This window comes from Aliifodinibius sp. S!AR15-10 (assembly GCF_031569985.1).
GTDB lineage: Bacteria > Bacteroidota > Rhodothermia > Balneolales > Balneolaceae > JAMQKA01.
On the sequence record NZ_JAMQKA010000013.1, the window covers coordinates 1 to 115,343 of the forward strand.

Here is a 115,343-nt window from a genome sequence, read left to right on the forward strand (position 1 = left end):
ACTATACCCCCACCCACGCCTCGTGGCTGAACCAGGTGGAAATTTGGTTCAGTATCCTCACGCGAAAAGCCCTGAAAACCAACAGTTTTACCTCGACCGATCAGGTCCGCCGGACGATCGATGCGTTCACCAAAGCGCACAATAAACAGGCCGCTCCCTTTGAATGGAAAAAGAAGTTCGTCAAACCGGGAAAGCTGTCGGATAATTACGCTGATTTATGAATCTAAGTACTAGCATTTAGTTTGGATTTGATTATTGGTTTTTAGAATAAAAATGACATGGCGTTATCCCAGCTTCTGCTCAAGACGCTGCAGGGAATTTCGTATCTCCTTCAAGACCTGCAGCGTTTCACTGTCTTCTTCAGAACCCGAACCGATATTTTCCGTTACGATATCTCGTTGTTCAAGTACTTTTTGTCGGAACTCAGCCGCACCGACGATGCCAATCAGTGTCAAGTCACTACCGGCCTGTGGATTGCTGCTGGCCGTTTCAATCTTAAGCACACTCAAGCCGAATGCTTTCAGAAGGGGACCTTCTTTAAAGGTGAGATCCTGTATTTTGTCCAGTGGTATATTTTTTTCGGTATGGAAGATGAATCCTTTCTGAAACCGGAGTGATCGGGTGGTTAGTTCGCATTCCAGACGGTCGAAATATTTGCCGATGAAATAGGGGGCTATCGGAACCCATAGCAATAGCAATGGAATTCCCACAATGGTAATCGCAAGAATTAAAATTCCATATATCAACAGATACTTCTTGATATCCGGATTGAAATACGCTTTTTGGATAACCTTTGCCTTTGCTTTCATTTTAAATCCCTTTCACATGTTTTTTTAAATGCAATGAAGAATCCCGATGCCACAAGGGCCTACGTCTGATATCGAGATTTGATTCAAAAAAAATCATAGTATATTCTGTTTGAAATCACCAATGCTATCAAAATTACCAGAAGATGTCGAATAAGTATACGCGACGCAGTTTTTTAGAAAATATAACCACGGCAACCCTGGGCGCTATGGGAGCCGGATCGCTTTTATTCAGCAGCCATTCTTCATCAGAACCAGATACCTTGGGCAATGAGCTTCCCGAGGGAGCAACCATCCTGTTCCAGGGCGACTCCATTACTGATGCGGGTCGCGACAAGGATAATGCCAATCCCAACGATCCGTGGGCGCTGGGACAGGGATATGCTTTCCTGGCGGCTGCAGCGCTCAGACATTCAATGGCCGCAAAGAATCTGCAGTGCTACAACAAAGGAATCAGCGGCAATAAAGTATTTCAGCTGTCCGATCGTTGGCAGCAGGATTGCCTTGCCCTGGAACCCGATGTTCTGAGCATCCTGATCGGGGTCAACGATTTTTGGCACGCACTGAACGACTATGACGGTACGGTGGAGGTATATGAGAAAGATTTTCGGGCCCTTTTAAAGCGCACCAAAGAACAACTTCCGGATGTACAGCTGATTATTGGTGAGCCATTTGTTGTGGAAGAGGGCACGGCTGTGGATGATCGCTGGTTCCCGGAATTTCCTCTTTACCAAAAAGTAGCGAGGCAGATAGCAGAAGGTTTTGACACCGCTTTTATTCCCTATCAACAGGTGTTTGATTCGGCTTCTGAAGAAATGGAACCGACCTACTGGACCGCGGATGGCGTGCATCCTACCATGGCGGGGGCTGAACTGATGGCCCAGGCCTGGCTGGAAACGTTCAGAAGACTGTAGTGAAAGCCTTTCCCGTGCGAGGCACTGCCGACGTTGGTCGCACAGAACGTTAAAGTTCAATCTTCATTCCCTGCTGAATATCGTGGGAGATGCTAAATCCACCATTTACTTCGACCACATACTTAGCGGGACGTTCGGATTGGAAACGTCCTTCCGCAAACGGCTGGGTGTTTTGGTGAATACGAACAATTTCCAGGTCTTCATTAACAAAAATGATGTCGAGCGATAAAGGAGTATTGGCCATCCAAAAGCTGCGGGGCTGTTCATCCTCAAATATAAATAGCATTCCTTTATTAGAGGGAAGCTGGCTCACATCCATTAGTCCGGTACTGCGCTCATCATCATCGTCGGCTACAGCCACATCAATTGTGGTGATGGGATTACCCGACATATTAAGGAAAGTGACCTGACGCGTGTATTCCAGGGTCCGGCCTTTGGTTTGATTGTCTTGAGAACTCTCCGATTTTTCCTTTTGGCAACTCACACATAGGATCAAAGAAGCTAAAGCCAATAATGTGATGCACAGGATCCGGTTCAAACGAGGAAATTTCATACTATTTATTTTCGTTTAAAAGTAAATCGTACATTGATACACGATTATTACTCGCGACCTTACATATATCAACTGATTATAAAAAGACAATCACAAAACTGTTAGGTAAAAATCAATTGGAATTTTTTTTAAATTCTTATCAAGATTAAGTGTGTTTTTAATCTAATGTGGGCCGAAAAGTAGAGATTCTGTTCCAGTTGTAATTTAGCCATTTTCAGGGTATCTTTAGATGCTTTTAAGTGAGCGCCGCGAGGTACTCACTTTTTTTTGTACTTAAAGCTCGTAGAACGGTGAGAAATAAGGTTATAGAACAACTAAAGGAATTAGCACAATCGGTTCTGGCAAGAACCGATTTCTTTTTGGTAGATGCTGAAGTGAAAGGCGGTAATGAAACGATTATCTGGATATATATTGATGCCGAGGATCGCGGCGTTAATATGGATGAATGCGCAGAAGTCAGTAATGAATTGAGTTTTGTGCTTGATGCACATGAACTTATTAATGGTAAATATCGCTTAAACGTCTCTTCCCCGGGATTGAGCCGTCCGTTGACCGACAGGCGCCAATATCCCAAGAACAAGGGAAGAAAAGCGCGGATCAAATATAAGTCTGACGGAGAATATCATAAGCTGGAAGGTGTTCTTCGCGAGATTGAAGAAGCAAATATTATTGTTGAGAAAGATGATGGCTCTACACAAGCCATCGGGTTTGACCAACTGGTAGAAACCAAGATCATTCCATCGATTAATTAGAGATTAGAGTGAGGAGCTAAATACATGGATAACGATATTTCAAAACAGATTGTACAATCATTTGCTGAGATAGCAAAAGACAAAGATATCGACAAGGATCTTTTGCTTTCTATCTTGGAGGATGTTTTCCGAACGATGATCCGGAAAAAGTACAATGAGGATGATGACGCATTTGAGGTAATCATTAATGCCGACCGCGGTGACATTCAAATCCTTCATATTCGAGAGGTGGTTCCGAAGGAAGAATTCACAAATGAAGTAACAGAGATAACACTCGAAGATGCCCAGAAAAATGATCCGGACCTCGAGCTCTATGATGAGTATGCACAGGAACTTTCGATCCAGGACTTTGGTCGCCGTGCAGTGATGATGGCGCGGCAACAGCTGGCCCAGCGCATTCGAGAGATTGAGAAGGATAATATTTTTGAGGAATACAGCGACCGTGTCGGCGAAATTGTACTTGGCGATGTCTACCAGGTTCGGAACAAGGAAATACTCGTCAACCATAACGGAGTTGAGCTGGTACTGCCCAAAAGCGAGCAGATTTATAAAGATCGCTACCGCAAGGGCGATACGATTCGTGCCGTTGTCAAAGAGGTTCGACGCCAGGGAGGAACTCCGGCTGTCATTATATCGCGAACCTCATCGCTTTTCCTGGAGCGACTCTTTGAAAATGAAATTCCGGAAGTATATGATGGCATTATTGATCTAGTGGAAATTGCCCGCGAGCCGGGTGATCGTTCCAAGGTGGCCGTCCGCTCGCATGATGAGCGCGTTGATCCCGTGGGTGCTTGCGTCGGTATGAAAGGGATTCGAATTCATGCCATCGTTCGGGAGCTGCAGAACGAAAATATCGATGTAATCAACTATACGGATGATAAGCACGAATTCATTAAGCGGGCACTTCAGCCGGCAAAAGTGTTGCGGGTTGATTTGAGCTCCGATGGTTCTCATGCCGATGTACTGGTTCCCGCCGATGAGGTATCGAAAGCGATTGGAAAGGGCGGGGTGAATATCCGGCTGGCCTCAAAGCTTACAGATACGGAAATTGATGTGTATCGCGAAGTTGAGGAGGAAGATGACATCGATCTTCAGGAGTTTGAAATCGACTTTGGTCCACAGGTGATTGAACTGTTGCATGATATCGGTTGCGACACGGCTCGTGCAGTACTTGAACTCGATGAAGAGGAGATTGTGCGCCGCACCGATGGCAAAATCAATGAACAGGAAGCGGAACGAATAATTGATATTATTGCCTACGAATTTGAGGACGAAGAGTAGGCCCGAAATTATCCTTTTTGTGCTTACCAAAGCATAAGCAAGACCTTTTTATAAATTACTTTAAATACACTATATATCTGGATATCTTAACGGGTTATACAGGTATATCGACAAAATTCATTTATGTCCAAAAACAACAAGCCAAAAAAGCTTTTTAAAGTAGCCTCAGAGTTTAATGTGTCTACTCAATCTATTGTAGATACGCTCAGGGAGGAAGACTTTAAGGTCGAAAACAAGCCCAACTTCAAGATCACCTCTACTATGTATGAGGTGCTGAATGAGGTGTATGGGGCCGACAAAGAACGTAGCATGAAGCATGAAAAGGCCCGCGAAGCGTATGAGAGCCGACGCGAGCAGATTAAGGCCAGTCGTAACGAGAGTGTATCGATCGATGATTTCCTTGAGCCCATCGATGAAGACCTCCCTCTTGAACCCGAAGATGAAGATGAGGATGAAGGCACAATTGCGGGTCTGAAACCTCAGGATGAAGAGGAGGAAGAGGATCTGCCAGAAGAAAAGGCCGAAGCGGAAGAGCAGGAAGTTGAAGAAGAAGCTGTAGCTGAAGAAGAAAAAGCAGTTGAAGAGGAGGAAGAAACTCCAGAGAAGGAAGAAGCCGACCAGCAGGTTAAAGCAACAGCAGAAGACGCCGTTGAGGAAGAAGAACCTAAAGCGGAGCCCGAGGAGGCTAAGTCCGAAGTAGAAGAGGAAGCTGTTGAAGAAAAAAAAGAGGAAGAGGTTAAAACAGCCGCTGAATCAGAAGAGCAAGAAGAGGACGAAGAGGCTCAAAAAGTAGAAGCGGAAGCTGATTCTGAAGTTGAAGAAACCGAGGACGAGGTTGAAGAGGAAGTAGCGGAAGATGAAGATATTTCCGACGAAGATGAACAAGATGAAGTTGAAGAGGATGAGACGGAGGAAGAAGATGAGGACGAGGAAGAAGATGAAGAAGAAGGCATAATCCGGGGGCGGGCAGGTCGTCTTGAGGGAACCCGCGTAGTTGGTAAAGTAAATCTCGGTTCCAAGAGCTCAGGCAAGCGCCGGAAAAAGAGAAAGCGTAAGAAAGATCGGTATGATGATGACGATGATTATCAGTCCTCAAAAAGCCGTAAGCGCAAGAAACAGAAAGATGACGACGAACAGGACAGTGATCGTAGCCGTAAAAAGAAGAAAAAGAAAAAACGAAGCCGCCGCAGAGATCGTGTCGACGAAGATGATGTAGAGCAGAAGCTCAAAGAAACGATGCAGAAAATGCAATCCTCCGAGACGGTTGGAAGTCGCCGGCAAAAACGTCGCCGACAGCGACGTGAAGAACGCGAAGAGGAAGAGCAGCTGCAGGCAGAGCTTGAAGAGCTTGAAGAAGATATTATTGAAGTAACTGAATTCGTCACGGTTAGTGATCTGGCTGATCTGCTTGACGTGAAGGCCAATGATGTGATCACGACCTGTATGAATCTCGGCATGATGGTATCTATTAACCAGCGGCTGGATGCCAGCACTATTGAGCTCGTTGCCGAGGAATATGACAAGGAAGTTGAGTTTATCGATGCCGAGGAAATGATCGAGGAGATTGAGCTAGAGGAGGATGATCCGGAAGATCTTGAACCGCGTGCGCCGATCATTACAGTAATGGGTCATGTTGACCACGGAAAAACCTCTCTGCTCGACTACATCCGTAAAGCCAAAGTAGCTGAAGGTGAAGCGGGCGGTATTACGCAGCACGTGGGTGCTTACGAAATTCAGACCGAGGATGGACGCAAGATTACCTTCCTTGATACCCCGGGTCACGAGGCATTTACCGCCATGCGTTCTCGTGGTGCACAGGCCACTGATATTGTAATTCTTGTGGTTGCAGCTGATGACGCCGTTATGCCGCAGACTATTGAGGCGATTAACCACGCCAAAGCAGCCGGTGTTTCCATTATAGTGGCTATCAACAAGATGGATAAACCGGGTGCAAATCCTGACAAGATCAAGCAACAGCTGGCAGAACATGATGTCATTGTGGAGGAATATGGCGGGGAGAATCAGGCAGCTCTTGTTTCAGCAAAAACAGGAGAGGGTATTGATGACCTGCTCGAAAAAGTTCTTATCGAGTCTGAACTGATGGAGCTGAAAGCCAATCCTGATCGAAGAGCAGATGGCGTGGTCCTTGAATCCCGCGTCGATAAAGGCAAGGGTACTGTAGCCAACGTCCTGATCCAGAACGGAACGATGAAAGTTGGCGATCCATTCGTTGCCGGGCCATGCTTTGGTCGTGTACGAGCCATGGAGAATGAGCACGGTGAACGTGTTGAAGAGGCCGGGCCATCGACTCCCATTCAGCTTATGGGCTTTGATGATATTCCGCAGGCCGGAGACAAGTTGGTAGTAACGAAAGATGAGAAGACAGCGAAAGAAATCTCCAACCAGCGGCAACAGATCAAGCGCGAGCAAGAGCTCCGCAAAACTAAGCATCTCACCCTCGACGAGCTTTCACGCCGTATGGCACTGGGTGAAGTATCCGAGCTCAATATCATTATCAAGGCTGATGTCGACGGTTCTATTGAGGCCCTTTCCGGATCGCTTCAAAAACTCAGTACCGATGAGGTCGGAATTAATATTATCCATACCGGAGCCGGAGCTATTACCGAATCAGATGTGTTACTTGCTTCTGCCTCTGATGCGATTATCATTGGTTTCCAGGTGCGACCAACCTCGAATGCGCGAAGTGTCGCTGAGCAGGAAGAAATTGACATACGCTTGTTCAGTGTTATTTATGATGCAGTAGAAGAGGTTAAGGACGCAATGGAAGGTCTCTTGTCGCCTGAAATTAAAGAAGAGCTGGTTGGTAACGCCGAAGTTCGTGAAATATTCAAGGTTTCAAGCGTAGGTACTATTGCCGGTTGCTACGTTACCGATGGAAAGATTGTCCGAAATAATCCTGTACGTATTGTTCGTGACGGCGTTGTAATTTATGATGGCGAAATTGATTCGCTGAAACGCTTTAAGGATGATGTCAAAGAGGTACAAACAGGGTATGAATGTGGTATCAGCATTGTCAATTACAATGACCTGAAAGTTGGGGATGTAATTGAGAACTACGCCGTTGTTGAGGAGAAGCGTACGCTGGAAGATGCACGCAAAGGCAATTAATTTTTCCTGAATCTTTCCACTAGGCAAGCTTTTCGTAATAACTATTTAAATTTTCTGTAATGAGTATTCGAACCGAACGGTTGGGCGCTGTAATCCAACGCGATCTTGGAACCATTATCCAGAGGCAATACCAGAAATCCGGGACTTTTATTACTGTCACTGCCGTAAGGTTGACGGAAGACCTAATGATCGCCAAGGTTTTTATCAGCATCTATGCGCCCGGTCGCGATGAGGATGCAATCTACAACCATCTGGAGGAGCATAAAGCCGCCATTCGTAAAGAGCTTGCTTCCAAAATTCGGCACCAGGTGCGAAAAATTCCTGAACTTCACTTCCAAAAGGATGAGACGGCCGAATATGTCGATAAGATGGAAAATCTGTTCGAAAAAATTCGCAAAGAGCGCGAAGAACGTAATAATGATGAGCAAGAATAAGGGCGATGGCCAGAGGAATTCCGCTTTCCGAACTCACCTTTTTTTCAAAAGACAATTTGCCTGATTTAACTTTTGATTTCCAATCTGGTGCGGCTTTCCTTGTCGATAAACCCAAGGGGTGGACGAGTTTTGATGCTGTAAAATATATCCGTAAAGCAGTTGACCTGCGCAAAGTCGGGCATGCAGGCACGCTGGATCCCATGGCTACAGGTTTACTCATCATATGCTGTGGAAAAGCGACCAAGAGTATCGAACAGATTCAAAAGTTACAGAAAGAATATGTCGCCGAAATCACTTTTGGTGGGAGCACTCCCAGTTATGATGCAGAAACAGATGTAGAGAAAACCGCCCCCTATAAACACATCACAATCGAGAAAGTAGGAGGGATGCTAGAAGATCATTTTTCGGGAACTGTTGAACAGGTTCCCCCAATGTATTCCGCACTTAAATATGGCGGTAAGCCGCTGTATGAGCTGGCCCGTGAGGGGAAAGAGGTTAAGCGCCATGCCCGGCAGGTGACCATCCATGATACTGAGATCCTGGATTTTGAGCTGCCAACACTAAAGCTTAAGATTAAGTGTGGAAAAGGAACATACATCCGTTCTCTTGCTCATGATTTGGCCATTTATATGGATAGCCTTGCCTATCTCACCGCTTTGGAACGGACTGCTATCGGGGAGTACCTTAACAGTGATGCTTTGACAATCGAAGAGTTAAGTAAAATTGAATTATCATAATTATGGCTGAACTGGTTTACCTGGATGATGTGAAGCGCGACCCGGCTTCAGTAGTAACAGTGGGCACATTTGACGGAGTCCATAAAGGACACCGCGTGCTGATGGAAACGGTATTGAAAAAAGCAAAGAAACGAGATGCCCGCAGTGTAATTGTAACGTTTGATCCGCATCCCCGCGATATAATCAGCCCGGGAGAAAAGGGGATAAAGTTGTTAACGACCCTGCAGGAACGCCGCGAAATACTCGAGGATATCGGGATCGATCGGATGGTGGTCATCCCGTTTGACCGGGACTTTTCTCTCTTGAGTTCTGAGGAATTTGTTGAGGATATCATCTATCAAAAAATTGGTGTTGGTGAATTTGTGATCGGTTATGATCATCATTTTGGGCGTAACCGGGAGGGGACCATTGAGACTATTGAAAATCTGGGAAGTGAACTTGGTTTTGATGCCTATGTGGTCTCCAAACAGGAAGTGGGAGATAAAACGGTAAGCAGCACCGTTATCCGAAATGCGATAAACGGGGATGGCGATATTGAGCTGGCAACCGAACTGTTGGGACGATATTACATGCTGAATGGCACCGTGGTCCACGGAGATAAGCGTGGGAAAGAGATCGGCTATCCCACGGCCAATATCATGCCGGAACATCCTAATAAAATTATTCCAAAAGATGGTGTCTATGCAGTGAAAGTGCGTGTAGACGGGCAGTGGTTCAACGGGATGATGAACATCGGTACCCGCCCCACATTTGAAGGAGAAGATAAACGCACGCTTGAAGTCAACTTGTTTGATTTTGATGATGAAATATACGGCAAAAGCCTGCAGGTTCGGTTTGTAAAACGAATCAGGGATGAGAGAAAATTTAGTGGCGTTGATGAATTGGTGGAGCAATTACGGGAGGATGAAAAGCAATCACTGCGCATATTAAAGAATGCCTGAAATATTGCAAACCAAACATTTAAAGCTTATCTTTGTTGGCTACTAAGATTATATACAGATTTCCATTTTAATACGACTGAATAACCAAGAATTACGAAAGCAGATGTCAATAACTAAAGAACGAAAAGAAGAACTTGCAGAAAAATTCGGCGGGTCTAAAGACAATACGGGCTCAACCGAAGCACAAATTGCTATTTTTACTGAACGGATTTCTCACCTGACCGAACATCTGAAAGGGAATGAGCAAGACCATGCATCCCGAAGAGGATTGCTGCAAATGGTAGGTAAACGACGACGCCTGCTGAACTATCTCAAGAAAAATGATATTGAAAAATATCGAGAACTTATTGAAGAGTTAGGTATCAGGAAGTAATTTTCTACAAAGCCGAGGCACGTTGATTCAACGTGCCTTTTTTCTATATATGACCGATTATATAGACTTTGCCTCGGTTCTTTACGTACAAAAAGGCATTTAAACATGTTAGTTTGAATTATTGACTTAAATAAGGTTATGGAACAAAATCTAAAAAGTATAGAGTTTGCACCCGGTAAGACACTGTCAATAGAGACAGGCCGCTTAGCCAAACAGGCAGATGGTGCAGTTGTTGTACGAATGGGCGATACGATGGTATTGTGTACCGCCGTTAGCGCAAAGGAAGCAAAACCGGGACAGGATTTTTTCCCGTTAACTGTTGATCTTCGCGAGAGTTTTTCGGCTGGGGGACGTTTTCCCGGCGGATTTATCAAGCGTGAAGGACGCCCTTCGGATAAAGAGATTTTATCAAGCAGATTAATCGACCGCTCAATACGTCCGCTTTTTCCGAATGGGTATTATAATGAAACCCAGATTATTTGTACCGTAATCTCCTCTGACGGCGAAAATGACGGTGATGTGCTTGGTGCTGTTGGTGCCAGTGCAGCGCTTCATATTTCCGATATCCCGTTTGAAGGTGGTCCGATGGCAGAAGTCAGGGTTGGACGCGTTGACGGTGAGCATGTCATTAATCCAACGATCTCTGAGCTTGAAGAGAGTGATATCGATATGATTGTTGGTGGTACGGAAGACAGCGTGATTATGATGGAAGGGGAGATGGAAGAGATCTCCGAAGCTGAAATGTTAGACGCCATCAAAGCTGGACATGAGGCGATTCAGAAACTTTGCCAGTTCCAGGAAGAGCTGCGCGAAGAGTTTGGAAAGCCCAAAAGAGAATTTGAGCCTGAAGAGGTTGATGAAGAACTAAAGAGCAAGGTTTATGAGCTTGCTCAGTCAGAAATTCAGGATATTGTTACGACAGGTCTCGGCAAAGAAAAATACAGTGAGCGCCTGAAAGCCGTGAAAGATAACACGGTTGACAAGCTTGTTGAAGAGAATGAAGAGCTGGCCGAAGTGGAAGAAACAATCCGAAATATCTGCAAGGATATTGAGAAAGAAGAGCTGCGCGGTCTCATCCTGAATGAGAAACGCCGTATTGACGGTCGCAGCCCAGAAGACATCCGCGATATCTGGACGGAAGTTAGTTACATGGCCCGTACGCACGGATCTGCAATCTTTACCCGTGGGGAAACCCAGTCGCTTGTTTCTGTTACCCTCGGTAGCAAGAAAGATGAACAGGCGATTGACACGCTGTTTAATGAAGAAGCAAAGCACTTCTTCCTGCACTACAACTTCCCGCCATTCAGTGTTGGTGAAACTGCGTTTCTGCGTGGACCCGGTCGTCGTGAGATTGGTCACGGCCATCTTGCAGAGCGTGCGCTGAAGAAGATGATGCCTTCTTTCGAAGAGTTTGGATATGTTATCCGTGTAATTTCTGATATTCTTGAATCCAACGGCTCGTCTTCCATGGCCTCCGTTTGTGGTGGGTCCATGGCCCTGATGGATGCTGGTGTGCCGCTTAAAAAGCCGGTTGCCGGTATTGCGATGGGTATGATTGTTGGTGAGAATGAATCCGTCGTGCTTTCTGATATCCGCGGCGAAGAAGACTTCATGGGTGATATGGACTTCAAAACGGCTGGAACCCGGGACGGTATCACAGCTACCCAGATGGATATGAAAGTTGAGGGTATTTCCTTTGAAGTGCTGGAACGTGCTCTTAAACAAGCAAAAGTAGGACGTCTGCACATTCTGGATAAGATGAGTGAAACGATCACTGAACCCAGAGAGCAGCTTTCTCGATTTGCCCCACAACTGCTTAAGATGGAGATCGATGCCGATGACATCGGGGCTGTAATTGGGCCTGGTGGAAAAGTTATTCAAGGTCTGCAGCGCGATACCGATACGGAAATTCATGTAGAGGAAGATGAAGATCGCGGTAAGGGACTGATTACGATCTCTGCCGACAGCCTCGAGAAAGCAGAAACCTGCAAAAAACGCATCAAAGAGATCCTCGGTGATCTGGAAGAAGGTGCTGTATATCACGGTACCGTTAAAGCGATCAAAGACTACGGTGCATTCGTTGAGATTGTGCCTGGAAAAGATGGTCTGCTTCACGTTTCCGAGATCAATCACTCACACGTTAAAAATGTGAGCGACGTGCTTTCCGTTGGAGATGAGCTCGATGTGAAACTGCTGAAGGTAGAACGAGGCGGCAAACTTCGACTCTCTCGCAAGGCTCTGATCCCCAAAAATGGAGATGAAGAGTAAGTATTTATCTTTTTCTGTTCTACTGTACTGAACTTAACGCCGTTCTTTCTGGTTTCAGGGAGGATGGCGTTTTTTATTTAAAAAGTTTTACTCCAATCAAATATATAGTGTTATATGACATCTATGAGTAATGTGAATGAAATTGATTTTGTTGAAAAAACAACACTCGACAACGGGTTAAAGATTGTTACTGAAAAAATTGAGAGTGTAAAAAGTGTTACTGCGGGGATCTGGGTAAAAACCGGGAGTCGCAATGAAACAGATAAGCAGGCGGGCATCACGCACTTTCTCGAACATATGCTATTTAAAGGCACCGAAACTCGCTCATCGTACGATATCGCAATGAGTATGGAATCGGTTGGGGGATACTTGAATGCGTTTACCTCCTCGGAATATACCTGCTATTACTCGCGCTGCCTGAATACACAGCTCGACAAAGCACTGGATGTACTTTCTGATATGATTCTGCATCCTACATTCCCCGAAGATGAGGTAAAAAAAGAGAAGAAGGTTGTTATTGAAGAGATGAAGATGTACCGTGACAGCCCTGACGACTACCTTTTTGAGGAGTTCAGCGGGAATGTTTTCAAAAATCACCCGCTGGGACGCCCGGTGATTGGTTATGAAGAAACTGTTTCCAACTTTGAGCGAAGTGACCTTTACGATTACATGGATGATCGATATCAGCCGTGGAACCTGCTGGTTTCTGTGGCTGGCAATGTGGAACACAAGGAAGTAGTGGAGATTGTACAACGATATTTCGGTGAGATTGAATCAAAAGAACGAGCAGAGAGCGAACAGCATCTGAACGACTATGTTCCGGGCCAGCAAACGTATACCAAGTCCATTGAACAAACCCACCTTATATTAGGCCGAAGGGGACTGCATTTTGATCACGATGATAAATACCGTCTTTTGCTGGCTAACACTGTTTTGGGAGGAGGGATGAGCTCTCGTCTTCACCAAAACGTGCGTGAGAAATACGGCTACTGCTATTCCATCAATACGTTTAATCAATCCTACCGGGATACGGGATTATTTGGTATTTACGTTGGGACCGACAATGATTATGTAGATCATGTCCGCGAGCTGATTAACAAAGAACTGCAGAAACTCCAGGATGAAATTATCCCTGATCAGGAGCTTGAAGAGGCAAAGGCGCAGCTCAAAGGGAAACTGGTGCTGTCGTTGGAGAGTACCAGCAACCGAATGTCGAGACTGGCCAAAAGTGAATTGTATTACGATCGTTTTGTAACGATTGATGAGCTGATTCAAGAAATTGACGGGGTAGAAGCGGAAGAGATCAAAAAATTTGCTATCGGTTTCTTTGACAAGGATCAGTATTCTGAGGCTCTTTTAATTCCCGAAGAGTTAAGCAGCAAAAAAGTAGGATAGCAGGTATTGCGTTAGCGTCACCAATCGAATAAAAAAACACCCGCCCACATACTACTGGAGCATGCAGGCAGGTGCGTGGTTGAACGGGAAACCTATGAAGGTTTCACGCATTTAAACGTAACTATTCTCTAAAGTGATAAACCGACAACAATGTAAAGCTGTTCGGTATCAGGATTCAGGATAACCGAGCCACTCAGCGGAATGGTGAGGCTTTCAGTAACCTGGATATCCTTGCTTGTTCCCACACCGATGTTCACAACAGTGAATTCGTCATTGTCTGGATCGGTTGGTGTAGGGCCTGCAGCCGAATGCCAGCCGTCACCAGCACCTATGAACAGGTCGGCAGCTCCTGCAGAATACCCGAGCTCGAAGTACACATCATCCCCTGCAGAACCGTCACCGGCAAAGATGTAGTTCGCGGAAAGGGAAAGATCGCCAACTCCGTAGCCCCCATTTAATTCAAAGGCATGAGCTCCGTTATCGAAATACATGGTGCCGGGATAGTAGTAGTCTGTGATTCCGAGGCTCAAGCCGAAATCAAAACTGTATCCTGCATAGAGGTCCATCTCCTGGAACCCATCATAGCCTTGCGAACCCCAGGCCCCGATAGCAAATCCACCTGAGCTGAGTTCCACATACGGCTGGATGGAAGGACCGGAATAGGCAACACCACGCCATACATACGTGCTGTAGAGGTCAGCACCAGCCGTGATCTCTTGGGCTTTGACAGGTTTAAATTGCGTACTGAAAAGTACGATGAAGAGTCCTGTCAATAAGTATTTTAAGAACTTGTTGTTGGTATTCTTAATCATAATATTTCCTGTGATATAATGTTTAATCAATTACTTGGTGGTTGAACATTTATTAGAAGCCGGCGGGAGTAATCGCCAAATAAACTCCCGTCGACTTCATTTTTTGACGTATAGTAGGAATTGTATTAAACCTCACCTTCAATAAATTCGTCGCTTCCAACGAATTCGGGGTAAGCTCGGTTATCGTGTTCGTGAAGGTCAAGGCCTTTGGCTTCAAGCTCGCCGTTAACACGGAGACCAACAGTGGACTTGATGATATTGAACAGGATGTAGCTTACCGTGAATGTCCATAAGAAAGCTGCAGCAATACCAAGCAGTTGAACTCCAATGATTGAAGGATCAAAGCCTTGCGTGCCAAACAGTCCGGCAGTCGTGTCGAACAGACCGGCGGCAAGCGTACCCCAGGCACCACAAACACCGTGAACGGCGATAGCACCAACGGGGTCGTCAACGAACGTCTCCAACCATTCTGAGGCATACACTACGATGATACCAGCGATAGCACCGGTAATGATAGCGAAGCCGGGGGAGAGGTTTGCACATCCAGCGGTTATACCAACAAGACCGGCCAATACACCATTAATGGTCATTGGGGCGTCAGGTTTTCCGAACTGGAACCAGGTTACAATCATAGAGAAGGTAGCACCGGCACCAGCTGCAAGGAATGTATTCATGGCAATCAGCGCAATGCTGGTGTCACCAACCGTGGTAGAGCCAGCGTTAAAGCCGAACCATCCGAACCAGAGAATAAATACACCTAATGCAGCAAAGGGAAGACTGTGACCCGGAATGTGAACAGGGTTACCCTGATCATCATACTTTCCAACACGTGGTCCTACGACCAGCGCACCAGCCAAGGCCGCCCAGCCGCCAACAGAGTGTACGACGGTAGATCCGGCAAAGTCAATAAAGCCGAGACCTTCCAACCAGCCACTTCCGTTAAAGAGACCGCCCCATGCCCATGATCCAAAGACCGGATAAATGACGCCTGTAATCAGGATAGAAAAGACAAGGTAGCCTGTAAATTTCGTCCGTTCAGCCACTGCTCCTGATACAATTGTCGCGGCGGTTGCCGCAAATACGGCTTGGAAAATGAAGAAAGCCCAAGTCCATGTTTGATCTTGTCCTTCAATGCCAGTTAAAAAGAAACCATCGGTTCCAATCCAACCTCCTGCGGTAGTGCCAAACATGAGGGCAAAACCGACAGCGAAAAAGACCAGACCGCCTGCGCCAACATCCATGAAGTTCTTCATGATAATGTTGACAGCATTTTTAGATCGGGAAAACCCAGCCTCTAAAAGAGCAAATCCAGCCTGCATAAAGAAGACCAGAATTGCAGCCAGTATAGTCCATACGTAGTTGATATTAGTTTGCGTAACGGCATCCTGCAAAACTGCAGTCTCTGCCGCAAATGCACTTGTCGTCCCAGTCACTATAAATGCCAGGATCATAATGCAGTATTTAATCATTTAAACACTCCAGTAGTTTTATTGAGATTTAGAATTAACCTAAATTTGTTTTGATCTCTCAAAACAGTTCCTAAAGTATTTAGTAAAAAACTAATTGTCAACTAATAAAATAAATTTTTTGTTGGAATGTACTAAACTATATAAGGAGGGCGCGGGTACAGTTTCTGCAGGCTTAAGCGATTGGCTGATAAGCCTTAAGTTTTTTAAAAGAGGTTATTTGGCGTGTATTTGAGATATAATTCGATTAAGCTTGATTTATCGAATGCAAATATCTCTTAAAAAAATTAGGAAATCAAGAAAAAATACAAATAAAAATTAGGAAGAGAGGTAGCGTTCAATATTTCCGGCAATGATATTCCAGGTTTCTGTTCGAGTTTTGTCTTCATTTTCCAAAAGTGTTAAGCGAAACCCGTTTTTATTGCTTGCGAAACCACTTAGCGGCACGACACAAATTCCGGTGGCTCCCAAAAGGTAATAGACAAATCGTTTGTCAAGTGTCACATCCAGGACGTTTTTTTCAACCAGTTCCCTGATTCGGCTGTTATCGATTTGCAGGAATTGCTGGTCATTTAAAACATCCTCATCAAACAGAACCGTCATATAAAATGCACCCTGTGGCTTGATAACCTGCACACCGTCAACCTTGGAAAAAATTTGATAGGCCTCTTCCGCCCGCTGACTGAACATCTCTTTTCGGCGCTCCAGGTGCTTTTTGTAGCGTGGATCTCCCATAACACGGGGAATAGAAAGTTGTGGCAGGTTGGTTGAACTTACCTCCAGCATTTTAGCATTGATTAGCGTTTTAATATAAGTTTTGAAGGCGGGATACTTATCTTGATTAAAAACTTCAATCCAACCGCAGCGGGCACCAGGCCAGGGATATTCTTTTGATATACCGCGCAGCGCCATACCTGGTACATCACCAATTACTTCACTCAGGGAAGCGGTATCCGAACCGTTGTAAATAATATTAGCATAGATTTCGTCGCAAATCATAAACAGACGGTGTTCTCGGGCAATATCCACCATCTCTTTTAGAATTTCCTTTGGATATACGGCTCCTGTCGGGTTATCCGGGTTTATAATGAGCATGCCGGCAATGGAGTCGTTGTATTTCACCTTGTTGCGGAGATCCTCTATGTCCGGCATCCAGTTATTGTCTGGATCGAGTTTATAGGTGAGGTGCTTGTAACCGGAGTGTGCAGCCTCTGCCGATGAGTGGGTTGAGTAAGCAGGAGAGGGACCAATGACGCGTGCCTCACGCTTTAGGTACCCGAATATTTTACCTACGGCATCGCCGAGCCCGTTAAAAAAGATAATCTCGTCAGAAGAGATCTGGCATCCGCCCCGCTGGTTGACAATATCAGCTAAAAATTGTCTTGTTTCGGGGTTGCCCTGTGTGGTACTGTAGCTATAGCTGCTGTCGTCCTCCACCAGGTCAATGATAATATCCTTGATCCACTGTGGCAGCTTTTCTCCTTTTTTAATGGGATCACCGATATTTTCCCATGTGATCGGTACACCAAGCTCCTGAATCTGGTTCGCAAAGGCCACAATCTCCCTGATCTCATATGTCAGCTGACCAGAGCCGTCGTGTAAAATATTTCTACGCAATTTGCCTTCCTCCTTTGATTCGAGGACAATACTTTTATTTGGTACCATCAGTGGTTTCTGAGTCTACTTATAAAACTTAAAAAAGTTGTTATTCTTCTATAGAAAATAAGTTCCAAGGTTAAAAACAATACGGCTGAATTAAAAGCCTAAATTTCCCCAAAACAGTTTTCAATACAAGTTATAACTACGCAATACCAAGCTTAGTATCCATGCTGGAGAACGTTGGAAATCAACCCTTGGTAACCTTTTGAAAGTAACTGCAATAACTCCTATTCTTGGGTACACTTTTTCATCATGAAAGAGTAGTGCCAGTTTGTAAAGGAAAATAAAAATCAGCTATACGTATTCCAGATGATCTACATAAAGAATCTTGCCGATCACGTTGACCAAGATGTTACGCTCAAGGGATGGGTCTATAATTATAGAAGCAGTAAGAATTTGTATTTCCTGGAGCTCAGGGACGGCACGGGAATCTGTCAGTGCGTGGTCTCAAAGAGCGATGTTCCCGATGAGGTTTGGGAAGCGGCTGAATCCCTGCGACAGGAGAGTTCTCTTGAAGTGACTGGAAATATTGTGGAGGATGAGCGCAGCATCGGTGGATACGAAATGCATGTCTCTGATATTAAAATTCACCAGGTAGCCGAGGATTATCCCATTACGCCAAAAGAGCACGGCGTGGACTTCCTGATGGAAAACCGCCATCTCTGGCTTCGCAGTCAGCGGCAATGGGCGGCCATGCGCGTGCGCAACGAAATTATCTACGCTATCCATACCTTTTTCCAGGAGCGCGATTTTGTGCAAATGGATGCCCCGATTTTTACCGGGAATGCGGCTGAGGGAACAACAACACTTTTTGAAACAGAATATTTTGATGAGAAGGCGTATCTCACGCAATCCGGTCAACTTTATGGCGAAGCAATGGCGATGGCCCATGGCTTGATCTATACATTTGGCCCCACATTCCGGGCCGAGAAGAGCAAAACCCGCCGTCATCTTACCGAGTTCTGGATGATAGAGCCGGAGATGGCCTATTACGATCTGGAGATGGATATGGACCTGGCCGAAGATTTCATCCAGGCTATTGTTAAGCAGGTGCTGGATCGCCGATCAAAAGAGTTGGAAATATTAGAGCGCGACACGGAAAAGCTGAAAGCTACTGTAGAGAACGATTTTCCCCGTATTTCCTATAACGAGGCTGTTGAGACCCTGAAAAGTGATGAAACAGCTGAGCTCTTGGACCAGATGGTGGAGGATCGCCAAGAGGAGCGCAGTGAACTGATGAAGGAGCGGGAGGAGATCGAAAAAGAGCGGGGTTCGGCAAAGAAATGGCGCAAGGCCCAGATAGATGAACGCATCCGGGAGATAGCAGCCCGTATTGAACAGATAGAGGAGGACCTGCGGAATATTCCGGGCTGGAAAGAATCGGCGTTGAATTTTGAATGGGGCACCGACTTTGGCGGCAGTGATGAGACGATCCTGATGATGCAGTATGATACGCCGATCATAGTTCATCGTTACCCGGCAGAGGTGAAGGCTTTTTATATGAAGCGCGACCCAGAGGACGAGAAGTTGGCACTGGCTTGTGATGTGCTGGCACCCGAGGGGTATGGTGAAATTATTGGGGGCAGTGAGCGAGAAGACGATCTGGGAACCCTTAAAAAACGAATTCATGAGCACGATCTCCCGGAAGATCTTTTCGACTGGTATCTCGATCTGCGCAAGTATGGTTCAGTACCGCATTCCGGTTTTGGTTTGGGATTAGAGCGCACCGTAGCATGGCTCTGCGGACTGGATCATGTGCGGGAGACCATTCCCTTTCCAAGAATGCTAGGTAGGCTTAGACCGTAAATTTAACAAGTTTCAGCAATCAGCAGCTGATGATTGCTAATTAATATGGCCCACAAAAGGCAATAGATTAGATTTTGTAGATTTAAAGGTAAAGGTAATGGTCCGGGAGCACAATTTTACTCGCAACATGATGCGGTTTAGGCCTTCTCTAATTTTTTAAAGGACTGATCATCCTACTCAGCTCTTTTTCAGAATAAAATTGTCCTCTGCTTACAACAGACTGGACACTTGTAGTGTGCTTAATATTCTGAAGAGGATTCTTTGTCAGAATGACCAGATCAGCCATTTTCCCCTTTTCAATGCTCCCGTATGAATCAAGATGATCAAGGAATTTGGGACCGTTGATGACTGAACTGCGCAACGCCTCCGCAGGTGTAAGTCCGGCGGCCTCAACTAACAATTTCAGTTCTTCATGGAGAGACTGCCCTGGAAACAAATAGGGGCTAGTTGGTCCAGAATCAGTACCCGTCAACAGATTAATTCCAGCGTGATGCATTGGCTCAACCATACTAATGAGGCGGTTTGTCATTCGGTTGAGTTCATTCGCAATAATTTTCTTCCCTGATACCTCAACGAGTTTGTCTTGCAAAACAGAATCATTTTGTACATCGATAATGGATGCGTTTTTAATAAGAAGGTCGACTTCTACAGTATGTTGATTGCCGCATGAAAGGATAAATAGACAAAGTAGAAGGGTATATCTGATCATAGTGATTTGATTAATGCGTAATACTGGCTATTTGGAATTGAGAAGTAAAAGGTTAAAATCTCAATTTTATTCCCCAAAACTCTTCATATACTATTTTCCAAAAAATAATTCAGCCTTTCACGTGCTTTTTGAAAATGCTCCATCAGGTTGGGTATTGGCGTATCACTGTAGCCTTCTTTCATATTTTGTTCAGCCTCGTTCAATTCTTTAAGCAGTATTTCTGCCGCCTCTTTTTTAGCATGTGGATCGGTGCTGCCTACTTCGTCAAACCAGATCGGGCTGGTTTCCGCAAAAGGGTAGCTATCCATCATCGGCCACTGCGGTTCACCGCCGGAGACGCGTGCGGTGATCCATCCACCGGTTGGAGCATCAATCGATCCGCTATATGATTTACTCCCGTGATTGTTATTGCCCTCCCTCGTATCTACAATTTCTCCGTTGATAAAAATGGAAACTGAATCATATGGGACGGCTGAGTGTACTTCCAGATTCCATGAAACGCTGGACTCTTCCGTTTTGATTACTTCGCCAACCTGCTGACCATTGACTGAAAATTCCAGCATGGGGCCATTAGTGACAAAACTTTTGCCTTTTTTAACGGCGTCAAGATACCGCCCGGTTGTCAATGCCCCGTCCGGTTTTACATACACACGCGTGGCCCCGACCGCCATCGTCCGGAAGTAATCATTCATCACATCGCTGCCCCCGGATGCCGAGAGTGGAATTCCAAGATTCAGGACCGTGTGCCACAACTCAGCGGTACCGATCTCGTCAGTCCACATGCAGGCTACTTCCAGGAAGTTCACTTCGCCCAACACCGCATCGGCGATAAAATTGATGGGATATTCACTGACACCACCATCGGTGAAAGGATTCCGGATCGAAATGGGGTGCACATATCCACCCAAACCACCTTCGGAACGTACGTGCTGTAGGGCGGTGGCATTTGTTCGATCATCATCGCCATAGACTTGATATCCGGGACCCCAAATCCAGGGCCAGAAGAGGCTTTCGTTCCCAATAAGGGCCACGTGTCCCAAGAAGTGAGATCGGACCTCCTGGCCAAAATTGAGGATAGGTCCTTTGTGGTAGGACCATTCCCAGAGATTCTTTTGTAAAAACCGGTTGTGCAGATTTGCCAGCAGTGGGAAGGCGACATCCAGTGCTTCTCCTTTCATATCAAGAAGCATATCCTGAGGTGCCAAACGGTATGTGCCGCCGTAATTCAGATGAAAGTGATTATCGCCGGAGTACCAGCCATTTTTCTCAGCATCCCACACCCGCTGCAGATCAATGGTAGCCTCGGTAATTTCGTTGGGGGCTACAGTTGTAGTAATGCTGCGTTTGTGTGTTTCAAAACCATGCACTGCTGAAATGGTAACCTTGCCAGCCGGTAAAGTTACTTCCGTTTTGCCATCGGAATAAAAGAACGTGCGGCCATTCTCCCCATCAAATCGAACCGTGCCACTATCAGGCAGCACCGGGTGTCCCGATTCATCCCGAATATTTAACCGAACGGGGGCAGACTTCCCGTCAACAGTACTCTTAATGATCAATCTGCCAGTAGATTCTCCCCAATCCCATTCTTTCACTTCAATCATCTCAGGCGTTCCGCCATTTACACTGATTCTTTTTAATTGCATACGTTCATCGTTCCCGGCCTCCGAAAAGTAGATCCAGTTGCCCTCTGGACCAAATGCTGGCGCCAGAGGCAGTCCTTCACTCTTCGTAAGCAATATTGAGGTGCTTGGGGTTGATAATTCCATCAGGTGTAGTTCGTAACCGCCCTCATCGGGCCAGGTATACACTATATTCTTTCGATCAGGGGAGAGGGCGTAGTCAGCCTGCGAAGCAATGCGACCTTCAAGCAGGGATGTCATCTCTCCGGTACCCAGATTCAGCCGTTCAATAGTATTATAGGATCCCTGTTTGTTTAACTGCAGGAGCAGACTGTCCTGTAAAAGTTCAATTGGTCGTCGCTGAATGCCAGCCCTTTGAATAAGGCGATCTTTCTTTAGTGAATCGAGTCCTACCCGCCATAGGTCGATCACACCTTGTGCAGAGGAGGCATAATAAATTGACTCTCCATCATCCGAAAAGGAGGGATCGAGATTGATCGCCCGGTCGTCGACAATAACGGTTTCTTCACCAGAAGATCGTTCCAAAAGCACTATTTGCGTGTAGCTGGTGTTGTCGCGGATAAACACGAGCTGGTCCCCATCGGGCGACCACTCAGGCCTGGAGTCAGATGCAGGTGACTGGGTTACTCTTTCTGCCTCACCGGTTTCCAGATCCATGATCCAAAGCCACCCTCGTGCAGAGAAGGCCACTTCATCACCCGAAGGAGAAGGGGCGGGGTCCATCGGACCGGCGTTCATGATCGGCAGTTCAAATCCTTCAAGATAAATTTGATGACTGAACCCCTCTACTTTGGGATACCGGTTGGTCCACTGGGCAAACGTTTTTATAGAAACCAATGAGATGAGGATGATAAGAAAACAGGTCTTTTTTAGCATCATATACATTTATAGAGTAAATGATCGTTTGATTTCAGGGGATACTGGGAATCCAGGAATCCTGAATAATCCATCCCGCACGCAAACTGAGCAGGGGAGGAGATTGTAATTTAAAATAGATTCTTTCACGGCTACTCAAAAACTCTGTTAAAGATTTGCATGATGTAGCGAAAAAAATGGAATTTTGGTGATCTAATTTAGATTTTCAGCCCATGGCAAAGAACACCAGCATAGAAATTTACCAGGAAGCCCTGCAGGCGCTCAAGAGCAAAGAGCGCAAGCCTGTCTATTTTTTCTGTGGGGAAGAGGAGTTTTTCCTGGATCGGCTGGAGAAGGCCACGGAATCTCTTATCCCTGAGCAGAACAAGGACTTCAATTTTGACCTTTTGTATGGACGGGATATTTCGCCACAAAAACTGCTTTCCATTATACGCAGCTATCCCATGATGGCTGAATACCGGGTGGTAGTGCTGCGAGACTTCGGGAGCCTGGGTAGCCCAACGGTATCGGAGAATGGAAATGGCGGTTCGGTCAATGACCTGATTCCATACCTGGAGCAGCCAAATCCCACAACACTGCTCGTGATGTTTGATTCAAAAAAGCCGCATGGTCGCTCAAAGATTGGCAAGGCGATTCAAAAAAATAAAAAAGTAGGATTCTACCAGTTCGAAGAGGTTCCCGATTACCGGCTTCCGGATTGGATTATTGAATGGACCCAGCGGGAATACAACAAAACGATAACCCCCGGGGCGGCCCAGATGCTGGCACAATTTGTGGGCAGCAACCTGCAGCTGGTGTCCACAGAAATAGATAAAGTGTGTACTTTTGTAGACACTTCTCAAAATATTGAAGAGAGTGACGTAAAAGAAATAATCGGCCTTTATAGAGAGTATTCGGCGATTGAGCTCAAGGATGCCCTCCTTTCACGTGATTTGGAGCAGTCGCTTTTCATAGCGGAACAGATGTTGCAACACTCTAAGACAGACACGGGAGAAATCATTCGTACCGTGGGGTTCTTTTACAGTGTGTTTTCAAATGTCTGGCAGATACGACGTCTTGCGACCAAGGGTAACACTAAAGGTCAGATACAGGAAGCAATGGGTATCGGTAACAACTGGTACTTTAACAAACTGTGGCAAGACGCTTCAAAATACGAGCTTCAAGATATGCCACGCGTATTTGAAGCCCTGCTGGATGCTGATCGCGCTGCCAAAGGATTTTCATCCATGGATCCCACGACGATTCTTCTCCTGATGATTAAGCGAATAATCAACTGATTCCAAGTTTTATTACGGATGTTGGTTTTCGCTTTTAACAGAGTGAATCGCAACTTTAAATATCGGGATTCCGACTATGGAAGCTCTTTCAAGAAATCAACTCCAAGAATTCTCTGATGAAGATTTGATGGAACATTTTCAAGCAGGTTATGAAGAAGGATTTAACCTCTTGGTGAAACGTTACACAGATCGCTTACACAATTTTTTATACCGGTATACTCATGATCACCAAGATTGCGAAGATTTGGTTCAGGAAACATTTTTAAGAGTATATCGCAGTCGACACTCTTATGAACGTATTGCCAAATTTTCGACATGGATGTATACAATTGCGCTTAACCTTGCGAAGAGTTTGTACAAGAAAAAGAAACGCATGACCACCGTGACGATTCACAAAGATCCGGATGATCCCGAGGATCGCAAGATTGACCTGGAAGATGACGGAATTCTGCAGGACGACTCCCTGCATGAAAAGATGTGCATGAGTCAGCTTGAAAAGGCACTCATGGAACTGAATGAAAACTTCAGGGAGGTCGTTGTATTGCGCGATATTCAACAGCTTTCATATGAAGAGATTTCTGAAATGACGGATAACCCGATGGGTACGGTTAAATCTCGTATCAACCGCGGCCGCGCACAATTGCAGGAGTTATTGGAATCCTATGTTCATCCTGAGCCCAATGTGCAAACGGGATTAAATTAGATTCAGGCATCGAATAAATTAATTGTTTAAGAAGGAGCGTTCCTGCCGGGGACGCTCCTTTTTTGTTTTTTTTAGTCAAGGGATCACTTAAAATGCTGGCGTGAGCTAAGCTGTTCCAACAATATTGATGGCTCATTTTTATACAGACCAAGAGTAAAACCCGGATAGATTTAAACCATTCTTATAAACAAAACCAGCGGTTTACATTTTTTATCAGCATTGCAATTCAAGGGTACTGAACAACTCTGACCTGTAGATAAGTGTATTTGTAGCACTTTATTTGGGCGGGATATCACCTGATAATTTATCGTCCTTTCAAAACGAAGCATACAAGGCTTTTTTTTACTATTTTTTTCAAGCAAAACATAAGGAAATTATTTAATACAATATTATATGAAATCGACTGTAGAGCGACGAGATAAAATTATTCAAAAGATTCAGAGTGAGGGCTCTGTTCGGGTTGACGAGTTGAGCGAAGAGTTTGATGTATCAACAGTTACTATTCGAAATGATCTCGATTTTTTTGAAAAGAAAGGATTAATTCACCGAACATATGGCGGTGCCCTGTTACTAAACAATGTGTATAAAGATCCCTCTATTGAGGAAAAGAAAAAGATTAATGTTGAAGAAAAGCGGAGGATTGGAGAATATGCGGCAGACCTGGTGACAGACGGGGAGGCTATTATTCTGGATTCCGGTTCTACCACCCGGGAGATCGCCCTTCGGATTAAAGAGAAGAAAAATTTAACGGTAATGACCAATGCCATAAACATTGCACTGGAACTGGCTGGCTCCTCGGACCTGAAAATAATGCTAACTGGTGGGGTGTTGCGAGACAAATCGTACTCGCTGGTGGGACCAGAGGCAGAGCGAACGATGCAGAATTATTATTTCGACAAACTCTTTCTTGGGGCAGACGGTATGGACCTTGAACATGGCCTTACGACATCGAATCCGCTGGAGGCGCAACTGAATCGTTTGATGGTGGAGCGGTCCAACAAGGTGATTGCGGTGATGGACTCCTCAAAATTTGGCCGCCACAGTTTTTCTTATATCTGTGATTTAGATCCCATAGAAATGGTTATCACGGACAATAAAATTCCGAAAGATTTTGAAGTCAAACTGAAAAACAGGGATATCAAAGTGGTAAAGGTGTAGGTCTCAAGCTACTCCGATATTACAGCAATTTTATTCTCCAACAGCTCCTGTACGTAAGTGATTGCGGGCGGAAATTCTTTTCGCAGATCAATACCGTCGGACTGCGCCAATATATCCCGCAGTGTATTCATGAAACCGCTTTTGACTTCGGTTGCCAAATTGATTTTCCGGATGCCGTTGCGAATAGCTTGTTGGATTTGAGTGTCTGGAATTCCAGAGCCGCCGTGTAGAACAAGCGCTGCAGGAGTCGTGTTGTGAATTTTTGCCAGCAGTTCGATATCCAGGTTGGGCTCCTTGTCATAAAATCCGTGCGCCGACCCGATCGCTACTGCCAGGGCGTTGATCCCGGTATCTTCCACAAACTGGCTAGCCTCATCGGGCTGGGTGAAGGCGACCTCATCTTTTGATTGGCCCAGCTTTGCGATATAACCCAGTTCGGCCTCTACGCTTGCCCCATAGGGTTTGGCCATTTCAACCACTTTCCGGGTGATTTCCCGGTTCTGCTCAATAGGTTCTTCACTGGCATCAATCATCACCGAGTCGTAGCCCGCATCCAGTGCGCGTTGTATTAGGTCCGGGTCCTGGGCATGATCCAGGTGCAGCCAGGCCTCAACACCATATTGACTGGTAGCCGCACGAGCCAGTTTTGCGGTCACTTCCAGGCCGAGATACTCGATGGTGCGTTTCGTGGATTGTAAAATGATTGGTACCTGCCGATTCGCCGCTGCTTTAAGGACAGCAGAGAGCGTCTCAAAATTGTAAAAATTAACCGCTAACAGGGCTTTGTTAGCTTGGTCAAGTTGCTCATACTTATCTTGTAATTTCATCTATATCAGTGATTGAATACTTGTCTTTTGCAATTCTAAGGACTTCTCCCAGACTGGTGATAGCTGCGGTCCCACCGGCTTGAGTAGTGGAAATAGAACCAGTCAAATTCCCAAACGTGACACACTCTTCCAGTGGATACCCTTGCAAAAACCGGAAGATAAAACCCGCATTAAAGCTGTCGCCTGCTCCGATGGCATCCACTGGGTCATTATTGATAAAAGCAGGAATGGTTTGGACCTTGTTATCTTCAATAAATGCGGCACCTTCCGTTCCACATTTGACGACAATCGTTGCAGAGGTTTCTTTATAAAACTTTTTCAATCCTTGCTCTACCGTCTCAGTGGCTGCAAGCTGCAGGAACTCCGCTTCATTGGGAAGAAAAAAATCGATATGGTGAAGTAGTTTATCCAAGTCGATATTCCACTGTTCTTTGGGGTCCCACTGCGGATCAATGGAAACAGTCATGCCATTTGACTTGGCCCTGTTAACAATTTTTTGGAGGTCCTGTCTAATCCCCGGCTGAAGAAAAATAGAAGAAATATGCAGGTGCCGTGCCTCCCGGCATACCCGTTCGGGGATATCACTGGCGGAGAAGCTGGCCATTGCCCCGGGAAAAGTGATCATGGCACGTTCATTGCCAAGCCTGATGATAGCTGTCAAACCGGTTTTTTGCTGCGGGTCCTGTTTCACAAAGAGCGTCTCAATTCCAAAATCCTGGAGTTGGTTTATAATCTGTGTACCAAAATCATCATCCCCAACCAAGCCACAAAACCCTGTTCTAGCTCCCAGCCGGGCAATGTTACTGGCAAAAATAGCAGAAGAGCTGCCGAGCGTGAGGTTCATATCGCCCGCAATTTTTTCTTTTTCCAACTCGGGGAACGACTCGACCTCATCGAGTATCAGGTCCATATTGAGCTCACCAACAACCAGTAAATCCCACTTTCTGTTACTCAATGCCATAATACTTACATGATATTATCGATTACAAAGTTTTATTTATCGCTTCCATAGCGGTGTTGGAAATATTCAGTTCCAGTATAAAGAAATATATCGAAAGTGAATGTAAGTCAATAGAAATGAAAACGAAAGGAGTATCGTGTTTTTGAACATGGTTTTATAACCTGTTGTCCCAGAGATTATCCAAATGAACCGGAATACGGAAATAATTTTTTAGAAAGAATACCGGTTTTCTTTTCTTGGATTTTTCATATAAACTGGATGCATCATTAGTAGAAGTAATAATTAGTCACTTCCTCATGGTTACCTTTTTGGAGTCGAAATGCAATTCCCTTTGTCAAAAATTTATTTTGATTATCGTCATCCTGTTGACCAGTTCATGCGGTGGTAACCCAGAAAAGAAATCTTCAACGGAAGAAGAGGCAAATCGACAAGAGGATACAAGGGAGGCGAATTCGGCTATCGATGCCCAGTATATGCGGAGTGCAGCACTCCAGGGAAAGTTGTTGGAAGTTCAAAAAACCGTTGACCAGGGAATTGATGTAAATGCAGCAGATGATGCGGGGCGAACAGCCTTAATGCTTGCTTCATTTAATGGCCATACTGATGTAGCCAGGCTTCTACTTGAAAAGGGCGCACAAACTGAAGTTCGAAACGCCGAGGGACGCACCCCGCTTATTTTTGCTGCCAGTGGCCCTTATGCCGAAACGGTGGAGCTATTGCTGGAGTGGGATGCCGATCCGGACGTCGTAGATGAGGTCGAAGGTTGGTCAGCCCTGATGTTTGCCGCAGCCGGAGGACATGCCGAAGTGGTGGAAACCTTGCTCTCTTACAATGCCAACGCTCAGCTGCAGGATAAAGATGGTGACCGGGCCATTGATTTTGCCCGGAACAATAACCACATGAGAGTAGTCTCACTGTTACAGGATGCCAAGTAGCGGTGGGTAGTTTTTCTTGCCTATTGAATTTAGATTAGGAATCTCTAATCAAACAACTGGGATCTAATTGGAACAAAGTGTAGTGAATGTAGTTGTAACATGATGTAACCTTAAACATATACTCCTTTCCATTATGGATTCAACGGCTTTTGATGGCGACAAAATTTTAAATGAATATTTATCAGATTACCTGGATGGAAATCTGAATAAAAGTGAATGCGAAGTGTTTGAGGAGTATTTGGACGAAAATCAAAAGGAGAGAGAGTTTGCCCAAAAAGCTATGAAAGGAAAGCAGGCGCTCAACTGGATGGCAAACAAACTCAATGCGTGGAACAACCTGGAGATTGAATTTGCCAAAAGAATTGCGCTTGAGAAGCTTAAGAGAAGCAGCAAATCAGATATCGTCAACTAGATAGTAGCAGTTTTCCAGGTTTTGTAATTCATCCTTTCTAATACTGTAATAACTGTCTCATTCTTTCTTCCAGCCTGTGGGAGGCTAAATAGCCCTGCTCCAGTTTTTTATTGTAAGGTATCGGCATATCCAAAGAGGAGCAGCGAATCACGGGCGCATCCAATTTCTCAAAATAATGTTCTGTTATCAGGGCAGAAATCTCACTCATGGGACCCATAGTTAGTGAAGGCTCCTGCAGCAGCAATATTCTATTAGTCTTATTAACAGATCGCTCAATGGATTTCATATCGAGCGGTTGCAGGCAACGCAGATCCAGAATTTCTATTTGAGTGCCATTTTCAGAAAATTTTTCTGCAAGCCCTTTCGCCCACTGAACGCCCAGTCCATAGGTTATAACCGTTGCATCAGTTCCTTCTCGGCGGACAACCGCCTTGCCCAATTTTTCTGCAACTGCACGATCGGGCGTTTCTTCTTTAAGACTTCGATACATTTTTTTATGCTCAAAGAAGAGTACCGGGTTGGGATCTTTCAGGGCGCTGTAAAGTAAGTTTTGGGCATCTTCAACCGTAGACGGCACCACAATTTTAAGACCGGGATGCTGCATAAACCAGCCTTCCGGTGATTGTGAGTGGAACGGCCCGGCCCCGACCCCCGCTCCATGGGGAGCACGGATCGTGACGTTGAGCGGAGGTGTCCAGCGATAATGGCTTTTTGCCAGGTTGTTGATCACCTGGTTGAATCCGCATGAAATGAAGTCGGCGAATTGCATCTCAACAACAGGTTTGAACCCCTCTAAGGCCAGCCCAATGGCTGTACCAATAGCTCCAGATTCAATGATCGGCGTATTTCGGATGCGATCTTTCCCGAACTGCTCGACAAACCCTTCCGTCACCTTAAACACGCCCCCGTATTCAGCAATATCCTGTCCGAGCATGAGATACGATTCATCTTCCTCAAACGCTTGTCGCAGTGAAGAGCTAATCGCATCAACAAACCGTTTTTCCGATTTCAGGATATCAGAGGGGAGAGGACTACCTGTTATTTCTGCGGAACCATAAACGGATGAGGTTTCTTTCTGCTCATCAAACTCAGGATCTTCCGCTGCCAGGGCGCGTTGAAGAGCAGGCTCAAAAAGTTGATCTACTTCATCTGTGATTGCAGTAAATTCCTCTTCACCTGAGACCAGCTCTTTATCCTTCATCCACTCTTTGAGTTGCAAAACCGGGTCGCGCTGCTCCCATTCTTCAAAAAGATTGTCCGGGATGTAATCGGTTCCCGAAGCCTCCTCATGTCCCCGCATCCGAAATGTTTTGGCCTCTATAAGTACCGGTTGTCCCCGCGATGCAGTTTTGCGAGCTTCCTCCATCTCGTCCATCACGTTAAAAATGTTGTTGCCATCTACCTTTAGTCCTGCAAGCCCATACCCGATAGCACGATTCAGAAGGTGCTGGCAGGCGTACTGCTCTGAGGTAGGGGTTGAGAGAGCGTAGCCGTTATTTTCGATTACAAAGATGATGGGCAATTCCCAGACTGCAGCGAGGTTAAGTGCTTCATGGAAGTCGCCTTCACTGGTGCCACCATCACCGCAAAAACTGCAAACCACCTGGTCAGTACCCTTCATTTTAGCAGCCAGTGCGAGTCCATCCCCAATTGGCATCGTTGCCGCCAGGTGCGAGATCATCCCGACAATCCGGTGCTCCATAGATCCAAAATGAAACGAGCGGTCCCGACCGTTGGTAAATCCATCAGCTTTCCCCAAAAGCTGGCAAAAAAGGCGGTAAAGGTCGACACCTCGTGTGGTAAAAAGTCCCAGGTTCCGGTGCATGGGCAGCAGGTAGTCTTTGTCTTTAAGCATAGCAGTCACACCCACAGAAATAGCCTCTTGCCCGATACCAGAGAACCATTTGCTGATTTTTCCCTGCCGCAACAGGTTGATCATACGTTCTTCAATACGTCGCGGAAGCAGTAGTTTTTTATATAGGTTAACCGCCTGTTCTTTTGATATATTTTTTGTGGGATGGATCATTTATTTGATAAAAAAATTCTGTAATTTGAAAGCCGATTTATTACAATTCGGGTGGATTTACAAGGTTTACTTCCCCGCCCAAATATGAACAGAATGAATAACAAACGAAACGGTATCACTGAATTATACGCTTGTTTTTTGCGTTGCATCACATAACTAAAATGCAAGATACAGGCATTGCAGTACTTTGTTGTAAATGCGGCTCGAATTCATTGGAACAAGACGTTACCATCCATGAAATTTTCGGTCGCATTTTTATTTTTGGGAGACTGTAGTTTATAATTTGAAAGGAATTTCATCTAAATGGAAGCACTTGGTCGTCAAATTTTGGTTGAATATTATGATTGTAATCAGGAAAAACTAAATGACGTCGATTTCATCGAGTCTGCATTTATAGAAGCTACGAAAGCGTCAAAAGCAACAATCATTACACATAATTTCCATAAATTTAGCCCCTATGGCGTGAGCGGTGTTATTGTTATTGCAGAATCTCACGTAGCCATTCACACATGGCCAGAATACAATTATGCAGCAGTGGATATTTTTACCTGTGGTGATAGCATAGATCCATGGATTATACAGGAATACTTAAAAGAATCGCTGGAATCGAATAATACCTCCAGCATGGAAATGAAACGGGGTATGTTTAGAGTGAATCCCGGTGATCGGCTGCTTTTTAAACCACAAGAAAATTTGACTGAAAATTAGTTTGTCATGGAAGAACCTTCTGAATTGAATATTGCTGAACAATTAATGGTTAAGACGCCTAATGTGTTTTGCCTTGTAAAAGGGGCTTCGGAAGGACGTACCCGCCTCAATGCATTCGACAATGCTTTGCTGAATGCCGGTGTCGGTGATACCAACCTTATCCGGATGAGCAGCATTTTGCCACCCGGGGCACAGCAGCGAACGATTGATGATCTCGACCTCCCCAAAGGTGGCTTGATACCCCTGGCATACGCTACCATTGATTCCACAACGCCGGGTCGGTATATATCCTCAGCCATAGCGGTCGGTATTCCAGAAGATGACTCTGAGCCGGGGGTTATTATGGAGTTTGAAGACCACAGCAAGCTCGAAAATGTGGAAGATATTGTTCAACAAATGGTTATTGACGCATTCGATTATCGTAATAGGGCACTGAAAGAGATCAAGTCGATCGGGATTGAGCACAAAGTGGAAACTTGTGGTTCTACTTTTGCGGCCGCGGTTCTGTGGTACGAATAAAAGCGAATAGCTGAAGCCGTCCGCTCATGATCCCAATACTTTTATAGGAATGCTGACAGATAAATCAAAAGGCCTCCATTCACTGAATTTTATCGAATTTAAACCAACGAACAACTGTGCCAACAAGCTACAACGAATATTACAACGGCAAAACAGGGCTCACGGTAGGTGTCAATGAGGTCCTGTTTTCTGAGCAGACTGAATATCAAAAAGTCGAAGTGTTTTCAACCGACACCTGGGGTAACCTGATGACGATTGATGGAATGGTGATGCTCTCAGAAAAGGATGAGTTTGTCTACCATGAAATGCTTGTTCATGTCGGCCTATTTAGCCATCCCGAGCCCGAACGCGTGCTGATAATTGGGGGCGGTGACGGGGGGACCGCTCGCGAAGTGATGCGCCATGATTCGGTTCGCCAGGTTGATATGGTGGAGATTGATGAGGCTGTTGTTCGGGCTTCCAAAGAGTTTTTGCCCGAAGTGGGCGACTGGAATAATCCGAAACTCAATGTACTGTTTGAAGACGGTATCCAGTTTGTTAAAGATGTGAAGAGATCCTACGACGTCATCATTATCGATGGTTCAGACCCGGTGGGACCTGCGGAGGGGCTGTTTGAACATGGCTTCATCAGGTCATGCCACGAGGCTCTTGCCACAGATGGAGTGCTGGTAGCTCAGACTGAAAGTCCCTGGATAGAGTCCTACCATCCCAGTATGGAAAAAATATTTACCGCTTTGTCCACAATATATTCCCGTTCGCGAATGTATCTTGCCTATATCCCCCTATACCCGGCGGGAATGTGGTCTTTTAGTTTTGCCAGCAAGGGGGTGGACCCACTTGAGGAATCCACAATTCGTCGTGTAGAAAAGGGGATGGATCGATTTGGAGATGAGCTAAAATATTATAACAAGGATGTTCATATTGGATCTTTTGCATTGCCCAATTTTGTGCAGGAAATAATTTGATGAAATTGATGGTTTCAGCTTTGTACTAATTCTTCAAGCACGGCCAGCCTGATATCTTCAGGCACAAATAAGTGATTAGTTATGGATCTTTCGGATAAAAAGGTGTTGGTGACCGGAGCCTCACGGGGTATTGGCAAAAGTATCACCGGGAAGTTGCTCGACAACGGGGCTGCCGTTATTGGAACGGCCCGTAACACCTCGTTTCCCAAAGCTTTCATCGACCATGACTCCTTTCGGGGCATTTATGTTGACCTGGCCCAAACCGGGGATCTCATCAATAAATTAAAGGTGTTGTTTCAAGAGGAAGAGGCTCCAAATGTACTGGTAAATAATGCCGGTATTTTTGAGGATGCCGATTTCGATATCGAGGACAATTCCTGGCTGGATAACTGGGACCGGACACAACAAATTAATTTACGGACTCCGGCCTTGCTGTCGAAATGGGCATTGAATCGGTGGAGCAACACGGGGGATGGGCTTCTGATCAATATTGCCTCGCGCGCAGCATACCGGGGTGATACCCAGGAATATGCCTCCTACGCGGCCTCAAAAGCGGGACTGGTGGCATTTACCAAAAGTGTGGCCCGAGATTTTGGAAAAAAAGGGATTGCCGCATATTCCATAGCACCAGGTTTTATAAAAACCGATATGGCAATGGATTCCATTGAGGTATATGGAGAAGAATACCTGACGGAAGGAATGGCTTTTGATGAAATAACATCCCCGGAAGAGGTTGCCGAGCTGGTCGCTTTCCTTGTTTCGGGCAAAGTAAAACATATGACCGGTGCGACATTTCATATTAACGGCGGTTCATACATGATATGAAAATTAGCAAATTGTATAGGTGCGGCGAACTTCGCATGTATGTCGCCCGATTAGTAAAAGAGGATAGACTTTATGGATGACTACAACTGGATTGAGACTTCACTTCCCGATTTTAGACTGCGATTTGCCAACCGGCAGGACGTTCCGCTTATTCATAAATTTATACGCGACCTGGCCGATTATGAAAACCTGGAGCACGAGGTGGTGTCGACAGAAGAGCAGCTGCTGCAGAATCTTTTTGGAGATCGGTCTTATGCTGAAGTTATTTTAGGTTTTGAAAAAGAGGAACCGGCCGGTTTTGCCCTTTTTTTCCATAACTTTTCAACCTTTGTTGGGAAGCCCGGTATTTATTTAGAAGATCTGTACGTAAAAAAACCACTGCGCGGGAAAGGCTATGGCAAAATATTTTTGACCTACCTTGCAAGGCTGGCAAATCATCGTGACTGCGGTCGCCTGGAGTGGGCCGTGCAGGAATGGAATGAGCGCGCTATCGGTTTTTATGAAAGCCTGGGTGCCCGGCAGAAAGAGGAATGGACGGTCTACCAGGTGGCCGGATCCAAATTAAAACAGCTGGGTAACTCTTTTGACAACCATCAATAACAGTGGACCCTCAGAACATGACCATTCAACAGCGAAAGAAAGATCACGTTGAGCTTACGGTATCAGGGGAGGTCGATTACGACAAGACGGCCGGTTTCGAACAGTTCGATTTTTTACACAATGCCCTGCCTGAGATCAATATTGATGGAGTCAGTACCGAAGCGCAACTGCTGGGGCACACATTCTCTTTCCCGCTTTTTATTTCTTCGATGACCGGCGGCTATACCGATGCCGGTGCGGTGAATGCCATCATCGCAGAGTTTTGTGAGGCTAACAATCTTCCATTTGGTGTTGGCAGTCAGCGAGCCATGCTGGAAAATCCATCTGAAAAGGCATCATACGCTATTGTCCGGGAAAAAGCGCCCAATGCCTTTATTGCGTCCAACATCGGTGGAGCTCAGCTTATTGGAGGGCTGTCATCACAAGAATTGAAGCTGCTGATAGATTCCATTGAGGCCGATGCCGTGATTGTTCACTTAAATCCCCTGCAAGAGCTGATGCAGCCCGAGGGGGATCGAAACTTTAAAGGGGTAGAGGCCGGTATAGCGAAGCTTGTCAAAGAGAGCCCGGTACCCGTCATTGTAAAAGAGACCGGGGCGGGTATTTCAGCGCAGGTAGCCGGGCGCTTGCTTGATGCCGGAGTCTCTGTGATTGATATTGCCGGTGCCGGGGGGACGAGCTGGGCCAAAGTGGAGAATGAGCGATCTACGAACCAAAAACCAGATGCCGCCTTTAATGACTGGGGCATCCCTACTATCGAGTGCCTGGTGCAGGTAAACCAGTTGAAGAAGGAATACGATTTTGAGCTGATCGCTTCCGGTGGAATTCGCAGCAGTTTTGACCTGTTGAAGTCCGTATGCCTGGGCGCTGATTTTGGAGCAGCAGCCCAGCCTGTCATTAAAAGCATTGTCAACGATGGATACGAAGGTTTGGAAGCACTTTTTGAGCGATGGAAATATCAGGCAAAAGTGATACTCACATTGACAGGTACTAAAAACGTTAATTTATTGACGAAAGATAAGCTAATCCATTCTTGATTCTTCTATTACATCCTGCTTTAAATTCCTTATATTTGCATCTGCAAAAATTAGCCAAATTCATATTTTTTGAAGAGCACACTCAAACATCAAAATCTTTCTGAACTGATAAACCGGGAGCTTGCTGATTTAAACCTTCCGGAAGAACCCGGCCAGCTCTATGAGCCGGTGCGTTATACGCTGGATTTGGGTGGCAAGCGCCTGCGTCCCTATTTTACGCTGATAAGCTGTGGCATGTGTGGAGGAGAGGTGCAAGAAGCCGTCCCCGCCGCATTGGCTATTGAACTACTTCATAATTTTACGCTGCTGCACGACGATATCATGGATGCCGCTGACACCCGCCGCGGGCAACCAAGTGTGTTTAAAAAATGGAATTCATCGACCGCTATACTTTCAGGTGATGTCATGTTTGCCCACTCTTTTGAACAGCTTCAGCATTATGGTAAATCTGCCCGCTACAGCAAAAAGCAGTACGCTACGATTATGGATATTTTCCTGGAAGCGGCCAGGACAGTATGTGAAGGCCAGGCTTTTGACCTGGAATATGCAGCAAGAACAGATGTTACAATTGATGAATACCTGAAGATGATCCGGGGAAAAACGGCCGCCCTGATCAGTGGTTCCCTGATGCTTGGAGGCGCCGTGGCTGACGTTGATGCAGAAAAGCTGGAACTTTTGCGCAGAATAGGACAGCAGGCGGGCACAGCGTTTCAAATACAGGATGACCTTTTGGATGTTATAGCGGATCCCAAAAAATTTGGGAAAACGCCGGGCGGAGATATTATTGAAGGCAAGAAAACATATTTGTCTATTCTTGCGTTACAACAGGGAAACAAAGAGCAGAAAACGTTTATTAACAATGTACTGGCTGCTCAAGACATCGCCACTGAAAAGGTAACGGAGGTTATAGACCTCTATGAAGAGTTGGGAATTGTGGAAAAAACAAATAATGCCATTGAAAAACACTATGCCAAGTCAATGGAACTGCTTGATCAATTCCCCGAATCTGATTATAAAACCGACCTCATAAATTATTTTAATAAACTGAAAAACAGAGAATTCTAATAATATTACATATGGATCTTAGCTCGACACGACTTTTTACGGTCATTATTCTGATTGCTGCTTTTGTATTTACATCCTGTTCTAAAGACAACTACATACAGCGTGGGGATTCATTACCAGAAGCCTACCGAAAGTCAATGCGACTTTTCCAGGAGGGGGATTATTCAGAAGCTGTCAAGGCATTTGAAACGGTGTTCAGCCTGGGCCGGGGAACGGAATATGCCCGGAACGCGCAGTACTTCCTGGCAGAATCGCATTTCAACAATAAAAACTACCTGATGGCTGCTTCGGAGTATGAGCGGTATTCTTCCCTCTATCCCCGTTCGGACAAATCTGAAGAGGTTGAGTTCAAAGAAGCCTATTGCTACTACAAGTTAAGCCCCCGGTACAGGCTGGATCAAAAGTATACTCGAAGGGCACTTGAAAAGTTTAACCTGTTTGTTTCTAATCATCCCAACTCAGAAAGGTTACAAGAGATCGCCAAATATGAGGACGAGTTGCGGGAGAAACTGGCGCGCAAGATCTATAACGCCGCTGACCTCTACATGCGCATCGATGAATATGAAGCTGCGGCAATTTACTACGGGCTCACCATCGATCAGTATCCTGAAACTCAGTGGGCGGAACGGGCCCTCGTCGATCAAATCAATGCCTACAATGTGTATGCGGAAAATAGCGTCAGCAACAAGCAGGAAGAGCGATATCAAAAAGCGGTGGCTAGCTACGAAAAGTATCTTCAGCTTTTTCCCAATGGAGAGCACCGATCCCAGGCTGAAGAGTATGTCGATGAAGCTCGGGTGGCGTTAGCCCAGTTTCGGGACACCTCATCTCCCGACAGTAGTTCAACGAGCACGACTACCGCAAGCAATACGCCCAGGAATGAACGATAGCTTATGTCTACTCGTGTAGGTATTTTTGGCGGCACATTTGATCCTGTTCACAATGGTCATATTTCCATTGTCAGATCTTTCATAAAATCCGGGTTGATAGATGAGATGTGGATTCTGCCGTCTCCCAGCCCACCGCACAAAACGGACAAGGAGATTACCAGTTTTGACCACCGAAAGAAGATGCTTGAACTGGTATTTTCAAATGATGAGAATATTAAGATTAGTGATATAGAAGAAAAACTGCCGCTGCCTTCCTACACGATTCATACCCTTCAGTATCTCAAGCAAAAATACCCTGACAATAAATTTTATCTCTGCATCGGCGGAGACTCACTTGCTGATTTTAAAAATTGGTACCGGGCCGAAAAGATCGCAGGACAGACTGACCTACTGGTTGCTGAGCGCCCCGAAGCAGATGGGCGTGATGTAAGTGAAAAGTTTTTGCAGAATACTCAATTTGTTGAGCATACACCGGTAAATATTTCGGCCACTGAGGTAAGGAAGGAATTGCAAAAGAACGGGGAAGGATTACAGGATCAGGTTCCACCCGAAGTCCTTCAGTATATCCGGGATAACGGCTTGTACAAAAATTAGTATAATGAACCGAACTTCTTTTTTGAAATATCTGGGACTTGCAGGATTTGTTTCGCCCGTGATAAGATCGGTGAAAAGGGGCAAAAATGAAACTATCCTTAGCCCAGATATTTTAAAACCGCAGCGTCTCAAGAAGGGCGATACCATCGGATTGGTAAGCCCTGCCAGTATTCTGCCTGAGCGGGAACGATACAAGGAGATTGCAAGCACGATAAAGGAGCTGGGGTTCAACGTTAAAATCGGGGCACATGCGAAAAGCCGCTATGGATATTTTGCCGGAGCTGACATAGAACGAGCGGCCGATCTGAATGCCATGTTTAAGGATCCCGCCATTGACGCAATTATCCCGTTTCGCGGTGGTTGGGGCGCAAACCGTATTTTGGAATATATCGATTTCAAAACCATTCAAGAGAATCCCAAGCCGTTAATCGGCTTTAGTGATATTACTTCGCTTTTACTCGCTGTCTATGCAAAGACCGGTCTCATCACCTTTCATGGACCCGTCGGCAAGTCAGATTGGAACAATTTCACCTTCCGTTATTTTCAGTCCGCTGTAATGGAGGCCACCCCCTTTTTGTTGAGTAATCCCCATAACCGGCGGCATATAACTATTGCGCCCGGTAAAACCGAAGGCCCGTTGTTGGGAGGAAATCTCACCGTTCTAACATCTATGTTAGGTTCCGGCTACCTCCCGGATTTTGAAGGCGCCATATTGTTCCTGGAAGATGTTGGGGAAGATGTCTATCGCATTGACCGTATGTTGACCCAGCTAAAACTCAATGGAGTATTTGATCGTATTAACGGCCTTTATTTTGGACAGTGCACAAATTGTGAACCCAGTACAAAATACAGCTTATCATTGGATGAGGTCCTGAATGACCATCTACGTCCATATGATATACCCGCCATCCGAGGGGCAATGATTGGACATATTGATGAAATGTTTACTCTCCCTGTAGGACTTCCCGCCACTTTTGATGCCGACAAAGGAGAGGTTTCCTTCTCTGAATCTGCGGTCATTTAAAAGCCAATTTGCTACCCTTCCTATCCTATGGCTAAAATATAGTTTATAAATCATTAAAAGTTTTTAATAATGATAAAAATTGATACCTTTGGTTGGGTTGAGGAGTGATAGAAGTATGGGGCTTGTCAAGGTATCAGCAATAACACAGACTACTGCTATGATGGGAAAAAACAGACATGTGCTTTTGGTCGATGATAATGAATCGATACACAGTGACATCGTTTCGATTTTGAACGGGGAAGAAGAAATCGATGAAGATCTGCTGGACATGGAGTCAGAGCTTTTTGGAGATGCTGATTCCCCGGAAAAGGAGAAGAACTCAGGCAACTTTGTGATGTACGATATCGATCATGCCTACCAGGGGGAAGAGGCGATCGAAATGGTCCAGAAAGCTGAAAGCAACGGGTATCCCTATTCGTTGATTTTCATGGATGTGCGAATGCCTCCTGGTATGGACGGGGTGCAGACAATTCAAAAAATATGGGCCAAATACCCATATATAGAAATGGTTATCTGTACTGCCTACTCGGATTATTCATGGGATCAAATTATTGAGAGCCTGGGTAATTCTGACAAACTCCTTTTCATGAAAAAGCCATTTGATGCCACGGCTTTAAAACAGACGGCCCTGACCCTTACCACCAAGTGGCAGCTCCAGCAAGAGGCTATTCAATACACTGAAAACCTGGAAAAAGAGGTAGATCAGCGGACACAGCAGTTAAATCTGCTTGTTAAAGATTTTAAAAAAATGAAAGAAAAGGCGGAGGAGGCTTCGGCCGCCAAGAGTGAGTTTTTGGCTAATGTGAGTCATGAAATCCGAACGCCGATGAATGGGGTTATCGGGATGAATGACATGTTGCTGGAGAGTGATCTTACCAATGAGCAGCGTGAGCTCTCCCGGATGGTAAAAAGCAGTGCTGAATCACTGATGCAAATTATCAACGATATTCTTGATCTGACTAAAATTGAGTCCGGTAAGATGCAGATGGAGGAAATACCGCTGAATCTCAAGGAGATCGTAAAAAATGTTGCTAAAATTTTATCTATTTCTGCAAGCGGGAATGTCGATATCAATTATTCTATTGATGATGAGATATCAGAACAACTGCTTGGGGATCCGACTCGTATCCGGCAAATACTGCTCAATTATGGCTCCAACGCTGTCAAATTCACTGAAGAGGGGCAAATAAACCTCGGGGTAGACATGATGGTTGACAATGAAGATGAAGCCGTCATACAGCTAACGGTGAGCGATACCGGCATTGGAATTTCGGAAGAAAACCAGGATAAGCTCTTCGAACCTTTTTCACAGGCAGATACCTCCACCACTAGAAAATTTGGTGGTACAGGACTCGGTCTGGCCATATGTAAAAAATTAGCCAATCTAATGGGTGGAGAAGTCGGGGTCCAAAGTGAACCGGGAAAAGGCTCAAAGTTTTGGGCTTCCCTAACGCTCAAAAAGTTTGACAAAAATAACGAGGAGACGGTGTCTCCAAACAGTGATGAACAAAATATAGATAAGATGGATCCACTGGGTAAACTGGATATACTGGTAGCGGAAGACAACAAGATCAACCAGGTTGTTGCTCAAAAAATGCTCGAGCGAGAAGGCTTCAATGTTACCTTGGTTGACAATGGCCGGGACGCTGTTAAAGCGGTAGAAAAAGACCGTTTCGACATTGTGCTAATGGATGTTCACATGCCGGAGATGGATGGTTATGAAGCAACTCGTGCTATTAGAAAGCTGGAAGAGGTGACGGGGGATCGCATTCCGATTATAGCGCTTACCGCCAGTGCAATGCAGGGTGATAAAGAGGCTTGCCTGGAAGCTGGAATGGATGGTTATGTGCCGAAACCGATCAAAAAAGAGCAGCTTGTCGACTTGCTGTTGGATGCGAAGTCAGATCAGTTCAACACCGTTTAGCTTATTCCCCTCTTAATCCGTTATGCTGTTAAAAGGGGATGTGAAGACACCAGTTTAGGTTGGCTTGTCTGGAATGTACAACATGTATCAAAGACTTTAAATGAACTATAAAAACGTCCATTTTTTATGGCTGCTGTTAAGATTCCTGTATTCCTGATAGCCAGTTATGTTATGTTGGCTTTTGCTGGTATTGCTTTTGGACAACCTGCTGAACTGCCACATTTTGAGCATATTACTTATGAACAAGGTCTTTCCCAGAGTACCGGACATGATATTTTACAGGATAGCCAGGGATTTATGTGGTTTGCGACCAGTGATGGCCTCAACAGGTATGACGGATACGAGATTTCAGTGTATAAAAGAGATCCTGATGATTCGACCAGCCTGAGCGGCAATGATGTGTCGGTGCTATTTGAGGATAGCAAAAACAATTTGTGGGTGGGAACGACTAGTAGCGGCCTGAACCGTTTCAACCGGGAGAGTAATAGTTTTAAACGGTTCAAGGACAATACCAGGAATCACACAGAGAGCATATCAGAAAATTCGGTGGTAGATATGCTGGAGGACAGACATGGAAGAATCTGGATAGCAACTCACTCAGGGTTGAACTGGTATATCCCCTCGGAAAATAAGTTCGTACATCTCTATGCCCCTTCTCATTTTGAAGATTCTACCAATGTTAAAGCGTTGAGCAGTAGTAACATTACGGCGTTGGAGCATGGAAAAAATGGGCATATCTGGGTCGGTACAGAAAATGGACTCAATCGTTGGAATCCGGAAAAAAATGACTTTACACGGTTTTTTCATAAGCCGTCGGATCCGGAAAGTCTTAGCCATAATTCCATTCTGTCACTTGAACAAGGTAAAAGCGGATTTCTCTGGATTGGTACAGCGGGGGGCGGCCTCAACTATTATGATCCTAACAATCAGCGTTTTTATCATTATAAGCACGATCCATCTGATCCTGAGAGTTTGAGTGGTAACTCGGTGTATTCGTTGCTGGAGGATAGCAGAGGCGTACTCTGGGTTGGTACCGAAAATAATGGGCTCAACAGGATGGACCGCATTGAGGGAACATTTACCAGTATAACCCACGATATCGGCAACCCGGAAAGTATCAGTAATAATTCAATCCACTCACTATATGAAAGCCGGAATCACATCCTTTGGGTGGGTACTTTTGCAGGGGGAATAAATTATGTTAACCTCAAAGAACCACGGTTTGGACATTTTCGTCATAATTCCAACTATGACAACCAGCTAACCAATAACTCTGTTATTCCATTTCTGGAGGATTCTCATGGAAATTTTTGGGTTGGCACCGACGGGGGCGGACTAAATCTTTTTGATCGGAAAGGGAAGACATTCCAAGCATTGCGACATCAACCGGGTAACCCAAACTCGCTCTCCAGTGATGTAGTTTTATCTCTCCATGAAGATCCAGCACAAAATGTTTGGATCGGGTATTACCGTGGCGGGGTGAGCAAATTTAACCCGCGCACTGGTGCTTTCCACCACTATCGTCACAAGCAGGATGATCCCCAAAGCTTAAGTGGTGATAATGTGTATGTCATTCACGAAGACCAGGGGGGCGATCTGTGGTTCGGGACCAATAACAATGGAATTAACCGGTTGAACCAAGAAAATGGGACATTCGAGCGATACTTGACAGAGTATACTATACGAGATATCCGGGATGCAGAAGCGGGGGGGTTATGGGTTGGTACCTATGGTGGTGGCCTCATACATTTCAATCCGGCCACGGGTGAACAAGAGGCGTTTACCGAGACAAACAGTAACATCCCAAACAATGTCGTCTTCGTTATCTACAAGAGGGCAGATGGGGATATATGGCTGGGTACCAGGCAGGGCCTTGTTCGTTATGAACGGGAAAACCAGGAATTTATAACATACAATATTGAAGATGGTCTGCCGAACCAAGTGGTAAAGGGGATTATTGAGGATGCCAACGGTAATCTTTGGTTGAGCACCAATAACGGGGTATCTAAGTTCAATCCCGGGACTGGACAGTTCACCAATTTTGGTCCAGAAGACGGGTTGCAAAGTCGTGAATTTAACGTTGGGTCATATTACAAAGATGATGAGGGCTACTTGTATTTTGGAGGTATAAACGGGTTTAACCGGTTTCATCCTAAAAATATTACAATTGATCGGTCGGTACCCCCGGTCAAAATCACAGATTTTCAGATCTTTAACCGATCGGTGACTGTGGGTAAGGACTCGCCGCTTGAAAAACATATTACCCAGGCTAGCCAGGTCACCCTTCCCTACAACGCTTCGGTTATTACTTTTGAATTTGCTGTACTGAATTTCCACAAGGTGAAGGATAACAGTTTTGCCTATAAGTTGGAGGGATTTGACAGTGACTGGAATTATATGGGGAGCAAACGGACAGCAACCTACACAAATTTAGATCCGGGAGAATACACGTTCCGGGTAAAGGCCTCGAACAGTGATGACGTGTGGAACATAGGAACTGAGCTGGCACTGGCAATAAGCCCTCCATTTTGGAAAACATACGGGTTCTACGTGTTTACAGGGACATTTGTACTAGCTTTTTTACTGGGTTTATACCATTGGAAAGTACAGAGCGTGCGGAGACGAAATGAGAAGCTGGAACAAAAAGTGTCTGACCGCACGGCGGAATTGAATGCCAAAAACAAAGACTTGGAAGAAGCCCTTTCAGAGCTAAAGAAGACCCGCAGTGAACTGGTGTTGAAGGCTCACAAAGCAGGAATGGCCGATCTTGCAACCGGTGTACTTCATAATGTGGGCAATATATTGAACAGCATCAACGCCTCAACCGCATTGATTGATGAGACGCTCAAAAATTCCCGGATTCAAAACCTGAAGAAGGCGAATGAGATGTTAAGAGAGCATATGGATGATATTGAGAGTTTCATCGTTAATAACCCAAAAGGGAAAAAACTGCTCAGATATTATCTCAAAATCGAGGAACCAATTAATCAAGAGTATAATAACCTAAAAACTCAGAAAGACCGCCTGCAAGAAAAAGTTAATTTGATTGTTGAAGCGATTGCAGCTCAGCAAGATTTCTCCAAAGCAGATATAATCACTGAAAATGTAAACCTGCAAAAACTGGTTGAGAAAGCCCTTACCCTTCAGGCCGGTAGTATTGAACGGCATGATTTAACCATCCAGCGAAATTATGAAGATGTCGAGGAGATAAAGGTAGAGAAGACCAAGGTGATGCATATCCTGTTCAACCTTCTGAAAAATGCCAAAGAATCGATGAAACAGGCCGGGGTGACAGATAAAGTTTTGAGGATAAAATGCTGGCAAGATGAACAGTACGCCCACCTCTCGTTGTCAGATAACGGACTTGGAATCAGTGAAGAGCAACTGAAGAAGATTTTTACACACGGTTTTACGACAAAGAAAAAAGGACACGGTTTTGGACTGCATAGCTGTGCCAATTATATGAATGAGATGAATGGGAAAATTGATGTAGAAAGTGAAGGACTCGGTCATGGGGCTACCTTCACACTCTCTTTCATTAGAGGGAACGCCAGGCAGGATACCACATCAAACAGGAATGGCAATGCTAAGGATAACCACAAGGATCAAGAAATAGTTGAACTGGACTAAATTCAGTGTGGAGGGACAGATTATCAATGCTCTGTTTTTTGTGCAGGAGTGTTAGGTTCGGTTGAGCATCCTTATTTTTCTGTTGAATTTATTCAAATATGAGTAATTCAAAAAAGAGACTGTTCGATTTAAGTCCTGCCCATCGATTGGCAAAGGCTAACTATATGCCAAGAGTTTTTGGCTTTGCCGCAAGCTACGTAGTTATAACTTTAATAGGCCTGAATAAGGGATGGTCAACCTGGAATTATGCATTACTCGGGCTTTATTTTTTATTATATCCCCATTTCGTTTACCTGGCTTCAAAAGTGCTCTCCGGGAAGAAAAAAATCGAGATGCGAGCTATGATGGTTGATGCCTTCATGCTGGGATATGTGACAGCCTACATACATTTTTCAGCATGGATGTCATTTGCTTTTCTGGCAGCTACAATTCTCAACAGCATTATGGTGGGAGGGGGCAGGCAGCTGGCAATAGGACTAGGATTGTATTTGTCAGGGATTTTGGCATTTGCCACTATAAACAGTCTCGTTTTTGAACCTGATGCTCCATTCTATATTGAGATTATTGCCATGATCTCAATTCTGCTATATATCATAAGTATTGCCTCTACATTTTATGCACAAACCCGGAGCCTGGCCAATATCCGGATGGAATTGGAGAAAAAGAACAAGGCCCTGGAAGAAGCTCTGAAGGAGTTGGAAATCACCAGAAGTGAACTTTTAGAAAAAGCGCATAAAGCGGGCATGGCAGATGTTGCAACCGGTGTGCTTCATAATGTGGGTAATATCCTGACCAGCATTAATGTCTCAACAAGTATCACAAGGGATATACTGCGCAATTCCAAAATTGCAAAGTTCAAGCAGGCCAACAAAAAACTGAAAGAAAATATCGATGATTTTACGTTTAGTAATCCTCAAAATGAACTACTACTGAATTATTTTCTAAAACTAGAGGAACCACTTGAGAAGGAATACGATAGACTCAAAGAGCAAAATAATCGTCTAACGGAAAAGGTGAATTTGATTAATGAAGTCATAGCTGCACAGCAAGATTTTTCAAAAGCAGATATAATAACAGAAGAGATAAATATCCGGGACTTGGTAGAAAAAGCGTTCACATTACAATCTGCCGAGTTTAAGCAGCAAAACATAAAGATTAAGAGAGATTATCATGATATTGAATTAGTGAAAATTGAAAAAACAAAAGCTATGCATGTCCTGTTTAATTTGTTGAACAATGCAAGGGATGCTATGAAAGAGGGTAAAAACGAGGATAATATATTAAAGGTAAAATGTTGGCAGGATGATGAATTCGTACATTTGTCAATTACTGATAACGGAGTTGGGATCCGGAAAGAAAACCTTAGTAAAGTTTTTACTCATGGGTTTACCACGAAGAGGAGAGGACACGGCTTTGGCCTGCATACCTGTGCTAATTATATGAAGGGAATGAAGGGAAAAATAAGTGCAGAAAGTGAAGGGATTGGCCATGGAGCAACATTTACAATCTCATTTGCCAAACAACGAGAGTCCAAGTCAGCTGGCAAAGAAGAGGATGTTAAAGACAGGACTCCGCAGGAATAGAAATCAGGGAAGCGCTACATACTTTCGCAAAAGCCATTCAGCCCCGAGTAGAACAATTGTCAATATGAACCAGAACGGATGCTGATTGGGATAAAAAAGTTGGGTTTCAACAGTCTCTTCCCGGTCCATTAATCCACGATCATCCATATCCTGCCAAATGGAAGCGGCATTCTCATACGTGTAAAAATTTCCACCGGTCTCATTTGCAATCTGTTGAAGAAGCTCATCATTTCTGATCGTATTCACATACTCAATATTTGAGCCGCTGACAGAGAATTCTCCACTTTGTGTATCGATGGTTCTGTTACCTTTTTTAGCGGTTGCTTCATATCTGTAGATTCCTTCTGGCAGGGCCCCGATATCCAGCTGGTATTGTCCTCCACCGACGTTGTCCATGTTGTAGAGCCGGGCTTCCATATCCTCACCGGAAATAGTCACTGTTATCACTCCGTCGTTTTCGACTTCTCCACTTTCATTGGTCAAAAACGCATTGAAGGCGACGGCTTCATTACCGGTAAACACTTTTTGAACAGGCTGAAATTTAAGTCTTCGATTATCGGGTCGAGTCGCCGTCCAGCTAACAATATTATAGACGAGGTTTTCGATGAAAGACCGCGCCTGTGGATTCGTACTTTGGGCCACTCGATACCATCCAAAGGCGTTAAGCTGGGCACGTCGCAGGTTGCCCACCTGCTGAATTGCAATCAGGGGCTGACCGGTAGCCGAACCTTGATACTGGCTGTTGAAAAGAATAGTAGAGCCGGGAGAGATGCTCAGCCCCTGGATTGAGCTGTATACCGAGGGGAGTCGATCGTAGGAGACCTCCGGCAGTTCCATTATCGGATGCTCTGTGGATTCAACAGCTGGAGCAAGGTTAACTGCGACGACCGAATTGTTACCGGGATTTGATATCGGTAATACCGACTCTGCTGAGGGAGTGCTGGAAAGCCGACTGCCCGGGGTAGGCATAATTACTGCGGGCACATTTTGGAGGATTTCCTGGACCTGTGAAGAAATCTGTGAATTGGTCTCTTGCGCTGGATATCCATGCAAAATCAGGAGGTCGAGCGTATCCGCATCAATATCAAGGTTGCCATCGATAAAGCGACTGCCACCGATCCATGTTCGAGTGCTTAACTGTGAATTTTCATCCTGTAACAGCAGTGAACGTATCATACGTACATCCGGGTGAATTTCAAATGCCAGGCTGAGAATGCTTTGCTTATCATCCAGCACTTCGATAGAAAACGGCTGCGTGTTATTGGCATCGGTCCACTCGCCCTGCTTGGCGGGAATTGCAATCTCATACTGCTGCAGCCCCTCCTCGCGCAATTCCAAGTCAAAGGAGACGGTGTGAGAGGAGACAGAGCCTTCGGGGGTTATTGTTTGGGAATCTAACACTTCCCCGTCTGATAAGAGTTGAACCTGGAACGACTCCCCGGAAAACCCCTGGTTTAGCACGTTTACTTCTACCGGGTGAGTTGTATTTAGATAGCCGGTTGCATTTGTAACAACATTTTGGACAACCAGATCTCTAAGATGACTGGTATCACCGAGGGCAACAGTAAAAACCGGGAGATCGATTTCGCGGGACAGGAAAACCGGGTTGCGTCCCTGGTTGAAGATCCCATCTGTAAAAAGGAGTGCTGCACGAGAATCCCGCTCATTATTCCGGATCACTTCGATTGCATTTTGCAAATTTGTTTTGCTTCCCTCAAATGTCAGGCTGTCGGGATGGGCGGGACGGACTTCATTATCGAACAAAAAATATCGGAAGTTGAACCGATCTATAGCTGGAAAGTTGAGCTCCGAAACTGTTTGCCTGTAATCATCGGCTCCCTCATATTCCCCTTTATTGATTGAAACGCTGGACGAGTTATCGAATAGTACCAACACTTCCGGGTTCGAATATTGCGTCAGCTCAGACCTGAAAAGGGGGTTGATCAGCAGTATGAACAGGATTAGAAAGGTTATACTGCGCATCGCGATTAGCGAGTAGCGGAATAGCGGATTTATCGCCTTAAAGTCTTTATAAGACCACCAGGCAAGCCCGAGCGTTGTTACAATCAGAATCAGGTATACCCAAACAGGGAGTGCCGATTGGAAGCCTTGAAAGACAAAATCCACAATATTCGTTGTTAGGCCGTTTCTATCAGTTTATCTATAAGCTTGTCGGTGGTTAAGCCCTCTGCTTCAGCCGCATAGTTGTTGATAATGCGATGACGAAGCACCGGTTTTGCCAATGCCTCAATATCCTCTTCGGTGACATTAAAACGACCATTCATCAGTGCTCTTGCTTTACCCCCGAGGATTAAAAACTGTGAAGCACGGGGCCCCGCACCCCAGCTCATGTATTTGTTCACAAAGTCTGGTGCAATTTCGGAGCCCGGCCGCGACATCGTAACCATTCGCACGGCGTAACTGAGCACACTTTCGGGTACGGGGACCTCACGTACCAAGTCCTGCAGCTCCTTAATCTGGGAAGCCTCCAGAACGGACTCAACATTCGCTTCCCGGGGGGAGGTTGTTTGGCTCACGATATCCATCTCTTCATCCAGGGAGGGATAGTCGAGCCAAAGATTAAACATGAAACGATCCAGCTGAGCCTCCGGAAGGGGATAGGTGCCTTCCTGTTCAATAGGATTTTGGGTAGCCAAAACAAAAAAAGGCAGATCCAGGTTATAAGTATTACCCGCAGCCGTTACGTGATACTCCTGCATTCCTTCCAGCAGTGCAGCCTGCGTCTTGGGGGGCGTACGATTGATTTCATCTGCCAGAATGATGTTTGCAAAAATCGGACCTTTCACAAACTTGAATGCTTTACCTCCAGTCTGACGATCCTCCTCTACGACTTCGGTACCCGTGATATCGCCCGGCATGAGGTCGGGGGTAAACTGGATCCGGCTGAAGGAAAGGTTTAAGGTTTGGGCCACCGTTCGTATCAACAGTGTTTTGGCCAGCCCCGGTACCCCCACCAGCACACAGTGTCCCCGTGAAAAGAGGCAGATAAGCAGTTGGTCAATGATCGTTTTCTGTCCTACAACGACCTTTCCTATCTGCTGCTTAATGCTATTGACGGACTCCTGGAAAAAATCTACCGCCTCGACAGGCTCATCTGGAATTGTTTTCATGAAAAAAAGTTATTGAGTTTGCTGTGCAAATTGCTCCGGTACCGGGATCTTGTATTCGATATATACTTCCTCGCGCAGGTTATCAATCCAGTTGCGCATGAAACGGTACTGTTTCTGTTGGAGGGCGATATTTTTGATTTGTTCGTAATCCTGTTCAAGATTAGCCCGGTGTTCGGGAACACGCCTGTCAAGACGAACGATGCGGTAGGCAGTCTGCGCATTATTGCCGCTGCCGGTATTAAACTGCTTGGGTTCCGATATCTGTCCCTCCTCCTCGAGCAGTAAAACAATACGATACATTGCAGGATCAAGACGGGAAAGGGGAATAAGTCTATTACCGGTCTGTGGATCCATCAGCCGTCCACCCTGAGGTGCAGTTTGTGGATCTTCAGAGTGTTTGCGGGCCATCTCTGCAAACGTGATATCCGGGTTGGTCAGCACACTGTCGCGAATAGCGTTCAGGGCATCGATAGCCACCTGAGTGTCATAGCTTTCCTGGTCAACACTAATCAGGATGTGATTAGTATCGATCTCGTCCCCCACACGTTTATTGAGGCGAATTACATGGTAACCAAAAGAAGTTTTTACTACTTCCGATATTTCACCGGGCTGCAGGGCAGAAGCAGCAGCTGAATATTCGGGTACAAAGTCACCAATAGGAATCATACCCAACTCACCGCCATCTCCGGCCGAGGGACCATCGCTGTGACGTCGTGCCAGTTCTTCAATGCTTTTTCCATGGTTAATCACGGAGTCTCGCAGCTGTTCTGCCAGCTGGCGTGCCTCCTTTTCAGCATCTTCCAGGGGAGGGGGAATCTTCACGATTTGTGAAACCGCAACCTGTTCGGGTACGGTAGGCAGGGAATCTTGAGGGATTCGTTCAAAATAGTCTTTCACCTCGGGCCGGGTAATGCGGATATTCTGCATCTCCTGCTGGCGGTATTTCTGCACAATCATCTCCTCGCGGTAGCTCTGGCGAAGGTCGGCCCGCAGCTGCACGATACTTTTTCCCATTCGCTGCTCTACCGCTTGTTCACTACCAAGCTGCTGAACAACCTGGTCTATACGCTGATTAATGCGCTGGTCCACCTGATCATCAGATATCGTAACGGAGTCCTCCCGGGCTTTGTCCAGCAAAACATATCGCTCCACAATGTTTTGGAGGACGGAATACCATAGATCTTTGCTGAATTCTACTTCCCGTTGCGGTGAATTACGGCGCAATTGTAGCAGGTAGTCGGCCACCTGTTGATCAACCTCTGACTTAAGGATAGAGTGATCATTCACTACCGCAATAATGCGATCAAGCGTTTTTTTGTTTCCATTATTCTGATTTGATTGGGCAAAGGCCGGGGCAGATATATAAAAAGAACCAACCACTGCCATTAAAACAAAGAGAGAATACCTGAGAATATTATTCATTGGTTTCAGAAGATAAAAGCGTATCAAGTCTAGTTGAGTCTGCGTTGGAATTAGATTCTAAAACGTTAAACGTTTCAATTTCATTATTTGATTGCGCGTTAAGATAAAGATTCTTTACATATGAATTGAAATGGCGTCTTCTTTTCTCCAATCGGAGCCATTCCTTTATTTGGCCGATCAGCCAATCCAGGTCGGGATGGTCGCCTTCCGGTCGCGTTTCCATTAGCTGAACAAAGTGATAGTCGCCCTGTACGCGACGTACCGGCGATATTTCGGTAATACCGATGCGCTGTAACATGCTGTTCATGACATTATTATCAGCCAGTGCCATGGAAATAGGCCAGAATTTTTCCGATTCCTGTATACGGGCTTCGGGATTTTGGCCATATTTACGGGCCACTTCAGGCCATTCAATGCCTCGCATCAGGTCTCGTCGTGCGGATTGTGCCTGCTCATATGTGCTTGTAACCAAGTGTCGAAACCGGACATACCGCTCATTAAGTACCAGTTGATCTTTGTGAGCCTGGTAGTAGTTTCGGGCCTCATCATCGGTGATATTAAGATCCTGGTCATACTCGGCTAAGACGTAGTCTTTCAATCCCTGCGCGAGCACTTCTTCTCTCAGGCGTTGAAGTCGTTCTTGCACTTCGGCATTTTGGCTAATGCCTACCCGCTGGGCCTCTTGTAATATTATTTGCCTGCGAATCCAGTCTTGTCGGTAACGGTTGAGTGCTGAAGCACTGTCTTGATCGAGCATAAACGGCGGAATCTGATCGGCAGCATCTTCAACAGTGAGAACTTCGTTGCCAACTCTGGCCAGGTTATTTTGATTGGGACCTTGGTCCACAGGCTCGCATCCACCGATGAGCACAAGGAGGATGAGAGCAGATATAATTGTGAAATGCAGGTTTAATCTTTGCATAGCAAGTTGATAAAATTAATAAAGCATTCCGGCTATTGTGGCGGTCATCAGGTTGGCCATGGTTCCCGCAGCCACTGCCTTGATACCGAATTCCGCAAGATCCGATTTCCGATTCGGGGCCAAACCGCCAATGCCACCAATCTGTATAGCAATAGAAGCAAAATTTGCGAAACCACAAAGAGCAAAAGTAGCCATTGTTGTTGTTTTATCCGTCAGTGAAGATGTTTCAACCAGATCCGCCAGCTGTGTGTAGGCTACAAACTCATTCAGCACAATTTTTGTCCCCAGCAGGGAGCCCATATCCACGGCATCCGTCCATGGAACCCCGATGATGTAGGCGATGGGAGAAATTATCCATCCCAGGATCGTCTCGATTCGAAGTGATCCTGAAATCATGCTATTTATCCCGGTAATACTTCCTACCTGTTCCAGGAAGTAATTGCCCATAGCAAGTAACGCGATAAATGCCAGTAACATTGCCCCCACATTAGCGGCTAGTTTAAGCCCGGTTGCAGCACCGCTGGCGGCTGCATCAATACCGTTGGTATCAGGTCGTTCGATATCCATTGTAACCTCACCCTTGGTTTCCGGGTCGCCGGTCTCAGGGTAAAGTATTTTGGCGATAACCAGTGCCGCCGGGGCTGCCATAAGACTGGCTCCGAGCAGTTGCTCCGCAAACATCAGGCGCCCAACATCCAAGGAAACGCCTTGGGCTTGCGCGTAGGAGTTTCCCAGCATCTGGACGTAGGCTGCCATTACACCGCCGGCAATAGTGGCCATACCGCCTGTCATCACAGCCAGCAGCTCAGACTGTGTCATTCGTGAGATAAAAGGTTTGATCACCAGCGGGGCTTCCGTTTGTCCTACAAAAATATTGGAGACGACCGACAGCGACTCCGCTCCTGAGGTCCCCATCAATTTCTGCATCGCTTTGGCCATGTATTCCACTACACGCTGCAGAATGCCGTAGTGGTAAAGAATGGCTGTGAGTGAGGCAAAGAATACAATTGTGGGTAGTACCTGGAATGCAAAAAAACTACCGAGGCTCCCCTCAGCGCCGGGGGGCTTGGCCAGGTCACCGAAGATGAACGTTGAGCCTTCCGTGGTAAAATCGAGAACGACAACAAAAAAGGAGGAGAGCCAGCTAAAAAAAGCTTTCGGCCATCCGAGTGGAGACCAGCTTTCGGCCATTGCTTCACCGTTCAGGATAAAAACAGCCAGTATGAGCTGTATTCCCAGGCCGGTACCCACCAGTCGCCAGTTCACCTGTTTGCGATTGTTACTGAAGGCATAGGCCAGCGCAATAATGGCTGCCATTCCAATCATTCCTCGGAGGATATCAATCATCTAAATCAGCGTCTTTCTTGGCATTTGTTTGATTTCCTTTACTTTCGGAATTGGTTTCAAGCGGCTGGATCGGTTTTCCCCGACGTTTGTCGACCGGCGGGCGGAAGCAGTGACGAGCACGAGGTTCATAGGCATCGGATTCCCCAACAAGCATGCGGTCATCACTATCGACGATTCGCTGGGAGTAGTGCGCCATTACCCCACTTTCTGAGCATATCGCGTGCAGCTTTGTGACATATTCAGCTATCGCCAGCAGTTGGGGCATCGGCTCAAAGGGATTGCCTTCGTAATCCATATCAAGTCCGGCTATAATAACCCGCTTGCCGTCATTGGCTAATGCGTTTGCCACCTGGACGATGCGATCATCAAAAAACTGGGCTTCGTCAATACAGATCACATCCGATTCCCCGGTCAAAAGCACGATTTGATCTGCGGTATCTACAACCAGGCCCGGTAGGGCAGATTCATCGTGCGAAACAATCTCCCGGTCACTGTACCGGTTGTCAACCGCCGGTTTGACTACAACGACCTTTTGTCCAGCAATATGAGCCCGTTTGGCACGCCGGATAAGCTCCTCTGTTTTTCCACTGAACATGCCACCACAAATGACTTCAATCCAGCCTACATTTTTGGGAATAATTGATGGCTCGTACAGCATGAACAGGTATCTATCGAATTTGAAGAGTGAAAAATCGAATTGTTGGCTTAGAATATATCTTTGAACTGGGTAAAAAGAAAAAATGAATCCGATATGTTTCAATTCCTGAAGTAGTTAGGATATACTCAAAAAGTTGTGTGATGTAATTGAGTGGACACTATTGCATTCGCTTAACTGTTGAGTTGTTGAGTTAAATGTCGAAGGTTGGAAGGTTGAAGATTGTTGAGATGTTGAGGTGTTGAAATGTTGAGACATTGAGGTGTTTAGCTGTTGAATTGTTGATTGGATTCTTACTCACATTGCTTGGAACCGTTCGCTCTGCGGCGGTATCCCAGGCTGGCGCTCTGCGTCTAACACTTCCATATCAACGAGTTTAGCGATTAGAGGGATGAGTTTAGCCTGACAATTTGCAGTTTGTTGGGGCACGAGGCATCGTGCCCTTCCCATTTATCGCTTAACCCTTTATTACTTACTGAAATCATACTTATTATCAGTTCCAATTAAAGCATTTTGAGCGGTTCTTTTATTCCGATGAACCTTCGGAAAGGCGAATAAATCTCCAGCTTGTGCTAAAAAATATCTCTTCGCATAAAAAAGCTTCGGTTATAAATCTTGTGCGTAGTATTGCCGGTGAATTTTTAGTAGAAGCTCTACAGTCCCGACCTTGTCGGGGGGCATCACTGAAAAAATGGATATACTGACTCTGGAGAAAGATTTTCGCACGTGTTTTAGTGCTAAATCATCAAAAGGATTACTCCAAATGCAGGAATTTTTCCGAACGTAAACAGGGTCATTAAATTATTGAACGTCATATACTTGACAAGGGTTGGAGCCTCGTAGTTAGTTAAAGTACACCAACCGATCTTATTTTTCTTTCATCCTGTAAGAGCATATTATTACTTTAGCTCTTCGATAACTTCTATCTTTGTCAAAGAAATTTATGCTCAAATTCTACCGTGGCGGTCAACTTGAGATACTCGCAAATCAATTGATCGAGCTGTATAACGATCAGCCGCTGGAAGATCCGCTGGCACAGGAGATTTTGGTGGTGCAGAACCACGGGATGGCGCAGTGGCTCTCAACCAGGATAGCACGTAAAAGCGGGATCGCAGCCAACCTTAAGTTTGAGTTTCCCGCTGAACGGGTTTGGGATCTGTATCGCTGCATGGACGAGGATATTCCGAAGGATCTTCCTTCTGACCGTGAACCAATGACCTGGACACTTTACCAACTACTTCAAAATGTGCCTCGTAAATCACCGTTTTTATCGGTCTGGAACTACATGCGGGATACCGACGGCCAATGGAATGCCCTGAAAGCCTGGAAACTTGCCAACCGGGTCGGCGACCTGTTCGACCAGTATCTCATCTATCGTCCGGGGATGATAAAAAAGTGGGAACGTGAAGATAGGATCGGCTATGGGGCCAATGAAGCCTGGCAGTCAGCATTGTGGCGTGAGCTTAATAAGATTTGGGATGATAGTTTTACTGAAATTCAGTGGAATTATCGGGCTGCTATTCATTCCGACTTTTTGAAACTGCTTAAAAATAATGAACTGTCCACTGATGAGCTGCCGCAGCGGATTACGCTTTTTGGTCTGTCTGGGTTACCGCCGTCATCAATCGAGGTTTTTATGAACCTGTCGAAGCTCATTGATATCCACTGGTTTTGGATGAACCCGGGAGATGATAGTGCATTTATGGAGCTGGCTGAATCCTGGGGTGGGGAGGGGAAAGAGTTCCTGGATCTGTTTAAGGAACATGCCTCAAAAGCTGGTATTTCAGTGCCAGCAGAAAAGAAACCGGAATTCAATGGTTTAAACACTTCCCATACGCCCGACCTCTTTGACCAGTTAAAGGATCCCACCTTTAATGCTGAAGGACCAAATATTGATATCCAGGTTCATTCCTGCCATTCTCCACTCCGAGAGGTTGAGGTGTTGCATAACAATCTGCTGGATTTTTTTGAAAAGAATCCTGACCTGCAACCCGACGATATCTTGGTGTTGTGCCCAAACATTACCCTGTATGCTCCTTTCATCGAAGCAGTTTTTAGTACCACGGAAAAAGAGCAGCCCGCCATTCCGCATCATATTGTAGAAGACCATACCGGTTTGCGGAAAGAGGTATTCAATATTTTTGCCAAACTGTTGACGTTGCTGGACAGTCGGTTCAAGGTTACGGAAGTCTTAGACCTGCTGTCGGCGCGCGTGATACGCCAGAGATTTGATATTAGCGAGGATGAACTGGAACGGTTGCAGAACTGGATTAAAGGCACCAACGTGCGTTGGGGGCTAAGTGGAGAGGATAAACAACAGTTAGAACTACCCGGCACAGCGCGTTTTACGTGGATGGCGGGCCTCGACCGCATGATGCTTGGATTTGCTACTGATATAGAGGACGAGGTTTTCCAAGAAATATATCCTTTTAGTGAAATTGAAAGCAGTGAAGATGCTGACCTGTTGGGGAAGCTGTCCCGCTTTGTTAATGCTCTGCAGGAAGCGCGTCGTCGCTCTCGTAAGGCGAAATCACCAAAAGCGTGGGAGGCATTGCTCAGATCCTGGATTACCGATTTTATTCCCTCCGACCAAAAGTATTACCATGCATACCAGGGGTTAAATGCCTTGATAGATGGCATGCAGGGGGCGACAGGGCTCGCTGGATTCCAGGAGGATCTGCAATTCCCTGTCCTGGTCGATTACCTTGAGAATAAGCTTATGGGAGAGGCCGTCCGTGGCGGATATTTTGGGCACGGCATCACGTTCAGTGGATTGGAACAGATGCGTAATATCCCCTTCAAGGTGATCGGGATGATTGGGATGGATAATGAGGCTTTCCCGCGCAATAAAGTGTCTCCCGATTTTGACCTGATGACACAGGCACCAAAGCCAGGCGACCGGTTACAGCGAAATGATGACCGGTACCTGTTTCTTGAAACACTACATTCGGCCCAAGAGCTGTTTTACCTGAGCTATGTCGGTCAGAGCAACCGGGATGACTCAAGTCGCCCGCCGTCCGTGATGATTACTGAATTGATCGATTATCTTCGGGAGGAGTACGGGATAGATCGTAACGAGATCTTGGTGAAACATCCGCTGCAAGCCTACAGCAAACGCTATTTTTATGGTGAGGATCCCGCTCTGTTCAGCTATTCCCCAACTGCATTTGAAATACAAAGCCAGCTTTCCTCTGGTTCCGATAGCGATAAAATAGCTTTTCTTACTTCAGAAGAGAGGCTCTCGGAAGCCGATGAATCATTCAAAAATATTTCTGTCGATGAACTAGTGCGTTTTTGTGTCCACCCGGCACGGTTCCTGGTGCAGCAGCGGCTGGGTATTCAGTTTTATGGTGAGGACCTTATTTCTGAAGACCGGGAGCCATTTGAGCTGGATGGACTCAGTGGATATAAATTGGGGGAGGAGTTGCTGATGCGCCGACTTCATGACAAGGATATCGGGGCCTTTGAACCTATTGCACAGGCGCGTGGAATGCTGCCCGAAGGCTGGCCGGGGAGACAGGAGTTTGAGGAGAAGGTTGATGAGATTACTGAGTTTAGTACGGCACTTCGACAACTGTTGTCCACGCCTAAACTGGACCGTAAAGAAGTGAGCCTTGAGTTCGGGGAGTTTCATCTTACGGGGGTTCTCGAGGACCTATACAGTGACTATCAACTCTTTTTCCGGTATGGCGTGTTGCGTCCAAAAGATCTTCTGAGACAATGGATTTATCACCTGGTTCTTTTAGAGACGCAGGGGGAGAACTCTCTCCGGGACACGCTGTTGGTTACCAAAAAAGATGACCAGCCGGCCTATACTCTCTTTTCCAAAGTTCCGGATCCTTTTGAAAAACTGGATGCCTTGGTGCACCTGTATTGGGAGGGTCTGCATAAAAAGATCCCACTGTTTACCGACTCATCCTATGCATTTGCAGAGGAGCTTTTGGTTAAGAGTAAGGATGAGGAAAGGGCACTCAGGAAAGCAAATAACAAATGGGAAAGTAGCTGGAATCCCGGGTTAAATGAAAAAGAAAACCCCTTCAATAAATTGTTATTTAAGTATAGTGAACCTATTGAAAGCCAAGAGTTTAAGAATTTATCCCTGAAAATTTGGAGCCCCATATTGGATTCATTACAAGAGGAGCACAATGTTGAATAAGCTCAATCCTTTTTCCATACTACTTGAGGGACAGCACTTGGTTGAGGCCAGTGCGGGGACAGGGAAAACCTACAATATTACCTCACTGTTTATCCGCTGTATCCTGGACCGGGAAATGGATGTTGATGAGATTCTCGTACTCACGTATACAAAGGCGGCCACCGCCGAGCTAAAAGAGCGGATCATGGAACGGATTAAAGAGTCGATAATGGCGTTGAAGAAGGAGAAGGCTCCAGAAAAAGACGAGTTTTTGCTGCAGTTACTGGAACATATTGATCAACAAGATGAAGCTATAAATCAGCTGGACAAGGCACTACACAATTTTGATGAAGCCTCGATTTTTACGATCCATAGTTTTTGTCAGCGTGCACTGCAGGAGCAGTCGTTTTTGAGTGGAATTGTATTTGATACTGAGCTAATCACTGATGACACCGAACTAATCCAGGAGGTTATTGATGACTGGTGGCGTAAACTGGTGGAGCGTGCCGAGGAATCAAAAGCCGAACGAATATGGCTTAATATATTACAGGATGAAAAATACCTGCCCGGGCAACTGGCGGATATGGTGAGTCCGGGGCTTGGAAAACCCTATCTGCAACTTGCATGTGACCAGGTAAATGAGAGCAGAGAGGAGGAGCTCGAAGAGTTATATGAATTGTTTAAAAAGTTAAAACAGAACTGGTTTGGCAACGAAAGCCTGATTCAAGAATTGTTGCTCTCTGATGCGATGGATGGGAACCGGTATCGCTCGAGTTCCGTGCCCGGCTGGATTGAGAATATGACTGACTGGCTGGATAATGATCTGCCGTCGCTTAATTTCATAGAAAAATTCGACCGTTTTTCTATTGATTTTATTCGTGAAAATGGGACAAGGAAAGGAAAAGAGCCGCCACAGCACCCATTTTTTTATTGTGTAAAAGCATTTATTGAACAGGCCGACCGCGTGCGCAGTTGGATGCCAAATTTCAAGAAAGAGCTTATTCAGCATACACGGGAAGCCCTGCGAGAACGAAAACTGGAAAGTGGCGCGTTGGGATATGATGATCTGCTCGTGATGCTGCAGGAGGCGCTACAGCGGCCACAAACAGGTACTGAGCTAGCCGAATTTTTACGGGGCAAGTTCCCGGTGGCACTGGTGGATGAGTTCCAGGATACCGATCCGATTCAGTATAACATCCTGGAACAAATATACCCCCCGGGAGCGTCTGGCACGGCCCTCTTTCTCGTGGGAGATCCCAAGCAGTCTATCTATAGTTTTCGAGGAGCAGATGTATTTTCATACCTGAATGCCCGTGCTAACGTTTCGGAAAATCGCCGTTATAGCCTTTTACGGAACTTCCGTTCTGATCCCGATCTGATTGAAGCGGTCAATAAACTATTCAGTAGAATGGAGCACCCATTTTGGGTGGAGGATATTGCCTTTAATCCTGTAAAAGCCGCGGATCTTGAAATGGGTTCTTTTTTGATTGAAAACCAGAAACCGCCACTGCTCGAGTTCCTGGAGTCGACCAATTTAAAGTCGGACAAGATATTAAACAAAAGCGAAGCCAGGGAGCGGGCGGCCAACCTTACGGCTGAGTCGATTGCTGATATCCTGAACAAGGGAGAAGCCGGAACCGTCACCATTGACGGGAGGCCGATAAAACCAAAAGATATTGCGATTCTGGTCCGCAAGCACCAGCAAGCCGACCTGGTCCGAGAGAAGCTGGAGGACCGGGGTGTTAACTGTGTGCAATATAGCGAAAAAAGTGTCTTTGAAACCGATGAGGCCCGAAACCTGGAACTGCTGCTCAAAGCAGTTGCTGAACCGCGCAATGACAAGTTGCTCCAGGCAGTACTGGCTACTGAACTTTTTCCCTATACTGCAGAGGATATCATACGATTTGAGGAGGACGAGCAGGCATGGACCCATAAGGTTGAGCAGTTTTCAGGATGGAATGATATATGGCAGAAGCACGGCTTTAGCTCCATGCTTCGTCATTTTTTATGTGATGCCGCAGTAGAAAAGAATCTGATTACCCGGCACCGGGGAGAACGAAAACTGACCAACACGCTTCAACTGGGTGAACTTCTGCAGGCGCGTGAACAGGAACAGCAAGGAGGGATGTTTGAACTGATAAAGTGGCTTTCCCACAAGAGGGATAAACCGGATAAAAACATGGAAGAGGAGCAACTCCGCCTGGAAAGTGACGAAGATTTGGTGCGTATTGTGACCATGCACCGAAGCAAAGGACTGGAATATCCTGTGGTATATTGCCCCTTTTTATGGGATGGAACGTCATTTTCCGATTATGGCATGCCGTTTCTCTATCATGACCGCGCCAATGGGCATCACGCCTCTCTGGATTTGAATGAAAAGGGGAGCCAAGATCGGCAAAGGCACCGGTTGCAATCGGCCGTGGAAGAGCTATCGGAGAGCCTGCGGTTGGCATACGTTGCGTTAACCCGTGCTAAACATTACTGCACCATTGTCTATGAGTCGGCCCGCGGGATGGAGTTTTCTCCACTGGGGTATCTGTTATTGGGAAAAGAGAAAATAAAAGAACAGTTAGAGGACAAAATTTCATCAGATAAAAATGTATCAAATATTTCTTCTTCAGAATACAGGGAGAATCTAAAAATTATATTAAGTAATTACAGTAATTTATTTTCACACAATAAAATAAATGATCATGAGATAACACAATTCCACTCTGATGATCAATTGTTACCGGATTTGAAAGGCAATCGAACATTAACTAAGAGAAAAGCGATTCACTCACATTCGGTGGTCTCGAGCTTTTCCTCTATCATGCATCCTTCTGCTGATAGCGATGGAGAGCCGATGGATGATGAGTTTTTTCTGCCGGATGAGTTACACGCACCCGAGGAGGATGAGGAGCTCTCTATTTTTTCTTTTCCCAAAGGTCCCAAGGCCGGGACATGTGTTCACACCATTTTTGAGGATATCGATTTTTCCGGACTCGATCACTTGGATGAGGCGGTGGAAAAGAATCTAAACCAGTTTGGATTTAATCAAAAATGGGCGCCGGTGCTGAATGATATGGTTCATAATGTAGTAACCAAGCAACTGAAACCGGGTGTCCAACTCAATAAATTGGGATCCCGTGACCAAAGAAAAGAGATGGAGTTCTATTTTGATTTACAGCCCTTTAAGCGCCAGCGGTTGCTCCAGGTTGTGAGAGGGGGAGATTCATATCCCGATTTTGAGATTGAGGAGGGATTCATGAAAGGATATATCGATCTCATTTTTACGATTGATGACCAGTTTTATATTGCCGACTACAAGACAAATTATTTGGGTGATTCTGTTACTGATTATGCCCCAGAAGTGCTTGAAGAAGAGATGAAAACAGCAGGATATGACATTCAATATCATATTTACACAGTAGCGCTGCACCGGTACCTGGAAAAGAGGGTACCGGACTATTCCTATGCACAACATTTTGGCGGTGTATTCTATCTCTTTATTCGCGGTATGATAGGGGAGGCCGGCCAGTCAGGCATCTTTTATCATAAACCGGAAGAGTCTGTAATCAAAAAGTTGGACGAGCTTTTTCGAGCGGAGGTGAAAGATCATGCCTGATTTGCTAAAGCAGCTCTCAAGTTATCGGGATGAAGGATTTATTTCTGAGATATCCTACCAGTTCTGTGAATTCCTGAAACGGGTAGAACCTGGCTGTAGTGCCGGAGTGCTGCTGGCGGGATGCCTTGCCTCGCAACGTAGAGAGGAGGGAGATGTCTGCATAACACTTGCTGATGAAGCCGAGACCTTTCTTTTTGAAGATTCTGACAAGGCAGTTCGTGGGCCCGAGCTGAATGAATGGATCGGTGAACTGAATGCGAGCGAATGCATCGGGAAACCCGGGCAGGCACGGCCATTGATACTGGACGAAGATGGGCGACTGTACCTGCATAAATACTGGAAATATGAGGCTCTGTTGGCAGAACAGCTTCGAATCCGGGCTGTGCCACCCGCTTTGAATGTGAATGCTGAGAATTTGAAAAAAGAGCTTGATGCCCTGTTCGACAGTGATCAAACGGGACTGGACTGGCAGAAGATAGCTGCCTGGGCCGCAGTTCGGCAGAAGTTGACGATTATCTCCGGGGGACCCGGAACCGGGAAAACAACGACGGTAGTCAAAATTCTATTACTGTTGGCACAGTTGGGGGAACTGAATCACGTAGCACTGGCAGCCCCGACGGGCAAGGCGGCCTCCAGGCTGATGGAGTCTGTACACGGGGCATTACAGCGATTTGAGCCTGCTAAAGAGATCCTGGAGCAGTTGCCAAAACAGGCAGTTACGATCCACAAGCTACTGGGTGCCAGGCGATACGGTTCCGCTTTCCGGTATAACAGGGAAAATCCACTACCGTACGACCTTGTTGTTATTGATGAAGCATCGATGATTGACCTGGCCCTGATGGTGAAATTAGTGCAAGCCCTTCCGGACCATGGAAAACTGATTATGTTGGGAGATAAAGATCAGCTGGCCTCTGTGGAGGCCGGGGCGGTAATGGGCAGTATTTGTGCCTATACAGAGAATCAATTTTCCAGCTCTTTTATTGAGGCAGCCAATGAGGTTGGCTTGGAAATTCCGCCCCAAACGCTACAGGAGAATCCCCATTCATTGACTGATCATATTATACTCCTTGAGAAAAGCTACCGCTTTGGAGAGGAGAGTGGTATTGGCCAGCTTGCAGGATCAATCTTAAAAGGGCGTGAAGAACAGGTGCATGATATTCTGCAATCATCAAAGTTTAAAGATGTATCTCTGAAGAGATTTGAGGATTTATCTGGTTTCAGTGACATTTTAGGAGAGGTGTTACTGGATCATTTTAATAAGATTGTAAATCGTGCTGGGATTGAACCGGCACTTGCCTCGATATCAGAGCTGGGAATACTATGCGTTCATCGCAGGGGCCCGCTAGGTGCCAACCAGGTGAACCTGCTTATTGAGAAGATACTTCGCCAAAATGGTCTTATTCCAATGACCAGTGAGTGGTATGTGGGTAAACCGGTGATGGTAACGCGGAATGACTATTCACTTGGATTACGAAATGGAGAACTGGGGATTACGCTTGAAGATGAAAACGGGGATCTGAAAGTATATTTCCAGAAAAGTGAAGGTTCACACCGGTCATTTTATCCTTCCCGACTTTCTGAGATTGAAACGGCTTATGCAATTACTGTGCATAAAAGCCAGGGCTCAGAGTTTAATGATATTGCCATTGTGTTACCACAACAGGTTTCAGCCGTCTCGTCACGAGAAATGCTCTATACGGCGGTAACCAGGGCCCGAAATTCATGCACAATCATCGGGAGTCAACTGGTACTTGCCGGTACCGTCGAGCGAAAAACAGATCGGTCGTCTGGTCTTAAAGACCGGCTTTGGGATTAGAAAACTCAAAATATTTTTCTCCTTTTCTTTTCTCTCTTGAACTCACAAAGCCTCTTATTAACCTAACCTATTTCTCCACCTTTGGGGATGACGGTGTTATATAATTCTACAAAAATGGATGAGATATTTTAATCAGCCAGTGACACGGAAGCGGAGTTAGTCTCAGATACTATGGTCTAGTGAACATAGCTAACTAATGTGAACCACATTTTAACTCATAATTTGTGCCCCGAACAGAAATTGTTCGGGGCACTTTTTTATGCACTTGATTATCGGCAGTTGGAGCAATTTTTATAGAATATTTCGGAACAAAGAAGGCTCACATCGACTCAAAAACAGATGAGGAACGAAACACAATAATTACAGGACTGTTCGTTATTTACGTAGAATAACTTATTGAATTTAATAGCAAAACATTGTTTTTTAAATACTTAAGAAAATAAATGTTGTTGTCGCTCAATGCAATGTTTGCTGAAAAGGGGTTAGCAAAAACGAAACATCAAAGCAGAGAAAAAACGCTAAGTTCCCCCAAAAAATTTTTTTAAAATTTTCCGAAACAAAGGTGAGGAAATCGGATATAAATAATTGTTGAGACCATCAGATCTCATTTGTTGTACCCCGAAAAAGCCAACGTAAAAAAAAGGGAGTCGGTTGATCCCGGCTCCCTTTATTATATCGAAAAAGCCAACGTTGAATTGACGTCTTCAATAAACGCCCTTCTAAACTAAAATGCCATTATCTTAAAAAAATGTAATGATGGCATTAGTTGACTTCCAGTAATTCCACTTCAAATACCAGTGTTTGTCCAGGCTTAATAGGTCCACCGGGACGAGGATTGTTACCATACGCCAGGTCCGCTGGAATCCAGAATTTGTATTTGGCACCTTCGCTCATCAGCTGTACGCCTTCTGTCCAGCCCTCAATCACGCGGTTAAGCGGGAAAGTGGCAGGGTCTCCACCAATGGAACTGTCAAATTCAGTACCATCGAGAAGTGTGCCGCGGTAGTGAACAGTAACGGTATCTGAGGCCTTGGGAGAAGCTCCTGAACCTTCTTCGAGGACTTGGTATTGGAGACCGCTCTCAGTTTCTTGTACGCCCTCATTCTCTGTGTTTTGAGCGAGAAATTCTTCGCCTTTCTTGCGGTATTCCTGGGCTTCAGCCTGTTGCTGTTTCATTGTTTCCTGCTGTTTCTGCATCTGGTATGACTGGATAATACTTCGCATCTCAGCTTCAGCTATCGGGGATTCAGTGCTGTCGTTGAGTCCTGCGCGAATACCGGCCACCAGCTTGTCAATTTTGATGTCTGTCATATTTTGCTGGCTTAGCACCATGCCATTTTGGTAGCCCAGGCTGTAGCTTACACTGTCGATATTACTTTCCAGGTTGGCATTGCCAGACTCAAATGAGGAGGAACCGGAATTACAACTTACAAACAGGGTAAAGATTCCAGTTAGAAAAACTAACATTAAACGTTGTTGAATCATGATAAAGAGGATCGTTGAGATTAAGAATTAGTGATTCTTTTTGGTGAAAGGAAGGTATCTATTTTTAAGACCTATAAAAAATGGAAATCAATTCCCAATTACGGATTCTAACGAGATTGAGCCCATTTTTATTTGAGGCTGTTCTTCCAGAGCAGTCCAGGCAAAAAAGAGGGTATTTCCTAGATATTCGATTTGGGGAAATCCACTTTTTCGATCGAGAGACATGACGGTGATGTCTGTTACTTTACCGGTTCTGCCTGTGGCTGTTTGCAGTGTTCGCACTTTTAGGATCGCTTCATCACCTCTTTTCCCCATCCAGGTAATTGCTGCCAAATCGGGAGTGAGAAACCCCGCATCCACACGGCCAAGTGGTTCAGCTTCGTCATTAATAATAACTGGAGATGCAAATGTTGCGCCTCCATCAAAGGAATAAGCCGCTTTAACTGTTTTTGACTCGTTGGCGGCCGTATACCATGCAACAAGCACGGTATCACCTGAGGCTTTCACAACCGGACCGTTAACGGGGCATCCACCAATTTTCCACCCATCTGCGTGAACCGCTACCGGCTCCGACCAGCTTCCCTGTCGGTAACGACTCACATGGATATCACGAAGTTCCCTTTCTGTTCGATTGCGATAGGCTACAATGGCACCTTTCTTGATTTTGGCAAGTGAGGTTTGGCAGCAATCACACACGCTGTCATCAATTTGTCTCTTGCCGGTAACCTCACCATCCCTGTTGATTTCTGCAGAACGGAGGGTCATCGCTTTGGCAAGGTCCCCATATTCGTCCGGGGCGCGATCAGCCGTTTGTCGTCCATCCAGCCAGACTGCCAAAAATTTGTCATTGTTGAGAGCAGCCATGGACACAAATCCATGCTCTGTTGCCGTCTCGTCATAATGGGGCGACAATACCGACTGTCCACCGGAATGGTTGCTAACGGCCATCTTAATATCATAGGCATAAGTCCCACCCGGCACTTTGTGTAGCCAGTGTGCCGCCATAAGGTCTGAATCAGAAGTAACGACAGCAGGGTAGTCCGCCCAGTTTACAAACCAGTCACTGCCTTTTGCGATTTGTTTGGGAGAGGTCCACCTGCTATTAGAATATTTGGCATACTTCAGGAGAGTCTCTCCATTTGAATCACTTTCAACCCAACTTAGATACAGGCTACCTGAATTATCCTTTGTAAGGAACGGCAGCATGCTGGGACTGGAGGCCGGAGTAGTAATTGTTTGGAGCCCCACGGGTTGATCACAACCCGAAATCAACAGGAGAGACAAAAAAATGAAGAATAAAAAAGGAATTGATCTTTTCACTTATGTTAATTTTTCAAAGTAATTAACTCTTTGAATTTTATAGGGTAATGAACTTATTAAGATAAGTCTTTTAAATAAGTGTACAATCCATTTTAATAGATAGGTGAGGAACGATGTTTTCCACAGATCGTTTGTATGACTCAATTAACCATTCAATTTAACAGATACTTGAGATGCCAGAAGGTCCCGAAATTTGGAGAGAAGCCGATCGCCTGTCAGAAGTGTTGGCCGGTCGTAAAGTTAGTGAAATCTATTTCGCATTTGACGAGCTGAAGGAGTACGAGGAAATCCTGAATAACCGTGAAGTTAAAACGGTGGAGCCCCGCGGTAAAGCCATTCTCACGCGCTTTGACGGGGGATTGAACATCTACTCGCATAACCAGCTATATGGCAAGTGGAAATTTGCAGAAAATGGAGAGCGGCCCGACACGAACCGGTCGCTACGGCTTGCTCTCACCAATGGGGAGCACTCGGCTCTGCTGTATTCTGCGTCTGAAATTGAGGTGTTGACCGATGAACAGCTCCCGGAACACGATTATCTGAAAAAACTTGGGCCCGATGTACTGCATCCCGATACGGACTATGAGATAGTCTTGGACCGATATCAGGATGAGGATTTTCAAAACAGGAAGGTAGCCACTCTGCTTTTGGACCAGTCGTTTTTAAGTGGACTGGGCAACTACCTGAGGGCAGAAGTGATGTTCACAGCCGGAGTACACCCCGACCTGAAGCTCAGGCAGTGTACAATTGAACAAAAAGAGAACATGGCAGAAGCTTCCATCGGTCTTGCCCGACGATCCTTTGAAACCGGAGGGATCACCACTGATCCCAAGACGGTTGAAGCACTGAAACGGGAAGGGAAATCGCGTTCCCAATACCGGCACTTTGTATATGGCCGGGAAGGCGATTTTTGTTATAAATGCGGGACAGAAATCCAGGTAGATAAGACCGGCGGGCGAAAGCTGTATTACTGCCCAGAATGCCAGTCAAAGTCAGACAAATAGGCTGCTGATTTATCAGGCAGATTCAGATTCTTCCGATAAAATATCCCGCGCATCGAAAATGAGCTAAAAATCGGCTTCCATCACCCTTCTGGCTTTCCACGGCGACTGTTCTGTTGCAACCAATTCTTGATACGCCCAAAAAAAGATGCGGGCAGAGCTAAACAATACATTTGATAAAAGGCTGAAAAAATCATTCGAATACGATACTTTAAGCGTTCTCAAATGATTTAGTTAAACAGAAATTGAAGCATACCAGTACTTACCTTTATGAATGATAATGATATATTGAAACCAGGTGATACTATCAGCCATAGCAACAAACAACTGATGGAGTCACCAGAAGTAGAAACGATTGCAGAACGTGTAATTGAGCGGGAAAATCTTGAATTTGGGCCTGCATCAATCGGCTATTTCCTTGTTTATCCCAATGTAACCAAGTACCGTGCAGCCAAGTGCATGAAAGCCTCCCGGGAAGTGAAATATTACTCCGGAAACGACTACCTGATCGAAATATCGGGTGAAATGTGGGATATGCTGGATGAAAAGACCAGGGAAATGGTGCTATTCCACGAGCTGTTACATCTTGACCCTACGTACAAAGCGAAGAACCAAGAATGGAAAATGAAGACCCGCAAGCCGGACTTTGCTGATTTTTATGAGATCAACGACAAATATGGAAACGAATGGTACAAAACGGTGCAAGCCACGGTTTCTTCACTGTATGACTTGGATCCCAAACGCGAAAGTAAAGTGAGCCTTTGATCCAAATAAAATCGAGCAAGGAATGTGGAATGCAGAAGAGGAGTGACAGCTTTCCCATTCCCTGCTCGAAATTTTAAAAACTATCTCGATTCAGGCGTTTCTACGGTCCCCGCCTTGACAACCACCAGCCGATCCAGGTCGATATACTTTTTGATGGCCCGGTTGACCTGTCCAAGTGTAACAGCTTCAATATCTTTGAAATATTGATCGGCATAAGAGACCGACTTACCCCGTAGCGCCAAATCGTGGATATAGCTTGCTACTCCACCAGTGGTGGCCAGCTGCACTTTGGCTGATCCGGTGATTGTCGATTTTTTAGCAACCAGTTCCTCCTCGGTTATGCCATTCTCAATCCAGTTTTGTACCTCGCGCATGGTCGATTTCATGCCTTGGTCCAGCAGGTTCGGGGCAAACGTTGCCGACAATGCCCAATGGCCGTCACTCATCGAAGTACCGGAAAGGTTTGAACCAATGCCGTAAGTAAGCCCTTCTTTATCACGAACCGTGGACATCAGTCGAGCCGAAAAGTTGCCGCCGAGGATATAGGTGCCAAGCATCAACGGCAGGTAATCGGGATGCTCTTCATCAATACCGAGCGGAATACCCATATTCACTGAAACACTGGTCTTCTCTTCCATATAGACGGTCTCATCAACTTTCTCAGCAGGGAGGGAGGCTGTCTCAGCGGTTTGATAGGTGATGCCACCGCTCCAGCCATCAAACGCTTTTGAAACCTGTTGTTCAATCGTTTTTGAATTAAGATCCCCAACCGCCACCAGTTTCATCGTCTTGTTTCCGTAATTATTGGAATGAAATTTCTTCAGATCTTCAACCGTCACAGCATCAATATCCTGGATGAGCTGCTCAACGGGCATCTGGTAGTTCGGATGATCTCTGGGATACAGAATTTGTGCAAGTTTTGAACTCGCCATATACCCAGTATTTTCGAGGCTTCGCTGGAACGCTCCTTTTCGCTGTATTTTAAACTTTTCCAGCTCCTCAGCATCAAAAGCAGGTTCCCGGAGCTGTTCGGCCAGCAGTTCCATCACTTTTGGGAGATCTTTTGCCAGGCATTTGGCATTGAAATTGAGGCTGTGGGCATCCACGCTAAAACTTATCGACGCCCCCAGGTTTTCGAGCTCTTCAGCGATCTGGAATTTGTCCTTCGAAAGCGTACCCTGGTCGAGCATGTTACCGGTCATATCCGCAATCATGGAGTTGGATTCCGGGCTGTACCAATCGCCACCGGCCAGGCTCCCCCCGATAGTGATTACATCTTTAACGCCGGTTTTCATGGTGTATACTTCGATATCTCCGATGTCGGTTTTGTTGATTTGGCTTGCCAGGTCAGTGTCTGCATCTGCTGGTGACTTATCATTTCCCGAGCCATGCCCCCCGGTTTCTTGAGCTTCAAAATTATGGTCCCGGTAATAGAGCATCGATTCGAATTCCTCATCAGAGCGAGAACTGCTGCTCGCTGTAGGCTGATCTGCTGCTCCCGGAGTTTTCGGGATGAAGTACCCGGTCGTACTTTTATCCTTGACAAAGTACGTTTTTACTGCGTCCTGGATCTGTTGTGGAGTAACAGACTGCACTTCTTGGGGATATCGCACGTAGAAGGTCCAGTCACCCATGGCGATTGCTTCATTGATCTGGCTGGCGATAGAGAATGAGCCGTCGCGATCGAATGCTGTTTGGGCAGTAATCTGGGTGATGGCACGATCGACCTCGGCCTGAGTAACGCCGTTCTCCTTTATCTCATTAATTTGATCCCACAAGATTTGTTCAACCTCTTCGTGGGTAGCGCCAGGACCTAGAAATGCATATGTAACAAACAGGCTCGGATCCTTAAAGGGAAAATAAAAGTCAAAGACATTGGTGGCTTTGCCGGGGTCAACAAGTGTTTGGTAAAGTCGGCTGGTTTTACCATTGGTAAGGATGTTATCGAGCACACTCAAGGCCACATAGTCCTCGTGAGCACCTTCCGGTGCTTTAAAACCAATACCTACTACGCCCAACTGTCCCGCTCGTTTAACTTCAACACGCCGGGCACCCTGCTGTTCGGGTTCTTCAGTATAAACTTCCGGTATGGGATTGGGGGAGGAGGGAATTTCACCATAATACTCCCTGATTAAACCGAGGGCTTCCGTTTTGTCAAAATCGCCTATGACGGTAACGGTCGCGTTGTTAGGCCAGTAATAGGTATCGTAGAATTCCCGTAGCTTTTCAATGGGCACTCCTTCAATATCAGACCTCCAGCCAATGGTAGAGTGGTGATATGGGTGGGCAATAATAGCAGAAGCCCATATCTCTTTATTCAGTGCGCTGAATGGACTGTTTTCTCCGCGTTCAAATTCATTGCGGACGACAGTCATTTCAGGCTCGCGGTCTTCTTCACGGAGCCAGAGGTTGCGCATCCGGTCGGCCTCGATATCTACAATCAGTTCCAGGTGCTCGCTGGGCAGGTTTTCGTAGTAATTTGTCCGATCGAGCCAGGTAGTGGCATTCAGGATGGCCCCTCGGTTTTGGAGCATCGCGTCTATGCCGGTGCCATCTTCTCTGTTATACTTGTCCGTACCTTTAAACATAAGGTGCTCCAGCAGGTGGGTGGCACCGGTGGTACCGGTTACTTCATTCCGTGAGCCGACACTATACGTGACCATAAACGTAAGCACCGGGGCCGAATGATCTTCCATCAATAAAACGCACAGGTCATTGCTTTCTAGCCGGTATTCCTCTATTCCACCAAGTTCTTTTACTTTTGTATATCCATCTTGCCCGAAAGCGTATTCTGAAATGAAAAGCAGGGCAAAGATGAACAGGAGGGAAGCGCTTTTTTTCATAACTAGCTGATTTTGTTAAGGCCTTAGGGTGAATATATCAGACCCTTTGACGAATTTAATCAGAAAATGTTATGACTTTATAGCCAAAAAATGAAATTCAAAAGAACACAGTGTTCATTTTTTTTAGCGATGAGATCCGCCTGGAGTCGGACTGAAAACTAAACGAAAAATAATGCCGGCACTGCTGCGCACAAGGTTTACACACCGAAGCTTTACACGAAGGCATGCTTCGTAATACAAGCTGGGATTTATTCCACTTTCCCGAGCATTAGCATTCGGGATAAAAGAACCGCTCAAAACGCGTTAACTGGAACTGATAATAAGCATGATTTCAGTAAGTAATAAAGGGTTAAGCGATGAATGGTAAGGGCACGATGCGTCGTGCCCCAACAAGCTGCAAATTGTCAAACTAAACTTCTCCCTCGAATCGCTAAACTCATTGATATGGAAGTGCTTGACGCAGAGCGTCAATCTGGGATACCGCCGCAGAACGAACGGTACCAAGCAATGTGAGTAAGAATCCCTTCAACACCTCAACATCTCAACAACCTTCAACCCTTTAACCTTCCAACCTTCCAACCTTTGACATTTAACTCAACAGTTAAACGAATGCAATAAGCCTCCACTCAATTACATCAGCACAACTTTTAAAATACCACTACCAAAAACAGTTATCTGTCTCTATAGCCACCCCGATTCCTGAATCTCCCATCCCATAATAAAGAAACCAAGTGTCGTCGAAGTTGACCAGACCTTCCACGAAAACAACATTTGGAATCTGGCCATGACGCTCAAGTTGGGTATCCGGCTGCATAAAGGAAGTGTTACTGCGAGCAATTACTTTAGTGGGATCATTCCTTTCGAATAGAACCTGTCCTGCATTATAGATGAGGTCATCATTGGCGCCGTTGTAAAGCAGTAAAATACCATCTTCGGTCAGTATAGGAGAGGGACCGGGTTCCACCAATCGGCTGTCAAACTTCCCGTTGCGCGGTTTCATGACCGGTTCTTCTATGACATTCCAGTTCAGTAGGTCCGTTGACCAGGCCACCCAGATATTTGTGTCACCAAAATACATCCAGTATTTGCCGTTAATCTGTTCATCTAATATAGCCCCAGACTTTGTCCATCCACGATTGGGAAAAATAAGACCGTGCTTCTTCCAGCTTCTTAGGTCAGTGGAGGTTGCCAGCGCCAGTCGTGCCGTCTCGCCGTCATAAGCGGTATACGTGAGGTAAAAGGTGCTATCAATTTTGGTGATGCGGGGATCTTCAGTACCGCCCGGCAGTTCCCACGATTCAGTAGGCTCCAGGATAGGTTTTTTCTCTCTTGAGAAGTGAATGCCGTCACTGCTGGTGGCCAGCCCAATGCGGGAGGTGCCGTTCCACTTGCCGATACCGGTAGAGTCCTCAGCCCGGTAGAGTAAATACACTTTGTGCCCATCAGTCCATGCGGTGGGGTTGAACACATCTTTGGCTTCCCAGCTGTCTCCCCGGGAAACCAGGATTGGATTGTCTTCATATTTTTGAAAGGGACCAATCTGCCACTGGGCAGTTGCTATAACCGGGAATGTTACCAACGCAAGAAAAATCAGGACAGAGGCAGTGATATTGTTCTTCGTTTGGTAACACATTAAAATATATTGTGGGTTAAACCGACTAGCTTATCTCCAACTTTGACGGGTACGCGTACCCGTTTTTAATAGTTTGAAGTGGCTGAGGCGGGCGGTCACGCTCAATAAAATAGTGCTGAATACCGGCTGTTTCATGAGCAGAAAGAATGCGCTTAAAATCAATCACGCCTTTCCAACATCTTCCAGGCTTCCAAACGCTTTCTGGATGGCTTGTTGGTTTTCAAAGGTGGAAAGTGGATTTTCAAGCACCATCTTTTTTTTCATATCCTTTACATGAACTGTAGGGAACCGGCCGGGATACTCATTGAAGTAATCCACCGGATCGTAGCCGGCCATTTTTATCCAGAAGAGATCCAGTTCCATTGCCACCAAATCCGACTCTGTTGAATCGAGCAGCAGATTATAAGGGATTTCGCCCTCCATTTCCCCGAACTCGAAACTGTGATTGTGGTAAGCAAACTGGAGGCCAGCTTCTTGGCACTTTTCTCCAAATACATTAAACTGGTCGGCCAGCTGCTTATAAGCATCGAGATTTTGACGTTGATCAGCTGTCAGGAAAGGGCATATAAGGTAGTTGATGCCTACCGTATGGGCGGCGTCAATGGCTTCTGGTAGATTATTTTGGAGTGTTCCAAGACTCAATGTGCAGCCGGTGCTGTTAGCCCATATTTGTCAAGGAGGGCACGCATCTGATCAGCATTGTTTCCGTAGAAGCCGGACTTTTTGCCATCAGAATTTGGGCTAAAATAGTAGGGTTCCGCAAATTCCACTTCTTTATAGCCGATCTTAGAAAGAGTCTGAAGAGTACCTTCAAAATCTTCAGTCAGCAATGGAATGATTGATTAAAGCTGTAGACCAATCCGATCGAGCATTTTTATTCGGACGTTTTTTTCTGCATTGGCGCTACCAAATAAACCCGTACCGGCAGCTATAGCACCAGCCCCTGCAAGTCCCAATTGTTTTATGAAGTGCTTTCTATCAATCGATGTCATGGAAACCCAATTTGTTTAAATTTCCCCTTATCCCGAATTATACACTATCAATGGTTAATCATTCCTTTGATTGACCGCTGCTTCTAATCGCTCGAGACGTTGCTCAATTTCCAATAATTTATGGAGAATCAATACATGCGTTTTACCGGCGTCAATGCCTACCGGGCTTTCTTTGCTTTCGATCTGCTTCAGAATCGCTTCATATTTTTCATCCGGAATAGTTAGAGTCATTTTTCCTTTGGGTTGATAGTTAAGATTTTAACTAACTTTTTAGAAAGCGTATTGTTGGGATTTGGCAGCTCATGTAACGAAAAGATCACCTATTTTACATCAAATCCCTGATCCTTCAGGTATGATTTTATCTTGTCAACATGATCCCCCTGTATTTCAATGGTCTTGGCATAGCTGGTACCGCCAGCACCACAATGTTGTTTCAGCTTTTTTTCAAGGTCTTCAATGACCTGGGGATTATGCTGAATATTGGTAATCATGGTTACGGTTTTTCCACGGCGGCCACTGGTATCACGCTTCACTTTTAATGCCATCAGATGCTCCTGCTTCTTCTTTGATTTGCTGTTGCGATTTTTGCCAGGCTTTATACTGTTTCAACTGCTCTACGTAGATATCATAGACGCAACGTTCGCAGCCCGAGCCGCAGCAATCTGTAGGCAGTGGTTTTTCTGGTTCCTTCATAATAGGCCAAAAATATACTTCTGTTCGATTTTTCTCAAAGAATATTAATAGCACTCCCACCGGGTGGCTGGGTTTGCCACCCGGTGGGTCTTGAAGAGATAAATTAGCAGAACAAGCACTGATCAACCCACCCGGTCGCAAAAGCAGCGGCCGGGTGGGGGGAGGGAATTTTTAAAAAAGTTGTTTAGTTATTTGAGTTGGAACTGCCGTGAGTGATTGTTGGCGGAAATCTCCCTTGTTGTTGAACTGGAAATATTGATAGACTAAATCTTTGGCCGGTAAACTTCCATTTCTAAACTCAGCCAAATCAGGAAAAGAAGAAAATCTCCATTCGCGTAGTTGATTCACCAATTTTGCACGCAATGGATTTTGATGGATATAGTGAAGGCATATCAAGGGGTAATTATAGTTTTTTACAGATTTTCCTTTTGATAAACATTTAGCTTTTGTTGATTCCTCGAATAATGACCCAGTGCGATCGAAGCTTCGATTGATAGCTTGTGTATAGGATCGCAGAGTTATTGCAATCCTTTTGTTAAGCTGGCCTTGAGTATATGATTCCTTGATCTTTACAAGGAAATGAAAGTGATTTGGCATGAGGCAGTAAGCAGCGATTTCACAATGTGAAAGCCAGTGTTTCCTAATTTTTTCTAAAAAGAAAATATAGTTTTCATTCTCAAAGAAAATATTGGCTCTATTGTTACCTCGGTTATAAATGTGATACCAATTGTTGGGTAAAAATTCCATTGAAAAGAAATTTAGTTTCTGTTTTAACCAATAGATCGCTTTGAGATGAAATCCTTACAATTTTTTTGAAATCACTCTCCACCGGGTGGCTCGTCCATCGAAGTTTTAACGAGTTGGGCTGAATTGGCCGCCCGGTGTATTTTAGAGGATTAAGAAGTAGAAACAAGCGTTGATCAACCCACCCGGCCGCAAAAGCAGCGAACGGGTAGGGGAGTGGCAAACTTTTAGACTTTGCGTTCCTTCCATTTTCCTCGTTTGAATACGAGGATACCGAGCAGACCAAGCAGTGATTCTGCTACAACAATGGAGTAGAATACGCCCTGTTCCCCGAATCCCAATGTAAGTGCAAACAGGTAGGCCACGGGAATTTCCACCAGCCAGAAACAGATAAAGTTGAGCAGAGTGGGAGTGTCGGTATCACCCGCCCCGTTGAAAGCTTGCGAAATAACCATGCCCCAGGCATAAAAAAGATAGCCAAGGCATATTATCCGCAAACAAAGTGTGCCGATGGATACCACGGGTGGTTCATCTGTAAAAAGACGAATTAACTCCTCAGCCCAGAAAAAGAAAGCGGTACCTACCATAACCAGGAATACCATGTTCACAAGTCCGGTAATCCATACAGAGCGCTCAGCACGGTCCGGTTTTTGCGCCCCAAGGTTTTGTCCTACCAGCGTGGCAGCGGCATTACTCATACCCCAGGAAGGGAGCAGTGAGAAGATAAGAATGCGGATAGCAATAGTATATCCCGCCAACGCTTCAGCCCCAAAGACAGCGATAATACGCACCAGGCCGATCCAGCTGGAGGTGGCTATCAGGTGCTGCCCGATCCCACCCAGCGATAACCGAACCAGCCGCTTCATGATAACTCCCTCCAGTTTCCAGTGCTCAGGCAGAATGTTGATCCTGCTACTGCGCTTTGTGAGAAGATAGAATTGATAGATGACTCCTAGTCCCCGACCAATAGTGGTAGCGATTGCTGCACCCATGATGCCCAGCTCCGGGAAGGGGCCATATCCAAAAATAAGCAACGGATCGAGCACAATATTGATGGCGTTGGCTACCCACAGCACACGCATAGATATGGCCGCATCGCCCGCCCCCCGGAAGATGGCATTGATCACAAAAAGCAGCATGATCACAATATTGCCACCAAGCATGATGGCAGTGTAGCTGTAGAGCTCCTGGATCATCTGCTCATTTGATCCCATCAGGCGGAGTAACTCCGGGGCAAAGAAAATGCCGGCCAGCGAGATCGGGAGGGCTACAATTACCGATACAATGATAGCCTGCACAGCTGATATGGCCGCCCCGTAAGTATTCTTTTCCCCAATACGCCGAGAAACAAGGGCAGTAGTAGACATACTCAGGCCCATTGCAATGGCATAGACAAGCGTCAGCACCGATTCCGTAACCCCCACCGTAGCCACAGCATCGGCACCCAGCTGGGAGACGAAGAAGATATCTGCAATGGCAAAGATCGATTCCATGGCCATCTCCAGCACCATGGGGATGGACAGCAGCAGTATCGCCCGACTCATGCTGCCCTCTGTAAAGTCATATTCCACACCACGAATGGAGCCCAGAATATCTTGCCAGAGCTGACCATACCAAGACCTTGAACCAGACTGCTGTTTTACACTCTCTTCAAACTGTTTACTATCGTTTCCCATCGATATTAATCCCGTAAATAGATATAAATTGAATAGGCTTCTCCGTTTCAGAAGAATGACCCATCCAGACATTAGTAATAATCACACAACAGAAGGGCTTGTCCGTTTGGACAGGTGCAAGATCGCTAAAACATATATAGCGAAAACAAAAACGAACCGACGGGTAGTTAAATTATTTCGTTACCCGATACCGAGAACGGATGATTTTGGGAATGAATGAAGAAAAGAGAGTATCATCTTGTTTAAAAATTTGTGGAAGAGTCCAGGTATCCTTCCGGTCGTTTTGTTTTAAGGTCAAATCCGTGCAGCGAGTAATGCTTCAAATGCCACCAAAAGCGTTGAAAAGAGGATTTGGGCAACGGAAACTTTATGATAGATTGCGCAGCTCGCAGGATTGTTTCATCGGCGCTGTCATATTCCGTGATGTCGACAATCACCAGGCCCTTAAAATCCTGAATCTTCTGCAGAAAATACCGCTCTTGGGGAGTTGCATATTTTACCTTCGAGTGTGTAAACCCGGTGTAAGCTCCGCAAAGTTTGTCACCGTTGGAAAAGTAGAGTACATTTTCCGAGCCCTCAACCTCTTCTAAAAGTTCATCAATGGCCTCAAATGTTTCGTTTTCAACCTTTGAAACAATGTCGTTAAAATTGAAAGTGAGCACTTCTTTGCCACTGGCCCGACCGATCTCATTAAGGGCCTTCTTTTTATTATTCTCATAAGGTCCAATAAAGAGAGCAAGATGGTGTTCTCCACCTGCTTTTGCGCTCTCAATAAAGCTTTGATAATCTGAATCTTTATAGGCTATGCTGGCAAATTTCTTCTCAGTACTCTTAATCTGCATGGATAACAACAGTTGATTTTTAATGGTGAACGGAATATATGAAAAGGTTCGGTATAGATCAGTAATTTGACCGAATTATTCTAACCCGCATTTCTCACAAATATCTTGGTGAGAAATGGACTAACTAAAATCGAGCCAATTTTTATAGTAGTTCTGAGAGGGCTTTTTGATTGCTCACAGTAAGCCCAAGGTCTTTAAGTAAGCCATCTTTCAGGTCATAAATGAGACCGTGAACATTCACCTCCTGATCCTTTTTCCAAGCCTGCTGTACAAAAGGGGAATGGCTGACATTGATAACCTGGGCTTTTACATTCAGCTCACACATGCGGTTGATCTTTTCCTGTTCATCTGAAATCTGTTCCAGTTCCTCCCGGTGCTTGGCTACGTTGTCCTTAATATGGCGAAGCCAGTTGTCAATAAGCCCAAAATTTTGATCTTTGAGCGCTGCCGTTACACCACCACATCCATAGTGGCCTGCAACTATGATATGTTTCACTTTGAGGACCTCAACGGAGTATTGCAGCACGGATTGGCAGTTCAGATCGGAGTGAACCACTACATTGGCCACATTCCGGTGTACAAACAGGCTGCCGGGCTGGAGATCCACAATTTGATTGGCCGGCACCCGGCTGTCGGAGCACCCGATCCACAAAATATCCGGGTTTTGATCCTTGGACAACTCTTTAAAGAAACCGGGATCTTGCTGTTCTACTGCTTCTGCCCACTGGCGGTTGTTTGCAAAAAGATCTTGTATTTCCATGAGATAATTTTAGTCTAAGTGCACATTCATTGCTTAAAATTCAATCGAATATAATGTAAAGAAAATGGGATTGCTAAATCACTTTTTGATGAGGACGGAGAAAAGAAAAGCCCACTTCGAATTACTGAAGCGGGCCTTGAAATAAATTACAGTCTAAAAGTTATCGCACTTTACGCCGTGTACCCGAAATACCGGTATAGGTGGTCGTATTTCCAGAGGGGGTGGTAACGGAGATTTTGATTGTCAGTGACGCCGGATCGTTCGATTCTTCATCGGTATCACGTATTGAGAAGTTGAAGTCTGTCGCTCCCGGACCGGGGAACAGGTGATTACCCAGCGTAAAGCTGTTATCTCCAGTTACCTCGATACCTTCGCCACCTTCAACGCTTATTTGAGTACCCGCTGCCATAGGATTACCGTTTAAATCAGTGACGGTATAGGTAAAGCTCTCTCCTCCATTGGGTGCCAGGTCAAAAGTGGTGGGACTTGCACTTATGGAGGCGGTTTGTGTGGAGAAAACAACATTAATGTCTTTGGAAATTCGATTGTCGTTTTCATCAACAGTGGTTGCTGTAACTGTTGAATAACCAGGTCGCCCGCCACTGCCAGTAATATTATCATTTGGTCTGGGTTCGCCAGAGATAAGGTCTGCCGTAACAATTCCGTCATCATCTGTTGCACCCGAGCCTTGGATAACACCTCCGGTGGTACTAAAGTAGACACTGGTACCGGGCTTAACAGGGTTGGAGAATTTATCACCGACAATAACGGTAACAGAATTTCGATTTCCATTTATATCATACCCTTCAAAGTTGTATTTGTCAGGTGCAATACTGAAATGTTCTTCATCGGGGAAACCACCGTGGATGGCAATGATAACCGGTTTGGACCGAATGGTTAGGCCTACCTCTGGACGTTCAACGAGGGCCTCGATTTTTACCGGACCTGCTGTATTACCGCTGAATAGAGAACTTGTGGCTTGGCCTTGTGCATTGGTTCTGGCAGTTGCCGGAATCAGTTCTTCTCCGCCGCCCGGTCCAGATATAATGTTAAATTGCACATCTACCGCTTTTTGGCTATTCAAAGCTCTTCCCGCTGAATCCTGAACTTGAAAGGTAAAAGCGCTACTCACCTGGTCACCTGTTTCAGCGATGTTAATAGCTTGATTTGAGATGCCGGTCAATACAATCGCTGCAGCTCCTTCCGGTTCACCGCCCACTTGTTCACCGCCGTCACCTCCACCCGGATCTTCTTGAGAGACCAGGTTGATTATCAGATCGGTAACATCGGTTTCGGGAGCTACTTTGAAGTTTGTTGTTTTGGCGTTATATCCCTGCTTTGAGGCCTCAATCGTAACAGAAAAGGAACTGTCAGCCTCAAAAGTGAAGGAGAACTGTCCCAGTGAGTCGGTAGTTATTGCCTGACGAAGTGGTCCAGGAGCTGTAATTTCTACAATGGCATCTTCAATAGGATTGCCCGTGTTATCATTACTGACTTCACCGGAAACTGTTATTGGTTCTACATCCGCATTGGTAGCACCGCATCCTTTTAACGCTACCATTATCCCGATACTAATTATCAAAGAAAAGAGAAGAGACTTAATTTTCATAGCCGTTTGTGAATTAATGAACTTGTTGTACCCAGTTTAACTATAGATGATTCTTATCAATGACAAATTACTTTTCTGGGTGGAAAGAGGAAAATATTAATTTTTTTTAATCTTGATACTATTGTAAAAAAAATATTCAGTGAAAACAATAGTCATTCGTGACAATACCAATTTCAGGTTGCAAATTCCTGTTTGTCTCTATTAGTATTTCCATTTAAAACGTAAATTTTAAAACCAATCTCTGTGGATATAGTTCAAGATATATTGCAACATGTGTCTGCAATTTTTTTTAAAATTGGGTTAGTTGCGAATTATTAGTAACTGATAAATGGACACCTAACTCCTGTTTATATGAGTTTGAAAGAGCAATACGATTGGTTTCTTTCGAAACTCACTATTTTTAAGTGGCTCTCCGAATATTCTTCCGAAACCTTTAAAAAAGATCTGTTTGCCGGCGTAACGGTGGGGGTCATGCTTATACCGCAGGGAATGGCGTATGCGGTTTTGGCAGGAGTGCCAGCCATTTATGGGTTATATGCTTCGTTAGTTCCTCTTCTCATTTATCCACTATTCGGGACTTCCCGTCACCTGGCTGTGGGAGTTGTCGCAATTGATATGCTGGTTGTTGCTGCAGGTGTTGGACTAATCGCTGAACCGGGCACACCACAATACATATCGTTGGTAATTCTGCTCTCTGTTTTTGTAGGGATCACCCAGATTGCGATGTCGGTGGCCCGGTTGGGCTTTATCGTCAATTTGCTCTCGAAGCCGGTGATTATTGGATTTACGACCGCAGCCCCCCTCATCATTTCTTTTAGCCAGCTTGGTAATTTGACCGGGATTGAAATTACACAAAGCCAGTATATATACGATATTGTCATGGAGTTGACTTTCGTGTGGGATGATCTCCACCTGCTTACATTCGGTATCGGAATCGGGGGGATAGTACTGCTGGTATTGTCTCGCAGGATAGCACCATTTGCTCCCGAAGCATTGCTGCTTGTGATCATAAGTTCTGTTTTAGTGTGGGGATTAGGCCTTGCTAAAGAAGGGGTAGAGGTTGTGGGGTATATAGAAAGAGGGCTACCAGCCCCAACAATACCGTCGTTCAGCTTTGAAGAGCTCAGGCGCCTGGTGCCTACAATACTGACATTGGCACTCGTGCAGTTTATGAATGTAGTAACGTTGGGCCGAACATTTGCCACCAAACACAAATATGCCATCAGTCCCAATCGTGAATTGATGGCCCTGGGTACGGCCAACCTGCTTGGTGGCTTTTTCAGAAGTCTGCCGATATCCGGCAGCTTCTCCAGATCAGCCGTCAATGAGCAGGCCGGGGCAAAGACACCTCTCACCAATATATTTGCAGCGATCTCTATTGGCCTGACCTTGTTATTTTTGACCCCGCTTTTCTACTTCGTTCCAATGCCGGCACTTTCTGCGATCATTATTGTTGCTTCGTTGGGACTTATTGAGATTGAGCAGATACGCTACCTGTTCAGGACAAAGGAGCGGGATGGGTATATTGCGCTGTTCACGTTTGTCACCATATTGCTGATAGGTATACAAGAAGGGATACTATTGGGTGTAGGAGCCTCTCTGATCGGCGTATTGGTGCAGGCCAGCCGACCGAATGTTGCAGAACTGGGACATATAACAGGCTCACACTTTTTCCGGGATATCAGTCGCTACCCCGAGGCTGATCGAATCCAGGGACTGCTGGTGCTGCGCGTTGACGCCTCCTTCTCATTCCACAATGCGGAATACTTCAAAGAATATATTATATCAAAAAGTGAAGAGGAAAACCGACGGATTGAGGCCGTTATCATTGAAGGCCGTAGCATTAACGATTTGGATACCACGGCCATTGAAGCCCTGCAGAATGTTGTGGAAAGTTTGCAGGAGATCAATATCGATCTGCACTTTGCTGGCCTCAAGGGTCCCGTACGGGATATTATGCTGCGATCCGGCTTGGCAAGGAGGCTGGGAGGGGCCCATTTCCATATGACGACCCACCAGGCTGTCCAATACATTTTAGAAAAGTGGCAGAAAAAAAATAGCTCAGACCATAGGTTCTCTGATTATATGGACACCGTAGATTGATTGGTCAGTTACCAAGTGCTTTGTGCATTAAATAAATTCTAATGTTATAGTTTTCATTCTTGTACCGGTACTTTTTCTCAGCACGTAATGATGCCTAAAGAATTGTTTTTTATACATTTGCCTATGGGGTGGTCAGGTTGATTTGAACGGGATATAGAAAAGGTGACCGCTCCAAATATTAGAAATCTTTAATCTATGTATTGACTTTTACTGATAAGTCAGCAATCTTTTGTATGCCGATATCACTGTATAGTTAATAAAATCTAACTTGAACTGTACTGTATTTAGGGCTAATGTTTGTGTAGTAATAAAATTTGTAACAGATACAATTTTCACTCTCTTGTAGAGTGTACAACAAACATGGTAGAAATGTCGGTCAACGGCTATTACCAAAAATTGAGTCTACAAACAACCAATAAAAAAAGATAAAATCTAAGGAGATAAAACCATGGGTCAACAACAATTGTTACTCGTAATTCTCGTAACCATTATCGTCGGTATCGCTACGGTAGTGGCAATTAACACATTCTCAAGTGCAGCTGACAGCGCAAACCTTGATGCTGTTCGCCAGGATGTTGCTTCAATCGCTGCCTCAGCACAAGGCTATTATATGAAGCCTGATATGCTGGGTGGTGGAGGACAAGATTTTGATGGTATGACATTTGAAAATATAGCTTTTGGTGGTACTATCAGTTCTAGTGGCATGATAGCATGGAATGAAAATGGAACTTATGTCCTAAGCGACGATGGTTCTGCAACAGGTATCACAATCACTGCCCACCCAGCTAGTGACGATAACTACGATGCTTCTGATCCTGAAAATGCAACTGCTACTAACAGTCTTTCGGCAGAAATTCAACCAGATGGTCTGAGCTGGGGATCATAAATAATCAAAACTTTTAATCTGTTCTGCAAAGCCTTCTCTCCTGCTTTATAGGGGAGGAGGCTTTTTTATATGATTGGATCATAATGCTAAAAACCCAAATTAAATTTAGAAATATTCCCCTATACCTAATTGGGGCTTTTGTATTTCTCGCATTATTTATTCCGATAGCTGGTATTGGAATGTATGACTCTAAAAGAATTTTTGAGTTATGCTTATTTGTAGGCTTATCTATATTGTTTTTGTGTCTTACCTTTCAATTAAAAAATGAAAAGGAAGACTTATATATATCTCATTTATGTGCTACATCATTATGTGTCTTCACATCATTTGGAATTATCTCAGCTTATCTATCGAAATTTCCAAGATATGGGTTTATTGAAGCATTTCTATTTAGCATAGTTATTTTAACAATTATTTTAATTTCAAAAAGAGATGTATTTGGACATTATAGGCTTGGTGTATTTGTTCAATCATTGGCTGTTATTTTCTCAACTGTATATTTGATCTATTTTTTTGGCAATTACATAGCAGCCCATTTGAATCCATTGGTTCCTATGTGGCCCGATAGACTGTCCGTATCATTGCATATTGGAGATAATGTTTATAACGGTAAAGAGGTCCTTAATTTTGTTCACAAACGTTTTTTCAATCATATCCAGACATGGACACTGCCACTACTTATTTCCCTAGCACTTTTTTTTAAGACGAAAAAAATTTATAGAAATCTACTGTTCATTTTAATTGCTTGTTGGTGGAGTTTGGTTTTTGCCTCTGGTGCACGAGGAACTCTGGTAGCACTGATTATTTCCGGTTTCTTTTTATTTATACTATTTAGGAAAAAAAGCTACCGGTTTTTGGGCATTGCTGTATGTACTGCAATTGCCGGCTTTGTTATTTACTACTTACTTTTTCAAATATTCGTACCCAGCAAATCATTACCAGTCGCACGAATGACCGACAGTGGACGTTTGGGAATGTGGGTAAGAGCTCTGGAGATGTGGTTTGCAAGTCCACTTATGGGAGCTGGCCCTATGCACTATGCTGTTCTACAAGAAGTGCCTTATTTTGCCCATCCTCATAATTTTTACTTGCAATTACTATCAGAGTGGGGAGGGGTAGCTTTCTTGGGCTTCTTAGCTTTACTGATATTGTATGTGGTTTTTATAAAAAAGAGATTTCTAAACAGTAATTTTGTATTCAATAACCTTACTTATCGTAATTCTACCGTATATATGGGGTTTTTCGGGTCCGCCATGGCTGGATTTTTGCATGCTGGCGTTAGTGGAGTTTTCCACACTCCTGTAAGCCAGATCTGGGCGATAATTATTATTTCTTGGCTTATCAGTTTATGGAATCGAAAAAATGATAACAGTAAAATAATTTCAGTTAAGAGAAAGCATTTATCAGTAGTCTATTTATGTTTAATTATTGGATTATGCATATTGGTTAAACCTGATATACCTAGGCTTGATAAGACTCATGAGCTCTATAGAAAGCAATTTGATAAACCCAAAGTACACCCTCGTTTTTGGGAGCAGGGTTTGATATATGAGGATGCCGTGAATGTGGATAATTGAAGACCTTATTTTAAGCGTAGAATTAGAATTCCTTCATGTATTATGATTGAATCAAGAAATTAAATATTCTACTATATACTAATTCATATGGAAAGTTATGGGGCAACAACAAATATTCATCATCATATTAGTTACTGTAATTGTAGCAATTGCTTCTATTATTGCGATTGATACTATGCAGGAGAGCAACGAAAGTGCTAACCTTGATGCTGTTCAGCAAGATATGATTCTTATCCTAAATGAAGCGCAGGCTTATTATTTCAGGCATGAGATGATGCAGGGCGGTGGCCGGAGCTTTGATGACATTGATATGACGGATATCAGCATTGGAGATTCAACGGCTAACGGCACCTATTCCTTGACCGGTAGCGGAAACTCCCTGGAGGTGAAGGGAGAGGGACGGTATGAAGACGCAACTCTTATTGCGACGGCAGAATTTAAAAACGACCAACTACAAGTTGATTGGGATTATTAATGTTGAACGGCATTTTCGCTTTTTATTTGTAACAACGGCTTATTATTTGCATCATGTTGCTTAAAGCAGTTGGCTAAATTACGGCTGATTCAAAAGATAAAATACTACAGACAGATGGCACAGTTTAGATTAAAGGCAACCTCGGCCCAGGGCAAGATGATAAAAACAGAATTTGAGGCTGATTCCAAGAAGGATGCCGAGAAGAAAGTTGAAAAGATCTCCCGTAAAAATGGCTTGAAAGTTCATTCTATTGATAAAAAAGAGACCTATGTATACAAGGTCAAAAAAGGCGCTAAGAATGAAGTAAAGGGCGAACAAGAGGCCTACAGTAAAGAAGAGCTCGAAAAAGCGCTGGTCAAGCTGGGGTATAAAGTCATCAGTATCAATAAAAAATGGTTTGATTGGAAGGGTGGTGTTCCCAACAAGGAGGTTGTTACGTTTATTCGCCTTTCGGCCGACCTTCTGAAGCAGCAGCTCAGCTTTGATGAGATTTTGACGCTCCTTTACGAAGATACGCAAAACAAGCGGATGAAAGAGGTCATCAAGCAGATTCAAAAAGATCTGAAGGATGGTAAAGAGGGATCCGAAGTCTATGGCAAGCATGAAGATGTCTTTGGCAAGTTTGCCGCTTACATGCTCAGCGTTGCTTCCACCAGTGGTAACATGGCCGAAGTGTTTGAGAGCACGGCTAAATTCATGGAGCGGGATGCCGAGTTTAAGAAAAATCTGCGCCGTTCGCTGATGATGCCTACCATTACGGTAATTGCAGTTATTGGAGTTGTGCTTTTCTATGTCGGGTATATATTCCCCGAGATGGCAGGTGTATTTGTGGATATGGATATCAACCTTGAGCAGCAAGCCCCGATGACGGCTGCCACATTAGATTGGAGTGCCTGGCTCCAGACAAATTGGCTATACCTTACGTTGGGGACGATTCTTCCCATAGTTGGATTTATATATTATATAAAGACTCCAAAAGGGAAGCTTATGTTGGATAAGCATATCCACAAACTACCTGTCATGGGTGATTTGATGCACAAGACGAGTATCGAGATTTTTTCCCGTGTATTCTATACCCTTTACAGTGGATCCGGGCAAAATATTGAGGTAATCAAGGTGGCGGCAGAAGCATGCAGAAATAAATACATGGAGAAACAGATCAAAGAAGTTGCCATCAAAATGATGCTGAAAGAGGGAGCCGGGTTGATAGAATCACTCAAAGCAACCGGTGTGTTTACGAATACGGCTATCAGCCGGTTTAAGCTGGGGGCGGAATCGGGTGCTCTTCGTGAGAACGCGCAACAGCTGGCTGAATATTATGAAATACAGACCACGTATAAGATGGAATCTGTGATTGACCTGATCAGTCTTTTTGTGAACCTGTTTATTTGTATTGCTCTTGTTGCGATTACTGTCGTTTCATCTGAATCGGCACTGATTAAGCCACAGTCAGGAATGTAACTCGAGGAATTACAATTATCCATGCACCGAATAACAATTGAGAGTTATAAAACGGATTAGTTCTACACTCACTGAGATTGTTGAGTATTACGAATAGTTGTTGTTTGAGCTTGATAAATGAAAAACTATGGGCAAGGTCAATACCCGCAGACATATAGGCAATATTCTCCTGAACCGGGGAGTGATTAGCGAGGAGCAGTTAAGCACCGCTAACTCTATTCTCGAGGAGGAGCCGGAATCCACGAACCGCCGGTTAGGGCAGATTCTATACCAGGATTTGGGCTTGGACCGGCATGCCGTCATGAAAGAGATTGCCAATATCTATGCCTTTGACGAGGTTTTTGAAGGAGTGGATAAAATTGATGGCAGTGTAATCGAGGAGATCCAAAAAAATATTGAGGACCTTCCCCAGGAAATCATTGACGAGCTTGTACACCAAAAGGCGGTGCCACTGCAGAAGAGTCAAAATGAGCTGACGATTGCCGCCGCCGATCCCTCTGATCCGACGCTTTCAACAATCATTTCCCGGCTTAATTTCAAGCATTTCGAAATTTTTTATTGCCGGTACGAGCTTGTCGAGCAGATTTTGACGGAGGTCTATGAACAGAAAAATGAGTTCCTGGACCTGCTGGAAGAGATTGACTACGAGGAGCCTGACCTGCAGGAGTCGGAAGACCAGATTGACGAAGAGGAGATCGACGCCGAGATCAACCAGAGTATGCTCAACTCCCTTGTGGAGGGTATGCTCGTTGAGGCAGTGCGTCAGGGGGTTAGTGATATTCACATTATTCCAACGGGAAAGACCACGACGGATATCCGTTTTCGTATTGACGGTAAACTACAGATGTGGTATGAGCAAAAGAATGTAAAACCGGAAGCGATATCGGCCGTTGTTAAGGATAAAACCCGTAATGTAGACCGTTTTGAACGCGATGCTTCCCAAGACGGCTTTATTCAGCGAGCGGTAGATAACCACAGCATCCGCTATCGGGTTTCCATTATGCCGATGGTAGGGGAACAGTTTGACCGCAAGTTTGAATCGATCGTTATTCGAATCCTGGATGATCGCAAGGTGATAACCGACCTTGGAAAATTGGGCCTCCAGACCAAGGCGAAAGAAGATTTTGTAAAAGCTATTGAGAAGCCCTCTGGTATTGTGATCGTAACAGGGCCCACCGGTAGTGGTAAATCGACGACGCTGGTTGCCGCCCTCTATTACGTGATTGAACCCACGGTGAATGTGCTGACAGTAGAGGATCCCGTGGAGTATCTTATTGAGGGGGCCCGTCAGCTCAAGCTCAGCAACCACATGACGTTTGACCAGGCCATGCGCGGGATTTTGCGGCACGATCCGGATATTGTGCTGGTAGGTGAGATCCGGGACCTGAAAACGGCTGAAATTGCGATTAAACTTGCGAATACCGGTCACCTGACCTTTTCTACACTTCACACGAATGATGCTCCCAGTGCCATATCGCGATTATACAAAATGGGTGTGGAACCGTTCCTGATCTCAAGTGCGGTAAATTTGATTATGGCACAGCGATTGGTTCGGAGGCTCTGCAGTAATTGTAAGGAGGCCTACGAGCCCCATCCAGAGACGGCCAAGGGTATTGGGTTTACAGAAAAAGAGGTTGAGGAAACCACCTTTTACCGGGCGGTGGGGTGCGAAAAGTGCAACGGCATCGGGTTCAAGGGACGGGCGGCAATTATGGAGGCGCTGTATTTCGACAAGCAGATCCGAAAGATGATCCTTGAATCGGGCAGTGAAATTGATGAGCTGGGAATCAAAGAATATGCTATGAGTCAGGGTATGTTGAGTCTGCGGGGATCTGGACGTGAACGTATTAAGTCTGGCATCACAACCATTGAAGAAATTGTAGCAATCACGATAGAAGATTAAATAGGCTGAACATTATATTACGTTAATTAAATTCAATTTAATTGACATATTTACACTGAATAGTTTAACTGTTAAAATAAAATGTATATATCTATAGATGTCCATCCTGTACGGTAATTAAGGCATCAACTTAAGGAGATAGTATTATGATCGATGATGGTCAAACTGAACGAGATGTAACTCCCGATTATATCCGGAGGTTTTTAAAGGAGCCTCCATTACTTTTGAGAAATTTCCACTATGAGGATATCATGGAATTCCTCAACCTTGGGGTTGAAGAACGGTTTATGCAGGATGATGTTATTATCAATGAATCAGAGTATGTAAATTCGGCTTTCCTTATTGCGGAAGGCAAAGTTTCAATTTGGAAAGATAATATCCAGTTGGCTGTACTTTCAGAAGGCAATTTTTTGGGTGAAACGTTCTTATTCAGCAAAAACAATCGGATGGCAAAAGTAGTATCTGAAGGGGAAAGTCTGCTTCTTCAATTCAAGCGGTATGACGCGTTGAATTTCTTTCGCAAGAAGCCGGAAAAACTTTTTAATATTTTCACCCGCAATATTATTGAAATTCAGCAGCAAAAGATCAGTAATATGAATGTTCAGTTATTAAAGCTTAAAAAGCGATTATTGAATGATACTGGCTGGTAATGGGCGCGATGAACACTGAATAACCCCACCTGTCAAAGAACCGATGTGAGTAAAGATTGATAAATAAAGTTAAGATTTTTTAATATTAGTCTTTTTTTCTATAATGGGTCAGACCCGTTTGCAAAATATCAGTTCATAGTATTCTAAATATTCTTATAATACTACATACTCGAATAAATTAATATCATTGATTGTCTCTTACCATGTGGAATAAAATTGAAGAGATCTAGTAAGGGATAATAAACTATACTTCAAATTCTATGGAACAGGCTGTAGGTACAAATCGACTGAAAGAACTGGCTGCGCCGATGGCAAACCAGATGTCAAAAACGGCCAAAGGGTTGGAAAGGCATAAAGAGATTGGGCGAATTATAGAAAACCAGTCGGATGAGGTCCGGATAACGCTGACAAATATTCTGGATGATTTTTTGATGGAGATGAATGACAACGAGGCCTCAGATATTGATATTGGTGGACCGGGATGCGGTGGTAAAGTTTGGTACAGAATTCACGGGGACAAATCACCCTCACAGAAGGTTGACTACGAACTTAGCTTGGTAGAAACTGACTTCCTGCTGCATAATGCCATTATGCCAACTCAGCGTCAGCACCTGTTGGATAACAAAAATCTTGACTTCTCTTATTCCATTGAGCTTGGAGAAGAAAGCCAGCGGTTCCGTGCCGATATGTATTTTGACCTGGAGCACCTGGCATTGAACATGCGGAAGATAGAGAATGAAATCCGGCCTTTTCGGGGACTGAACCTGCACCCGGAGATTGCCAAAGCCCTCAGTCTTAAATATTACAAGTACGGGCTTACCCTCATCACCGGGATTACAGGATCGGGGAAATCATCTACGCTCGACACCATTATCGATGCCAACAACAGAAGCATCGACTCCCACATAGTAATTATTGCATCCCCGGTAGAGCTGATTCATGACCCGATACGATCAGTGGTACGACACCGTGAAGTTGGTCGTGATGTGGCTTCTTTCAAGGAGGGCGCCGTTCAGGCTTTGCGACAGGACCCCGACATTATTGTTGTTGGGGAGCTCAGAGACCCGGAAACTATAATGACGACGTTGGAGATTACCGATTCGGGTCACAAAACCTTTGGTACGCTCCACACTTCCTCTGCCATGGAAAGTATTGAGCGAATTTTGGGTGAGGTGCCGCCCGATGAGCAGAACCGGGTGCGAACAAGACTGGCAGACGTGTTAACCTGCGTCATTAGCCAGAAACTGGTCCCAAGTCTCGATGGTAAGCGAGTTCTCGCCAAAGAAGTTTTGCTGGTCAACAGTTCCGTAAAGGCAGCCATCCGAAACAACAATGTGAATGAGATTTATCAAATGCTGATGGAAGGTGGAGAAAAGGGGATGAACACCATGGAACAAGATCTCAAACGGCTTTATGATGAGGGTAAAATTTCCAGGGAAGAGGCGATAAATAATGCCAATAACAAAAAGCGTGTAATGCAGCTTCTCACTGGAAATGATCTCTAAAATTGAATATTTAACTTTATTGACGGCTTAATGTTCGGGAGCAACGAATATACGGGTATCGTAATTGAGGGCAGTTTGTTGAAAATTGCCCGCATCAAATATGAGAAGGGCAAGGTACATCTCGTAAAGCTTGACAAGGTTTCCCTGGTAGAGAAGTTAGAGTCCAGGCGGCCGACAGGGGCAGACACTGCCGAAGGAGATGGCTTTGAAGAGGTTGAAGATACCGACTCCATATTTGGACTAGAGGAATCGATGAGTTCTGCAGCAGAGCAGGACGAGGCGGAAGAGATCAACCTCGATGATATGGATGACGAGGAGGGAGCCGGGGAGGATGATCTGCTTTCTCTCGATATGGTGGAAGAGGCCGAAGAGGGAGGGCAATCGAATGAAGTTCTGCTCTATAATATCCTGACTGAGATTGATGACACCAGCATCCGTTTGGGAATTAATATTGAGGCTGGAGACACCATATTCCAGATTATTCGGGATACCAATTTCAAAGAGGTTAAGAAAAAGGACCTCATTGCCGACCTGGAAGATAAGTTGGAATCGATCTATGGAATGCCCAAATCATCCGACAGGTATGCATATGAAGTACGTGAAAATGGATCCTTGATTCTGGCTTCGATTGATGAAGATCCAAAACTGCTGGATTTGATAGATAATACCCGTGAGCTTTACAGCGGAAAGCTTTTTATCGATGAAATTTTGCCGGATGAGGTCAGCTTGGTTGGCCTTGTGAAAACAAATTATGAGTTACAGGCAGACCAGATTACCGGCATCATACAGTTCGGACCGGAACGGTGTCGTCTCATATTTATGAAAGGAGAGGAAATCTGGCTTGTTTCCCCAATCATTAATGAGGGAACCCGAAAAAGAGGATTCCTGAATACTATTTTTAGTAAAATCCTTTTTCAGCTGGATACAGGTGAAGTTCCAAACCTTGACCAGCTAATCCTGGTGAACAATTCGGTTGGGAAAGAGGCTACAGATTTTTTCAAGAAGAACTTCCCCGATGTATCCGTTGAAAATTTCCAGTTTGACAGCGGTAAATTTAACTATGGCGACCAGGATCTGAGCAGTGCCAATGCGTTTACAACAGCTATTGGCGTTGCTTGGGCAGCATCCGGAGCAGAGAAGGAAAGCTTTCCGAAGCTGTCAATTATTCCGGATTATATCATTGAACGTCAAAAAATATTTAAACTTCAATGGCACGGTGTACTTCTTTTGTTGCTGATATTGTTCGCCCCGGCTACCATTAACTACTTTTATCAGCAAAATGCTCAGCGAATCCAAACAGTACAGAACGAACTGGTCCGTGTCAATTCACAAATTGAACAAATTACCCCGACCGTCAATGCAACAAATAAATTAAGTAATCAGCTCGCCTCCCTGCGTGAGGAGCTCGTTCTTTTGGACACCTTAAGCAGGGGTACCCGGGAATGGAGCAGCAAACTGGATATCATGAATAGTGGTATGAATAGCAATGTCCAGGCGACATGGTTTACCGGGATGCAAAATAGCGAGCAGGGGATCATGCTTAGTGGATATTCGCTCTACCGTAATCAAATTCCAGAGGTAGTAGATATATTTAATGAAGCTACTCTAATGAATGTGAATATTGAAGAGATTCGTGAACAGGAGATCTATCGATTTTCTATTGTAGTCTCTGAATTTACTGTTGACAAGTCGCAATATTCGCCACCTCGTCCGGAAGATCTTAAAACTATATTGGGTAAATAGCTCTCTCTATTTATGTCATACGCTTTACGTAATACATTAATTTTATTGCTTGTTTTTCTGCTGATTACTGCAGGAGGATGGTGTTATATCGCTTTTATACAGGAACCTGAACTGGAAACCCTCGAAAACCAGCTGACAGAAAAGCGCACGGAATTGGCCAGCAAGCAGCAAACAGCTAACCAGTACGAACCACTTTCTGAGCAGTATGAAAATGCACAGTATTATATCCAGAATTATGATAAGGCCCTGTATCCTGACAATAATGAAGATAAGGTGTTTGATTTCATAAACCGGTTGAATACGGGTTCCTCTTACACCGATTTTACATTCACATTTGCTGACTCTTCAAGCCAGGGGCAATATGGTGTGATTAACACATCGATTTCCGGTACGGGATATTATCGTAATGTGGTCAACATGGTTCGAAAAATTGAATTTAGTAAACCGATAAACAAGGTGAGAAACTTGACGATATCACCGATTAACAATGTTGAAGAGTACGGAAATGTTAATTTTAGTTTCGCGCTGGAAAGTTTGTACAGGCGGGGAACCAAGGTAGAAACGCCCCCGCTGACTATAGCAGAATCTACGGTAACGGGATCAGTTTATAATCCTTTCTATCCCCTTATTCGAGACATTCAACCCAATGAAGATAACTTGACAAACGTAGAGAGCAGCAGTTTGGTGGCAATTAGCTCTGACAAGGTTTTTGTAATAGATCAAAATGGTGCCATGCAGGGTATTCAGGTTGGTCAACAGGTTTATTTAGGAAGGTTGGAATCAATCAATCTAAAACGGCAATCAGCTACATTTGTGCTAAATAAAGGCGGTATCATTGAGCGTGTTACGATGGAGGTACAACAATGAAAAATAACAATACAGTTATGTTCAGGATTTTAATATTTCCGCTATTTTTCCTTTTGCTGAATTCTTTTCTTCCACCGGAGGTTTATGGACAAGACAGGATTCCGCGGGAATACACGAATCCCGATGAAGTGGTTACATTTGACCGCAGCACCTCTTTTCAGCGGGCGCTGGATGTGATCAATGAATTTGCACAGGAAAACCTTAACAAGGTTATCATTGATCGTACGAATACGGAGGGAAGTATTGGCATTTCGGTTCCGCCTATGCACTGGAGAGATGCCCTGGACCTCATGCTGCGCGTCAAAAACTTAGTGCTTCTTGAACAAAAAGAATTTTTTGAGATCGTAGCCTACCAGCAAAATGCTGGAGAGGGAACGAACGGTGGTGGCGGTCAGGCCCAGGCGTCGCAGCAAGGACAACAGCAGGGGGATGGCGAAATTGTTGCCACTATAGACAGTCGAGAGGTTCGGATTAACGCTATCTTCTTCGAAGGCAGTCGCCGGGCTCTACGCGAAGTCGGGGTTGACTGGTCAACCTTGACAGAAAATGTTCCTGCCAGCGTTGGTGGATTCGTTAATCCGCAAGCCGGCGGTGGTAGTGGTGGCGGTGGAGGTGGCGGTGGCCAAGGTGGCCAAAATTCCGGTCAGCTACCCGCAACCTCAGGATTTAATGACAAATTTGTTTCTGTGAACTCCAAGGGAGCGCAGAATGTGTCGCAAAACGTATTCAATGCGTTAGTGAATTTTGGGCAAGTTGGAAATACCGGTATTGAAGTGCAGGCCCTGTTCAGTGCATTTGAGGCTGATAACCTTGGCGAAATTCTCGCTTCTCCGACAATTAAAGTTATGGACGGGGAAGAAGGACGTATACAGGTGGGACAGGACTTTTCTATTAAGCAGCGTGATTTTGCCGGGAATGTTACGGATGAGTTTTTTAGCGTTGGTACCATCCTTACTGTAACACCAACCATTATTGAGCAGAATGATACGACGGTGATTCATCTTGATATTGCAGCTGAGCGCTCTTCTGCACAGCCCGACCCGGTAAGCACTATAATAAATAAGCAGCAGGCACAAACACAGGCAATATTAGTTAATGAAGAGGCTACTGCGGTTGCCGGATTATATCGCTCAGAAGTATCTGAAGTAAGAAGAGGAGTTCCTATACTTAAAGATCTTCCACCATGGTTATTTGGACTCCGTTACCTGTTTGGCTATAACTCCAAGGATTACCAGATGAGGGAGCTTGTGATCTTGGTACAAGCTGAAATTGAACCCACAATTCAGGAGCGGTATGATAACGTCAATACAAACAAATTTGATGTATTAAATGAAGAACGCAAGCGGATTCGGGATAATATTGAGCGGAAGGAAGAATATAGTCCGACCCGGATGGAGGAGATCATGGAGTCTGATGACGAGTCTCCTGAAGAACCTGAGCAGGAGATGCCGGATCAGAACCCTGAAAATGAGACCGATCAGCCCGATGAGGAACCGGTATCAGCAGCGGATTCAACAAATAAAGAGCAGGCAAAATCTGAGGAGCCGGATTACGTTGACCCTGAAGTGAAATCAGATCCCGTCCCACTGAATTTGGGAAGTGAAGGTGAAGATGCCGGGCAACAGGATTCGATGGCTGCAGAAGAGAACCAGGAAACACCAACTGAGCAGGAGGAATCTGTTACTAATCAGGACGAGCCAAATACCTCACAAGATCAAGCGGATGAGCAGGTCGACAAGCAACCGATGCCACCGATGCCAACCCAAAATAACGGCTCGGTAGAAGATTATAATTATTTTGTGATCGGGGCCTCATTCAGAAACAACGATAATGCCATTGAATACCAGCAAAAACTGGAACAGGAAGGATTTAATGCAATGATCTTATCCGAACCCGATTCCAGCTTCCAGTTTGTTGCTTATGGTGGTTATAAAACACTTGCGGAGGCAAAATCAGGCCTCTCCGATGTGCGCGAGTATCACAATTCCGAAGCCTGGCTGCTAACGAAGTGATGAAGCGTTGCCACGTTTAAATAATAAATACCCCTTTTACATTACAACGGGGCTCAAGGCAGGATAATAAGCTTCACAAAGCTTTCGTAGAAGTTCATTGCATATCATATCTTTTCTTTGCGAATTTCTACATAGTGCCAAATTTGCCCCGATGCCTAAGATAAATTCAATACCCTGAAACGGCTCGTATTTTAACGTCAGTTCGATATAAGGATCACAAAAATTATAGCTGTCATCGCGAGGAAACGTCTTTGATAGTAGTAGGCTCCAACTTGAGGTCGACGTGGAGATCTCCCTTCCCGTTTTTGTTCATCCTATTAGGAGATCGTTTCCAGACCACTGTCGGGATCCCGATGGTCGAATCTCTCGAAACGACGGTTTTCATGTAGAACTCAGGTTATTTTAGAAAGGCCAAATGTAGGGTATAACAACAGTTGCTATAATCCAGAATAAAATGTTCAGGGGTAGTCCAATTTTGGTAAAGTCGGTAAACTTATAATTGTCGGCACCATAAATGAGTGTGTTGGTCTGATACCCGAACGGTGTGACGAAGCTAAGCGAAGCAGCGTAGGTAACAGCAAAAAGGAGGGGCTGGGTACTAATTCCCATGCTCTCAGCGGCATCACGGCTCTGTTCAAGATCCACATCAATCCACTTTTTCGGTGGTCTCAATGAGATATCCTCTCGTTGCAACAGCTTGTTTATCTCATCGGCACTCCCGCGAATTCTTAGAATATCTCCCACCTCGAGCTTAACATCCGATCGCTTAGCGGAAGAGTCCCTGTTGGGTTTGAATATACGCAAGACATCCAGGTCAAGATGTGAGGTAAGCTCTTCCTCATTTAATACTGTACCCACCAGATCGGATTTCGATTCAATAATCACATCGGTTAGGTAGGCCTGCATTTTGTAATCCGAGGTTAACTCCTCATTCTTAACGCCGGTTCGGGATCATTTTTATTCCCATGGTAAACAGGTAGATGAATCCCGCTGACAAGAATAGTATGCCTCCGGGAGTGAATTCAAACATACTCATTGCTTCCAACCCGCGATCCTGGGCTATGGAACTGACCAGGATATTGGTTGAAGTGCCGATCAGGGTACATATTCCCCCAAAAATACCGGCAAAGGAAAGGGGCATAATCAGCTTTGAGGGACTGACATCTATTTTTGAAGCGATATCAATAAGTACCGGGATGAAGATAACCACGACGGCAGTATTGTTGATTAAAGGAAGAGGAGATGCTGATAAACAGCAGCATCCCGAGGAAGCCAAGCCAAAAGTTTTTCTCCATCTGTTTGGTGAAGAAATAACCGACGTGATTGAGAATTCCTGTTCTCCGGAGGCCTTCACTCAGTATGAACATAGCCGCAACGGTGATTGTAGCAGGATTGCTGAATCCCGCCAAGCCTTCAGCCGGGGTCAGGATGCCGGTTATGAGCAGGAGACTCATAATAATAATAATCGCCGCAATGTCGAACGAAACGAATTCTGAACTGAAAAGGAAAAGAGCAATTACCAGTAGTGCAAATACATTGATAAATTGTAGGTTAACAGTGATTACTAAATCCCGGAAATCGTGAAGTCAAATATAATTTGATTTCGGGAATAGCGTTTCATGAAAGAATGGAATATGTTTGCATCAGGTTGGCAGTCAGACAGGAATGAACTGGTAAAATTCCGATGAGATCACCAATTTCTATCGAGTCAATCAGATCTGTATCGCCCCGAATGACTCCATGCTCTTGAGATAGCGACTTAACGTACGTGTTTTCATATGGTTCGGACCATGAGGTTTCTGTTAAAGGGACCGGCAACCCGAAAATTTGTTGGCCGTTCCATTCAATTTGTTCTTTAGAAAGATGAACCGCTCCACCGTGGATTATCAATTCTCTCCGGGCTGGATATTTCGCAACAACAGGGACATCTAATGCCACTGCAATATCCTCTAATGAACAAGCGCCGATCTGTACCTGCATGAGGTCGTAAAACACAAAGTTGCCGGGACTGATTTCATCAATGGCCTCGAAATCTTCTGCTAAGCTCGCACAGGGGGTGTCTCCGACACAGCAGACTACATCAGGGAAATGTTTTTTGAGACTCTTCATATCGGAAAGTACGGAGTGGTGCACCTGGAGAATTTCCTGCCTGGATCGGGCTCTGTATGAGTGGCCGGGATGGGAGTAAAATCCCTTGAATGTAAGCTTGTCCGAGCTATCGATTTGTCCTGCAATGGATGCAATTGTGTTACTATCACCTGGCACAAGGCCGGAGCGCGAAGCACCAGTGTCGATTTCGATATAAATCTGAACAGGGGTTGAAAGATGTTGATCCAGGAAGGCCACGGTATTGGAGTCGAGTACAAACAGACTGAGAGAATCCACCTTTTTGGTCAGCTCATTTATCTCGTTTATGGCACGTATATTCACAGGAAACGCAATAGTGATATCATCCCAGCCGTCATCGGCGAATTTGTGGGCCATTTGTACAGAGGAAACCGTTATGGCCTTCACTCCAAACTCTCGGAACCAGTTACCGACAAGAATGGACTGATGGGTCTTGAAGTGGGGTTTAAATGTTAGGTTATGAGTCGCCGATTTTTGGGCTATTCGACTTATATTGGCTTTACACCGCTTTTCATCCAGAAGTAACGTTGGATTGCTAATCATCACTTGTGCTTGAAATTTTAGCATTCGGGGCATGGTCTGATATAAAGGCCATCAATTTCCGGGCATTCTCTTTCGAAAGGGCCAGGGCTTTGCCGTGAACCTCAACAAGGGTTAGCGGACGGTCAGAATCGGTGGGTACAAATTTGATATTAAAGTCTTTAAAAAAGGCCATTCCCCAAAATCCATTGTGAGATTCATAGTACAGGTTGCCGATGCTGTCAAGGGCAAATGTATCTCGGCTGACCTCCCGATCCTTCTTGCGATAAGTAAGAATGAGGTTATCGTCCTCAATATCAACTTCGACGGTATGCTTGCCCTGCATCACTTTAAGTCCGCTAAAAACAGATCCTGCAAGAAATCCAAATGCGATGAGCCGCAGAATTCCTTTCCAGAGGATATCCTCAATGGATGTGTAGCCAACAAAAAAGAGGAGGGCGCCAACCAAGAGCACAGAGGTAATATGAACCCAATACCGGGAATATTTTTCTTCAATAACCATGGATTACATTAATATTGATCCAGATTTTTTATAAAATGCAACGTAAGTAAAGAAGTAATGGGGATAAAATCATTACCGGAATTGGAAGAAGCCCCGGTAAATATTAGCTTATTTATAAACAAATGAGCGAGGGATATATGGCTAAGAAGAAAAAAGGTAAACAGCCCAAGAAAGAGATGTCGGAGGGCACAGCTATAGCAGTTGTTGTGCTCGGTTTAACAATCGGGGGAATTGCAGTTTATTACCTGGTTACTTGGCTAATCGGACTATTTTTCCCCAACCTACTTAACTAATGATTAAGATACTTTACAATTATTAGAAATTTGTAACATACTGCCTTCTGGGCACTCTATTAATTACAGAAAGACTCTGTCATTAATACACAACGGTACAAATAAAATAATTTACAGAAGGCTATGAGATCTATCGCTTTTACCAACCAAAAGGGTGGGGTGGGCAAAACAACATCGACAATTAACGTTGGCGCGGGATTGTGCCTGCAGGGAAAAAAAGTATTACTAGTCGATCTTGATCCACAGGCTAACCTCACGTATTCACTCCGCATGAATTCTCAACGCATCGAAAAGACGATATACGATGTATTAAAGGGAACCACTCCACTCGAAGAAGCACTAATCAATCATAATGGGTTCGATATTTTGCCCTCATCAATTGATCTGTCCGGAGCAGAAATGGAATTTGCCAATGAACCTGCACGGGAAACGTTGCTAAAACACAGCCTGAGCAGTTTGGAGGAGTACGATTATGTTTTGATCGACTGCCCGCCCAACCTGGGTCTGCTTACGCTGAATGCACTGACCGCCGTCAACGAGATTTTTATCGTATTGCAGTCGGAATATTTGGCATTGCACGGACTCTCCAAGCTTATGGATGTCATTAAGGTAGTGCAGCAGCGTCTTAATTCGGAGATAGAGATATCGGGGATCATCTGCACGCTTTTCGATGGACGGAAAAACCTGAATAATGAAGTGGTTGGCCATATCAAGGATTATTTCGGCCCCAAGGTGTTTGATACCATAATTCGGGATAATATTTCACTGGCTGAAGCTCCCAGTCACCATAAGACGATTTTTGAGTATGCACCGGAAAGTCATGGGGCAAAGGACTACATGTCGCTGGCAAAAGAGATAAAAAATGGGTCCTGATCCCATGGATAAGAAGAAAAGTTTGGGAAGTACACCCATCGGATACAACGTAAATCCCACCAATTACTCCTTCATCCGCGATATTGGTGTAGCCAAGGACAACAATGAGGTTGTTGAAGAAGAGGTCTCGAATGGCAACATGAAATCGGTAACCTCATCAAAATCGGGAGAGGAGAGGGAAGAGGATCAGTCGGTCGAAAAGAAGGTGGTTAGTTATTACCTGGATGTAAACCTGGTCTCAAAATTGAAAAAAATGGCTGATGAAAAAGGCAGCTACTATTCCACTGTTGTGAGTAAAGCGATAAGGGCATGGATTGATTTTCAGGAAAAATGAGGGGTTCTTCCAGGTTCTTTCTATTGCTCTTTTCTTCACTTCTGCTTTATTTACTATCTGGTAATACTCTCTTGATATTCTTTTGATCTGAGTTTGGCATATTTGCAATGCAAACCAGAGGTTGATCAAAACCGGGGGGGACATTATGCCAGAGCTTCTAAAAACGATTGATGTGATTCAGGGATTGCCACATAATCTTGTTAGCAATAACAGGTATGTGGTGCGTTTTGCCCAGACGGAGAAAGACCTTGCGGCCGCACAACGACTCAGATTTGAAGTGTTTAACCTGGAGCTGGGAGAGGGACTCGAATCGTCATTTGAACTACAGCGCGATGTAGACCCATACGATGATCAATGTCACCACCTGATGGTCATTGAAAAGAGCAGTGAGAATATTATCGGTACTTACCGGATGCAAACCTACAATGTAGCTCAAACTGAAAAAGGATTTTATACTCAAGAGGAGTATCGCCTTTCGGATTTACCGCAGCATATCCTGAAAGACTCTGTTGAAGTGGGGCGTGCCTGCATACAAAAAGATCACCGAAACGGCCGGGTGTTGTACCTGTTGTGGAGAGGGCTGGCAAAATATTTGATGCATACCAACAGCCGGTATCTTTTTGGTTGTTGCTCCCTTACCAGCCAGGATGAGACCATAGCATGGCAGGTGATGGAGTTTCTGAGAAGAAACAATCATGTGCATCCAGAGCTCCGTGCGGAAACCAAGCCTGAATACCAATGTGGCCCTGTGGATGTGGAGCCCAGGGGCTGGAAAAAGGTGAAACTACCCCAGCTGTTCCGTCTGTATATGGATCTCGGTGCCAAGGTATGTAGTCCGCCGGCTATTGACAGAGAATTCAAAACTATTGATTATCTTGTTATACTTGATATCGAAACGCTGGATGAACGTACCAGGGCGTTGTTTTTCAAGTAACAAACTGAGATTAGATGTCAAATGTAAGGGCTGCAATCCGTTCTGCGGGATTTATTGTTGTAACAGTTGGTTTATATTCGATTTATCTTTTGGGGAGAAGCCTCCTTTTTTTGGTCAATGCTAATCCAACTACGTGGAGAACCAAGATGGTTCGGCGTTGGGCCAAAGCCTGTGGAGCAATCATCCAGCTTGATACAAAGATCGAAGGTACCCCACCTGATCCGCCGTTCCTGTTGGTTAGCAACCACCTTAGCTATGTCGACATCTTGCCTTTTTTTGTGGCTATGGATTGCGTATTTGTAGCCAAAAGTGATGTAAAATCCTGGCCAGTACTGGGGCGAATGGCAGCAGGAATCAATATCATTTTTATCGACCGTGAAACGAAAAGAGACATCCCGCGGGTCAACCGGCTTATCGAAAAAAACATCAATAGCCACCAGGGCATCGTAATTTTTCCCGAAGGAACTACGACGAAAGGAGATCAGATCAAAAAGTTCAATTCATCACTGCTGGAATATGCCGCTTCTCGTAATTTTCCTGTATCTTATTCTTCTATAACATATTGCACAACCGACCCGGACAAACCTGCACATGAATGGGTCTGCTGGTGGGGAGACATGACTTTTGTATCTCACTTTTTTAATATGCTCAAGCTGTCCTCAATTCAGGCAACAGTTCGGTTTGGGGAAGATAAAATACAGGACAAGGACCGAAAACAACTTGCAAAAAGTTTACACGAGCGGGTTCAACAGCAATTTACACCTATAGTAAAAGAAAATTACGATATTTATGGTTGAAAGAGATTCACTTGTAGCATTAAATATTCATTTCCTTCGACAGGGTATTAAACTATTGAGCGATATTGATGATACCCTTTATCTGAATGAAGAATCTCCACACCACAAAAGTGCTGTCGGTAAACACATGCGACACATTTTGGAGCACTATCTCAGCCTGTTGGGAAATGCCAATGGTCGGCTCGATTATGACTCACGTGCAAGGGATGAACGGATTGAGAATAACCGCCTGCATGCCGTTACCAAAGCCAAACAGATAATCGAGAAGCTGAAAAAGCACGCCGCTGACCAAAGATTTTTGGATAAACGCCTGAAAGTTAAAAACAATGAAGGAGATCCCAATTCCTGGAGCGTTTCCTCTGTACAACGGGAATTGCAGTTCCTGGTAAGTCATACGGTGCATCACTATTCGCTGATCGCCATTATTTTGCGGATCCAGGGGTACAAACCGGATGAAGAATTTGGTGTGGCCCCATCGACCCTGCGCTACCAAAAACAGGTGAGTAATAAAGCAACCGGTTGAGCATTCATACCAGTTATTGATGACTGATAGACAAATTTCTTGGTTCCACGGGTGGCGATTAGTTGTATTATTGTATGTAGGGCTGCTCGCGTTGTCCCACCTGGTCAGGTACTTTCAACCCGATTCCCATGACCCGGAGTCCAACCAAGAGACTGTGACCGTGCAACAGGTACGCGCAGATTCGGTGCTTCCCGACAGAACAACACAGATTGCCTATCGCAATGAATACCGTGGTCGTGAAGAACATCCCCCCGTTATATTGCTACTTCACGGGAGTCCCGTAGGCGTGCCGTTTTTGCCGGAATTAATCGATGAACTTTCCAAACAGAACCGGGTGATCGCTCCAGACCTGCCGGGATATGATGCCTCAGACCGCGAGATCCCGGATTATTCAATGCAGGCATTTTCTTTGTATATGAACCAGATGCTGGACAGCCTGTCTGTTGACCAGGTTCACGTGGTGGGATATAGCCTGGGATCTGGGGTGGCACTGCAAATGGTCCACAGGTTTCCTCAAAAGATAGCCTCCATTGACATGCTTTCGGGTTTGGGGGTGCAGGAACTGGAGCTGCTGGGCAGTTATCATCTGAACCATACCGTTCATGGCGGACAACTCTTTTTGATGTGGCTGCTGCACGAAGCGGTCCCTCATTTTGGTCTACTGCACGATTTTCCGCTAAATGTGCCCTATGCCCGCAGCTTTTATGACTCCGATCAGCGCCCACTCCGAGATTATCTCAAGCAGTACAAAAAGCCGATGCTAATCCAGCACGGCCGGGAGGATGGATTGGTACCCTTGGCTGCAGCCAAAGAGCACCATCGACTCGTTCCGCAGAGCAAACTTATTTTGTATGAGGGGGGACATGCTATCGTGAAGTCGCACGCTGAAGAACTCACGTCAGATATTAACCAATTTATCCAGCGTGTTGAATCGGGAGAGGCCCTGACCTACGATGAGGCCCCGAAAGAGCGTATTACAGAGGCGGAAAAACCATTTAAAGAAGTTGATTTTGCCAAGGCGGAGGGACTTACGCTCTATATTATGATGTTAATCATCGTCTTTTCTACATTCGTCAGTGAGGATTTAACGTGTATTGGGGCAGGCCTGCTGGCAGCACGGGGGATCATCGGTTTTTTCCCTGCCACGCTGGCCTGTTTTATCGGCATTATTATTGGTGATTTCGCCATTTTCCTTATGGGACGCTGGATTGGTAAACCGGCCGTACGCCGGGCCCCGATCAAGTGGTTTGTCTCTGAACAGGACCTGGAACAAAGCTCTGACTGGTTCAAGGTTCGTGGTCCGATGATCATCATCGGTAGTCGTTTTGTGCCGGGCAGTCGTTTTCCAACCTACTTCAGCGCAGGAATGATCGGTATGCCGATGTATATCTTTGCCTCCTACTTCTTGCTGGCAGGAATCGTCTGGACACCCTTGCTTGTGGGGCTGGCCATGCTGGTGGGAACCGAGCTGTTGCGCTACTTCCAGGTATACCAGGCATACGCCCTTTGGGTGATACCGTTTATTATCCTCCTGTTATTCCTGTTCGTCAAGTTCATCCTGCCGGCTGTTACCTGGCGTGGAAGGCGCATGGTGCTGTCTCGCTGGCGCAGACTCACCCGGTGGGAGTACTGGTCGCCTTTTATTATCTACACGCCTGTAGTGGCATATATCTTCTACCTGTGGCTTAAATTTGGCAGACTTACCAGTTTTACAGCCGTAAATCCCGGGATTCCACATGGTGGATTTATAAACGAGTCAAAAACAGAGATTTTCAAAAGTCTAAATTCCTGCCAGGGTATTCCGCAATACGATAAGATTCCAGCCTCCTTAAACGACTGGGAAAAATTTATTCGGGCCAGAGAGTTTATTCAGAATAAGTCTCTTGATTACCCTGTAACTCTAAAGCCGGATGCCGGCCAACGGGGAACAGGGGTAGCGTTTCCGGGAAGTGAGGACGCGCTTAAGAACGCGCTTGAAGAAATTGATCATGATATGATCCTGCAGGAGTATGTGGAGGGAGAGGAATTCGGCATCTTCTACTATCGCTATCCTGACCAGGAGCAGGGACAAATATTGTCAATAACCCAAAAGCGTTTGCCAACATTGGTAGGGGATGGCAAACACACGCTGGAAGAACTGATTTTACAGGACGACCGTGCTGTGGCATTGGCAAAAATTCACTTCAAAGAACATCAGGATCACCTCTTTGAGGTCCCCGAAGAGGGGGAAGAGATTAGACTGGTTACATTGGGGACCCATGCCCGGGGGGCACAGTTCTACGATGCAACCCATCTAACCACGGAAAAATTGGTTGAAGCCATAGACGAAATTGCATCTCATTTTGAAGGGTTCTATTTCGGTCGGTTAGATCTCCGGGTGCCTTCAGAACAAGATCTTAAAGATGGAAGAAATATAAAAGTGCTTGAAGTAAACGGTGTAACTTCAGAGACAACAATTATTTACGATCAGAAGTACAGCTTTATTCAAGCCCAGAAGAAATTGATGCAACAGTGGAAATTAGCATTTGAAATAGGAGAGATGAATCGCCAAAGAGGTCATAAAACAAGTTCATTATACAGCTTAATCCAAAGCGTTATAAATTATAGGAACAAGTAAGGAACAACAGGCGTCAGGCGTCTGTTGAGAAATAGACCGAAAACAAGAATAATTCATCATGGAACCGAACAAATATTCTACTACCAAAAGAGTGTTCCTCTGGATGCTACAACTGACAGCAGCGGGAATTTTTCTGCAGACCTTATTCTTTAAATTTACGGCAGCTCCTGAGTCAGTGTATATCTTTGAAACAGTAGGTATGGAGCCATATGGTAGAATCGGATCTGGAATAGTGGAACTGATGGCAAGTGTATTTTTACTCTGGCCCCGACGAGCCTGGCTGGGAGCCGCACTTGGACTTGGAACCATTTCCGGAGCTATATTCTTCCATCTGACAACGCTGGGCATTGAGGTGCAGGGCGATGGAGGCACGCTCTTTTATTTAGCACTCACCGTCTTTGTTTGCTGCCTGGCAATTCTGATCCTGAGAAGAAAAGAAGCAATCAAAGGAGTAAAGGACCTGCTAAATCTAAATTCTTACTGATACCAACCCATAACCCGCAAACCCGCAACACGCCCACCCGGAACTCATCAACCCGAAACCCGCAAACTCGAAACCCGCTAACTTATCACTCCACAACCTTTCCCATATAACGCTGCCCTCGCACTTCGCCTTCATACTTAATCGTCTCCGGCAGATATCCCCATTCACTAAATCCAAACTTTTCCAACAGTCCTATACTGGCATCATTTCCATCGATAATGATCGCGATGAGTACCCGTTTATTCAGCTTTGAACATTCATCCAGGCAGTGTTGAACCAGCTGGGTCCCGATATCTTGGCCGTGATGTTTGAAGTCAACATAATAACTGAGTTCCGCCGTCTCCCGAAGAGCTTCACGTCCTTTTCGATATGGAGATAGGGCAGCCCAACCCAAAACCTCGCCATCATTCTCATACACATAAATGGGATATTTGTGCTCACTGTGATCCTTAAACCAGGCCCTGCGTTCCTGTTCATCCACCGGGTGAAGATGAGCCGTGCAAAAGCCGGCATAGATCGCCTGGTTGTAAATGTAGTCGATAGCGGACAAATCATCTTTCGTAGCAGGACGTATCATCTCAATAGTGGTTGAATTAAGAAGAAACCTACCCGCTAATTTATGAGATGCTTGGAGAACTGCAAACTTTGTAGGAATAGTCAGCTAAGGCGATAGCGCTGTCAGGAAGGTTTGCATTGGTACCCAATGTTCTACACTTATTTTTTTATAACCGTGATATCAACGGAAGCTTCCAGGCTGGAGGAGGCATTTCCAAGAAAGGTGCCATCTACCGGCATAGTCAGAGAAGGGTCGAAGCTTGTGGCAACAGGTACGTAATGGTCATTCGTAAATAAACCGGCGCTGGGATCCAGACCGATCCAGCCGCTCCCCGGGAGCAGCACCTCAACCCAGGCGTGCAGCTCATGGCCGAAGTCAAGCTGGGGATTGTACGCATACCCACTGACAAAGCGAGTGGCCAACCCAATGCCGCGAAGCATCACGATTACCATCCATGACAGGTCCTTGCAGGAGCCTTTTTTTTCCTTGAAACACTGCCGGGCATCCAGGGGATGCTCATTCTCACGCTTCACATGCTCCCAGCCGTTGTATACACTCTGAATCAGCAGAGCCAGGAAAGACACCATTGTTTCTTCACTCTGTACCCTCACCTTATCCACATATTGTTTTATAGAGGGATACTCCCGGTGAGACAGAAAGCTTTCAAGGAATTCTTTTCTTCTTGGAGAGTAATAATATTTACCATCTGATGGCTTTATTTCCGGATCCAGGAGAAAGTCGAACGGATTAAATGAAGTGGTCCTGACTACTATTTTAGCCTCAATATCAAGCTTCCGTGTGGCTTTATCGTCAGCCCAGACCTGGTGATAAGTATTACCCTCGGCATCGATGAGTTCGAAAATGTTGGCAGGAGTCGGATCAATCTGCAGGTCAAAATCCAGGAGCTCAATATATTTCCTGGTAAGTGGTTTAAAATTCAGGTAGTGCGGCTCAAGATGCACCGGTTGTTCATAGGTGTAATTCGTTTTGTGATAAATTTCCAGTTCCATCCGTTATGACGAAAGTTTTACCGGGGTGATCTCCTTGCCGTAAAATGCCTTTTTCAGCTCATCGGCTGGGAGTTCATTGATCGTTTCCCTGAGACGTGTATCCCAGAATTCAGCAATATGGTCCAGCTCTTTTTGCTCAAATCGGTGCTCAATGATATAGAATGTGTCATTTTTAAGCACTACCGTGTCCACCGGGTACCCCACATCATTTGCAGAAAGGCGGGTGGCATCGAATGAGAGAAATGCCGTTTTCATGGCAAACTCCAGGCTCTCATCAAACGTGATGGCGCGATGTAAAATTGGTCGTCCAAAGCCGGTATTTCCAATAATTGTAAAAGGCGTTCCCTCGCTAATCTCAATCCAGTTTCCCTGGGGATATAGCAGGAATAGTTTCGGCTCATCGTCTTTTTCGAGCTGTCCACCTACAATGGCATAGAGGTTAAAACGCATGTCTGATTCCTCAAGCGACGCCTTATCCTCCTGTGAAACCCGCTTCACTTGTTCAGAGAATTTGTTTACTGCCTTGTACAGCTTATCGAACTTTTCATCTTCCTCTTCAATAACCTCCTCGAAATAGGTGATCGCTTTGTCACGGACCGAACGAAGCCCTGAGGTCATAATAAAAAAGCAGTGGTTTGGCCGGTGCATGGTGAATACTTTTTTTGAAGTAGTCGTCTCCGAGCCGGAGGTGATTCGGGTATCGGCCAGGCCTATCAGGCCCTCTCTCGTTTTAATTCCAAGGCAGTAGGTCATCTTTGATCCATTTGTTGGTTGATAATATTGTTACCAATTTCGAAAAAATTCTCATATATCGCGTTGGATATTTCATTTATTTTGAGCTGAAGCTCATCCAGGTATTCGTGTAGTCCATAGGTTATTACATCATTCACATCGTGGTACTCAAGCTGTGAGCGCAATGACCCGATCTTTTTTTCTGCACTATTATTAAATCCTGTGCCGCTGGAATCTGATATTTTGTACAGGCACTTTTCGGCTTCCGACAGGCAAAAGAAGATGGAACGCGGAAAAAACTTGTTCAGTACCAGGAACTCGACTACTCCACCGGGCGTAATGTTGCCGTGAATCCGGCGATATGTGTTAAAAGCGGAAACGGATTTCAGCAGGGCCATCCATTGCAGGATGTCTAGGGTGGAACCGACTTCCTCGGGAGAGGGCAGCAGAATATGATATTTAACATCCAGGATGCGGGATGTTTTGTCAGCACGCTCCAGGAACTGCCCCAGCTGGCGAAAATACCACTCTTCCGTCCGTGCCACGCTGTTGTCTTCAATACCGTATAGCAGTTGAATTTGATATTTAACATCAGAGAAAAAATCTCTGGGATCCTCTCTCTTCCAAACCTCTTTTCGAGCACCTTCCTTAACGAACAGGTAGGTCTCGTTTAGTTTTTCCCAGCTCTCCTTGGTCATTTTCTCCCGAACCGTGCGCGCATTTTCACGCGCTTTCGATATTGCAGAGAACAGTGAATTGGAGTTGTTTTCATCAAATGCCAGGAAATAGATTGCGTTATCGCGGTCAAAATCGTCATACTTTTCAGTATAGGGGGCAATATCCCCGGTAGCAGTGATGAGCGGCTTCCACTGCTCCTTGGAGTCAGGGGGAAGGTCGAGTGTCAGACTGTAATTCACATCGATAAAGCGTGCATAATTCTCTGACCGCTCCAGGTAACGTCCCAACCAGTAAACCGAATTCGCAACTCTGCTTAGCATGTTCTGCTATAGTTTTATAATGAAGTGAAATTAGTCATACAAAACCCAGGTATCTTTACTGCCGCCTCCCTGCGATGAGTTGACTACGAGCGATCCTTTCCTGAGCGCTACCCGGGTGAGTGCACCCGGCAGTACTTCAATACCATCTCCATACAGAATATAGGGACGGAGATCTACATGCCTCGGCTCCAGGCTATCCTCTGTCAGCGTGGGTACGGTGGATAGTGAAAGAGTAGGTTGCGCAATATATTTTCTCGGGTTCTCCTTAATCTGCCTGCAAAATTGTTCTCGCTCTTCTTTCCCGGCTTTGGGACCAATCATCATCCCGTAGCCACCGGCTGCACTGGTCTCTTTAACTACCAGCTCCGAAAGATTTTCAAGCACATATTCTCGGTCGTTCTTTTCAGAACAGAGATAAGTGGGAACGTTGGGAAGAATCGGCTCCTCATCCAGGTAGTACTTTATGATGCGCGGAACATAGGCGTACACCGCTTTGTCGTCTGCCACCCCGGTTCCCGGTGCGTTTGCAAGGCCCAGGTTGCCGGCCTTGTAGGTACTAAAAAGTCCTGAGGCTCCCAGCATCGATTCCGGGTTAAATGTTTCGGGATCAAGAAATGTATCGTCAATTCTGCGGTAGATGACATCCACCTGTCGCAGGCCCTGGGTGGTGGTCATATACACCTTGTTGTTTTTAACCGTCAAATCCATTCCGGTAACCAGTTCCACGCCCATGGACTGGGCCAGGTAGGAATGCTCAAAATACGCCGAATTGTAGATTCCCGGAGTCAGCACACCCACTACCGGGCGTTCTTTAGTTGACAAATATTGCAGCACATGCAGCAGTTTCACGGGGTAGTCGGAAACAGGCCGAACCCCTAGCTGGTTAAAGAGGGAAGGGAAAGCTCGTTTAATAATCTCTCGGCTTTCCAGCAGATAAGAAACCCCGGATGGGCAGCGCAGATTGTCCTCCAGAACGTAAAATTTGCCATCCCTGTCCCTGACCAGGTCCGTACCTGTAATGTGGCACCATATGTTTTGCGGGGGAGTTAACCCCACACATGGCTCAAGATAATCTTTGCTGGAGAGGATAAGTTCTTCCGGCAGAACGCCATCCTTAAGGATTTTTCGGTCGTTATAAACGTCCTGGATAAAGAGGTTGAGTGCATATATACGTTGCTTTAGTCCGCGTTCAACTTTTTCCCATTCCTTGCCACTGATGATGCGCGGGATGATATCAAGGTGAAGAATTTTTTCCTGTCCTTCATTGTCATGATACACATTGAACGTCATACCCATAGCGAGTTGCGCCCGGTTTGTAGCACTTTGTAACTCCTTTAGCGTGCTCTCCGGGATGTTGTCGAGCATCTTGCTGAATTTGTGATAATGGCTCCTGCAATCGCCGTCATCGGTAACCATCTCATCATAAGAATACTCAGGCTGGTAAGGAATCGCCATCTATAGTTAATTATTTAGCTTTATAATTAAGCAAGATTTAAATATTAAGGGTAAATCATTATTCAATATAATTATTTGTTAATAAAAGTAAATAAAGCGTCTGAAATTAATCGAATTGTTGATCAAAGGGTCTTGAAGGTTCAAGGTCTAAAGGTCCAAGGTGGGGAAGTAGAAGGTTGAAGGTATTATTAAATCTGTCCTCGGAGAGGAAGTGCTGAAGTATTGAAGTGTTAAGTTGTTGAAGTGTTTAGTCGTTGAATTGTTGAAGCGATTCTAACCTTACAGTACTTGGTACCGTCCGCTCTGCGGCGGTACCCCAGACTGACCGCTCTGCGTCCAACACTTCCATATCAACGAGTTTAGCGATTGGAGGGAGGAGTTTAGTCTGACAATTTGCAGTTTGTTGGGGCACGATGCATCGTGCCCTTACCATTTATCGCTTAAATTAACTTACTGAAATCATGCTTATTATCAGTTCCAATTAAAGCGTTTTGAGCAGTTCTTTTATACCGACGAGCCTTTGGAAAGGGTAATAAATCCCTGCTTGTGCTACGAAGCACTCCTTCGCATAAAGCTACGGTGTGTAAACCTCGCGCGTAGTAGTAGCGGTGAATTTTTAGGTGGACAGTTCGCTAGTCCACCCACCGGTGGATTTTTATCACTAAAAAAATGAATACCACCTATCGATGAAGCCTCCCAGTTATTTTGTTAGAGCTAATCTCCAGTAGTGGTGTTCATTTTTTGTACGACCAAAAAACGAACCAAAAAAGTCGCCAAAGAATCCCAGATGTTGATCTATCCTGCAAATAAAAGGGAATACTGCTTTGGCTCATGGTTAAATTGTTCTGATGCTACCTGCAGGGATTCTCTGGACTCGGGAACCCCAGTATATTCACATTATGTCACCCCAAAATTGAACGTTTTATTGCAACTAGAAATCTGTGATGGATGTTGAAATGTTAAGGTTTTGAATTGTTGATCAGGTCATCATCCCAGATCTTCGTCTAAATTCTTAATTCATAATTTTCATTCCTAACTCCCCTCCGCCCTAATGTAAATTTCGCTGGTAAAGAGAATGGAGCCGAGGCGTTAAGAAACCATTTGTGTCTGAGATCCGAGCAGTCCAGCGGATCGAGTTTCAATGATTTTAGTGGAGGCGTAGTGAACGCAGCGACAATTTACTCCGGCGATGATTTTTTGGGTGGACAGTTCGCTAGTCCGCCAACCGGCGGATTTTCTTCACTAAAAAAATGAATACAACACAAAGGACTAAGTTCTCAGTTTATATCTGTGCTATTCATAAGAACTAAATTTAGTTTCGAATAAACTGTGCGAAGGTCTTAAAGTATTTCATTAACTCTTCATCTGTTCGCTATTATTTGGACATGTTTTGAAAAGTTGAATCCGATGGCTAAAATCATTTCTAAAGAGCCATTTAAACCATAGTTCTTTTCATGGAAGATCTACTCTCTGCCCGCTTGCAAATGGCCATATCGCTTGGCTTCCACATCATTTTTGCCTGTATCGGCATGGCGATGCCGTTTCTGATGGCCGTGGCCGAATACAAGTGGATAAAAACAGGAAAAGTTGTCTACCGGGATCTAGCCAAAGCCTGGAGCAAGGGCGTGGCGATCTTTTTTGCCACAGGAGCCGTTTCGGGAACACTACTGTCATTTGAACTGGGATTACTCTGGCCCACTTTCATGGAACACGCCGGACCCATCTTTGGCATGCCGTTCTCGTGGGAGGGCACGGCCTTTTTTGTGGAAGCGATAGCGCTGGGACTTTTCCTCTATGGATGGGACAAGCTGAACAAGTGGGTGCACTGGAGTTCCGGGCTCGTGGTTGGACTATCGGGAGTGGCATCCGGTATATTTGTGCTGGCGGCCAACGCCTGGATGAACAGTCCGGCTGGTTTCGACTGGGTCAACGGGCAGGCAATCAATATAGACCCCGTAGCCGCTATGTTCAATGATGCCTGGTTCTCACAGGCACTCCATATGACCATCGCAGCCTTTGTGGCGACCGGGTTTGCCGTGGCAGGCCTCCATGCACTGCTATTGCTCAAGCACAGGAATTCCGACTTCCACCGCAAGGCGATGAAGATTGCGCTGGCTATCGGTGCGGTAGCCGCACTGCTGCAGCCTCTGAGTGGTGACTATTCGGCAAAGGATGTGGCCGACCGCCAGCCCGCCAAGCTTGCAGCGATGGAGAGTCATTTTGAGACCAAGAAGGGGGCAGGGCTTGTGATTGGTGGCATTCCCGACGTAGAGAACCGTGAAGTCAATTACGGCATAGAGGTGCCGGGACTACTCAGCTTCCTGGCTCACGGCTCATTTGATGCCGAGGTAACCGGCCTCGAGGAGTTCCCGGAGGAGGAATGGCCGCCGGTGCTCATCACGCATATCGCATTCCAGGTGATGGTCGGCTGCGGCATGTTGATGGCGTTGGTGGGACTAATGTACCTGCTGTTTGAATGGAAGTGGAAGCACCTGATAACTCGGCGCTGGTTTTTGTGGCTGGTCGGAATTATGGCGCCCCTCGGGTTCATCGCCGTTGAGGCCGGCTGGACCGTCACAGAAGTAGGGCGACAACCCTGGATTATCTATGGCATCATGAAAACCGAAGACGCCCTGACCAGTATGCCGGGACTGCAATACCCATTTTACCTGTTCACCGGCCTCTACCTGTTTCTGAGTATCGTGTTGGTCTGGCTCATGGCGCGTCAAATTAGTACGTTGGAGGAGACCTATGAATCGGTTTCATACAAAAGGTAGCTGGTACTCATAGAATCCAAACAACACCAAACAAATCTTTGAAATAAACTATTTGGACATGGACCTTAACAAAACCGGCAAAGCCGTTTCAACTCCACTACTATTTCTATTGGAATACGGCTTTAAATTCCTGGCCGGTGTGGCAGCCGCGATTGCACTGGCTGCCAAGGGATCATTCTTTGAAAAACTGGGAGCGGCCGTTGGTTCTCTGCTACCCGCCATTCAGCAGTTGACCAATGCACCTGCCCAGGCAGCCTACCTTGGACAAGTGATCGAAGATTACAATACCATGACTGCGGCGACCTTTAACCAGCGCTACGGGGGACAGGCGATCAACAACCTGCTGGATCAACTCAACGAAGGAGTAGCCTATTTCCAGGCGATATACCAAAACCTGGTACAACAGCCGTTTGCTACCATCTTTGCTGCGCTGCTGATATTCCTGGTGCTATACCTGCTGGGCCGCATTTGCCGCTTCACAAGGCAACGAGGGCAGGGATCCTATGTTAACAGAGTAGAGCGGAGGCTGGGCGACCGCGTCTTCCGAAGCTCCAAACAACCGGGTCCAGATCAAAGAGATAATTTGAAGCAAATCTATTAGCGAGTCCTTATGCTGTTGGACATCATCATATTTTTCCTGGCTTTCTCACTTGTGTTGTACTGCCTTTTCGGGGGAGCCGATTTTGGAGGGGGTATCCTTGAACTTTTCGTGGGTAAACACAACTGGCAACTGGTGGACAAAGCGATCAGCCCGGTTTGGGAGGCCAACCACGTCTGGCTGGTACTCATCGTGGTTATCCTGTTTATGGGATTTCCTTCTATCTATTCCATCGTCAGCCAGTACCTGCATGTGCCCATTCTTATACTACTGGTAGGGATTATCCTACATGGTACTGCTTTTACCTACCGCCACTACGATGCCAAAAAAGATGCCAGCCTGAAGGTGTACAACTGGGTCTTCCGCCTTTCCAGTGTGCTGGCGACATTCTTCCTCGGGGTCATTGTAGGAGCGGCTATACTGGGACGAATTACCCAACAGCCGGAGACCTTTTATGAAGGCTTTATGGCACCCTGGATCAACCTTTTCTCATTCAGTGTGGGCCTGTTTACGCTTTTCCTGTTTAGTTTTCTCGCCGCGGTCTATTCGATGGGAGAGGCACGCGGGAAGCGGGAGAAACAGGCGCTGTCCCGGATAGCAAAATGGCTGACGGTGGCGACAGTAGCCTCGGGCGCCGTAGTATTTCTGATAGGTGAGATGTCCGACCTTTACTTGCTCTCGCGCTTTATCTACTCTCCCTTTGCCATAGGGTCTGTGCTGATCTCCGCCATTATTTTGCCTTTCCTTTGGCGCAGCTTAACCGAGAACAGGGCATGGCGTTCCCGGTTGCTGGCCGGCTCGGAGATGGTGCTGGTGCTGGTGGCGTGGTTCGAGGTGCAGCACCCTGTGGTGGTAGCTATCGCCAACGCCCCGGACCTGACATTTCAGAACTCAGCCGCCCCCGAGTCGACCCTGATGCAACTGGTGATCGCCTTGGTAGTGGGATCACTGATTATCCTGCCACTGCTGTTTTACTTAATGAGGGTTTTCAAAAAAGAGCAGATTCCGAATGCGTGATATGTTGAATAACAGCCATTCTTCAAATTCAGTAAGGGTTTAATAAATTAGCGTATCCTCACGAGGCCTTTAACCAATTGTGTATCAATGACTTATAAGAGTATAATGCGAATGAATGCAAAGGTGTATAGCAAAGTGCCCATTTCCTTTCCATTTAATCAAGGTGATTCGACCCTTCCTTTTCACGGAGTCCTTTTCGCCAGGGGATGTTCATTTTTTGAATGACCAAAAAACGAACCAAAAAAGTCACCAAAAAATCCCAGATATTGTTCTGCTCTGCTGTAAAGCGATACGAGATTTGGAACATTACTGATCGTTGTAATCACCGGCTGTAAGGATTTTCTGGACTTGGGGGGAATTGCCAGTAGCATCCGAATTTATCCTTCTCTTCTCCGGCCTTGGATGTATGAGCTGCCCGGGCAAGCTTGGCGGAGACATGAAGAAGGAAACCGTGCTTAATATTCGTTTTTGTGTTTTCTATTCCCGCCCTTTGAAATTTTTGTTGAGAAAAGTGCCCGAAGCCGAAGCGTTAAAGAAACCATTTGTGTCTGAGATCCGCGCTTTCCAGCGGAGCGTCTCCGACCACTGGCGGATCGAGTTTAAATGGTTTTAGCGTAGGTGAAGGAAACGCAACAAAAATTTCATTTGGCGGGGATTTTTTTCGTTCATTTTTTTATCGTTAAAAAAATGGACCCCACAATGGTAATAAGAGTATCGAACCAAATACTTCTCCGGTTTCTGTATTTAACGTCAGTTAGATATCTGTCATTGGGGGAGGCGCGACCATCGGGGAAAATTAGAACCAGGATTTACATGATTAGAGGATCTGCAGGATGGTAATGTTTACCTGAGAAGGAACCCCGAAAAATCCTTTAATCCTGCCCATCCCGGTTCCAAGTATTGAAATGTGAAATCAGCTGATTTCAAATACAAGATAATCGACCACCAACAAATCCTCCTCGCGATGACAGTTATTATTTTGAGTGATTCTTATTTAGAACTCAGGCTAAGTTAAATTCTATCCAGCGATGCTGTACTACCTATACGATTACGCCAGGATTGCTACCAATACACCGAGACACAGAACTTCAAAGTCTTCACTAGCGAAGTTGACATGGACATCTCCCACGCTTGTTTTGTACGAGAAGGTCAATGCTACCTCGAATACTGCCACTCCTTTTGGAGGCACCAGAAACTGGTTATAGCGCAGATCATATCCCCTGAAAATGTGCTTGCCGTCGATGGCACCTCCGCTTATCGATCCCCCTTTGGCTGAAAGACTCACCACGGATTGAAGCAGATCGGACTGGGGTAAAGGTGAGGTGGGGGGCTGATTCCACCACTCACGAATACTTAACTGAGCTTGCAGATTTAAACTGCTA

At 45.3% G+C, this 115,343-nt stretch carries 99 protein-coding genes and 1 pseudogene (1 of these 100 running past the window's edge); 58 read left to right on the forward strand and 42 right to left on the reverse strand.

Features of this window, described 5'->3' with window-relative positions:
- A pseudogene (locus tag NC796_RS10415) lies at positions 1–221 on the forward strand (IS630 family transposase); the annotation flags it as partial.
- 63 nt (positions 222–284) lie between these two features.
- Here NC796_RS10415 and NC796_RS10420 read toward each other — a convergent pair.
- A complete protein-coding gene (locus tag NC796_RS10420; protein WP_310684336.1) occupies positions 285–809 on the reverse strand; it encodes a PH domain-containing protein in 525 nt (174 codons plus the stop codon).
- Between the two features lie 143 nt (positions 810–952).
- Here NC796_RS10420 and NC796_RS10425 point away from each other — a divergent pair, with 143 nt between their 5' ends.
- On the forward strand, positions 953–1,720 hold the full coding sequence (locus NC796_RS10425; protein ID WP_310684337.1) for an SGNH/GDSL hydrolase family protein: 768 nt from the start codon (positions 953–955) through the stop codon (positions 1,718–1,720).
- Positions 1,721–1,769: 49 nt separating this feature from the next.
- Here the strand turns inward: NC796_RS10425 and NC796_RS10430 are convergent, their stop codons facing one another.
- Positions 1,770–2,273 carry a DUF192 domain-containing protein gene (locus NC796_RS10430; protein WP_310684338.1) on the reverse strand — a complete coding sequence of 168 codons (504 nt, stop codon included), beginning with the start codon at positions 2,271–2,273 and terminating at the stop codon, positions 1,770–1,772.
- A 290-nt stretch (positions 2,274–2,563) separates the two neighbouring features.
- On the opposite strand from NC796_RS10430, the gene rimP reads away from it, so the two are divergent.
- The 9 genes from rimP to NC796_RS10475 all read left to right on the forward strand — a co-directional run bounded on the left by rimP (position 2,564) and on the right by NC796_RS10475 (position 13,583).
- Positions 2,564–3,025 (forward strand): ribosome maturation factor RimP, encoded by a 462-nt coding sequence (gene rimP, locus NC796_RS10435; RefSeq protein WP_310684339.1) that lies wholly within the window; start codon positions 2,564–2,566, stop codon positions 3,023–3,025.
- Positions 3,026–3,049: 24 nt separating this feature from the next.
- A complete protein-coding gene (gene nusA / locus NC796_RS10440) occupies positions 3,050–4,306 on the forward strand; it encodes a transcription termination factor NusA (protein WP_310684340.1) in 1,257 nt (418 codons plus the stop codon).
- 123 nt (positions 4,307–4,429) lie between these two features.
- Positions 4,430–7,435, forward strand: coding sequence for a translation initiation factor IF-2 (gene infB / locus NC796_RS10445; RefSeq protein WP_310684341.1), 3,006 nt, complete (start codon positions 4,430–4,432; stop codon positions 7,433–7,435).
- 59 nt (positions 7,436–7,494) lie between these two features.
- On the forward strand, positions 7,495–7,869 hold the full coding sequence (gene rbfA / locus NC796_RS10450; RefSeq protein WP_310684342.1) for a 30S ribosome-binding factor RbfA: 375 nt from the start codon (positions 7,495–7,497) through the stop codon (positions 7,867–7,869).
- Positions 7,870–7,874: 5 nt separating this feature from the next.
- Positions 7,875–8,606, forward strand: a complete 732-nt coding sequence (truB, locus tag NC796_RS10455) for a tRNA pseudouridine(55) synthase TruB (RefSeq protein WP_310684343.1) — start codon at positions 7,875–7,877, stop codon at positions 8,604–8,606.
- A gap of 2 nt (positions 8,607–8,608) precedes the next feature.
- Positions 8,609–9,547: a bifunctional riboflavin kinase/FAD synthetase gene (locus tag NC796_RS10460; RefSeq protein ID WP_310684344.1), complete on the forward strand. Its 939-nt coding sequence runs from the start codon at positions 8,609–8,611 to the stop codon at positions 9,545–9,547.
- A 103-nt stretch (positions 9,548–9,650) separates the two neighbouring features.
- Positions 9,651–9,920 (forward strand): 30S ribosomal protein S15, encoded by a 270-nt coding sequence (gene rpsO, locus NC796_RS10465; RefSeq protein ID WP_310684345.1) that lies wholly within the window; start codon positions 9,651–9,653, stop codon positions 9,918–9,920.
- A 138-nt stretch (positions 9,921–10,058) separates the two neighbouring features.
- The gene (gene pnp, locus NC796_RS10470; protein ID WP_310684346.1) at positions 10,059–12,188 is read left to right on the forward strand and encodes a polyribonucleotide nucleotidyltransferase; all 2,130 of its coding nucleotides are present in this window, start codon (positions 10,059–10,061) and stop codon (positions 12,186–12,188) included.
- Positions 12,189–12,302: 114 nt separating this feature from the next.
- Entirely contained in the window at positions 12,303–13,583 is a 1,281-nt protein-coding gene (locus NC796_RS10475) for a pitrilysin family protein (protein WP_310684347.1), read from the forward strand.
- 128 nt (positions 13,584–13,711) lie between these two features.
- Here NC796_RS10475 and NC796_RS10480 read toward each other — a convergent pair whose 3' ends face one another.
- From NC796_RS10480 to NC796_RS10490, 3 genes are all read right to left on the reverse strand, one after another.
- The gene (locus tag NC796_RS10480; protein WP_310684348.1) at positions 13,712–14,395 is read right to left on the reverse strand and encodes a TorF family putative porin; all 684 of its coding nucleotides are present in this window, start codon (positions 14,393–14,395) and stop codon (positions 13,712–13,714) included.
- A gap of 125 nt (positions 14,396–14,520) precedes the next feature.
- Positions 14,521–15,864, reverse strand: coding sequence for an ammonium transporter (locus NC796_RS10485; RefSeq protein ID WP_310684349.1), 1,344 nt, complete (start codon positions 15,862–15,864; stop codon positions 14,521–14,523).
- A gap of 315 nt (positions 15,865–16,179) precedes the next feature.
- Positions 16,180–17,478 (reverse strand): pyridoxal phosphate-dependent aminotransferase, encoded by a 1,299-nt coding sequence (locus tag NC796_RS10490; protein ID WP_409070369.1) that lies wholly within the window; start codon positions 17,476–17,478, stop codon positions 16,180–16,182.
- Positions 17,479–17,829: 351 nt separating this feature from the next.
- On the opposite strand from NC796_RS10490, the gene NC796_RS10495 reads away from it, so the two are divergent.
- A complete protein-coding gene (locus NC796_RS10495; RefSeq protein ID WP_310684351.1) occupies positions 17,830–19,326 on the forward strand; it encodes an asparagine--tRNA ligase in 1,497 nt (498 codons plus the stop codon).
- A gap of 148 nt (positions 19,327–19,474) precedes the next feature.
- Here the strand turns inward: NC796_RS10495 and NC796_RS10500 are convergent, their stop codons facing one another.
- Positions 19,475–20,035, reverse strand: a complete 561-nt coding sequence (locus NC796_RS10500) for an amidohydrolase family protein (RefSeq protein ID WP_310684352.1) — start codon at positions 20,033–20,035, stop codon at positions 19,475–19,477.
- 83 nt (positions 20,036–20,118) lie between these two features.
- A complete protein-coding gene (locus NC796_RS10505; protein ID WP_310684353.1) occupies positions 20,119–22,554 on the reverse strand; it encodes a CehA/McbA family metallohydrolase in 2,436 nt (811 codons plus the stop codon).
- A gap of 209 nt (positions 22,555–22,763) precedes the next feature.
- Between NC796_RS10505 and holA the strand changes: the two genes are divergently transcribed.
- The 3 genes from holA to agaR all read left to right on the forward strand — a co-directional run bounded on the left by holA (position 22,764) and on the right by agaR (position 25,689).
- Positions 22,764–23,828 carry a DNA polymerase III subunit delta gene (gene holA, locus NC796_RS10510; protein WP_310684354.1) on the forward strand — a complete coding sequence of 355 codons (1,065 nt, stop codon included), beginning with the start codon at positions 22,764–22,766 and terminating at the stop codon, positions 23,826–23,828.
- A gap of 76 nt (positions 23,829–23,904) precedes the next feature.
- Complete coding sequence (locus NC796_RS10515; protein WP_310684355.1) at positions 23,905–24,531, forward strand: sigma-70 family RNA polymerase sigma factor; 627 nt, start codon at positions 23,905–23,907, stop codon at positions 24,529–24,531.
- Between the two features lie 393 nt (positions 24,532–24,924).
- Positions 24,925–25,689, forward strand: coding sequence for a transcriptional repressor AgaR (gene agaR / locus NC796_RS10520; RefSeq protein ID WP_310684356.1), 765 nt, complete (start codon positions 24,925–24,927; stop codon positions 25,687–25,689).
- 8 nt (positions 25,690–25,697) lie between these two features.
- Here the strand turns inward: agaR and NC796_RS10525 are convergent, their stop codons facing one another.
- Together NC796_RS10525 and NC796_RS10530 are read right to left on the reverse strand one after the other, a co-directional pair.
- Positions 25,698–26,516: a class II fructose-bisphosphate aldolase gene (locus NC796_RS10525; protein ID WP_310684357.1), complete on the reverse strand. Its 819-nt coding sequence runs from the start codon at positions 26,514–26,516 to the stop codon at positions 25,698–25,700.
- Positions 26,500–27,477, reverse strand: a complete 978-nt coding sequence (locus NC796_RS10530) for a carbohydrate kinase family protein (RefSeq protein WP_310684358.1) — start codon at positions 27,475–27,477, stop codon at positions 26,500–26,502. The genes NC796_RS10525 and NC796_RS10530 overlap by 17 nt, the downstream gene beginning before the upstream one ends.
- A 347-nt stretch (positions 27,478–27,824) precedes the next feature.
- On the opposite strand from NC796_RS10530, the gene NC796_RS10535 reads away from it, so the two are divergent.
- Both NC796_RS10535 and NC796_RS10540 read left to right on the forward strand, forming a co-directional pair.
- Positions 27,825–28,412: an ankyrin repeat domain-containing protein gene (locus NC796_RS10535; protein WP_310684359.1), complete on the forward strand. Its 588-nt coding sequence runs from the start codon at positions 27,825–27,827 to the stop codon at positions 28,410–28,412.
- A 133-nt stretch (positions 28,413–28,545) separates the two neighbouring features.
- The gene (locus tag NC796_RS10540) at positions 28,546–28,824 is read left to right on the forward strand and encodes a zf-HC2 domain-containing protein (protein ID WP_310684360.1); all 279 of its coding nucleotides are present in this window, start codon (positions 28,546–28,548) and stop codon (positions 28,822–28,824) included.
- Positions 28,825–28,861: 37 nt separating this feature from the next.
- Here NC796_RS10540 and NC796_RS10545 read toward each other — a convergent pair whose 3' ends face one another.
- The gene (locus tag NC796_RS10545; protein WP_310684361.1) at positions 28,862–30,850 is read right to left on the reverse strand and encodes a thiamine pyrophosphate-dependent enzyme; all 1,989 of its coding nucleotides are present in this window, start codon (positions 30,848–30,850) and stop codon (positions 28,862–28,864) included.
- Between the two features lie 303 nt (positions 30,851–31,153).
- On the opposite strand from NC796_RS10545, the gene speD reads away from it, so the two are divergent.
- From speD to NC796_RS10610, 13 genes are all read left to right on the forward strand, one after another.
- Positions 31,154–31,558 (forward strand): adenosylmethionine decarboxylase, encoded by a 405-nt coding sequence (gene speD, locus NC796_RS10550; protein WP_310684362.1) that lies wholly within the window; start codon positions 31,154–31,156, stop codon positions 31,556–31,558.
- 6 nt (positions 31,559–31,564) lie between these two features.
- The gene (locus tag NC796_RS10555; RefSeq protein WP_310684363.1) at positions 31,565–32,077 is read left to right on the forward strand and encodes a pyruvoyl-dependent arginine decarboxylase; all 513 of its coding nucleotides are present in this window, start codon (positions 31,565–31,567) and stop codon (positions 32,075–32,077) included.
- A gap of 116 nt (positions 32,078–32,193) precedes the next feature.
- Positions 32,194–33,042, forward strand: coding sequence for a polyamine aminopropyltransferase (speE, locus tag NC796_RS10560; protein ID WP_310684364.1), 849 nt, complete (start codon positions 32,194–32,196; stop codon positions 33,040–33,042).
- A gap of 81 nt (positions 33,043–33,123) precedes the next feature.
- Positions 33,124–33,867, forward strand: coding sequence for an SDR family oxidoreductase (locus tag NC796_RS10565; RefSeq protein WP_310684365.1), 744 nt, complete (start codon positions 33,124–33,126; stop codon positions 33,865–33,867).
- A 72-nt stretch (positions 33,868–33,939) separates the two neighbouring features.
- Positions 33,940–34,467, forward strand: a complete 528-nt coding sequence (locus NC796_RS10570) for a GNAT family N-acetyltransferase (protein WP_310684366.1) — start codon at positions 33,940–33,942, stop codon at positions 34,465–34,467.
- Positions 34,468–34,469: 2 nt separating this feature from the next.
- Entirely contained in the window at positions 34,470–35,504 is a 1,035-nt protein-coding gene (gene fni, locus NC796_RS10575) for a type 2 isopentenyl-diphosphate Delta-isomerase (RefSeq protein ID WP_310684367.1), read from the forward strand.
- A 69-nt stretch (positions 35,505–35,573) separates the two neighbouring features.
- Positions 35,574–36,569, forward strand: a complete 996-nt coding sequence (locus NC796_RS10580; RefSeq protein ID WP_310684368.1) for a polyprenyl synthetase family protein — start codon at positions 35,574–35,576, stop codon at positions 36,567–36,569.
- Positions 36,570–36,580: 11 nt separating this feature from the next.
- Positions 36,581–37,459 (forward strand): outer membrane protein assembly factor BamD, encoded by an 879-nt coding sequence (locus tag NC796_RS10585; RefSeq protein ID WP_310684369.1) that lies wholly within the window; start codon positions 36,581–36,583, stop codon positions 37,457–37,459.
- Between the two features lie 3 nt (positions 37,460–37,462).
- Positions 37,463–38,053 (forward strand): nicotinate (nicotinamide) nucleotide adenylyltransferase, encoded by a 591-nt coding sequence (nadD, locus tag NC796_RS10590; protein WP_310684370.1) that lies wholly within the window; start codon positions 37,463–37,465, stop codon positions 38,051–38,053.
- Between the two features lie 4 nt (positions 38,054–38,057).
- Positions 38,058–39,077, forward strand: coding sequence for an LD-carboxypeptidase (locus tag NC796_RS10595; protein ID WP_310684371.1), 1,020 nt, complete (start codon positions 38,058–38,060; stop codon positions 39,075–39,077).
- A 157-nt stretch (positions 39,078–39,234) separates the two neighbouring features.
- The gene (locus tag NC796_RS10600; protein WP_310684372.1) at positions 39,235–41,001 is read left to right on the forward strand and encodes a response regulator; all 1,767 of its coding nucleotides are present in this window, start codon (positions 39,235–39,237) and stop codon (positions 40,999–41,001) included.
- A gap of 126 nt (positions 41,002–41,127) precedes the next feature.
- Entirely contained in the window at positions 41,128–44,631 is a 3,504-nt protein-coding gene (locus NC796_RS10605; protein ID WP_310684373.1) for a two-component regulator propeller domain-containing protein, read from the forward strand.
- A gap of 98 nt (positions 44,632–44,729) precedes the next feature.
- Positions 44,730–46,214, forward strand: a complete 1,485-nt coding sequence (locus tag NC796_RS10610; protein WP_310684374.1) for an ATP-binding protein — start codon at positions 44,730–44,732, stop codon at positions 46,212–46,214.
- Positions 46,215–46,217: 3 nt separating this feature from the next.
- Here NC796_RS10610 and NC796_RS10615 read toward each other — a convergent pair whose 3' ends face one another.
- Genes NC796_RS10615 through NC796_RS10640 form a run of 6 tightly spaced genes read right to left on the reverse strand, consistent with a single transcriptional unit; the run spans position 46,218 to position 53,694 of the window.
- Positions 46,218–48,341, reverse strand: coding sequence for a CARDB domain-containing protein (locus NC796_RS10615; RefSeq protein ID WP_310684375.1), 2,124 nt, complete (start codon positions 48,339–48,341; stop codon positions 46,218–46,220).
- 11 nt (positions 48,342–48,352) lie between these two features.
- Entirely contained in the window at positions 48,353–49,345 is a 993-nt protein-coding gene (locus NC796_RS10620) for a MoxR family ATPase (RefSeq protein ID WP_310684376.1), read from the reverse strand.
- Between the two features lie 9 nt (positions 49,346–49,354).
- Entirely contained in the window at positions 49,355–50,767 is a 1,413-nt protein-coding gene (locus NC796_RS10625) for a peptidylprolyl isomerase (protein WP_310684377.1), read from the reverse strand.
- A complete protein-coding gene (locus NC796_RS10630) occupies positions 50,760–51,689 on the reverse strand; it encodes a peptidyl-prolyl cis-trans isomerase (RefSeq protein ID WP_310684378.1) in 930 nt (309 codons plus the stop codon). Before NC796_RS10630 ends, NC796_RS10625 begins: the two co-directional genes overlap by 8 nt.
- A gap of 15 nt (positions 51,690–51,704) precedes the next feature.
- Entirely contained in the window at positions 51,705–53,036 is a 1,332-nt protein-coding gene (locus NC796_RS10635) for a nucleoside transporter C-terminal domain-containing protein (protein ID WP_310684379.1), read from the reverse strand.
- Entirely contained in the window at positions 53,029–53,694 is a 666-nt protein-coding gene (locus tag NC796_RS10640; protein WP_310684380.1) for a thymidine kinase, read from the reverse strand. The genes NC796_RS10635 and NC796_RS10640 overlap by 8 nt, the downstream gene beginning before the upstream one ends.
- Positions 53,695–54,634: 940 nt before the next feature.
- Between NC796_RS10640 and recC the strand changes: the two genes are divergently transcribed.
- Genes recC through recD form a run of 3 tightly spaced genes read left to right on the forward strand, consistent with a single transcriptional unit; the run spans position 54,635 to position 63,249 of the window.
- Complete coding sequence (gene recC / locus NC796_RS10645) at positions 54,635–57,847, forward strand: exodeoxyribonuclease V subunit gamma (protein WP_310684381.1); 3,213 nt, start codon at positions 54,635–54,637, stop codon at positions 57,845–57,847.
- A complete protein-coding gene (recB, locus tag NC796_RS10650) occupies positions 57,837–61,433 on the forward strand; it encodes an exodeoxyribonuclease V subunit beta (RefSeq protein ID WP_310684382.1) in 3,597 nt (1,198 codons plus the stop codon). Before recC ends, recB begins: the two co-directional genes overlap by 11 nt.
- The gene (gene recD, locus NC796_RS10655; RefSeq protein WP_310684383.1) at positions 61,426–63,249 is read left to right on the forward strand and encodes an exodeoxyribonuclease V subunit alpha; all 1,824 of its coding nucleotides are present in this window, start codon (positions 61,426–61,428) and stop codon (positions 63,247–63,249) included. Before recB ends, recD begins: the two co-directional genes overlap by 8 nt.
- A 762-nt stretch (positions 63,250–64,011) precedes the next feature.
- Here recD and NC796_RS10660 read toward each other — a convergent pair.
- Both NC796_RS10660 and NC796_RS10665 read right to left on the reverse strand, forming a co-directional pair.
- Positions 64,012–64,716, reverse strand: coding sequence for an FKBP-type peptidyl-prolyl cis-trans isomerase (locus NC796_RS10660; RefSeq protein ID WP_310684384.1), 705 nt, complete (start codon positions 64,714–64,716; stop codon positions 64,012–64,014).
- 105 nt (positions 64,717–64,821) lie between these two features.
- A complete protein-coding gene (locus tag NC796_RS10665) occupies positions 64,822–66,054 on the reverse strand; it encodes a hypothetical protein (RefSeq protein WP_310684385.1) in 1,233 nt (410 codons plus the stop codon).
- 173 nt (positions 66,055–66,227) lie between these two features.
- Here NC796_RS10665 and nei point away from each other — a divergent pair, with 173 nt between their 5' ends.
- Positions 66,228–67,058, forward strand: a complete 831-nt coding sequence (nei, locus tag NC796_RS10670; protein ID WP_310684386.1) for an endonuclease VIII — start codon at positions 66,228–66,230, stop codon at positions 67,056–67,058.
- A gap of 267 nt (positions 67,059–67,325) precedes the next feature.
- Entirely contained in the window at positions 67,326–67,820 is a 495-nt protein-coding gene (locus tag NC796_RS10675) for a putative metallopeptidase (RefSeq protein ID WP_310684387.1), read from the forward strand.
- 80 nt (positions 67,821–67,900) lie between these two features.
- Here the strand turns inward: NC796_RS10675 and NC796_RS10680 are convergent, their stop codons facing one another.
- The 13 genes from NC796_RS10680 to NC796_RS10740 all read right to left on the reverse strand — a co-directional run bounded on the left by NC796_RS10680 (position 67,901) and on the right by NC796_RS10740 (position 79,564).
- A complete protein-coding gene (locus tag NC796_RS10680) occupies positions 67,901–70,663 on the reverse strand; it encodes a pitrilysin family protein (protein WP_310684388.1) in 2,763 nt (920 codons plus the stop codon).
- A 658-nt stretch (positions 70,664–71,321) separates the two neighbouring features.
- Positions 71,322–72,296 carry a glycoside hydrolase family 130 protein gene (locus NC796_RS10685; protein ID WP_310684389.1) on the reverse strand — a complete coding sequence of 325 codons (975 nt, stop codon included), beginning with the start codon at positions 72,294–72,296 and terminating at the stop codon, positions 71,322–71,324.
- A 162-nt stretch (positions 72,297–72,458) separates the two neighbouring features.
- Positions 72,459–72,938 (reverse strand): TIM barrel protein, encoded by a 480-nt coding sequence (locus NC796_RS10690; protein ID WP_310684390.1) that lies wholly within the window; start codon positions 72,936–72,938, stop codon positions 72,459–72,461.
- Positions 72,935–73,126 (reverse strand): hypothetical protein, encoded by a 192-nt coding sequence (locus NC796_RS10695; RefSeq protein WP_310684391.1) that lies wholly within the window; start codon positions 73,124–73,126, stop codon positions 72,935–72,937. Before NC796_RS10695 ends, NC796_RS10690 begins: the two co-directional genes overlap by 4 nt.
- A 12-nt stretch (positions 73,127–73,138) precedes the next feature.
- Entirely contained in the window at positions 73,139–73,288 is a 150-nt protein-coding gene (locus NC796_RS10700; RefSeq protein ID WP_310684392.1) for a hypothetical protein, read from the reverse strand.
- Between the two features lie 54 nt (positions 73,289–73,342).
- Positions 73,343–73,519: a hypothetical protein gene (locus NC796_RS10705; RefSeq protein ID WP_310684393.1), complete on the reverse strand. Its 177-nt coding sequence runs from the start codon at positions 73,517–73,519 to the stop codon at positions 73,343–73,345.
- Between the two features lie 89 nt (positions 73,520–73,608).
- Positions 73,609–73,833, reverse strand: coding sequence for a translation initiation factor (locus tag NC796_RS10710; RefSeq protein ID WP_310684394.1), 225 nt, complete (start codon positions 73,831–73,833; stop codon positions 73,609–73,611).
- Entirely contained in the window at positions 73,811–73,981 is a 171-nt protein-coding gene (locus NC796_RS10715) for an oxidoreductase-like domain-containing protein (RefSeq protein WP_310684395.1), read from the reverse strand. The genes NC796_RS10710 and NC796_RS10715 overlap by 23 nt, the downstream gene beginning before the upstream one ends.
- A gap of 171 nt (positions 73,982–74,152) precedes the next feature.
- A complete protein-coding gene (locus NC796_RS10720) occupies positions 74,153–74,728 on the reverse strand; it encodes a transposase (RefSeq protein WP_310684396.1) in 576 nt (191 codons plus the stop codon).
- A gap of 224 nt (positions 74,729–74,952) precedes the next feature.
- Complete coding sequence (locus NC796_RS10725; RefSeq protein WP_310684397.1) at positions 74,953–76,401, reverse strand: MATE family efflux transporter; 1,449 nt, start codon at positions 76,399–76,401, stop codon at positions 74,953–74,955.
- A gap of 242 nt (positions 76,402–76,643) precedes the next feature.
- Positions 76,644–77,243: a hypothetical protein gene (locus NC796_RS10730; protein ID WP_310684398.1), complete on the reverse strand. Its 600-nt coding sequence runs from the start codon at positions 77,241–77,243 to the stop codon at positions 76,644–76,646.
- A 142-nt stretch (positions 77,244–77,385) separates the two neighbouring features.
- A complete protein-coding gene (gene can / locus NC796_RS10735) occupies positions 77,386–78,003 on the reverse strand; it encodes a carbonate dehydratase (RefSeq protein ID WP_310684399.1) in 618 nt (205 codons plus the stop codon).
- Positions 78,004–78,163: 160 nt separating this feature from the next.
- Positions 78,164–79,564 (reverse strand): carboxypeptidase regulatory-like domain-containing protein, encoded by a 1,401-nt coding sequence (locus NC796_RS10740; protein ID WP_310684400.1) that lies wholly within the window; start codon positions 79,562–79,564, stop codon positions 78,164–78,166.
- Positions 79,565–79,963: 399 nt separating this feature from the next.
- Between NC796_RS10740 and NC796_RS10745 the strand changes: the two genes are divergently transcribed.
- The 11 genes from NC796_RS10745 to NC796_RS10795 all read left to right on the forward strand — a co-directional run bounded on the left by NC796_RS10745 (position 79,964) and on the right by NC796_RS10795 (position 94,794).
- Complete coding sequence (locus NC796_RS10745) at positions 79,964–81,715, forward strand: sulfate permease (protein WP_310684401.1); 1,752 nt, start codon at positions 79,964–79,966, stop codon at positions 81,713–81,715.
- A 448-nt stretch (positions 81,716–82,163) separates the two neighbouring features.
- Positions 82,164–82,601 carry a hypothetical protein gene (locus NC796_RS10750; RefSeq protein ID WP_310684402.1) on the forward strand — a complete coding sequence of 146 codons (438 nt, stop codon included), beginning with the start codon at positions 82,164–82,166 and terminating at the stop codon, positions 82,599–82,601.
- An 83-nt stretch (positions 82,602–82,684) separates the two neighbouring features.
- Positions 82,685–84,178: an O-antigen ligase family protein gene (locus NC796_RS10755; protein ID WP_310684403.1), complete on the forward strand. Its 1,494-nt coding sequence runs from the start codon at positions 82,685–82,687 to the stop codon at positions 84,176–84,178.
- Positions 84,179–84,275: 97 nt separating this feature from the next.
- The gene (locus NC796_RS10760) at positions 84,276–84,653 is read left to right on the forward strand and encodes a hypothetical protein (RefSeq protein ID WP_310684404.1); all 378 of its coding nucleotides are present in this window, start codon (positions 84,276–84,278) and stop codon (positions 84,651–84,653) included.
- Positions 84,654–84,767: 114 nt separating this feature from the next.
- Entirely contained in the window at positions 84,768–86,114 is a 1,347-nt protein-coding gene (locus NC796_RS10765) for a type II secretion system F family protein (RefSeq protein ID WP_310684405.1), read from the forward strand.
- Positions 86,115–86,241: 127 nt separating this feature from the next.
- On the forward strand, positions 86,242–88,017 hold the full coding sequence (locus NC796_RS10770) for an ATPase, T2SS/T4P/T4SS family (protein ID WP_310684406.1): 1,776 nt from the start codon (positions 86,242–86,244) through the stop codon (positions 88,015–88,017).
- 146 nt (positions 88,018–88,163) lie between these two features.
- Positions 88,164–88,667: a cyclic nucleotide-binding domain-containing protein gene (locus tag NC796_RS10775; RefSeq protein ID WP_310684407.1), complete on the forward strand. Its 504-nt coding sequence runs from the start codon at positions 88,164–88,166 to the stop codon at positions 88,665–88,667.
- Positions 88,668–88,927: 260 nt separating this feature from the next.
- Positions 88,928–90,172: an ATPase, T2SS/T4P/T4SS family gene (locus tag NC796_RS10780; RefSeq protein ID WP_310684408.1), complete on the forward strand. Its 1,245-nt coding sequence runs from the start codon at positions 88,928–88,930 to the stop codon at positions 90,170–90,172.
- Between the two features lie 30 nt (positions 90,173–90,202).
- Positions 90,203–91,915: a hypothetical protein gene (locus tag NC796_RS10785; RefSeq protein ID WP_310684409.1), complete on the forward strand. Its 1,713-nt coding sequence runs from the start codon at positions 90,203–90,205 to the stop codon at positions 91,913–91,915.
- Between the two features lie 12 nt (positions 91,916–91,927).
- Positions 91,928–92,782 (forward strand): type 4a pilus biogenesis protein PilO, encoded by an 855-nt coding sequence (pilO, locus tag NC796_RS10790; RefSeq protein ID WP_310684410.1) that lies wholly within the window; start codon positions 91,928–91,930, stop codon positions 92,780–92,782.
- The gene (locus NC796_RS10795) at positions 92,779–94,794 is read left to right on the forward strand and encodes an SPOR domain-containing protein (RefSeq protein WP_310684411.1); all 2,016 of its coding nucleotides are present in this window, start codon (positions 92,779–92,781) and stop codon (positions 94,792–94,794) included. The genes pilO and NC796_RS10795 overlap by 4 nt, the downstream gene beginning before the upstream one ends.
- A 402-nt stretch (positions 94,795–95,196) precedes the next feature.
- Here NC796_RS10795 and NC796_RS10800 read toward each other — a convergent pair whose 3' ends face one another.
- The 5 genes from NC796_RS10800 to NC796_RS10820 all read right to left on the reverse strand — a co-directional run bounded on the left by NC796_RS10800 (position 95,197) and on the right by NC796_RS10820 (position 97,963).
- Entirely contained in the window at positions 95,197–95,700 is a 504-nt protein-coding gene (locus NC796_RS10800; RefSeq protein ID WP_310684412.1) for an anion permease, read from the reverse strand.
- Positions 95,701–95,728: 28 nt separating this feature from the next.
- Positions 95,729–96,004, reverse strand: coding sequence for an SLC13 family permease (locus NC796_RS10805; protein ID WP_310684413.1), 276 nt, complete (start codon positions 96,002–96,004; stop codon positions 95,729–95,731).
- Positions 95,976–96,248 (reverse strand): SLC13 family permease, encoded by a 273-nt coding sequence (locus tag NC796_RS26805; RefSeq protein WP_409070368.1) that lies wholly within the window; start codon positions 96,246–96,248, stop codon positions 95,976–95,978. Before NC796_RS26805 ends, NC796_RS10805 begins: the two co-directional genes overlap by 29 nt.
- A 163-nt stretch (positions 96,249–96,411) precedes the next feature.
- Positions 96,412–97,464: an alanine racemase gene (locus NC796_RS10815; protein WP_310684415.1), complete on the reverse strand. Its 1,053-nt coding sequence runs from the start codon at positions 97,462–97,464 to the stop codon at positions 96,412–96,414.
- Positions 97,457–97,963: a hypothetical protein gene (locus NC796_RS10820; protein WP_310684416.1), complete on the reverse strand. Its 507-nt coding sequence runs from the start codon at positions 97,961–97,963 to the stop codon at positions 97,457–97,459. Before NC796_RS10820 ends, NC796_RS10815 begins: the two co-directional genes overlap by 8 nt.
- A gap of 137 nt (positions 97,964–98,100) precedes the next feature.
- On the opposite strand from NC796_RS10820, the gene NC796_RS10825 reads away from it, so the two are divergent.
- From NC796_RS10825 to NC796_RS10860, 8 genes are all read left to right on the forward strand, one after another.
- Complete coding sequence (locus tag NC796_RS10825; protein ID WP_310684417.1) at positions 98,101–98,256, forward strand: hypothetical protein; 156 nt, start codon at positions 98,101–98,103, stop codon at positions 98,254–98,256.
- A gap of 123 nt (positions 98,257–98,379) precedes the next feature.
- Positions 98,380–99,129, forward strand: coding sequence for a ParA family protein (locus NC796_RS10830; RefSeq protein ID WP_310684418.1), 750 nt, complete (start codon positions 98,380–98,382; stop codon positions 99,127–99,129).
- A gap of 4 nt (positions 99,130–99,133) precedes the next feature.
- Positions 99,134–99,463 (forward strand): hypothetical protein, encoded by a 330-nt coding sequence (locus NC796_RS10835; protein ID WP_310684419.1) that lies wholly within the window; start codon positions 99,134–99,136, stop codon positions 99,461–99,463.
- Positions 99,464–99,608: 145 nt separating this feature from the next.
- Entirely contained in the window at positions 99,609–100,397 is a 789-nt protein-coding gene (locus NC796_RS10840; protein ID WP_310684420.1) for a GNAT family N-acyltransferase, read from the forward strand.
- Positions 100,398–100,411: 14 nt separating this feature from the next.
- Positions 100,412–101,194, forward strand: coding sequence for a 1-acyl-sn-glycerol-3-phosphate acyltransferase (locus NC796_RS10845; protein WP_310684421.1), 783 nt, complete (start codon positions 100,412–100,414; stop codon positions 101,192–101,194).
- Entirely contained in the window at positions 101,187–101,717 is a 531-nt protein-coding gene (locus tag NC796_RS10850; RefSeq protein WP_310684422.1) for a hypothetical protein, read from the forward strand. Before NC796_RS10845 ends, NC796_RS10850 begins: the two co-directional genes overlap by 8 nt.
- A gap of 19 nt (positions 101,718–101,736) precedes the next feature.
- A complete protein-coding gene (locus NC796_RS10855) occupies positions 101,737–104,334 on the forward strand; it encodes an alpha/beta fold hydrolase (protein WP_310684423.1) in 2,598 nt (865 codons plus the stop codon).
- Positions 104,335–104,392: 58 nt separating this feature from the next.
- Positions 104,393–104,818: a DoxX family protein gene (locus tag NC796_RS10860; RefSeq protein WP_310684424.1), complete on the forward strand. Its 426-nt coding sequence runs from the start codon at positions 104,393–104,395 to the stop codon at positions 104,816–104,818.
- 85 nt (positions 104,819–104,903) lie between these two features.
- Here NC796_RS10860 and NC796_RS10865 read toward each other — a convergent pair whose 3' ends face one another.
- The 5 genes from NC796_RS10865 to NC796_RS10885 form a co-directional block, all read right to left on the reverse strand.
- Entirely contained in the window at positions 104,904–105,395 is a 492-nt protein-coding gene (locus NC796_RS10865; RefSeq protein WP_310684425.1) for a GNAT family N-acetyltransferase, read from the reverse strand.
- A gap of 137 nt (positions 105,396–105,532) precedes the next feature.
- The gene (locus NC796_RS10870; RefSeq protein ID WP_310684426.1) at positions 105,533–106,384 is read right to left on the reverse strand and encodes a transglutaminase family protein; all 852 of its coding nucleotides are present in this window, start codon (positions 106,382–106,384) and stop codon (positions 105,533–105,535) included.
- 3 nt (positions 106,385–106,387) lie between these two features.
- Positions 106,388–107,137, reverse strand: a complete 750-nt coding sequence (locus NC796_RS10875; protein ID WP_310684427.1) for a hypothetical protein — start codon at positions 107,135–107,137, stop codon at positions 106,388–106,390.
- Complete coding sequence (locus tag NC796_RS10880; RefSeq protein WP_310684428.1) at positions 107,134–108,114, reverse strand: alpha-E domain-containing protein; 981 nt, start codon at positions 108,112–108,114, stop codon at positions 107,134–107,136. Before NC796_RS10880 ends, NC796_RS10875 begins: the two co-directional genes overlap by 4 nt.
- Before the next feature lie 30 nt (positions 108,115–108,144).
- Positions 108,145–109,569: a circularly permuted type 2 ATP-grasp protein gene (locus tag NC796_RS10885; protein ID WP_310684429.1), complete on the reverse strand. Its 1,425-nt coding sequence runs from the start codon at positions 109,567–109,569 to the stop codon at positions 108,145–108,147.
- A gap of 1,454 nt (positions 109,570–111,023) precedes the next feature.
- Here NC796_RS10885 and NC796_RS10890 point away from each other — a divergent pair.
- The 4 genes from NC796_RS10890 (at position 111,024) to NC796_RS10905 (ending at position 114,574) form a co-directional block, all read left to right on the forward strand.
- Positions 111,024–112,346, forward strand: a complete 1,323-nt coding sequence (locus NC796_RS10890; protein ID WP_310684430.1) for a cytochrome ubiquinol oxidase subunit I — start codon at positions 111,024–111,026, stop codon at positions 112,344–112,346.
- Between the two features lie 58 nt (positions 112,347–112,404).
- A complete protein-coding gene (locus tag NC796_RS10895) occupies positions 112,405–112,947 on the forward strand; it encodes a hypothetical protein (RefSeq protein WP_310684431.1) in 543 nt (180 codons plus the stop codon).
- Positions 112,948–112,956: 9 nt separating this feature from the next.
- A complete protein-coding gene (locus tag NC796_RS10900) occupies positions 112,957–113,961 on the forward strand; it encodes a cytochrome d ubiquinol oxidase subunit II (protein WP_310684432.1) in 1,005 nt (334 codons plus the stop codon).
- A gap of 436 nt (positions 113,962–114,397) precedes the next feature.
- Positions 114,398–114,574, forward strand: coding sequence for a hypothetical protein (locus tag NC796_RS10905; RefSeq protein WP_310684433.1), 177 nt, complete (start codon positions 114,398–114,400; stop codon positions 114,572–114,574).
- Between the two features lie 435 nt (positions 114,575–115,009).
- Here the strand turns inward: NC796_RS10905 and NC796_RS10910 are convergent, their stop codons facing one another.
- Positions 115,010–115,343: the 3' portion of a hypothetical protein gene (locus tag NC796_RS10910; RefSeq protein WP_310684434.1), read on the reverse strand. 185 nt of this gene lie beyond the right edge of the window; only the last 334 of its 519 coding nucleotides appear in the window; its start codon lies beyond the right edge, outside the window — the gene reads right to left on this strand; it ends in the stop codon at positions 115,010–115,012.

Bases quoted from the DNA above. Each gene is read 5' to 3' on its own strand.
- NC796_RS10555 (WP_310684363.1), top strand. From the start codon at position 31,565: ATGGAAGAACCTTCTGAATTGAATATTGCTGAACAATTAATGGTTAAG.
- NC796_RS10605 (WP_310684373.1), top strand. From the start codon at position 41,128: ATGGCTGCTGTTAAGATTCCTGTATTCCTGATAGCCAGTTATGTTATG.
- NC796_RS10760 (WP_310684404.1), top strand. From the start codon at position 84,276: ATGGGGCAACAACAAATATTCATCATCATATTAGTTACTGTAATTGTA.
- NC796_RS10430 (WP_310684338.1), bottom strand. From the start codon at position 2,273: ATGAAATTTCCTCGTTTGAACCGGATCCTGTGCATCACATTATTGGCT.
- NC796_RS10850 (WP_310684422.1), top strand. From the start codon at position 101,187: ATGGTTGAAAGAGATTCACTTGTAGCATTAAATATTCATTTCCTTCGA.
- NC796_RS10630 (WP_310684378.1), bottom strand. From the start codon at position 51,689: ATGCAAAGATTAAACCTGCATTTCACAATTATATCTGCTCTCATCCTC.
- NC796_RS10730 (WP_310684398.1), bottom strand. From the start codon at position 77,243: ATGCAGATTAAGAGTACTGAGAAGAAATTTGCCAGCATAGCCTATAAA.
- pilO (WP_310684410.1), top strand. From the start codon at position 91,928: ATGTCATACGCTTTACGTAATACATTAATTTTATTGCTTGTTTTTCTG.
- NC796_RS10460 (WP_310684344.1), top strand. From the start codon at position 8,609: ATGGCTGAACTGGTTTACCTGGATGATGTGAAGCGCGACCCGGCTTCA.
- NC796_RS10530 (WP_310684358.1), bottom strand. From the start codon at position 27,477: ATGGCATTGAGTAACAGAAAGTGGGATTTACTGGTTGTTGGTGAGCTC.
- NC796_RS10800 (WP_310684412.1), bottom strand. From the start codon at position 95,700: ATGCAGGCCTACCTAACCGATGTGATTATTGAATCGAAATCCGATCTG.
- infB (WP_310684341.1), top strand. From the start codon at position 4,430: ATGTCCAAAAACAACAAGCCAAAAAAGCTTTTTAAAGTAGCCTCAGAG.
- NC796_RS10825 (WP_310684417.1), top strand. From the start codon at position 98,101: ATGGCTAAGAAGAAAAAAGGTAAACAGCCCAAGAAAGAGATGTCGGAG.
- can (WP_310684399.1), bottom strand. From the start codon at position 78,003: ATGGAAATACAAGATCTTTTTGCAAACAACCGCCAGTGGGCAGAAGCA.
- NC796_RS10475 (WP_310684347.1), top strand. From the start codon at position 12,303: ATGACATCTATGAGTAATGTGAATGAAATTGATTTTGTTGAAAAAACA.
- NC796_RS10420 (WP_310684336.1), bottom strand. From the start codon at position 809: ATGAAAGCAAAGGCAAAGGTTATCCAAAAAGCGTATTTCAATCCGGAT.
- NC796_RS10485 (WP_310684349.1), bottom strand. From the start codon at position 15,864: ATGATTAAATACTGCATTATGATCCTGGCATTTATAGTGACTGGGACG.
- NC796_RS10815 (WP_310684415.1), bottom strand. From the start codon at position 97,464: ATGATTAGCAATCCAACGTTACTTCTGGATGAAAAGCGGTGTAAAGCC.
- NC796_RS10870 (WP_310684426.1), bottom strand. From the start codon at position 106,384: ATGGAACTGGAAATTTATCACAAAACGAATTACACCTATGAACAACCG.
- NC796_RS10890 (WP_310684430.1), top strand. From the start codon at position 111,024: ATGGAAGATCTACTCTCTGCCCGCTTGCAAATGGCCATATCGCTTGGC.
- NC796_RS10865 (WP_310684425.1), bottom strand. From the start codon at position 105,395: ATGATACGTCCTGCTACGAAAGATGATTTGTCCGCTATCGACTACATT.
- recB (WP_310684382.1), top strand. From the start codon at position 57,837: ATGTTGAATAAGCTCAATCCTTTTTCCATACTACTTGAGGGACAGCAC.
- pnp (WP_310684346.1), top strand. From the start codon at position 10,059: ATGGAACAAAATCTAAAAAGTATAGAGTTTGCACCCGGTAAGACACTG.
- NC796_RS10860 (WP_310684424.1), top strand. From the start codon at position 104,393: ATGGAACCGAACAAATATTCTACTACCAAAAGAGTGTTCCTCTGGATG.
- NC796_RS10635 (WP_310684379.1), bottom strand. From the start codon at position 53,036: ATGATTGATATCCTCCGAGGAATGATTGGAATGGCAGCCATTATTGCG.
- rpsO (WP_310684345.1), top strand. From the start codon at position 9,651: ATGTCAATAACTAAAGAACGAAAAGAAGAACTTGCAGAAAAATTCGGC.
- NC796_RS10685 (WP_310684389.1), bottom strand. From the start codon at position 72,296: ATGTGTTACCAAACGAAGAACAATATCACTGCCTCTGTCCTGATTTTT.
- truB (WP_310684343.1), top strand. From the start codon at position 7,875: ATGGCCAGAGGAATTCCGCTTTCCGAACTCACCTTTTTTTCAAAAGAC.
- agaR (WP_310684356.1), top strand. From the start codon at position 24,925: ATGAAATCGACTGTAGAGCGACGAGATAAAATTATTCAAAAGATTCAG.
- NC796_RS10835 (WP_310684419.1), top strand. From the start codon at position 99,134: ATGGATAAGAAGAAAAGTTTGGGAAGTACACCCATCGGATACAACGTA.
- NC796_RS10820 (WP_310684416.1), bottom strand. From the start codon at position 97,963: ATGGTTATTGAAGAAAAATATTCCCGGTATTGGGTTCATATTACCTCT.
- NC796_RS10540 (WP_310684360.1), top strand. From the start codon at position 28,546: ATGGATTCAACGGCTTTTGATGGCGACAAAATTTTAAATGAATATTTA.
- NC796_RS10495 (WP_310684351.1), top strand. From the start codon at position 17,830: ATGATCTACATAAAGAATCTTGCCGATCACGTTGACCAAGATGTTACG.
- NC796_RS10750 (WP_310684402.1), top strand. From the start codon at position 82,164: ATGGGTCAACAACAATTGTTACTCGTAATTCTCGTAACCATTATCGTC.
- rbfA (WP_310684342.1), top strand. From the start codon at position 7,495: ATGAGTATTCGAACCGAACGGTTGGGCGCTGTAATCCAACGCGATCTT.
- NC796_RS10640 (WP_310684380.1), bottom strand. From the start codon at position 53,694: ATGCTGTACGAGCCATCAATTATTCCCAAAAATGTAGGCTGGATTGAA.
- NC796_RS10780 (WP_310684408.1), top strand. From the start codon at position 88,928: ATGGAACAGGCTGTAGGTACAAATCGACTGAAAGAACTGGCTGCGCCG.
- NC796_RS10715 (WP_310684395.1), bottom strand. From the start codon at position 73,981: ATGAAGGAACCAGAAAAACCACTGCCTACAGATTGCTGCGGCTCGGGC.
- NC796_RS10500 (WP_310684352.1), bottom strand. From the start codon at position 20,035: ATGATCAGATATACCCTTCTACTTTGTCTATTTATCCTTTCATGCGGC.
- NC796_RS10795 (WP_310684411.1), top strand. From the start codon at position 92,779: ATGAAAAATAACAATACAGTTATGTTCAGGATTTTAATATTTCCGCTA.
- NC796_RS10830 (WP_310684418.1), top strand. From the start codon at position 98,380: ATGAGATCTATCGCTTTTACCAACCAAAAGGGTGGGGTGGGCAAAACA.
- NC796_RS10545 (WP_310684361.1), bottom strand. From the start codon at position 30,850: ATGATCCATCCCACAAAAAATATATCAAAAGAACAGGCGGTTAACCTA.
- NC796_RS10505 (WP_310684353.1), bottom strand. From the start codon at position 22,554: ATGATGCTAAAAAAGACCTGTTTTCTTATCATCCTCATCTCATTGGTT.
- nadD (WP_310684370.1), top strand. From the start codon at position 37,463: ATGTCTACTCGTGTAGGTATTTTTGGCGGCACATTTGATCCTGTTCAC.
- speD (WP_310684362.1), top strand. From the start codon at position 31,154: ATGGAAGCACTTGGTCGTCAAATTTTGGTTGAATATTATGATTGTAAT.
- NC796_RS10565 (WP_310684365.1), top strand. From the start codon at position 33,124: ATGGATCTTTCGGATAAAAAGGTGTTGGTGACCGGAGCCTCACGGGGT.
- nei (WP_310684386.1), top strand. From the start codon at position 66,228: ATGCCAGAAGGTCCCGAAATTTGGAGAGAAGCCGATCGCCTGTCAGAA.
- NC796_RS10425 (WP_310684337.1), top strand. From the start codon at position 953: ATGTCGAATAAGTATACGCGACGCAGTTTTTTAGAAAATATAACCACG.
- NC796_RS10745 (WP_310684401.1), top strand. From the start codon at position 79,964: ATGAGTTTGAAAGAGCAATACGATTGGTTTCTTTCGAAACTCACTATT.
- NC796_RS10600 (WP_310684372.1), top strand. From the start codon at position 39,235: ATGATGGGAAAAAACAGACATGTGCTTTTGGTCGATGATAATGAATCG.
- NC796_RS10620 (WP_310684376.1), bottom strand. From the start codon at position 49,345: ATGAAAACAATTCCAGATGAGCCTGTCGAGGCGGTAGATTTTTTCCAG.
- NC796_RS10875 (WP_310684427.1), bottom strand. From the start codon at position 107,137: ATGACCTACTGCCTTGGAATTAAAACGAGAGAGGGCCTGATAGGCCTG.
- NC796_RS10845 (WP_310684421.1), top strand. From the start codon at position 100,412: ATGTCAAATGTAAGGGCTGCAATCCGTTCTGCGGGATTTATTGTTGTA.
- NC796_RS10740 (WP_310684400.1), bottom strand. From the start codon at position 79,564: ATGGTAGCGTTAAAAGGATGCGGTGCTACCAATGCGGATGTAGAACCA.
- NC796_RS10855 (WP_310684423.1), top strand. From the start codon at position 101,737: ATGACTGATAGACAAATTTCTTGGTTCCACGGGTGGCGATTAGTTGTA.
- NC796_RS10660 (WP_310684384.1), bottom strand. From the start codon at position 64,716: ATGTTAGTTTTTCTAACTGGAATCTTTACCCTGTTTGTAAGTTGTAAT.
- NC796_RS10765 (WP_310684405.1), top strand. From the start codon at position 84,768: ATGGCACAGTTTAGATTAAAGGCAACCTCGGCCCAGGGCAAGATGATA.
- NC796_RS10725 (WP_310684397.1), bottom strand. From the start codon at position 76,401: ATGGGAAACGATAGTAAACAGTTTGAAGAGAGTGTAAAACAGCAGTCT.
- NC796_RS10610 (WP_310684374.1), top strand. From the start codon at position 44,730: ATGAGTAATTCAAAAAAGAGACTGTTCGATTTAAGTCCTGCCCATCGA.
- NC796_RS10625 (WP_310684377.1), bottom strand. From the start codon at position 50,767: ATGAATAATATTCTCAGGTATTCTCTCTTTGTTTTAATGGCAGTGGTT.
- NC796_RS10585 (WP_310684369.1), top strand. From the start codon at position 36,581: ATGGATCTTAGCTCGACACGACTTTTTACGGTCATTATTCTGATTGCT.
- NC796_RS10700 (WP_310684392.1), bottom strand. From the start codon at position 73,288: ATGACATCGATTGATAGAAAGCACTTCATAAAACAATTGGGACTTGCA.
- NC796_RS10900 (WP_310684432.1), top strand. From the start codon at position 112,957: ATGCTGTTGGACATCATCATATTTTTCCTGGCTTTCTCACTTGTGTTG.
- NC796_RS10515 (WP_310684355.1), top strand. From the start codon at position 23,905: ATGGAAGCTCTTTCAAGAAATCAACTCCAAGAATTCTCTGATGAAGAT.
- NC796_RS10570 (WP_310684366.1), top strand. From the start codon at position 33,940: ATGGATGACTACAACTGGATTGAGACTTCACTTCCCGATTTTAGACTG.
- NC796_RS10840 (WP_310684420.1), top strand. From the start codon at position 99,609: ATGCCAGAGCTTCTAAAAACGATTGATGTGATTCAGGGATTGCCACAT.
- NC796_RS26805 (WP_409070368.1), bottom strand. From the start codon at position 96,248: ATGAGTCTCCTGCTCATAACCGGCATCCTGACCCCGGCTGAAGGCTTG.
- NC796_RS10705 (WP_310684393.1), bottom strand. From the start codon at position 73,519: ATGACTCTAACTATTCCGGATGAAAAATATGAAGCGATTCTGAAGCAG.
- NC796_RS10755 (WP_310684403.1), top strand. From the start codon at position 82,685: ATGCTAAAAACCCAAATTAAATTTAGAAATATTCCCCTATACCTAATT.
- NC796_RS10895 (WP_310684431.1), top strand. From the start codon at position 112,405: ATGGACCTTAACAAAACCGGCAAAGCCGTTTCAACTCCACTACTATTT.
- NC796_RS10675 (WP_310684387.1), top strand. From the start codon at position 67,326: ATGAATGATAATGATATATTGAAACCAGGTGATACTATCAGCCATAGC.
- nusA (WP_310684340.1), top strand. From the start codon at position 3,050: ATGGATAACGATATTTCAAAACAGATTGTACAATCATTTGCTGAGATA.
- recC (WP_310684381.1), top strand. From the start codon at position 54,635: ATGCTCAAATTCTACCGTGGCGGTCAACTTGAGATACTCGCAAATCAA.
- NC796_RS10885 (WP_310684429.1), bottom strand. From the start codon at position 109,569: ATGGCGATTCCTTACCAGCCTGAGTATTCTTATGATGAGATGGTTACC.
- NC796_RS10905 (WP_310684433.1), top strand. From the start codon at position 114,398: ATGAAGAAGGAAACCGTGCTTAATATTCGTTTTTGTGTTTTCTATTCC.
- NC796_RS10720 (WP_310684396.1), bottom strand. From the start codon at position 74,728: ATGGAATTTTTACCCAACAATTGGTATCACATTTATAACCGAGGTAAC.
- NC796_RS10770 (WP_310684406.1), top strand. From the start codon at position 86,242: ATGGGCAAGGTCAATACCCGCAGACATATAGGCAATATTCTCCTGAAC.
- NC796_RS10880 (WP_310684428.1), bottom strand. From the start codon at position 108,114: ATGCTAAGCAGAGTTGCGAATTCGGTTTACTGGTTGGGACGTTACCTG.
- holA (WP_310684354.1), top strand. From the start codon at position 22,764: ATGGCAAAGAACACCAGCATAGAAATTTACCAGGAAGCCCTGCAGGCG.
- NC796_RS10785 (WP_310684409.1), top strand. From the start codon at position 90,203: ATGTTCGGGAGCAACGAATATACGGGTATCGTAATTGAGGGCAGTTTG.
- NC796_RS10710 (WP_310684394.1), bottom strand. From the start codon at position 73,833: ATGGCATTAAAAGTGAAGCGTGATACCAGTGGCCGCCGTGGAAAAACC.
- NC796_RS10525 (WP_310684357.1), bottom strand. From the start codon at position 26,516: ATGAAATTACAAGATAAGTATGAGCAACTTGACCAAGCTAACAAAGCC.
- NC796_RS10595 (WP_310684371.1), top strand. From the start codon at position 38,058: ATGAACCGAACTTCTTTTTTGAAATATCTGGGACTTGCAGGATTTGTT.
- NC796_RS10680 (WP_310684388.1), bottom strand. From the start codon at position 70,663: ATGAAAAAAAGCGCTTCCCTCCTGTTCATCTTTGCCCTGCTTTTCATT.
- NC796_RS10775 (WP_310684407.1), top strand. From the start codon at position 88,164: ATGATCGATGATGGTCAAACTGAACGAGATGTAACTCCCGATTATATC.
- NC796_RS10480 (WP_310684348.1), bottom strand. From the start codon at position 14,395: ATGATTAAGAATACCAACAACAAGTTCTTAAAATACTTATTGACAGGA.
- recD (WP_310684383.1), top strand. From the start codon at position 61,426: ATGCCTGATTTGCTAAAGCAGCTCTCAAGTTATCGGGATGAAGGATTT.